85 protein-coding genes and 4 tRNA genes are annotated in these 115,343 nt (G+C 57.5%); 31 read left to right on the plus strand and 58 right to left on the minus strand.

Translation table 11 applies throughout. From position 1 onward, the window contains the following. Positions 1 to 364: 364 nt before the first annotated feature. From tyrS to BLT47_RS03675, 3 genes are all read right to left on the minus strand, one after another. The gene (gene tyrS / locus BLT47_RS03665) at positions 365 to 1,639 is read right to left on the minus strand and encodes a tyrosine--tRNA ligase (RefSeq protein WP_074661762.1); all 1,275 of its coding nucleotides are present in this window, start codon (positions 1,637 to 1,639) and stop codon (positions 365 to 367) included. A 235-nt stretch (positions 1,640 to 1,874) separates the two neighbouring features. Next, the gene (gene argH, locus BLT47_RS03670) at positions 1,875 to 3,308 is read right to left on the minus strand and encodes an argininosuccinate lyase (protein ID WP_074661766.1); all 1,434 of its coding nucleotides are present in this window, start codon (positions 3,306 to 3,308) and stop codon (positions 1,875 to 1,877) included. 192 nt (positions 3,309 to 3,500) lie between these two features. After that, positions 3,501 to 4,256 (minus strand): nitroreductase family protein, encoded by a 756-nt coding sequence (locus BLT47_RS03675; protein WP_065415115.1) that lies wholly within the window; start codon positions 4,254 to 4,256, stop codon positions 3,501 to 3,503. 470 nt (positions 4,257 to 4,726) lie between these two features. Between BLT47_RS03675 and BLT47_RS03680 the strand changes: the two genes are divergently transcribed. Next, the gene (locus BLT47_RS03680; protein ID WP_074661769.1) at positions 4,727 to 6,277 is read left to right on the plus strand and encodes an MFS transporter; all 1,551 of its coding nucleotides are present in this window, start codon (positions 4,727 to 4,729) and stop codon (positions 6,275 to 6,277) included. Between the two features lie 469 nt (positions 6,278 to 6,746). Here BLT47_RS03680 and BLT47_RS03685 read toward each other — a convergent pair whose 3' ends face one another. The 6 genes from BLT47_RS03685 to BLT47_RS03710 all read right to left on the minus strand — a co-directional run bounded on the left by BLT47_RS03685 (position 6,747) and on the right by BLT47_RS03710 (position 13,779). Next, on the minus strand, positions 6,747 to 7,982 hold the full coding sequence (locus tag BLT47_RS03685; RefSeq protein WP_074661773.1) for an argininosuccinate synthase: 1,236 nt from the start codon (positions 7,980 to 7,982) through the stop codon (positions 6,747 to 6,749). Positions 7,983 to 8,165: 183 nt separating this feature from the next. Beyond that, positions 8,166 to 8,624 (minus strand): arginine repressor, encoded by a 459-nt coding sequence (argR, locus tag BLT47_RS03690; RefSeq protein WP_049619784.1) that lies wholly within the window; start codon positions 8,622 to 8,624, stop codon positions 8,166 to 8,168. Positions 8,625 to 8,784: 160 nt separating this feature from the next. Then, positions 8,785 to 9,945, minus strand: a complete 1,161-nt coding sequence (locus tag BLT47_RS03695) for an acetylornithine transaminase (RefSeq protein WP_074661778.1) — start codon at positions 9,943 to 9,945, stop codon at positions 8,785 to 8,787. Positions 9,946 to 10,225: 280 nt separating this feature from the next. Continuing rightward, positions 10,226 to 11,053 carry an acetylglutamate kinase gene (gene argB, locus BLT47_RS03700; RefSeq protein WP_256332519.1) on the minus strand — a complete coding sequence of 276 codons (828 nt, stop codon included), beginning with the start codon at positions 11,051 to 11,053 and terminating at the stop codon, positions 10,226 to 10,228. A 339-nt stretch (positions 11,054 to 11,392) separates the two neighbouring features. Further along, positions 11,393 to 12,553, minus strand: coding sequence for a bifunctional glutamate N-acetyltransferase/amino-acid acetyltransferase ArgJ (argJ, locus tag BLT47_RS03705; protein ID WP_074661783.1), 1,161 nt, complete (start codon positions 12,551 to 12,553; stop codon positions 11,393 to 11,395). Further along, positions 12,550 to 13,779 (minus strand): Asd/ArgC dimerization domain-containing protein, encoded by a 1,230-nt coding sequence (locus tag BLT47_RS03710; protein ID WP_074661788.1) that lies wholly within the window; start codon positions 13,777 to 13,779, stop codon positions 12,550 to 12,552. The genes argJ and BLT47_RS03710 overlap by 4 nt, the downstream gene beginning before the upstream one ends. 142 nt (positions 13,780 to 13,921) lie before the next feature. Between BLT47_RS03710 and argF the strand changes: the two genes are divergently transcribed. Together argF and BLT47_RS03720 are read left to right on the plus strand one after the other, a co-directional pair. Then, positions 13,922 to 14,929: an ornithine carbamoyltransferase gene (gene argF / locus BLT47_RS03715; RefSeq protein ID WP_074661792.1), complete on the plus strand. Its 1,008-nt coding sequence runs from the start codon at positions 13,922 to 13,924 to the stop codon at positions 14,927 to 14,929. Positions 14,930 to 15,343: 414 nt separating this feature from the next. Then, positions 15,344 to 15,925: a TetR/AcrR family transcriptional regulator gene (locus BLT47_RS03720; protein ID WP_049619779.1), complete on the plus strand. Its 582-nt coding sequence runs from the start codon at positions 15,344 to 15,346 to the stop codon at positions 15,923 to 15,925. A 128-nt stretch (positions 15,926 to 16,053) separates the two neighbouring features. Here the strand turns inward: BLT47_RS03720 and BLT47_RS03725 are convergent, their stop codons facing one another. The 4 genes from BLT47_RS03725 to BLT47_RS03740 all read right to left on the minus strand — a co-directional run bounded on the left by BLT47_RS03725 (position 16,054) and on the right by BLT47_RS03740 (position 22,056). After that, a complete protein-coding gene (locus BLT47_RS03725) occupies positions 16,054 to 18,054 on the minus strand; it encodes a dynamin family protein (protein WP_074661796.1) in 2,001 nt (666 codons plus the stop codon). After that, complete coding sequence (locus tag BLT47_RS03730; protein WP_074661800.1) at positions 18,045 to 19,856, minus strand: dynamin family protein; 1,812 nt, start codon at positions 19,854 to 19,856, stop codon at positions 18,045 to 18,047. The genes BLT47_RS03725 and BLT47_RS03730 overlap by 10 nt, the downstream gene beginning before the upstream one ends. Next, complete coding sequence (hisS, locus tag BLT47_RS03735; RefSeq protein ID WP_074661804.1) at positions 19,853 to 21,211, minus strand: histidine--tRNA ligase; 1,359 nt, start codon at positions 21,209 to 21,211, stop codon at positions 19,853 to 19,855. Before hisS ends, BLT47_RS03730 begins: the two co-directional genes overlap by 4 nt. A gap of 122 nt (positions 21,212 to 21,333) precedes the next feature. Beyond that, positions 21,334 to 22,056, minus strand: coding sequence for an MBL fold metallo-hydrolase (locus BLT47_RS03740; RefSeq protein WP_074661808.1), 723 nt, complete (start codon positions 22,054 to 22,056; stop codon positions 21,334 to 21,336). Positions 22,057 to 22,378: 322 nt separating this feature from the next. Here BLT47_RS03740 and BLT47_RS03745 point away from each other — a divergent pair, with 322 nt between their 5' ends. Both BLT47_RS03745 and BLT47_RS03750 read left to right on the plus strand, forming a co-directional pair. After that, entirely contained in the window at positions 22,379 to 23,728 is a 1,350-nt protein-coding gene (locus BLT47_RS03745) for a DUF349 domain-containing protein (protein WP_074661813.1), read from the plus strand. A 283-nt stretch (positions 23,729 to 24,011) separates the two neighbouring features. Beyond that, on the plus strand, positions 24,012 to 24,617 hold the full coding sequence (locus BLT47_RS03750; protein ID WP_074661818.1) for a hypothetical protein: 606 nt from the start codon (positions 24,012 to 24,014) through the stop codon (positions 24,615 to 24,617). Positions 24,618 to 24,784: 167 nt separating this feature from the next. Here BLT47_RS03750 and BLT47_RS03755 read toward each other — a convergent pair whose 3' ends face one another. From BLT47_RS03755 to BLT47_RS03850, 19 genes are all read right to left on the minus strand, one after another. Beyond that, positions 24,785 to 27,085, minus strand: a complete 2,301-nt coding sequence (locus BLT47_RS03755) for a RelA/SpoT family protein (protein WP_074661822.1) — start codon at positions 27,083 to 27,085, stop codon at positions 24,785 to 24,787. 159 nt (positions 27,086 to 27,244) lie between these two features. Continuing rightward, positions 27,245 to 27,790 carry an adenine phosphoribosyltransferase gene (locus BLT47_RS03760; RefSeq protein ID WP_065415104.1) on the minus strand — a complete coding sequence of 182 codons (546 nt, stop codon included), beginning with the start codon at positions 27,788 to 27,790 and terminating at the stop codon, positions 27,245 to 27,247. After that, positions 27,791 to 28,912 (minus strand): protein translocase subunit SecF, encoded by a 1,122-nt coding sequence (gene secF, locus BLT47_RS03765; protein WP_049620076.1) that lies wholly within the window; start codon positions 28,910 to 28,912, stop codon positions 27,791 to 27,793. Continuing rightward, positions 28,912 to 31,005: a protein translocase subunit SecD gene (gene secD / locus BLT47_RS03770; RefSeq protein ID WP_083330042.1), complete on the minus strand. Its 2,094-nt coding sequence runs from the start codon at positions 31,003 to 31,005 to the stop codon at positions 28,912 to 28,914. The genes secF and secD overlap by 1 nt, the downstream gene beginning before the upstream one ends. Before the next feature lie 30 nt (positions 31,006 to 31,035). After that, on the minus strand, positions 31,036 to 31,629 hold the full coding sequence (gene yajC, locus BLT47_RS03775) for a preprotein translocase subunit YajC (RefSeq protein WP_074661825.1): 594 nt from the start codon (positions 31,627 to 31,629) through the stop codon (positions 31,036 to 31,038). Between the two features lie 218 nt (positions 31,630 to 31,847). Continuing rightward, a complete protein-coding gene (gene ruvB / locus BLT47_RS03780) occupies positions 31,848 to 32,864 on the minus strand; it encodes a Holliday junction branch migration DNA helicase RuvB (RefSeq protein WP_049620078.1) in 1,017 nt (338 codons plus the stop codon). Then, the gene (ruvA, locus tag BLT47_RS03785; protein ID WP_074662031.1) at positions 32,864 to 33,451 is read right to left on the minus strand and encodes a Holliday junction branch migration protein RuvA; all 588 of its coding nucleotides are present in this window, start codon (positions 33,449 to 33,451) and stop codon (positions 32,864 to 32,866) included. The genes ruvB and ruvA overlap by 1 nt, the downstream gene beginning before the upstream one ends. A 244-nt stretch (positions 33,452 to 33,695) precedes the next feature. Further along, positions 33,696 to 34,334, minus strand: a complete 639-nt coding sequence (ruvC, locus tag BLT47_RS03790; protein ID WP_049620079.1) for a crossover junction endodeoxyribonuclease RuvC — start codon at positions 34,332 to 34,334, stop codon at positions 33,696 to 33,698. A gap of 259 nt (positions 34,335 to 34,593) precedes the next feature. After that, positions 34,594 to 35,346, minus strand: coding sequence for a YebC/PmpR family DNA-binding transcriptional regulator (locus BLT47_RS03795; RefSeq protein ID WP_049620080.1), 753 nt, complete (start codon positions 35,344 to 35,346; stop codon positions 34,594 to 34,596). Positions 35,347 to 35,574: 228 nt separating this feature from the next. Continuing rightward, positions 35,575 to 36,168 (minus strand): NUDIX hydrolase, encoded by a 594-nt coding sequence (locus tag BLT47_RS03800; RefSeq protein WP_083330043.1) that lies wholly within the window; start codon positions 36,166 to 36,168, stop codon positions 35,575 to 35,577. A gap of 276 nt (positions 36,169 to 36,444) precedes the next feature. Then, positions 36,445 to 37,065, minus strand: a complete 621-nt coding sequence (locus tag BLT47_RS03805; RefSeq protein WP_074661828.1) for a hypothetical protein — start codon at positions 37,063 to 37,065, stop codon at positions 36,445 to 36,447. Further along, the gene (locus BLT47_RS03810; protein WP_074661833.1) at positions 37,062 to 38,186 is read right to left on the minus strand and encodes a glycosyltransferase family 4 protein; all 1,125 of its coding nucleotides are present in this window, start codon (positions 38,184 to 38,186) and stop codon (positions 37,062 to 37,064) included. Before BLT47_RS03810 ends, BLT47_RS03805 begins: the two co-directional genes overlap by 4 nt. Further along, a complete protein-coding gene (locus BLT47_RS03815) occupies positions 38,183 to 39,487 on the minus strand; it encodes a phosphatidylinositol mannoside acyltransferase (protein WP_083330044.1) in 1,305 nt (434 codons plus the stop codon). The genes BLT47_RS03810 and BLT47_RS03815 overlap by 4 nt, the downstream gene beginning before the upstream one ends. Next, positions 39,484 to 40,287, minus strand: a complete 804-nt coding sequence (gene pgsA, locus BLT47_RS03820; protein ID WP_082160142.1) for a phosphatidylinositol phosphate synthase — start codon at positions 40,285 to 40,287, stop codon at positions 39,484 to 39,486. The genes BLT47_RS03815 and pgsA overlap by 4 nt, the downstream gene beginning before the upstream one ends. 19 nt (positions 40,288 to 40,306) lie before the next feature. Continuing rightward, entirely contained in the window at positions 40,307 to 42,409 is a 2,103-nt protein-coding gene (gene thrS / locus BLT47_RS03825) for a threonine--tRNA ligase (RefSeq protein ID WP_074661836.1), read from the minus strand. A gap of 424 nt (positions 42,410 to 42,833) precedes the next feature. After that, positions 42,834 to 43,271, minus strand: coding sequence for a Dps family protein (locus tag BLT47_RS03835; RefSeq protein WP_074661845.1), 438 nt, complete (start codon positions 43,269 to 43,271; stop codon positions 42,834 to 42,836). Between the two features lie 847 nt (positions 43,272 to 44,118). Then, a tRNA-Val gene (locus tag BLT47_RS03840) sits at positions 44,119 to 44,191 on the minus strand. 6 nt (positions 44,192 to 44,197) lie between these two features. Continuing rightward, positions 44,198 to 44,268: transfer RNA gene (locus BLT47_RS03845), tRNA-Cys, on the minus strand. A gap of 32 nt (positions 44,269 to 44,300) precedes the next feature. Then, positions 44,301 to 44,373 (minus strand) — tRNA-Gly (locus BLT47_RS03850). A 365-nt stretch (positions 44,374 to 44,738) separates the two neighbouring features. Here BLT47_RS03850 and BLT47_RS03855 point away from each other — a divergent pair. From BLT47_RS03855 to treZ, 4 genes are all read left to right on the plus strand, one after another. Then, positions 44,739 to 44,811, plus strand: a tRNA-Val gene (locus tag BLT47_RS03855). A 260-nt stretch (positions 44,812 to 45,071) separates the two neighbouring features. Continuing rightward, positions 45,072 to 47,345, plus strand: a complete 2,274-nt coding sequence (gene glgX / locus BLT47_RS03860; protein WP_074661848.1) for a glycogen debranching protein GlgX — start codon at positions 45,072 to 45,074, stop codon at positions 47,343 to 47,345. Between the two features lie 87 nt (positions 47,346 to 47,432). Beyond that, on the plus strand, positions 47,433 to 50,057 hold the full coding sequence (treY, locus tag BLT47_RS03865) for a malto-oligosyltrehalose synthase (RefSeq protein WP_074661852.1): 2,625 nt from the start codon (positions 47,433 to 47,435) through the stop codon (positions 50,055 to 50,057). Next, positions 50,057 to 52,333, plus strand: a complete 2,277-nt coding sequence (gene treZ, locus BLT47_RS03870; RefSeq protein WP_256332515.1) for a malto-oligosyltrehalose trehalohydrolase — start codon at positions 50,057 to 50,059, stop codon at positions 52,331 to 52,333. Before treY ends, treZ begins: the two co-directional genes overlap by 1 nt. 110 nt (positions 52,334 to 52,443) lie before the next feature. On the opposite strand, the gene BLT47_RS03875 is transcribed toward treZ, so the two are convergent. After that, positions 52,444 to 52,641, minus strand: a complete 198-nt coding sequence (locus BLT47_RS03875) for a response regulator transcription factor (protein ID WP_256332520.1) — start codon at positions 52,639 to 52,641, stop codon at positions 52,444 to 52,446. Between the two features lie 770 nt (positions 52,642 to 53,411). Here BLT47_RS03875 and BLT47_RS03885 point away from each other — a divergent pair. Further along, positions 53,412 to 55,019, plus strand: coding sequence for a sensor histidine kinase (locus BLT47_RS03885; protein WP_143021761.1), 1,608 nt, complete (start codon positions 53,412 to 53,414; stop codon positions 55,017 to 55,019). Positions 55,020 to 55,028: 9 nt separating this feature from the next. Next, positions 55,029 to 55,736, plus strand: coding sequence for a response regulator transcription factor (locus BLT47_RS03890; RefSeq protein ID WP_074661861.1), 708 nt, complete (start codon positions 55,029 to 55,031; stop codon positions 55,734 to 55,736). Between the two features lie 6 nt (positions 55,737 to 55,742). Here the strand turns inward: BLT47_RS03890 and BLT47_RS03895 are convergent, their stop codons facing one another. Genes BLT47_RS03895 through BLT47_RS03910 form a run of 4 tightly spaced genes read right to left on the minus strand, consistent with a single transcriptional unit; the run spans position 55,743 to position 60,817 of the window. Further along, positions 55,743 to 56,201 (minus strand): hypothetical protein, encoded by a 459-nt coding sequence (locus BLT47_RS03895; RefSeq protein ID WP_074661866.1) that lies wholly within the window; start codon positions 56,199 to 56,201, stop codon positions 55,743 to 55,745. A 41-nt stretch (positions 56,202 to 56,242) separates the two neighbouring features. Next, complete coding sequence (locus BLT47_RS03900) at positions 56,243 to 57,967, minus strand: sensor histidine kinase (protein ID WP_074661871.1); 1,725 nt, start codon at positions 57,965 to 57,967, stop codon at positions 56,243 to 56,245. Next, the gene (locus tag BLT47_RS03905) at positions 57,960 to 59,627 is read right to left on the minus strand and encodes an ABC transporter ATP-binding protein/permease (RefSeq protein WP_074661876.1); all 1,668 of its coding nucleotides are present in this window, start codon (positions 59,625 to 59,627) and stop codon (positions 57,960 to 57,962) included. Before BLT47_RS03905 ends, BLT47_RS03900 begins: the two co-directional genes overlap by 8 nt. Further along, complete coding sequence (locus BLT47_RS03910) at positions 59,624 to 60,817, minus strand: DUF1611 domain-containing protein (protein ID WP_083330046.1); 1,194 nt, start codon at positions 60,815 to 60,817, stop codon at positions 59,624 to 59,626. Before BLT47_RS03910 ends, BLT47_RS03905 begins: the two co-directional genes overlap by 4 nt. 431 nt (positions 60,818 to 61,248) lie before the next feature. Here BLT47_RS03910 and BLT47_RS03915 point away from each other — a divergent pair, with 431 nt between their 5' ends. Together BLT47_RS03915 and BLT47_RS08920 are read left to right on the plus strand one after the other, a co-directional pair. Then, positions 61,249 to 62,811, plus strand: a complete 1,563-nt coding sequence (locus BLT47_RS03915) for a peptide MFS transporter (protein WP_256332516.1) — start codon at positions 61,249 to 61,251, stop codon at positions 62,809 to 62,811. Positions 62,812 to 63,018: 207 nt separating this feature from the next. After that, positions 63,019 to 65,268: a CocE/NonD family hydrolase gene (locus tag BLT47_RS08920; protein ID WP_083330047.1), complete on the plus strand. Its 2,250-nt coding sequence runs from the start codon at positions 63,019 to 63,021 to the stop codon at positions 65,266 to 65,268. Positions 65,269 to 65,387: 119 nt separating this feature from the next. On the opposite strand, the gene BLT47_RS03925 is transcribed toward BLT47_RS08920, so the two are convergent. Next, a complete protein-coding gene (locus tag BLT47_RS03925) occupies positions 65,388 to 66,467 on the minus strand; it encodes a lipid II:glycine glycyltransferase FemX (RefSeq protein ID WP_083330048.1) in 1,080 nt (359 codons plus the stop codon). A 60-nt stretch (positions 66,468 to 66,527) separates the two neighbouring features. Here BLT47_RS03925 and BLT47_RS03930 point away from each other — a divergent pair, with 60 nt between their 5' ends. Beyond that, entirely contained in the window at positions 66,528 to 67,094 is a 567-nt protein-coding gene (locus BLT47_RS03930; protein ID WP_074661879.1) for a DUF3000 domain-containing protein, read from the plus strand. 258 nt (positions 67,095 to 67,352) lie between these two features. Then, complete coding sequence (locus tag BLT47_RS03935) at positions 67,353 to 68,693, plus strand: HRDC domain-containing protein (RefSeq protein WP_256332517.1); 1,341 nt, start codon at positions 67,353 to 67,355, stop codon at positions 68,691 to 68,693. Between the two features lie 146 nt (positions 68,694 to 68,839). Here the strand turns inward: BLT47_RS03935 and BLT47_RS03940 are convergent, their stop codons facing one another. Both BLT47_RS03940 and BLT47_RS03945 read right to left on the minus strand, forming a co-directional pair. Then, the gene (locus tag BLT47_RS03940) at positions 68,840 to 70,189 is read right to left on the minus strand and encodes a class I SAM-dependent RNA methyltransferase (RefSeq protein ID WP_074661882.1); all 1,350 of its coding nucleotides are present in this window, start codon (positions 70,187 to 70,189) and stop codon (positions 68,840 to 68,842) included. 44 nt (positions 70,190 to 70,233) lie between these two features. Then, positions 70,234 to 72,021 (minus strand): APC family permease, encoded by a 1,788-nt coding sequence (locus BLT47_RS03945; RefSeq protein WP_141670143.1) that lies wholly within the window; start codon positions 72,019 to 72,021, stop codon positions 70,234 to 70,236. A gap of 22 nt (positions 72,022 to 72,043) precedes the next feature. Here BLT47_RS03945 and BLT47_RS03950 point away from each other — a divergent pair, with 22 nt between their 5' ends. Both BLT47_RS03950 and BLT47_RS03955 read left to right on the plus strand, forming a co-directional pair. Continuing rightward, positions 72,044 to 72,763: a potassium channel family protein gene (locus tag BLT47_RS03950; protein WP_074661885.1), complete on the plus strand. Its 720-nt coding sequence runs from the start codon at positions 72,044 to 72,046 to the stop codon at positions 72,761 to 72,763. 9 nt (positions 72,764 to 72,772) lie between these two features. Continuing rightward, on the plus strand, positions 72,773 to 73,534 hold the full coding sequence (locus BLT47_RS03955; RefSeq protein WP_074661888.1) for a potassium channel family protein: 762 nt from the start codon (positions 72,773 to 72,775) through the stop codon (positions 73,532 to 73,534). A gap of 14 nt (positions 73,535 to 73,548) precedes the next feature. Here the strand turns inward: BLT47_RS03955 and BLT47_RS03960 are convergent, their stop codons facing one another. From BLT47_RS03960 to BLT47_RS03970, 3 genes are all read right to left on the minus strand, one after another. After that, a complete protein-coding gene (locus BLT47_RS03960; RefSeq protein WP_049620102.1) occupies positions 73,549 to 73,794 on the minus strand; it encodes a hypothetical protein in 246 nt (81 codons plus the stop codon). 2 nt (positions 73,795 to 73,796) lie between these two features. Then, entirely contained in the window at positions 73,797 to 74,516 is a 720-nt protein-coding gene (locus tag BLT47_RS03965) for a DUF3710 domain-containing protein (RefSeq protein WP_049620103.1), read from the minus strand. A 424-nt stretch (positions 74,517 to 74,940) separates the two neighbouring features. After that, complete coding sequence (locus BLT47_RS03970; RefSeq protein ID WP_049620104.1) at positions 74,941 to 75,234, minus strand: DUF4193 domain-containing protein; 294 nt, start codon at positions 75,232 to 75,234, stop codon at positions 74,941 to 74,943. A 523-nt stretch (positions 75,235 to 75,757) separates the two neighbouring features. On the opposite strand from BLT47_RS03970, the gene sepH reads away from it, so the two are divergent. Next, positions 75,758 to 77,542 (plus strand): septation protein SepH, encoded by a 1,785-nt coding sequence (gene sepH, locus BLT47_RS03975; protein ID WP_074661892.1) that lies wholly within the window; start codon positions 75,758 to 75,760, stop codon positions 77,540 to 77,542. Between the two features lie 18 nt (positions 77,543 to 77,560). On the opposite strand, the gene BLT47_RS03980 is transcribed toward sepH, so the two are convergent. Continuing rightward, the gene (locus tag BLT47_RS03980; RefSeq protein ID WP_083330049.1) at positions 77,561 to 78,835 is read right to left on the minus strand and encodes an alkaline phosphatase family protein; all 1,275 of its coding nucleotides are present in this window, start codon (positions 78,833 to 78,835) and stop codon (positions 77,561 to 77,563) included. 99 nt (positions 78,836 to 78,934) lie between these two features. On the opposite strand from BLT47_RS03980, the gene BLT47_RS03985 reads away from it, so the two are divergent. Then, entirely contained in the window at positions 78,935 to 81,355 is a 2,421-nt protein-coding gene (locus tag BLT47_RS03985; protein WP_074661896.1) for a DNA gyrase/topoisomerase IV subunit A, read from the plus strand. Positions 81,356 to 81,609: 254 nt separating this feature from the next. On the opposite strand, the gene BLT47_RS03990 is transcribed toward BLT47_RS03985, so the two are convergent. The 3 genes from BLT47_RS03990 to BLT47_RS04000 form a co-directional block, all read right to left on the minus strand. After that, complete coding sequence (locus tag BLT47_RS03990) at positions 81,610 to 82,740, minus strand: hypothetical protein (RefSeq protein ID WP_049620107.1); 1,131 nt, start codon at positions 82,738 to 82,740, stop codon at positions 81,610 to 81,612. Positions 82,741 to 82,896: 156 nt separating this feature from the next. Beyond that, positions 82,897 to 85,023 carry a DNA gyrase/topoisomerase IV subunit B gene (locus BLT47_RS03995; RefSeq protein ID WP_074661901.1) on the minus strand — a complete coding sequence of 709 codons (2,127 nt, stop codon included), beginning with the start codon at positions 85,021 to 85,023 and terminating at the stop codon, positions 82,897 to 82,899. Between the two features lie 188 nt (positions 85,024 to 85,211). Beyond that, positions 85,212 to 85,406, minus strand: coding sequence for a DUF7455 domain-containing protein (locus BLT47_RS04000; RefSeq protein ID WP_049620109.1), 195 nt, complete (start codon positions 85,404 to 85,406; stop codon positions 85,212 to 85,214). A gap of 181 nt (positions 85,407 to 85,587) precedes the next feature. Between BLT47_RS04000 and BLT47_RS04005 the strand changes: the two genes are divergently transcribed. Next, on the plus strand, positions 85,588 to 86,232 hold the full coding sequence (locus tag BLT47_RS04005) for a 3'-5' exonuclease (protein ID WP_074661905.1): 645 nt from the start codon (positions 85,588 to 85,590) through the stop codon (positions 86,230 to 86,232). 380 nt (positions 86,233 to 86,612) lie between these two features. On the opposite strand, the gene BLT47_RS04010 is transcribed toward BLT47_RS04005, so the two are convergent. Both BLT47_RS04010 and BLT47_RS04015 read right to left on the minus strand, forming a co-directional pair. Further along, positions 86,613 to 88,511 (minus strand): RNA polymerase sigma factor, encoded by a 1,899-nt coding sequence (locus BLT47_RS04010; RefSeq protein ID WP_074661909.1) that lies wholly within the window; start codon positions 88,509 to 88,511, stop codon positions 86,613 to 86,615. A gap of 357 nt (positions 88,512 to 88,868) precedes the next feature. Next, positions 88,869 to 89,957: a DUF4192 family protein gene (locus BLT47_RS04015; protein WP_143021762.1), complete on the minus strand. Its 1,089-nt coding sequence runs from the start codon at positions 89,955 to 89,957 to the stop codon at positions 88,869 to 88,871. A 168-nt stretch (positions 89,958 to 90,125) separates the two neighbouring features. On the opposite strand from BLT47_RS04015, the gene BLT47_RS04020 reads away from it, so the two are divergent. Next, positions 90,126 to 91,421 carry a polyprenyl synthetase family protein gene (locus BLT47_RS04020; protein WP_074661916.1) on the plus strand — a complete coding sequence of 432 codons (1,296 nt, stop codon included), beginning with the start codon at positions 90,126 to 90,128 and terminating at the stop codon, positions 91,419 to 91,421. A 246-nt stretch (positions 91,422 to 91,667) separates the two neighbouring features. Here the strand turns inward: BLT47_RS04020 and BLT47_RS04025 are convergent, their stop codons facing one another. Beyond that, entirely contained in the window at positions 91,668 to 92,024 is a 357-nt protein-coding gene (locus BLT47_RS04025) for an Rv2175c family DNA-binding protein (RefSeq protein WP_074661919.1), read from the minus strand. Positions 92,025 to 92,245: 221 nt separating this feature from the next. Between BLT47_RS04025 and BLT47_RS04030 the strand changes: the two genes are divergently transcribed. Together BLT47_RS04030 and BLT47_RS04035 are read left to right on the plus strand one after the other, a co-directional pair. Continuing rightward, positions 92,246 to 92,722, plus strand: a complete 477-nt coding sequence (locus BLT47_RS04030) for a lytic transglycosylase domain-containing protein (protein ID WP_049620115.1) — start codon at positions 92,246 to 92,248, stop codon at positions 92,720 to 92,722. Positions 92,723 to 92,928: 206 nt separating this feature from the next. Continuing rightward, entirely contained in the window at positions 92,929 to 94,836 is a 1,908-nt protein-coding gene (locus BLT47_RS04035) for a serine/threonine-protein kinase (RefSeq protein ID WP_256332521.1), read from the plus strand. Positions 94,837 to 94,842: 6 nt separating this feature from the next. Here BLT47_RS04035 and BLT47_RS04040 read toward each other — a convergent pair whose 3' ends face one another. After that, positions 94,843 to 96,207 (minus strand): class II 3-deoxy-7-phosphoheptulonate synthase, encoded by a 1,365-nt coding sequence (locus BLT47_RS04040; protein ID WP_074661927.1) that lies wholly within the window; start codon positions 96,205 to 96,207, stop codon positions 94,843 to 94,845. A gap of 367 nt (positions 96,208 to 96,574) precedes the next feature. Further along, positions 96,575 to 97,795 carry a pyrophosphate--fructose-6-phosphate 1-phosphotransferase gene (locus BLT47_RS04045; RefSeq protein WP_074661932.1) on the minus strand — a complete coding sequence of 407 codons (1,221 nt, stop codon included), beginning with the start codon at positions 97,793 to 97,795 and terminating at the stop codon, positions 96,575 to 96,577. 93 nt (positions 97,796 to 97,888) lie between these two features. Here BLT47_RS04045 and BLT47_RS04050 point away from each other — a divergent pair, with 93 nt between their 5' ends. Together BLT47_RS04050 and BLT47_RS04055 are read left to right on the plus strand one after the other, a co-directional pair. After that, positions 97,889 to 98,470 carry a hypothetical protein gene (locus BLT47_RS04050; RefSeq protein WP_074661935.1) on the plus strand — a complete coding sequence of 194 codons (582 nt, stop codon included), beginning with the start codon at positions 97,889 to 97,891 and terminating at the stop codon, positions 98,468 to 98,470. Between the two features lie 329 nt (positions 98,471 to 98,799). After that, positions 98,800 to 100,782, plus strand: coding sequence for a DEDD exonuclease domain-containing protein (locus tag BLT47_RS04055; protein WP_074661938.1), 1,983 nt, complete (start codon positions 98,800 to 98,802; stop codon positions 100,780 to 100,782). 184 nt (positions 100,783 to 100,966) lie between these two features. Here BLT47_RS04055 and BLT47_RS04060 read toward each other — a convergent pair whose 3' ends face one another. Together BLT47_RS04060 and BLT47_RS04065 are read right to left on the minus strand one after the other, a co-directional pair. Beyond that, positions 100,967 to 101,950: an FKBP-type peptidyl-prolyl cis-trans isomerase gene (locus tag BLT47_RS04060; protein WP_049620121.1), complete on the minus strand. Its 984-nt coding sequence runs from the start codon at positions 101,948 to 101,950 to the stop codon at positions 100,967 to 100,969. Continuing rightward, the gene (locus BLT47_RS04065; protein WP_074661941.1) at positions 101,943 to 103,298 is read right to left on the minus strand and encodes a dipeptidase; all 1,356 of its coding nucleotides are present in this window, start codon (positions 103,296 to 103,298) and stop codon (positions 101,943 to 101,945) included. The genes BLT47_RS04060 and BLT47_RS04065 overlap by 8 nt, the downstream gene beginning before the upstream one ends. Positions 103,299 to 103,743: 445 nt before the next feature. Between BLT47_RS04065 and BLT47_RS04070 the strand changes: the two genes are divergently transcribed. Next, on the plus strand, positions 103,744 to 104,487 hold the full coding sequence (locus BLT47_RS04070) for a DUF3043 domain-containing protein (protein ID WP_074661945.1): 744 nt from the start codon (positions 103,744 to 103,746) through the stop codon (positions 104,485 to 104,487). Between the two features lie 180 nt (positions 104,488 to 104,667). Here the strand turns inward: BLT47_RS04070 and BLT47_RS04075 are convergent, their stop codons facing one another. Both BLT47_RS04075 and BLT47_RS04085 read right to left on the minus strand, forming a co-directional pair. Beyond that, on the minus strand, positions 104,668 to 105,105 hold the full coding sequence (locus BLT47_RS04075) for a hypothetical protein (RefSeq protein ID WP_074661948.1): 438 nt from the start codon (positions 105,103 to 105,105) through the stop codon (positions 104,668 to 104,670). Between the two features lie 357 nt (positions 105,106 to 105,462). Continuing rightward, on the minus strand, positions 105,463 to 105,828 hold the full coding sequence (locus tag BLT47_RS04085; protein WP_074661955.1) for a hypothetical protein: 366 nt from the start codon (positions 105,826 to 105,828) through the stop codon (positions 105,463 to 105,465). Positions 105,829 to 106,008: 180 nt separating this feature from the next. On the opposite strand from BLT47_RS04085, the gene lpdA reads away from it, so the two are divergent. The 3 genes from lpdA (at position 106,009) to BLT47_RS04100 (ending at position 110,054) form a co-directional block, all read left to right on the plus strand. Continuing rightward, complete coding sequence (lpdA, locus tag BLT47_RS04090; RefSeq protein WP_074661959.1) at positions 106,009 to 107,379, plus strand: dihydrolipoyl dehydrogenase; 1,371 nt, start codon at positions 106,009 to 106,011, stop codon at positions 107,377 to 107,379. An 86-nt stretch (positions 107,380 to 107,465) separates the two neighbouring features. Then, entirely contained in the window at positions 107,466 to 109,175 is a 1,710-nt protein-coding gene (sucB, locus tag BLT47_RS04095) for a 2-oxoglutarate dehydrogenase, E2 component, dihydrolipoamide succinyltransferase (protein ID WP_074661964.1), read from the plus strand. 306 nt (positions 109,176 to 109,481) lie between these two features. Next, a complete protein-coding gene (locus tag BLT47_RS04100) occupies positions 109,482 to 110,054 on the plus strand; it encodes a hypothetical protein (RefSeq protein ID WP_065415130.1) in 573 nt (190 codons plus the stop codon). A 161-nt stretch (positions 110,055 to 110,215) separates the two neighbouring features. Here BLT47_RS04100 and BLT47_RS04105 read toward each other — a convergent pair whose 3' ends face one another. Further along, entirely contained in the window at positions 110,216 to 110,941 is a 726-nt protein-coding gene (locus BLT47_RS04105) for a hypothetical protein (protein WP_074661968.1), read from the minus strand. Positions 110,942 to 111,058: 117 nt separating this feature from the next. Next, a complete protein-coding gene (locus BLT47_RS04110; protein WP_065415132.1) occupies positions 111,059 to 112,501 on the minus strand; it encodes a tryptophanase in 1,443 nt (480 codons plus the stop codon). A gap of 242 nt (positions 112,502 to 112,743) precedes the next feature. Between BLT47_RS04110 and BLT47_RS04115 the strand changes: the two genes are divergently transcribed. Together BLT47_RS04115 and glnA are read left to right on the plus strand one after the other, a co-directional pair. Continuing rightward, positions 112,744 to 113,445, plus strand: coding sequence for a DUF4191 domain-containing protein (locus BLT47_RS04115; protein ID WP_049620130.1), 702 nt, complete (start codon positions 112,744 to 112,746; stop codon positions 113,443 to 113,445). A gap of 232 nt (positions 113,446 to 113,677) precedes the next feature. Next, complete coding sequence (gene glnA / locus BLT47_RS04120) at positions 113,678 to 115,108, plus strand: type I glutamate--ammonia ligase (protein WP_074661973.1); 1,431 nt, start codon at positions 113,678 to 113,680, stop codon at positions 115,106 to 115,108. Positions 115,109 to 115,343 lie beyond the last annotated feature (235 nt).

Genomic DNA, 115,343 nt, shown 5'->3' on the forward strand with positions numbered 1-115,343 from the left:
GCAGAAAACAATACCCACCCCACCCCAAAAACACAAACCAAAACCCCAGTGACACCAAACACACACCCACAAAACCCCACCAACACAACAAAAACCCAAACCAAAAACAACAAGTAGCCCCGCAAGTCAGCGTGACTTGCGGGGCTACTTGGGAGCTATTTATTTGCTTCTTACTGGTTTGGCCACTCTCTTGCGAGGCTCACTGTTTTCTGAGGTTTGACCGCTTGTTGAAACGCTCGCCGCTTTTACGAGATCAGGCCCTTCTTACGAGGTTTGCCTGTTTCGTTTGCCTGTTTCGTAGGCGTTTATCGGACTCGTACAGGGTTCGCGCTTGCTCGCGGGCGCGCTCAAACAAACATGGTGTCTATTCGCGCGCAATACCGTCCAGCACACCAACTGCCAAGTTCTTCTTGCCCTTGCGCAAAAGTACATATCCGCCATCGAGTACTTGCTCGGCACTGAGTACGGCGTTTTCGTCTTCTACTTTCTGGTTGTTGATGTACAGGCCGCCGGAGCGAATGGTGCGGCGTGCCGCGCCCGTCCCCCTTTCTTGGCCGGTAGCGGCAAAGAGTTCTACGACGGGCTGGCCTACCTCGACATCGGCTGCCGGAAGCTCGGCGACGGCGTCGTGCAGGGTGGCAGCGTCCAGATCGAAAAGCTCATCGCTTCCGAAAAGTGCGCGGGAAGCTGCTTCTACCCGCGCGGTCGCCTGCGCACCATGCACCCAGGTGGTTACGTCACGGGCAAGCAGCCGCTGCGCCTCGCGTGCCTGGGGGCGTTCCGAAACCTGTTTGGCAAGCTCTTCGATTTCTTCCCGAGTACGGAAAGTAAAGACTTTGAGCATACGGACGGCGTCTTCATCAGCGGTGTTGAGCCAGAACTGGTAGAAGGCGTAGGGAGACATCATCTCGGGATTAAGCCAGATTGCGCCACCTTCGGATTTACCGAACTTGGTGCCGTCTGCCTTGGTGATGAGCGGGTTCGTCATCACGTGCACTTCTTTTCCTTCGACCCGGCGAATGAGGTCAAGCCCGCCCACCAAGTTGCCCCACTGGTCGTTTCCGCCCAGCTCCAACGTGCATCCGTAACGCCGATACAGTTCGAGGAAATCGTAGGCTTGCAAAATTTGGTAGGAGAATTCCGTGTAGGAAATACCTTCTTCAGATTCCAAGCGCCGCGCCACAATATCTTTATTGAGCATGGTTCCTAGGCGGAAATATTTTCCGATATCGCGCAGGAAATCGATGGCGGAGATATCTTTCGTCCACTCGTAGTTATTGACGATCCGCGCGGCATTTTCGCCCTCAAAAACAAGCAAACCGCTGATCTGGTTGCGCAACGCTTCCGCCCATTGCGCCACGGTTTCGCGCGCATTGAGCTGCCGCTCCGAAGTGGGCCGCGGGTCACCAATTAGCCCGGTTGCTCCCCCAACCAAAGCAATCGGTTTATGGCCGGCAAGTTGCAAGTGCCGCATTACCTTAATTGCTACGAGATGCCCGTGATGCAAAGAAGGAGCGGTGGGATCGAAACCGCAATAATAGGTAACTGGACCCGCCGCCAGGTGCGCGCGTAGCGCCTCCAGATCGGTATGTTGCGCGATCAGTCCGCGCCACTCAAGTTCGTCCAGAACGTCCGTCACTATTTGTCCTTTCACCTATTTTGCGGGCCGCCCAACACGTACCCACTAAAGAAATCTTGCCTGTTTCTGCCCGCTAAGGCAAAACCATTTCGCAACCGTTTCGCGGTGCAGTGCCCGCTCAGTTCCCTGCTTTGCCTGCCGGTTCAGTTCCCTGCCGGCTCTCCGCACCAGAAATCACACTTTCACGCCGCATACCGGTGGCGACGCCGTCGTACCCCGGATCCCCGGTGCTTGCCTAACGCATTTCCACGCGCGAATCCGTGAATTTACGTGCCGCTGCCAGCGCATTTCCTGCTTCGCTGAGTTGCTCGGCCACGCGGACAGGCGCGGTACCACCAATACCATTGCGAGCTTCTACCGAACCGCGCGCGCTCAGCACTTCACGTACTTCGGGTGTGAGCCGCGAGTCGATTTCTGCGAGCTCATTATCCGTAAGATCCCACAGTTCAATGCCGCGTTCTTCACACCGGCGCACGCACTGCCCGGAAATCTCATGGGCGTCGCGGAAAGCCACCCCCTGGCGGACGAGCCATTCGGCGATGTCCGTGGCGAGAGAGAAGCCGCGCGGCGCCAAGTATTCCATGCGCTCATAATCGAAACGCATGGTGGAGATCATGCCGCTGACGGCCGGGAGCAGCACATCGAGCTGGTCAATCTGGTCAAATACGGGTTCTTTATCTTCCTGCAAATCCCGGGCATAGGCCAAGGGCAAGCCCTTCAAGGTGGCAAGCAAACCGGTGTGGTCGCCAATGAGCCGGCCGGCCTTGCCGCGCGCGAGTTCCGCAATATCGGGGTTTTTCTTTTGCGGCATGATGGAAGAACCGGTGGAGTAGGCGTCGTCGAGCGTGACGTAACCAAATTCCTGGGTGTTCCAAATAATGATTTCTTCAGAGATGCGCGAAAGGTCGATGCCGATCTGTGCCATGACGTAGGAAAACTCCGCAACTACATCGCGCGCCGAAGTACCGTCAATCGAATTGTGGGTAACGGCAGAAAAACCGAGGTCGGCAGCTACTTGTTCGGGATGTAAGCCAAGCGTATTTCCCGCTAAGGCACCGGCCCCGTATGGCGAATAGGCAGCGCGCCGGTCCCAATCTTGCAAGCGCTCCAGATCCCGCAAGAACGGCCACGCATGGGCAAGCAACTGGTGGGCTACGAGCACCGGCTGGGCGTGCTGCATATGAGTGCGGCCCGGCATAATCGCATCTCCAGCTGCCCGTGCCTGCGCAATTAGCGCTTCTACTACGTCGAGGAGTTTGCCGCCCAAGATCCGTGCTTCATCGCGCAAATACATGCGGATTTCGGTGGCGATCTGATCGTTGCGAGACCGCCCTGCGCGCAGCTTGCCACCAAGTTCGGGACCCGCATATTCCAGCAGGCCACGTTCCAAAGCTGTATGTACGTCTTCATCATCCGGGCGAGGCCGGAACTCGCCCGATTCCACCGCCCATTCGAGCTCCTCCAGAGCCCGGAGCATTTCGCCTAGTTCCTCTTCCGTGAGCAGCCCGGCTTTTGCTAAACCGCGGGCGTGTGCGCGTGATCCAGCTAGGTCATACGGGGCTAGCCGCCAATCAAAATGGGTAGAACGGGAAAGCTCCGCGAGGGCTTCAGCTGGCCCGCCAGCGAACCTGCCACCCCAGAGCGCGATGTGTTCGGTATTTTTCGACATGCGCCCATGGTAATAGGAAAACGCTACGCGGCCCGCCTTCGGCTCTCCTCGTGAACGGCGCGCGTGGGTTCAGCGCGAGCTACGTACGGGCCAAGTGAGCGAATGTACGCCCGTGCAGAACGGCGCGAATCGTCAGAAGCACGCTAAATCCCCGCGAGCAGAAACTCGCTACTTCCCCGCGGGCAAAACCCACTAATTCCCCGCAGGCAGGAACTCGAAACCTTGCTCCAGGATGATCTGCGCGTTTTCAGCCCGGCGAGCGGCAATATGCTCCATTCGAGAAGCAACCGTTTCCGTGAACGGTCCCACTTTTTTACCGTAGCGGGTATCCACCCAGTCTTTAATTTGTTCATCATACGCGGCCAGCGCCTGCGTCCAAGATTCTGGTTCCGTATACTGGTTTTCCATCATCCGTAATTCCGCGGCCATTCGCGGCTTTACCTCCGGTTCTTCAGCCGGATGCCCAAAGATCACGCCGAGCACCGGATAAGTGAGCTTGGGCAGTCCCAAAATTTCGATCAGCCGGCGCGTGTCATTTTGAATCGAACCAAGGAAGCAAGTTCCCAGACCTAAACTTTCCGCCGCTACCACCAAGTTTTGTGCCATCAGGCACGCATCGGTGAAAGCTGCCGTAAACGCATCGTAGGAAGAGGCGGCCATGCCGCTCACCCCATTTTCTTGGGAGATACGCCGGGCGCGGCGCGTATCAACAATGAAAATCCACAGTTCGGGAGCCTGCGCCACATAATCTTGCGTGCACACCTGCGCGATCTGCGCGGCAATTTCCTTATCGGTTACCCGAATCATCGAAGAATGCTGCAAACCTTGTGAACTCGGCGTGCGGTTAACCGCGGCCTGCAAGGCAGCAAGGGTTTCCGCCGAGATCGGTTCCGCCGTGAATTTCCGAATTGTCCGATGGTCAAGTTGCGTTTCAATTGTGCTATTCATTTCCATGGTCAAATTCTCTCACGTTTCTGGAAGGCTCGGCGCTGCTCCTTCTTGCACCCCACTTGCCCACACTTGCACCCCGCTTGTCCACAGTGCGGACACTTCTGCAAAAATCGCAGACCTCAGGTTCTGTGACGCGAAAAGCATTTTGCTTAGCCTTCCTTTTTCTTGAAGCCTGATAGAGTGCAAGTGCAATGGAGCATCCCTCCAGCTGCATCCCAGCTCGCGGATACCGCGGGCTATTTTTTATGCGGCAGGTGGGCCTCCATGCATCCTGGTTCCGGCGCCCGCGGGCTAGAAACGGTGAGTATTCACCGGGTTTGTATAGCCCCTCGCGTTCCGTTCCGGGAAAATCTCCGGTACTGGAGTTGCGAAGCCACCTGCCGCGTATTTGCTACGTATTTACTGCGTGCGGCAGGTCTCATTCGGCAAGTCCGTATCGGACTCATCGTCTTTCATATAAGGGTTTAATGGAAAATAACGGAAATACACGGTTTTTTAGGGTCCCCGGATCCGATCGCGAGTACGACCGCAATAAGCTTCTGCTGGTTCTTCTGGTCTCACTTGTTATCTCACTTATTCAGGTCAGTTCAGTAAATAATCTTTTGCCTGTTATTACTTTGGACTTGCATGCAGAACGTTCGGACCTGCAGTGGGTGCTTTCGGGGTATGCGCTTCTCTTTGGTTTAGCTTTGGTCCCGGCCGGGCGGCTGGGTGATATTTTCGGCCGCTCAATGACCTGGATGATCGGGGTAGCGATTTTCACGCTCGGTTGTGTTTTGTGTGGAAGCGCGACGACGCCGACCATCTTGAATCTGGCGCGAGCACTACAAGGATTGGGAGCTGGCGTCTTTTCACCGCAGGTAACCGGCTTGATCCAACAGTTCTTCTCCGGGCACGCCCGGGCCAAGGCTTTCTCCTATATGGGCTTGGCTATTTCCGCGTCCGTGGCCGTTGGTCCGCTTATTTCCGGCAGCCTTGTGCAATTCCTCGGTAATGCTGGCTGGCGTTGGAGCTTCTTCTTCAACGTGCCGCTCGGCCTGCTGGGTATCGTCCTCGGTTTCTTCTGGCTACCTTTCTCGAAGGAACGGCGCACAATTGGTCCGTCTGCTTCCGCAGCGAACCGCGAGTATCGGGCCAAGCAGCGCGCCCGCGGGCGTAAACCGGCCCGCAAGCGTGGCGACCGGATCGATTTGGACCCGATCGGCATGCTTTTGCTAACGGTATCCGTGCTGGGCATCATGTTGCCTTTCATGACGGACTACAGCTGGCGTTGGTTCATGTTGCTCGGCGCGGTGGTGCTCATGGCCGTCTGGGTTTGGTGGGAAGGCTACTACCCCAAGCGGGGCGGGATTCCCATGGTTAACCTCAGGCTCTTCACGATCGAATCTTTCTCCTACGGGGTGGCTATTGCCGGTATCCAATTCCTGGGTACTACCTCTGTTTTCGTAGTTTTGGCTTTGGTCTTCCAGCAAGGTTTGGGCTTTTCCGCGCTAATGGCAGGTTTGATTGGCTTGCCCAATGCGCTACTGTCTGCATATTTCGCAGTATGGTCTGGCAAGCGGGCAGTAACACACGGCCGGCGTTTGCAGACGGATGCTTTGCTCATTATGTTTGTTTCGCTGCTGGCCTCGATCGGGGTTGCCTGGGGTGTTTTGACCGCCGGCTGGAACCCATGGTGGATCATGGTTCCGATCGGGTTCTTCGGTATCGGGCAGGGCATTATGGGCTCCGTCAACCAGACGGTTACCATGTCTGATGTGCCCCGGGCACACGGCGGTACCGCTGGTGGTATTCAGCAAACCGCGCAGCGTATTACCACCGCAATCGGTAATGCGATGATCACGGCGATTCTGTTCACTTTCGTCAGCGATCAAGATAATGCTTCGCTACATGACTGGGCGATTGGTTATGCCGGTTCTATCGGTACGATCTGCGTGATCGTTGCATGCTCGCTAATTCTTGCCTTTATCTTCCAGCGTCGCCCGCTGCAGCCCGCGCCCGCCGACCGCGGCGACTAAAACCGCAACTATTAAGGTGCGGCGAATAAGACGCCGTCACTAAGAACGCGGTCACTAAGAACGCGGTCACTAAGAACGCGGACGCGGCACTAAAACGCGTGGCTAAAATGCGCGGCGAGTAAGGCACTTTTCGCTAGCTACATATAAAAGACGAGGCAGACATGCCAAGGGCCGGGCGGGAAACACACGAATCGTGTTTCCCGCCCGGCCCTAGTCACTTTCTAGCTGTATAACGGCAACATAGCTATAGCTGTATAGCTGCGAATAGCTGCGAGCACAGCATAGCGGCGAGCACGGCTGTGAATTGCCGGGAGCACAGTGCTGCGGCTAACCGCAGCACTGGCGCGGTTAACCGCAGCACTGGCCTATTAATCGCAAACTAGCTAGCCGCACTTGTACCGCAAACTCTTTGGCCACATACTTGCTCGATAATCGTCGATTACCGCAAGCTAGCTGGCCGCTTGTTTGCTTAGTTGAGAGCGGACTTGCCGATGGCTTCGCCGCGGCCGAACTTGACGTCCCGGGCTGCTGCGAGCTGGCTGGGAAGCCCGGTTAGTTCGATGAAGCCCCGCGAGAGGGACTGATCGAAGGAGTCGCCGGCGTCATACGTGGCAAGGTTGAAATCGTAGAGCGAAGTTTCGGAGCGCCGGCCGTTCGGCGTCGCCCGCCCACCATGCAAAACCATGCGCACATCACCGGAAACATACTGCTGCGTATCATCAATAAACGCATCGAGGGAACGCTTGAGCGGGCTGAACCACTGACCTTCATACACCAGTTCCGCCCAGCGTTCAGATACGCGCCGCTTGAAACGCGCCTGTTCGCGATCCATCGTTACGTTTTCGAGGTCCTTGTGCGCTTCAATCAGGGTCATGGCGCCGGGAGCTTCGTAAATCTCACGGCTCTTAATCCCCACCATGCGGTCTTCGACGACGTCGATGCGGCCGATCCCCTGCGCCCCGGCACGTCGGTTGAGCTCTTGGATAGCTTGCAAAGGCGTAACGTAACGGCCGTCAATTTGCACCGGGATGCCCTGTTCGAAAGTAATGATTACTTCATCTGGAACCGGCGAATACGTGGGATCATCGGTGTATACGTAAACATCCTTCGTAGGCGCGTTCCACAGGTCTTCCAAGTAACCGGTTTCGACGGCGCGGCCCCACACATTTTGGTCGACCGAGAACGGATTATGATGCGTCGTTTCGATCGGCAAATCATGCTTATTGGCGTAATCGATCGCAAATTCGCGCGTGAGGGCGAGGTCGCGCACCGGAGAAAGACACTTTAGATCGGGCGCCAAAGAGGTAATGCCGTTTTCGAAACGGACTTGGTCGTTCCCCTTGCCGGTACAACCGTGGGCCACCGTGGTGGCACCGAACTGGCGGGCAGCCGATACCAAGTGCTTCACGATCACCGGGCGCGAAATCGCGGAAACCAGCGGGTAGCGATCCATGTACAGGCCGTTCGCCTTCAGTTCCGGCATGCAGTATTCATTCGCGAACTCGTCTTTCGCGTCTGCCACATAAGCTTCTACCGCACCGCAGTCCAGGGCTCGCTGGCGAATAGTTTCGAGGTCTTCGCCTCCCTGCCCCACATCCACCGCAACGGTGATAACTTCCGCTCCGGTTTGTTCTCCGATCCAGCCGATTGCTACCGAGGTATCGAGCCCACCTGAATAAGCGAGCACCACCCGATCTTTAGCCATTTCTCTCCTCCCGCGCTACGCGCGATACTTCTCTTCGTTTTGCCGGCGGAATTACCTCCGCCTTACCAACAGGCTTGCTTCGTTTTGCCAAGGGATTTACTTCGTTTGCCGGCGAACTTGGCCCGCCCAAGTCTTACCGGCGGGTCTGTTTTCATACCTGGCCACCTAAGCCAACTGCACTGCCTAGGCCAGATTGAGCAGATGTTCCGTAAGGTTTTGTGCCCGCTCTTCCGATTCGGTAACCACGAGCACAGTGTCATCCCCCGCTATGCATCCCAACACGCCGGGGAAATGCGCCCGGTCTACCCCGGAAGCTAGCAATTGTGCCGCTCCCGGCGGGGTGCGAAGCACTATTTGGTTTAGTGAATAGCGGGCACTCGTCATAATTTCCCGTGCCCAGCGAGCAAGTTGACCGCGCGCCTCCGAATCCGGGGAATCCGGAATCTTGTACACGCTCACTCCATCGACTTTGGTTTTCACCGCGCCGAGTTCATCGAGGTCGCGCGAAAGCGTGGCCTGCGTGACGTCTACACCTTCCGCTGCGAGCAACTGCCGCAAATCGTTTTGGGAACGCACCTGATGCGAATCCAAAAAATCCGAAATAAGGCCTTGCCGCGCTGCGCGGGTAGCCGGAATGTTCATACTGTCACCGCCTATTCACTTCACTACGAAACATGCCGTTTTAGACATGCATAACTATACACGCGATCTAATACAAAGAGCGCTGTAAGGCTGTGTTTCTCCTCGCACCATGCGCTGGTTATGCCCACAGCCTCTGACGGTAACGCTGAGGCTTCGGGCGTTATCCTCTAAGCGCTGCTTTCTCGCGCATAAACTCCGTGAAAGGAGCCAATTCCGCGCGGGTGATGCCCAACGGCGGCGCTATGCGCAAAGTGTTTGCATTGGCGGGGTTGACGATAAAGCCCGCTTCGAGCAGTTCGGCGGCAAGTGCCGGCGCATCTTCTACCGCGATGCCCAGTAACAGCCCTTTACCTCGCACCGCATATCCGGCCGCGCTTAGTTCTTCTTGCAGCCAAGTGCCGGTGGCCTGCACGTGCCCGGATTGCAGATAGCCCGAGATTACTTCCAGGGTGGCAAGCGCTGCTCGCGTAGCCAGCGGATTGCCACCGAAGGTAGAGCCGTGATCGCCCGGGCCTAATAATTCCCCGGCCTTGCCAATACCGATGCAAGCTCCCACAGGAACGCCCGAACCTAGCCCTTTGGCAAGGGTGACGACGTCGCCCCGTACCGTTTCACTCGAGGCTAACCAGCTGCCGGTGCGCCCCACCCCGGTTTGAACTTCGTCAATAATGAGGAGGGCGTTGTGGCGGTCGCATGCCTGGCGGGCCGCCTGCAAAACTTCCGGAGCGAGCGGTACCACACCCGCTTCCCCTTGAATCGGCTCTACAAAAAGCGCGGCCACGGATTCGTCAACCCCGCTTTCGATACCGGCAACGGTTGCCGGAACCAAGCCTGTTTGTCCCACTAGCGGCGCGAAAGGCTCACGCAACGAAGCTTTCGAGGTAACCGAAAGGGCCCCGAAAGTACGGCCGTGGAAAGAGCCTTCTAGCCCCAAGATTTTCCCGCCGGGCTTATGGGCGCGGGCAATTTTCAGGGCCGCCTCATTAGCTTCCGTACCGGAGTTGGTAAAAAACACGCGGGCCGGCTGTGTATATCCGGCCTCCGCAATAATTTCCGCCAACTTTTCGGCCAGGGCGAGTTGCGGGGCGGTAGCAAAGAAATTCGAAGTGTGTACAAGCTGTCCTAGCTGCTCGCGCAAAGCCGCTACCACCTGCGGATGACTATGCCCCGTGGAATTAACCGCAATCCCTGCCAGTAAGTCCAGATAGCGCCGCCCTTCGCTATCCCAAACGTACACCCCTTCCCCGCGCACCAATTGCCGCGCCGGAGTAGGGAAAGTCCGCATCATCACGGCCTCATAGCGTTCCTGATAACTCTTCATTGCTTCGTACCTTTGCCTCGTACCTTTGGCTCGTGCCTTTGCCTCGTAACTTTTACCGCGTGTCTTTTGCCTTTTACATTTGCTGTTCTTTTTGGTTGTCTCTAGTTTCCCCGGAGGGCTAGTTTTCCAACCGGGGCTAGTTTTCCCCGGAGGGCTAGTTTTCCAACCGGGGCTAGTTTTGCCCGGCGGCCAGTTTCCCCCAGCCTGCGAGAATCCCCAGCAGCTTATTTCCACAGCCGCTAAGTTCTTCACCGGAAAAACTACTCATCGGGATAAAAAACTACTCATCGGGATAAATTGCGGTGCCAATACCCTCGTCGGTGAAAACTTCGACGAGCATGGAGTGTTCCAGGCGCCCATCAATCACGTGTACTTCCGGCACGCCCCCAGAAAGGGCTTGCAAGGCCGCTTCCATTTTCGGAATCATGCCCGAGCTCAGCGCCGGCAAAAGCTCCCGCAACTCCCCTGCCCGCATACTGGTAATGAGCGAGTTTTTATCCGGCCAGTTGCGATACACGCCTTCCACGTCCGTCACCATAATGAGCTTGCGGGCTCCCAGCGCGGCCGCCAGATCTGCGGCCGCCAGGTCCGCATTAATATTGAGCACTTCCGTAGTGGATTCAACGTCCACGCCAATCGAGGAAACTACGGCGATCCGCCCGTTTTCTAATACCCCTTCAATCGCGGCCGGATTCACCCCTACCAGTTCTCCTACGTGCCCTAAATCAGCAGCCTTCCCAGCCCCATCGGTACGGGCACGCCGTGCCATAAATAGCTGCGCATCTTCCCCGGAAAGCCCAATCGAATACGGATGGTCCGCATTGAGGAGTGAAACCAATTCGCGTTGCACTTTCCCGGTAAGGACCATGCGCACCACATCCATGGTTTCTGCGTCTGTATACCGGAACCCGCCCCGAAATTCCGGTTCTATGCCAAGCCGGCGCAACATTTCATTAATTTGCGGGCCGCCCCCATGTACCACGACCACGCGAATCCCCACATGATGCAGGAAAATAATGTCGTGCGCTAGGGCCTGGCGGAGCTGATCGGAAACCATCGCATTTCCGCCATATTTGATCACAAATACTTCTCCTGCAAACCGGCGCATCCACGGCAAGGCTTCTACGAGCACGCTCGCTTTGCGCCGCGCCCACGCGGTTTCGCCGTTTGGCTCACCCGAAACCGGGTGGTCTTTGGCCGCCGGGCCAAGTGCTGTTTCAGTTTCTGTTTCTGGATTGACCATTGCTTACTGCCTTCGCGTCTATCGTTAGTGGGTGGTATTTACGGGCTTGCCGTTACCGGGCGCCCGGATTGCGCGTGCCCATGTGCCCCGCACAGGTGCGCCCGCCAGGAGGTCCCTTTGCCTTTAGGAGCGCGTCAGCCAGCTCGTTCGCACAGGTGCGCCCGCCAGGAGGTCCCAGCAGTTGCCCCGCAGGCGAGTTTCTGGCTACGTGCTGTACGCAGAGTTTTCGTGCACATAGTCATGCGTAAGATCATTTGTAAGGAGCGTTGCGGTTGCCGAGCCCGCATTCAAAACGAGGCGGATATGGGTTTCCCGCGAGCTCAGATCCGTGCTGTTTCCGGTACCGCTCCCCTGCCGAGCCAGGCATACCCCGTTTATATACAACTCCACTTCCGCCGGATCATAAGGCGCAATATCGGCAGGTACGGTTCCGGCAGCCGCCAAAACCCGGCCCCAATTTGCGTCATTACCAAAAATCGCCGTTTTCACTAGGTTCGACCGCGAAATCGCGCGCGCTACTGCCAGCGCGCCCGCTTCCGTGGCCGCTTCTGCCACTTCCACGCGAATCACGTGGCTCGCCCCTTCGGCGTCGTCAATCAACTGCGCGGCAAGATCTGCGCACACGGCCGTGAGGTTCGCCGTAAAATCCGTGGCGGATGGAGTGTGCGCGCTCGCTCCCGAAGCTAGGAGTACCACGGTGTCGTTCGTAGACATACACCCGTCCGAATCGAGGCGATTAAACGTCTTCCCCACGGCTTCCTGCAAGGCGGTTCGCGCAAGTTCGGGGGCCACCACCGCATCCGTAGTAATAACACAAAGCATGGTTGCCATTTCGGGGGCGAGCATCCCCGCACCTTTCACGATTCCGCCAAGGCTATAACCGGCACCTTGCACCGCCGCGTTTTTCGCGTACGTATCAGTGGTCATAATCGCTTGCGCCGCGTTTTGCCCGGCTTCTTGAGAAGATGCGAGTTCCTTCGCCGCGGTTTCTATACCCGCCAGTATTGTTTCCACAGCTAAGGGTTTGCCGATTAGCCCGGTAGAACAAACGACGACGTCGTTCGCCGCTACGTCTAGGGTTTCGCCAACTTTTTTCGCTGTGGCCACGGTATCGGCATACCCGGCCGGGCCGGTGCACGCATTCGCATTCACCGCATTCAGAACTACGGCACGGGCCTGACCATTTGCCACCACTTCCCGCGTATACACAACCGGTGCGGCCGTAAAACGGTTCGCGGTAGTCACGGCCGCCGCGGTGTACTGCGGGCCTTCATTTACGATTAGGGCCAGATCTTTCGCCCCGCTTTTGCGCAACCCGCAGGCAATGCCGGCCGCGCGAAATCCTTGTGGCGTGGTAACCGTCATGGCGTTACTCCATTTCCTGGTAGGCCCAGGGTTTCGGGTAGCCCTAGCGCCAAATTCAAACTTTGGATAGCAGCACCTGCGGTGCCTTTCACGAGATTATCGAGTGCGCAAATCACCGTCATCCGCTCCCCGCTACGATCCAGCTCCGCATGCACGAGGGCAGTATTGCTTCCATATACCGCCGCGGTGGTAGGCAAATCCTCACTCCACTGCACAAAAGGTTCGCCTGCATACGCCGCTTGATAAGCATCGCGTACATGCTCGCCGGTAGTTCCGGGCCGCACCGGCAAAGAGACACAGGCTAAAATCCCGCGGGCCATGGGCACCAAAATCGGCGTCATCGAAAGCGAAAAAGTGGTTTTTGGCGCGGCCACATATCCCAGTTTTTCCTGGATCTCAGGAATGTGCCGGTGGCGCCCGGCGATGTTGTATGCGGAAGCTGATTCCAGAGCTTCAGCGGCAAGCAAATGTGGGGCCGGGTTTTTTCCTGCCCCGGAATAACCAACGGCAAGGGTTGCCACCATGTCTTCTCCGGAAACAAGCCCGGCCGCCAAGGCCGGCTGGATAGCAAAAATCATTGCCGAAGCATTACAGCCCGGCCCGGCAATCCGCCGCGTAGTAGCCAATGCAGCGCGCTGTGCTCGTGCCGCAGCTATTACAGCGGTGGCGCTTCCAGTAGCGCTTGCTGCCTCACCGCCACTATTTGTGGAAAACGCATCCTCGCCTCGTGAGGGAAAAACGACGCCCCCAGGAAAGGTCCCCTCTTCCTTTGCGGATAGCGGTCCCCCGGTGGGAAGCGCCTCAGCGTTGGGAAGCTCGTCACTTTTATCGCGGCGTAGCAGTTCCGGCATTCCATACGTCCAGGCCGAGCGGTAGGTACCGCCATAAAAAGCATTCCAAGCCTGTTCGCTTTCTAGACGATGATCCGCGCCCAGATCAACAAGAATTGCATCCGGGTTGATTTCCGCGATTTCTTGTGCCAATTGGCCGGAGGCTCCGTGCGGGAGGGCAAGCACGACTACATCACCTTCTGCGAGCCGCGCCGCCGAAGTTTCAACGACGTCGTACTTTGCATAACTACGCAAATGCGGGTGGTACTTACGCAAGCTGCCACGCGAGGAGCCCGCGCTGAGAACCCCGGGCGTAAATTGCGGATGACACGCGATTAAACGCAGAAACTCGCCCCCTGCATAACCGGTGGCACCGGCAAGATTAACGGTGAACATGCGTGTACTATATCCGCCAGAGTGCATAAATAAAAGTTTGCTCATTTTGTAAGATTACGGTACGGCAGGCGCGCCCAGTTTGCCTCCGGAAATGCCTTTCCCGTTACGGAAAGCGGTATTCCACCAGGAAGGAAAAACGAAAATGGTCAACCTCAAGGGGCGTTCATTCCTCAAGGAACTTGATTTCACGAGCGCAGAGTGGCGGCATTTACTAGACCTGGCTGCTCAGCTCAAAGCACATAAGAAGGCGGACACTGAGGTGCCGCACTTAGCGGGTAAAAACATTGCCTTGCTCTTTGAGAAGACCTCCACGCGCACGCGTTGCGCTTTTGAAGTGGCGGCCTACGATCAAGGCGCGAATGTGACTTATTTAGATCCAACCGGTTCACAGTTGGGCCACAAAGAATCAGTGGCCGATACCGCGCGGGTACTGGGGCGTTTTTATGACGGGATTGAGTTCCGCGGGCACCGGCAAGCCGATGTGGAAGAACTGGCGCGGCTCGCGGGAGTGCCAGTGTGGAACGGGCTTACCGACGAGTGGCATCCCACCCAAACTTTGGCCGATCAACTCACGATGTTTGAACACGCGGGCAGGGCTGATTATGCCGATATAACTTTCGCGTATGTGGGCGATGCTCGGAACAATGTGGCCCATTCTTTGCTTGTGGGTGCGGCCTTATTGGGCATGAAAATGCGGGTAGTAGCCCCCTCCTCACTTCAGCCAGAACCACAAGTATTGGCACAAGCGCAGGCGCTTGCCACCCAAACCGGCGCACAACTGATAGTAAGCGACGATCCGCGCAACGGCGTCGTTGGTTGTGATTTTGTTTACACTGACGTGTGGGTATCCATGGGTGAACCGGAGGAAGTGTGGGAGGAACGAATCTCGCTTTTGCAGCCCTACCAGGTAAATCGGGAAATGTTGGCAGCTACTGGAAAGCCCGCAAAATTCCTGCACTGCCTACCGGCCTTCCACGATAGGAATACTGCTATTGGCGAGGAGATTTACCAAAAGTACGGTCTGGAATCCATGGAAGTAACCAATGACGTCTTCGAATCTGCGGATTCGATCGTGTTCGATCAGGCCGAAAACCGGATGCACACGATCAAGGCAGTTATGGTCGCCACCATAGGAAATCCGCTTATTTAAGACGCCGTAGCTGGCAGGAAACGGCCGGGTAGCCGGCGGGAAAAAGCCGGGCAGGCGGCAGAAGGGCAGGCGGCGCGAAAAAGCCGGCAGCCGGATGGAAGGCAGCCGGCGGGAAACCGGCAAGAAACGGGTGGGATATTAGCGGTAGATGGGCGGGGATTGGGCGCCCACAACGAATTGAAAGCAAAGTACGCAGAAAGCTGGTGGGCCGAGTGGGTACCGAAACCGGCACTCCGCGTACCTTACTTTCTACTATTTTTCTTTAGGTATCTTCAACCTTGGAAAAACCTTGAAACACAAGGTTTTAGGTCGTTTTGCCTTGCAGATACCACTTCGGTATAAATATTATTACTATCGTGCCGGGGGTACCGGCGTGAGGTAAAGTATACCTCCACTAAATTTAAGGAGAACAGGGTGCGGGGAGTCGCGGCGTCGGATAATTCGACTGCTTTGACCAAGGGTGAAAGACGGCGCCAAGAGATAATTGAGGCTACGGCAAAGATTATTCTGGAGGAAGGCCCCGAGGCTGTAACACACCGAAAAGTTGCCAGCCGCGCCCGTTGCTCACTTTCAGCCACCACCCATTATTTCAAGAACATTGATGAACTTCTTTCCGAAGGCGGCCGGTACAATATTTTCGCTTGGGCACGCGCTGCCGAGGAGGCCGTGAAGTTTGTTGAGAAAACTGATCCGCCCCAAGCACTAACCGCAAAAATCGAGTTGATTTTGCGGGCCTGTTTGCCGCACTCTGGCGTTTTACCGAATCATTATCGGCAACTTTTAGCAGCTTTTGAGTACCCGAAGGTAGCCGAAGCATATGCTCAGTGCCGTGGTGATCTAGAAACAGCGGTGGCTTCTTTGCTGGACTTTCTGAAAATTGAGGCGCCAGTGCCAGTGATTATGGCTTTAGTGGATGGCGGTGCGGTAGCCGCAATTTCGGGTGGACGGGATGTGCGGGCCACCGCCGCCGAAATATTAGAACAGTATTTGGGCTAGCGGGCCGCGAGATAAATCAGAGCACACCCTGGGATAAAACCATCGCTACGCCCCACCTCGGCTTCAGCGCCGGCCCCAGTTCAGCGCCGGCACCGGCGCTCACCTCTAGCTTAAAGCTCACCCCTAGCTCAAACAGTTACGGTACGCAGGCTTTCAGCCGCCTGCCGGAACTCGGCGTAGTTTTTGCGTTCTTGTAGGAGCGGTGCACAGAAGGACTTCCGGGTTTGTTCTTCTACCCTTTGCATAATCCGTTCCCGTACGCGCCGGGCCAGTGCTTCTGCATTGTCATGGCGGAGCACACGGGCGAGGGCCGAAACCACGAGGCCGAGCAGCCCTCCCCCAACTACCAGCACGAAGGGCCAGGGTAGCGAGCCAAGGCTCGGGGCTGGGCCCAATCCAAACCCGAACAAAGCACCGAGGGCGCGAACAATCACCCACGCCAAGCCAAGTACCAATGCCAGCACGCCGATCCATTGCAAAATAGCGCCAACGGTCCAGCGGAACGGCCGCCTATCCGCCTCGGTATCCGTGGTAGTCACAATCCGTGCCCCGAGATCAGCAAGGTCAGCTCCCGAAGCAGCCACGCGCTCACGCACAGAATTGCGCCACCGCAAAGGCAAAGGCTCACTCACTGCTTCCGCGTAGCGCCGCAATTCTAATTCTGCTCGTCCCGCTTCTACCGGACTGAGTGCTAAGCTCACTACCCCGCCCGCCAGATTTGGCACAGCGGATTCGGGCGCCGCAACTTTTCGCGATCCGTCTTCCGGAACGCCAGTCTTCGAGGTTCCGGTTTCCAAAATCGCAATCTCCGCGTTCCCGGGTTCCGGAGCGTTATTTTCCAGGTTCTCTGTGCTGCCGGTTTCCACATTTCCAGCCGGAGTGTTCCCCGTTTCTGCTGCGTGATCTTCCCACCCCTGAGCAACCGGTTCTACAGTATGTTCGGTTCTCGTAGACGGCGCCAATGCGGGTGTGGTTTCTGCGCCCCCAGTACTAGTTGTTCCGGCCCCGGTTCCAGTTTCTACGGCTTCTGCGCGAGTTCCGGTATTCCCGGTACTAGCTACTGCCGGCCCGGTGCGGCCTTCCGCTGTAGTGCTGGTGGCTACAGTTGGTGCCGTTCCGCCAGCAAACCTTGCCGTTCCCGAACGCAAACCGATAGCTTCTAAGGGATCAACGCGGTGCCGCAAGCGGAAGCGAGTTAGCGGCCAGCCGGTGGCTAGCGCCGAACGTTGCGTGTACGACTTTGCGGCCGCGCGGGTTACTTCTTCCGCACCGGCCGCCCAGGCCACCGCTGCTGCGAGCGGCCGGCTGTCCGGTTCGACTTCCGCCACTTCGGTGCCGCCCGCTTCCTCAATATCTGCGCTGATAGCCCCACCCACGGTCCGTATATCGCCCGCGATGCGTTCTGCCGAAGCCCGTTTACTTGCCGCAGCTTCCCGTAAGAAGCCACGCAGTTGCCCAATACCGTGCCCCTGCACTGCCGAGGTCACCAGGATCGGTGCGGCCAGCCCGTCCGCGGCTAACAGTTCACGCAAATGCTGCACAATTTCGGCGCGTTCTACTTCCGGTACCGAATCAGCATGGTTAAGTACCACGGCGCTGGCCCGGCCAAGTTCGGCCAGGGGCCGCAAATAGTCTTCGTGGATCACCGCATCCGCATATTTTTGTGGGTCCACTACCCAAATGATCACATCAGCCCGGGCAATAATCCGGTTCGCGATCTCCCGATGTTCCAGATGTGAAGAATCCAAATCGGGCAAATCAACCAGCACCAAGTCCGAAAGTGGCGCCGTCGAAAGTTGCATCACTATCTTCCGGTTTGACACGCCAAGCCAGTCTCCGATTTCTGGGGCGTGATCTCCGGAAACCACCACAGGTTCGTGAGTTGCCGGCCGGATTGGCGAAACCTTCACCACTTCTTGCCCTACGAGAGCGTTAATAAGCGAAGATTTCCCGGACCCGGTAGCACCCGCAAAAGCAATAATCGTGCGCGAAGTACCGATGGTTCCCCGCTCCTGTGCTTTCGCCAAGACGGCTTCGCCCTGCTGACGCACCTCTGCAGATAAATACCGACCCCCGAGTTCCAGGGCTCGGTCCAAATATGAAAGTCCATTCGGGAGGCTTAGAGCCACGCTGTCTCCCCTCCGCGTGCTGCCTTGCCAGCTTGCGTAAAAGCAGCTTGCGCGGCCGCACGCTTTTCTGTACTGATCCCCAACCGCTTTATCTCATCTTCATAAGGCTGGGTATCTTCATTGAAATATTTTTCTGCCCGGATCAGGAAATCTTTCCGCGCGGTAGTGGTCATGCGGCGTACGGCGTCGTCGCCGAAAATCGCCTCCAAAACTTTTTGTGCCACGACTGCGGTACCACCCGCGATCGCTATTTCCCCGCCGGAAATTCCCGCGGTTTGTGCGAAAACCACCACCATAAGCGCTATCCCCACAGCATTTACCCCCAGGGCGGCGATACGTGCCGTGGCCCGCTTATCTTGCCCCTCAGCGCGCAGCAAATCGAGCACGGCGCGTTGCCAGTCGCGTACCAGCCGGCCGGCGGTTTCTTCCCGTACCGGCCGGGTGCGTAAATTCTTTTCCGCGGCCATGGCCAGCCCTGCCCCGCTGGCATTGCTTTCGAAACTGCTCCGGATCTGCGAAACCATATTTTCCGCCGTGGCCACTAGCACGGCCTGCAGGGAATCTTCGATCGCTTCCCGGGTTTTTGTTTCGCGGCGCGCCGTGTCTACCCCGCGAATCCAGGTGCTCAACCGGTCGCGTACCGAAGCCACTCCGGTCTCAATTTTCCGCATTACATCTCCGGTGCCGACGACGTCTTGCCAGCGCCGCAGCACTTCCCCGCGCAAAATCTGGTTATCGGCCAAACTTGCTGCAATGGTTGTACCGGCCGCGTTACGGGCTTCGGAAATGATTTCTTGCAGGCGGGTTATTTCCGCAAGTTGTGCCTCATATGCGGGCAGGACCGTACTGGCACGGTCGATAATGGTAGCCACCGTGCCCTCGAGGGTTTGCCGGGCTACCGAGGTGCGGGCCCGGCCATCTTCGGTCAAACCTTCCAGCCAGCCGCGCAGGGGCGCAATATCGGCATTCGGTAGTAGATCTACCGGCCCGGAAGCTTCTCCGATTACGAACAGTGGAGCCCTACCTAGCCCGTGAGCTTCCAGTTCGCGGAAAAAATCGGGACGTACTTGCCCGGACGTACCGGGTGGCACGCGATTGAGCACTACGGCGAGCACGATCTTCCGGCGCTGCGCGTCATCAAGCATGGCCCAGGGGATCGCATCCGCATAACGGGCGGCCGTGGTCACAAAAATCCACAAATCTGCAGCCGCCAAAAGCTGGCCGGCTAACCGCCGGTTTTCCACCACTACGGAATCAATATCTGGCGAATCGAGCAAAGCCAATCCGGAAGGAACGGCCTCCGATTCCACCACATGTAGCTCTACCGGGCCCGGTGTCTCGGCGTCTACCGGAACGAGTGCGGCGTCCCCCATACCCGGTGCCGTTTCTTGCGACGCCGCGACAGTTTGCACGCGCGGCAGGGAAGGCAAGATCCGTTGATCGGTAAACCAGTGGCCTTCGCCCGGAGCGTGAATGAGTACTGGTTGGCGAGTGGTGGGCCGCAAAGCTGAAGAGCGGCTCACTTCCCGGCCAAGTAGCGAGTTGACGATAGTGGATTTACCCGAACCGGTAGAACCACCAACCACTGCCAATAAGGGTGCGTCCACTGCCCGCAAGCGTGGCAATACGTAATCCTCAAGCTGCCCGCGGGTTTCCGTAACCGCATCCCTACCGGCTTCATGTTCGGGCACAGACAGCGGGAAAGACAGTGCGGCTAAGGAATCCCGAAGTTCTTCCAAGGCCACGATGAGCGGATCTTCGGCTCTGCTCTTACTGCTTCCACTGCCACTGCGACTACTCACTTGTTTTCACCTCCAGTATTTGCCTCCGCCTCCTCCTGCGGCTCCAAAATCTGCACTGATAGGTCTTCAATTGGCGGCATCCAGCTGCTCGGATCGGCGTCGTACTGTTCTCCGCTGCGAATATCGCGCACCTGCTCCCCTTCTGCGGTAGTGAACCACACATAGGGAATGCCGCGCCGATCGGCATTGCGGATCTGCTTACCGAATTTCACCGAGTTATGGGAAACCTCGCACGGAATCCCGCGCCGGCGCAAAGCCATCGCGACCCCTTCGGCGTGCATGCGTTCTGTTTCATCGTTTACCGCCACGTATACGGCCACCGGTGTGGCACGGGAAGCTACCAGTTTGCCGGTAGGAATAAACCGCGAAAGCAAACGTGAAACCCCGATCGAAAGGCCCACGCCCGGATACTTCTTCTTGCCGCTACTAGCCAGTTGGTCGTAGCGCCCACCCGAACAAATAGAGCCGAGATCTTCGTGACCTACCAGAGTTGATTCGTACACCGAACCCGTGTAGTAGTCCAGGCCGCGAGCAATCGACAAATCCGCTTGCAAAGAACCAGGGAGCAACTCGTTGGCACCCTCGATCAACACGGTTAGCTCTTCCAAACCGGCATCCAGCAAATCCCCGCTAACGCCAAGTTTACGTACCGCATCTGCAAAGGAAGCATCCGGCGTGCGGATCTGCGCCAGTTGCAGGGCCAGGCGGGCTTGGGCCGGTGTGGCCCCCACCTGTTCGCCCAGCAATTCGGTAACGGCATCCGGGCCGATCTTGCCCAGTTTGTCAATAATCCGCAAAGTTTCTTCCGTATCCGCAATCCCAATCGCTTCGTAGAATCCCTGGGCCAGTTTGCGGTTGGAAGCACGAATAATCACCTGTGGCAAAGGCAACCGAGCAAATGCATCCACCATGGTGAGCGGCACTTCAATTTCGTGGTGGAAAGAAAGCTCGCCATCGCCAATCACATCTACGTCTGCCTGGTAGAACTCCCGGAACCGACCATCTTGGGGCCGCTCGCCGCGCCACACCTTCTGGATTTGATAGCGCCGGAAGGGGAAAGTGAGCTTGCCCGCATTTTCCAAAACATAGCGGGCCAGCGGAACCGTGAGGTCAAAATGCAATCCCAATTCTGCCGGTTCTTGCCGCGCATGATCTTGGAGCCGGGAAAGCACGTAGACCTCTTTCGAGGTCTCACCTTTGCGCAGTAGCTGACTCATAGGTTCTACCGCGCGGGTTTCGATCTCTGAAAAACCGTGCAGTTCAAAAGTAGAACTGAGAGTATCGAGCACGCGGCGCTCAATGAGCCGCTCCTGCGGTAGCCATTCCGGAAATCCTGACAGCGGAGCAATCTTCATGCGTAGATTCTTTCACGTTTTGCGAGCCCGGGTGGCGATCACCACTCGGGCACAAATTGAAGTAATGTTGAATTTTATTTATATTCGTTTCGGTTTTATGGGCAACTCTACTGCAAGGAGGCCTACTGCAAGTAGGCGCGCAGGAAGGGCGAGTGTTTCAATTCTCGGCCGATAGTTGAAGGACCGCCGTGCCCCGGGAAGAAGGGGTGGCTATGGTCAAGTTCGTCCACGATTTTCCGGAGCGTGGAGCGCATAACGGCGTCGTTCCCGCCAAGCGTATCGGTACGCCCAATACCGTCCCGGAATAGCACATCGCCCGTGATGATGTAATTATCGCCAAAACCCCAGTCCGGCAGCGCGGGAGTGTACTCATCGCGCGCGAACCGCCCCGAGAACAAGAAGAGCGTGGAACCTTCGGTATGCCCGGGCGCGGCAAAAGCACTCAGCTGCACACCTTTAACGATTTCAATCCCTTCCCGAGTGAAGATCTCATCCGGTAGGGGCAATACCTTTCCCGGCGCCGCCCAATCATGGCCACCAATTCGGCGCACCAGATCCCCAGCGATCGTGGTGCCCAGCGGATCTTCCATCCGGTAGGCATCGTGCCGGTTAATATAGAAGGGCACTTCATCGCCGGCGATAATGCCGGCATCAAAAACATGATCGGAATGCCCGTGTGTGGCTACCACCGCCGCTAAACGCAAGCCGCGTGACTCCAGTACCTCGGAAACCCAGCGCGCACTTCCCGCGCCCGGATCGATCACCAGTGCTTCCCGGGCCTCAGTATCTGCCAGGAGGTAACAGTTTGCCTCGAGGGCTGTTCCATTGAAACGCAAAAACAGCATACAAATACGCTAGCGCGTTACCAGCTTCCTAACAAATAAAAGCCTCACCGGGCGAAACGTGAATCATACCGGGCAGGAGGTATTTGAGAGGTATTTGAGAGGGAATGCCACCGCGCGAAAACGGCCCCCTCCGCTAAAACATGTATAAACGCCAACCGAAAAATGCCGAAAAACCGTGGGGGCGTGCCCACTTTCGGCTATTTTTCGTCGCATTGCGCACCCCATTGCGGTAACGTCCCATATGAAGCCAGTTTTCGACGTAAACTAGGCGGACAGTTGATACCGTACGGCGCTGTATGCGCCGCCTTCTGAGGAGCGTTTTATGAGCGAAGAGACTCCCACCCCAAAGCCCACCCCGGCACCGGCCCAGCGGCCCGCACCGCAACCCGCTAAGACCGGCCCGGTCCACGCCACTCCCACTGATTCTTTGGCAGCCGCGGAGGCAGCCAAGTGGGGTCGGGTAGACGATGCGGGAAATGTGTGGTTGCGGTCTAGTGAAGGCGAAAGGATCGTCGGCCAGTATGCTGCTTCCGGTTCGAGTGAAGATGCTCTGGCGATCTTCGTGCGGCGCTACCTTGACTTGGAAACCCAGGTTGCTGTGGTGGAAACCCGGGTTGAAAACGTACACCCGGACGAAGTACAAAAGTCCATCAAGACCTTGACGAAGGAACTTACCGAACCGGCCGCGGTAGGCGATATCGAATCCCTGCGCACCCGTTTGGAAGCTGTGCGGGAGCGGGCGGCCCAGCGGCGCACCGAAATTGCGGCGGAACGCCAAGCGGCGAAGGAAGAAGCGCTTGCCTACCGCACGCAAATCGTGGAGCGTGCCGAGGAGATTGCCGGGCAAGATCCGCAGCGAATTCATTGGCGTAACTCCCGCGAAGAGCTTTCCACACTGTTTGACCAGTGGAAGCAGGCTCAGCGCCACGGTGCTCGCCTGGACCGCGCGGTAGAGCAGGGCTTGTGGAAGCGTTTCTCCCATGCGCGCACGCTTTTTGATCGCGAACGACGCCGTTATTTCGCCGAATTGGATAGCCAGCGCAAGGAAGTGGTAGCGCGCAAGGAGAAGCTGATCGCGCGGGCCGAAGAACTCAGCACCTCCACGGATTGGGGTGCTACTGCCGCCGCCTACCGAGATCTCATGGAGGAATGGAAGGCCGCCGGCCGGGCCGCGCGGCGCCAAGACGATGCCCTATGGGAACGTTTCCGGGCCGCCCGGCAGCCCTTCTATGATGCCCGCGAAGCTTTCTTCAATGAACGCAATGCGGAAGAAGTGGCCAACCGGGATGCCAAACTGGAGCTCGTAGCCGAAGCCGAAGCGCTTTTGCCGATCCGCGATATTGAGGCGGCCCGCGCCAAGCTACGCGATATTGGCGAACGTTGGGATGCAATCGGGCCCGTCCCCCGGGCCGATATCGACCGGACGGAAGGGCGTTTGCGCCGCGTAGAAGACGCCGTGCGCGGGGCCGAGGCCGAACAGTGGCGGCAAACCGACCCGGAAAAGGAACAGCGTTCGCAAGGCATGGCCGCACAGCTCGAACACCTGATTGCCGAATTGGACAAGGAAATCGCTGCTGCCCAAGCAGCTGGCGATGAAGCCAAACTCAAGGAGCTCGGCGCGGCCCGGGAAGCTCGCGTGGCCTGGCTCGAACAGGTGCAAAAAGATCTGTAAACCGCTACCGCGCGAGCTGACCGCTGCCGCGCGAACTTGGTAACGCGCAAGCGAACAGCGCGCAGGGCGCAGACTGGTTATGACCGGCTGGTTGCTACGGGATTTTTCCCGGTAGCAACCAGCCGGTTTTTGTGTCGGAAGGGCCACCATGCAGGGTGGCAAGCGCATAAAAATGCACAACAAACGCACAATAAACTTATCCACAGCCAGGCTGACCTGCCATCAATCCACATCAAACGCAATCAAATGGCATCACAGGTCTTTATTTGCGAGAATGGCCAGCATGAAAGATTGGAGAAATGCGGCGCCCTTGGGGCACGCGGAACGGCTCGGGGTTTCCCGCGGTTTGTTGGTGGAGTATTTACCCGGAAAAGTGGCGCCGGCAGATTTGGCTAGCTGCCCTTCTTTGCGGGCTGATTTATTGGCACCGGAAGTGCGCCCGGGATACGTGATTTGTGGGTTTTCAGCGGTATGGGTGCACACGGGATGGTGGCCGCCAGAGAAAATGCGCGAACTTACCTTGGCACATCCTACGACCGCCCGCTACCCGGTGGTGATGCGCACCAGAATCCCGGATGCGGAGGTGCAATATCTTGCCAACCGGCCGGTTACTACTTTGGAGCGCACGGCTACCGATATTCTCAAACTCGGCGGCACCGCCTGGTTGGGTGAAGCGATCAGCGCTTGTTTTCATCTTTTTGCGGCCGGGTTATCCCTAGATAGGTTGTTGGCCCAAGCGTCTCGCACGCCCGAGCTACGCCCATCCCGGCATCCGCAAGCTCATGCTTTCTTACAGGCACTGCCCCACTACCACAAACTCGCGGCCGGTCAGGCACATATGCCCGCAGCCACCCGAAACGCCCGAGCCACCCGGCGCGCCGTGGCCTAGCCCGCACTCCGTGTGCTCTACGCACTGCCCTTTCGCGAGCCCTGCCCAGTGCCTAGCACAGTGCCAGCCCGGCGCCTAGCCGCCTAGCCCGGTACTTTGCCCCGCCGCGACCTGGCCCTGTGCTCTACGGGGCGCTGCCTGGCCGCTCCCCGCGGCTATACCCGGCGTTACTGTTCGGGCACGCGGCGCTTAGAGCTCTTCTTTGCCGGGGTTATCCGGTAGGCGTCGTACACGCCTTCAATACTGCGTAGATCCGCCAGGATCCGGCGCAAATGGTGTGTATCTGCCATCTCGAAACTGAAGACGGAACGGCTCATGCGTTCTTTCGTCGTCGTCATATTACCGCCGAGCAAATTGACTCCGTTATCGAGCAATACCCGAGAAATATCGGAAAGCAGCCCCTGCCGATCTAACGCGTCTACCTGAATCTGCACCACAAATACGGCTTCGGAATCGTCCGACCAAGCCACATCAATAAAACGATCCGGTTCGCGTTGGAGCTGGGCAACGTTCGGGCAGTCCGCACGATGCACAGAAAGGCCGTTCCCGCGCGTCACGAAGCCCACGATTTTATCGTTCGGTAAAGGCGTGCAACACTTGGCAAGTTTTACCATTACGTCCCCGGAATCTATGCCACGCACGCGAATTGCTGATTCGGCACCGCGGGAAGCCGGCCGGGCAATCTGGGTGGGAGTAACGCCTTCTGCCAAGGTTTCTTCCACCCCGGCTTCCCCGCCCTGCATATTGATAAGCTCACGCACCACGGTTTCTGCCGAAACCGCGCCTTCGCCCACCGCCACATATAAATCGTCCACGCTCTTGCGGCCCAGCTGGCGGGCCACATCGGAAAGCGATTCGTGGGTCATGAGCCGCTGTACCGGCTGGTTACGTTTGCGAATCGCCCGGGCTAAACGGTCCTTACCGTTTTCCAGCGACTCATCCCGGGCAGATTTGCGGAACCATACCCGAATCTTGGCCCGTGCGCGCGGGGTGGCCACAAATTCCATCCACCCCCGGGAAGGCCCAGCTTCCGGATTCTTGGAAGTAATGATCTCCACGGTATCGCCAGATTCCAGCTTGTGATCGAGCGTTACCAGCCGGTCATTGACTCGTGCCCCCACCGTGCGATGCCCTACCTCGGTGTGTACGGCATAGGCGAAATCCACCGGGGTGGCCCCGGCTGCCAGCTCCATCACTTCCCCAGCCGGAGTAAACACGTATACCTTGTTGCCGGAAATTTCATAAGAGAGCGATTCTAGGAACTCGGCCGGATCCGCAGTTTCGCGTTGCCAATCCACGAGTTGGCGCAACCAGGTAAGTTGAGTTTGCTGATCGGTAGCAACGTCCTGTGCTTCTTGCTGCTTGGCGCTCTTACCGGCGTTTTCCTTATACCGCCAGTGTGCGGCCACCCCGTATTCAGCCCGCCGGTGCATATCGTAAGTGCGGATCTGAATTTCTAGGGTGCGATCTTCCGGGCCGATCACGGTAGTGTGAATCGACTGGTACAAGTTGAATTTCGGGGTGGCAATATAGTCCTTAATCCGCCCCTGCAAAGGTGTGTACAGCGTGTTAGCCACGCCGAGCACCGCATAACAATCCGGGATGGTATCCACCAGTACCCGCACTCCTACCAGATCATAAATGTCGTCGAAGTCTTTACCTCGCAAAATCATTTTCTGGTAGATCGAGTAGTAGTGCTTCGGCCGGCCGGTAATCGTGCACCGAATATGCTGGTTTTTCAGCGCCTTTGAAAGCTGATCTTCAATCCGGGCAATATAGGCTTCACGTTCCGGAGTGCGTTCCTGTACCAACTTTTCGATCTCCGAATACACTTCCGGATACATGGTTTTAAAGCTGAGGTCTTCCAGCTCCCATTTGATCGAATTCATGCCCAAGCGGTGTGCCAGCGGCGCATAAATCTCTAGGGTTTCGCGTGCTTTGGCCCGGGCTTTATCGGCCGGCATGTACTTCCACGTGCGGGCATTATGCAAACGGTCCGCTAGTTTTATGAGCAACACCCGGATATCTTTGGCCATGGCGATAACCATTTTGCGCACGGTTTCAGCTTGCGCGGCCTCGCCGTATTCCACTTTGTCCAGTTTGGTAACGCCGTCTACCAGGAGTTCTACGGTGGGGCCAAATTCTGCCCGCACCTGCTCCAAGGTGTAATCGGTATCTTCGACCGTATCGTGCAGCAGCGCACCCACTAAAGAATCTTCATCCATGCCAAGTTCGGCAAGGATCGTAGCTACCGCTACCGGATGGGTGATGTAGGGTTCGCCGGAACGCCGGAATTGGCCTTCGTGGCATTTTGCGGCCACATTGTAGGCGTGGATGATCCGCGATTTGTCGATAGATTTGGTGCCCAGCGCACGCATAAGGGGTTCCAGTTCATCGGGCACCTGCGTTCCCGACCTGCCTGTTAGCCACGATAGTCGCGAAATCACCCGTGGTCCGTTCTCTGACATCTGGCCCTCCCTTCTACGCGCCTGTGCGTAATATCTTAGCGTTATCATATGGGTTAACGATGAAGGTTGCGCACTTCTTCCCGTGCGCAACCTTCATCGTTAGATTTTTAGTTTTATTTGCGATAACGCCACTCGCGGTAACTTTATTCTAAAGTCCCTTTAGTCGAATGTTACTACCGAATCTACCCGGTAGCCGGAGAGCCGTTCGCGCCCGCCCAAACCGCTGAGTTCCACGAGCACACAGAGGCCTACCGGAATGCCACCTGAACCCTCTACCAGTTGGAATGCGGCGTTCGCGGTGCCACCGGTGGCAAGCACATCGTCCACCACGAGTACCCGCTGTCCGTCTTCCACGGTGAAAGGTTGTACTTCCATGCGTGCCGTACCATATTCGAGTTCGTAATCGACGCCGATCACCGGGCCGGGAAGCCGGCCGGCCTTGCGGATGGTGATCATGCCGATCCCCATCGCATAAGCCAGCGGCGCGGAAAGAATAAACCCGCGTGATTCTAGCCCTGCTACCGCATCAATTTGCCCGTCATAGTGCTCGGCGATGCCGTCAATTGTGCGTTTGAAAGCAGCGCCGTCGCTCATGAGCGGGGTGATATCCCGAAATAGGACGCCGGGTGCCGGAAAATCTTCCTTTACCCGGATTTTCGAGTAAACAAGATCTGAGAACTCTTGTGGAAATCCCTTGTCACTCACTTACTTCCTCCGATTCTTGCGGCGCGGCTGGGCTTTTTGGCCCCGGTGCCGGCCCGGACGGGAAGGCCCGGCAACTGACAGGGCATCCTCCGTAATATCTTCGCCGGCGGCGCGGCGCGCCTCGATCTGCTCTGCTCGTTTTTCCCGAGCCTTCGCAACCTTCTGGTTGTGCTCCTTGATCCGCGGATCCAAATTCGTGAGCTCCACCGCAAGCGGAGCCGCCAAGAAGATTGAAGAATAAGCGGAAAGGAGTAGGCCTACAAAGAGTACCAGGGCCAGATCCCGCAGGGTTCCCGCGCCCAAAAACAGCACGCCTATAAACAGAATAGACGCTACCGGCAAGAGCGAGGTTATCGAAGTGTTAATAGACCGGATCAAGGTCTGATTTACGGCCCGGTTGGTGGCTTCCCCGAAGGTGTAACGATCTTGCTTGAGCACGTTTTCGGTGTTCTCGCGCAGTTTATCGAAGACCACCACGGTGTCATACAAGGAATAGCCGAGGATCGTTAGCAAACCAATCACCGTAGACGGCGTGAATTCGAATCCGAACAGGCAGTACAGCCCCACCGTCACGATCAGATCGTGGAACAGTGCCAGCACCGCGCCCAGCGCGTTGCGCCAAGACCGCATATAAATCGAAAGTCCGATGAGTACCAAGACGATGAATACCACGAAACCTTGCAAGGCCTTCATGGAAATCCCTTGGCCCCACACCGGCCCAATAAAGGTTGAGGTCACGTTATTTACGGAAGTGCCATACGCTTCCGCTAGTTCGCCGCGAATCTTTTCGGTGTCAGCATTGGTAAGGGCTTGCCCTTCTTCTCCGGTAGACACCTGGATCCGCAAGGAGCTATCCCCTACTTGCGCCACGCGGGCCACTTCCCCGGTGTGCTGGGCGATAATCTCGCTCGCCTTGTTCTGTTCCACGGTTTGTGCATGCGAAACCGTGAACTGCGAACCTCCGGTGAAATCAATTCCGAGGTTCAATCCCTTGCCAAAGAGCGCCGCGAAAGAAACGATGATCGCCACGATGGCAACCCCGAACCAGATGCGTCGCTTGGAAATGACGGGCACCGCTTTGCGGCCCGAATATAGATCATTACCGAGGCTATAGACCGACATTAGGCGTTCTCCTTTCCGTCTGTCTCCGGCGAGGGTGCCGCAATCCCCTCGGCTTTCATTTGCGCGCGGCGCTCTTCCTTCCGCCTTTCGGCCAAGGTAGGTCCAGCTTCTCCTGTGTTATCCGCGCGAGCACTAGGCTCGCTGTCCGGCGTCGTACTGGAAGCTGCAGTTACCGTGGCTGATACCTTTTCCGGTGCGGGGGCCGACGCCGTACGCGAACGCAACCTGCCGCGCCCAGCATAGTTCGGGGAACGTCCGAGCAGTTCGGCGCTCAATCCCGACCAGCGGTGCCCACCACCGAAGAACTTGGTACGCACCAAAAGCTTCATGGTGGGGTAGGTAAAGATGAAGGCAACGATCAGGTCGAGAATCGTGGTTAGTCCCAAGGTGAAGGCAAAACCACGTACCGAACCGATTGCTAGGAAGTACAGGACCACGGCGGCTAGCAAGTTCACCGAATCGGAAGCAATAATCGTGCGCCGTGCTCGGGTCCAGCCGCGTTCCACAGCTTGCCGCAAGCTGTGCCCGTCCCGAATTTCATCGCGTATACGTTCAAAGTAAACGATGAAGGAATCAGCGGATATGCCGACCGAAATTATCAGACCAACCACGCCAGCCATGGATAGTCGGTAACCGATTGTCCAGGAAAGCAAACACACGATGAGGTACGAAATACCGGTGGCCAGCACTACCGAGAGGATAGCTACCGCGCCCAGGGCGTGATACTGCCAGAACAGGAAGGCTACTACCAAAATCAGGCCGATCAGGCCGGCGATCAGGCCGGCGCGCAAGGATTCCGAACCCAAAGTGGCCGAAATTTGCTGCTGGGATTGCACTTCGAAATGGAGCGGCAAAGAACCAAACTGCAGCTGGTTAGCAAGCGTGCGCGCCCCCTTGGCGTCGATGCTGCCGCCGGTGATTTGGGCTTGACCATCCCGGATTTGGGTACTAGGCACCGGGTTGGAAAGTACCTTACCGTCTAGCACGATAGCGAACTGGTTGCGCGGCGACTGCAAGCTGATCAGGCGCCCGGTGACGTCGGAGAAAGCCTTCGCGCCTTCTTCGTTGAGCCGCAAGGAAACTGCCGGTTTGCCATTCTGATCGAAACCAGCCGTGGCTTCCTGAATTTGCGTGCCTTCTACTTCAGACGGGCCGAGCACGAATTTTTGCGGGTGGAGCTCGCCGGTAGCCGGATCTTTTTGCGCACCGCAAGCTACGAGCGGCTGGGCCGGATCATCATTCGAGTTCGGGGTTACTTCACCAGTACAATCCAAAGTCCAAAAATCGTACAGCATTTGCTCGGTGAGCCAGCTCAGGTCCGAAGCATCCTGCGGAGTGGCGGCAGGTTCCGCCGAAATCTTGCCATCACCATCGGCATCCGCCAGCTTGGTAACTGCCTCTTCCAAAGCCTTCCCAGAAAGTGGGGTGGAAGCGGGAGCGGCTCCTGCCTGGCCATCCTTGGCACCATTTGCGGCGCCATCCTTACCGTCTGCCCCGGCGGAAGCATCTGCGCTAGCCTCCGGGCTATCGGTAGTTGGAGCTGCCGTGGGAGCTTCCTTTGCTTGCGGATCTAGGGTGCCAGCCGCAGAGGATGGAGCTTGGCTTGGCTGTTTGCCATCGGCTTGCCCATCGGCTTTCTGTTCTGCGGCCTTGGTGGCCTGATCGAACTGTTCTTGGGTAAGCACACCCGGCGCCCCGGAAGCCAGCACCGGCCGCATCCGCAAGATCGCGGAGGAACGAACCAGGTTCAGGGTTTCTTCGGAAGGCTGCCCGGGCAGGCCAACCACAATATTTTGGCCACCTTGAGAGCTGATTTCAGCTTCCGCTACACCTTGCGCGTCTACTCTTTGGCGAATAATTTCAATCGCCTGGTTGACGTCTTCATCGGTAATTTCTGATCCGTCCGTAGTTTGCGGGGTGAGGATCAGTTCGGTGCCGCCTTCGAGATCAAGCGCAAATTTCGGGGTCCAGCGGGATTCTTTTCCCACGAGGCTACCGACCAGGAGCGTAATGATCAAAGTGCAGGTGAGTAGTACTAACAAAATGAGACGACGCCGCGGCATGCGGGCGTCCGCGTTATGTGAAGAGGACATATATTTCTCGACGAACTCTACTTCCGGGCTTTACAACCAGGCATTGCCCGGGCGTTCCTTAGGTTCAGCTGTACGGCCAGCCGGGAATCCGGTTTGGGGTTCCGATTCGAAGGCGGAGCCCCTATTTTCGGTCTTATTTCCGGCGTCTGCGGTGTTTCCGGCGGCTGCAGAATCACTTTGCGCGGCAGTGTTCTTTGCAGCTAGCTCAGCATTCTCCGTATCACCTGCCTGGCTGAAGTCCTCGGCTGCTGCGGTTCCTTCCGCTTCGTCTGCGGCTTCCGCCGCTTCGGTACCGTTTAGTGCCGCAGCTTCGGCTGCTTCTGCTTTATCTAGCTCAGCTGCTTCTGCTTCAGAAATGGGGGCAAAGGGAATTTCCGCGCGGCCCATAATGGCTTTGCGGATCCACACGCTTTCATCACCAGAAGGCGATTCGAGCGTGATGGCATCGCCGTCAATGGAAACGATGGTCCCGAAGAACCCAGAGGACGTCATGACGTTAGCGCCAATAGTGATCGCTGAGTCTCTCTCATTTTCCATTTTTTCTCGTTGCTTCTTGGATGAGCGGCTAAAGAACCACATCATCACAACCATGACCACGAGTAGAACTATGAATTCGGGTCCCACCGGCTGACTCCTTACATGTGAACAATTACCGTGCCAGTGTACCCGTGAACGCTGTGAACCCCAGAAAAAACGCTCATTTTCTGTGGGTGCAACCAGACACGTCGCGGTGCCCGATAACTAATTCCGCGATTTGCGCGCGGCCGCGCGCCAGTATTCTTTGCAATTTCGGCGCCGCCGCGTGCCGCCCTGTGCTGCTGCGTGCCGCCCAGCGCCGCCGGCTAGTCAAACAGCGTATTTTCTTGCGGCGGGGTAAGGCCTAGGTGATCCCAGGTTTTTTGGGTCGCTACCCGGCCGCGCGGGGTACGCAAAATATAGCCTTCGCGTACCAAATACGGTTCGGCCACGGTTTCCACAGTTTCGGGTTCTTCCCCCACCGAGGCGGCCAGGGTGGATAGCCCTGCCGGGCCTCCGCCAAAACGTTTGCACAGCACATCGAGGACGGCGCGGTCCAAACGATCTAGGCCTACCGGGTCTACTTGGAAAAGTTCGAGGGCCGCGCGAGCGGCAGCTATATCCAGGTGCCCATCGCCTTTTACTTCCGCCCAATCTTGGGCGCGCCGCAACAGCCGGTTGGCAATACGCGGGGTGCCGCGCGAACGGGAAGCAATTTCGAGGGCCGCATCGGGATCAATAGTGATCTCCAGTTTGGCAGCTGAACGGTTGACGATGCGTGCCAGTTCTTCTTTGCTGTAATACTCGAGGTGGGCAGTAAAGCCAAAACGATCACGTAGCGGAGCGGGTAATAAGCCGGCCCGCGTGGTGGCCCCAACCACGGTGAAATACGGAAGCGGGAGCGGAATAGAAGTGGCGCCCGGCCCTTTCCCTACCATTACGTCTACCCGGAAATCTTCCATGGCCAAATAGAGCATTTCTTCCGCATTGCGCGCCAAACGGTGAATTTCGTCAATAAACAGCACGTCGTTTTCTTGGATGGAAGAAAGAATCGAGGCAAGATCGCCTGAATGCTGAATTGCCGGACCAGAGGTGAGCCGCAATGCTCCACCTACTTCATTGGCAATAATCATGGCCAGCGTGGTTTTCCCCAGCCCGGGTGGCCCGGATAGGAGCACGTGATCGGGGGTGCGGCCGCGTTCTACCGCGGCTTGCAATACCAATGAAAGCTGGCGGCGTACTGTTTCCTGCCCCACAAATTCAGAAAGCTGGCGGGGTCGCAATGCTGCTTCCGCTGCCCGTTCCGAATCGGAAGCTTGGGGTGATACTACAGATTCGCTCATTATCGCCGTCCCAAAAGTTGCAGACTAGTCCGCAAAAGTTCGGGCATGCCCGCCTGCGGGTTGGCCTCGACCGCTTCTTGGTAGGCGCTGGCCGCATTGCGTTCCGGCCAGCCCAAACCTACGAGAGCTTCGATCACATCCGAGTTGGAAGCCGGCGCACTCCCGCTTGCCGGTTCACTTCCCACGGCCGGGCCGAGTTTGCCCGCAAGTTCCAAAATTAGCCGTTGTGCGCTCTTCTTCCCGATTCCGGGCACGCGCATAAGCGCCGCTTCATCTTTCATTTCGATCGCGCGGCGCAGTTCATTCGGGGTCATTACGGATAGCAGGGCAAGCGCGACCTTCGGCCCCACTCCGGAGACCGATTGCAAGGTCTCGTAGGTGTCACGTTCGTCGTCGTCATGAAAACCGTAGAGGGTCATGGAATCTTCGCGCACCACAAAAGAAGTTGCTAAACGCGCCGATTCGCCTTCCCGTAAGTCGGCGAGAACGCTCGGAGTGGCTAGCACTTTCAGACCGAAACCACCGACCTCAATAACCGCAAAAGTGGGGGCTACCGTCAATACTTTCCCGTTGAGGCTACTAATCATCGAACTTCCTCCTGCCGCCGTTTGCCGGCCGCCGCGTTTTTGCCGCGCCACCGCACAACCTCACTTCTCCATTCCCCCACTCACCTTATGCGCCTACCCGGTTGGGACCAGGCACCTTCCATAGGTGCGAAACTTTAGGTTTTGGTGCACCAGTTCGCTTTTGCTTCCACGACCTCCGCGCAAGCTCTCGGCACGGGTTGCTTAGGCAGCGCCCCGCCCGTTCGTTCGAACACTTGTTTGGATCTTACCGGGGATCTTTTGTTTTGGGGGCGACGGCGCCGGCGCGCCGGCTGAGGCGTTCGGCGGAAGCCCATGCACGTTGGGCTGGAGTGAGCCCGGGGCCTTCCGCGCGCGGCAGCGTATTGGCTCCGCCGTGTTGGCTGTTATTGACTTCTGCGTCTAGCGCGTGTGCTCCGCCGCGCCAGGCATGGCAGATGGCGATAGCGAGCGCGTCTGCGGCGTCTTTGGGGCGCGGCAGCTCGGGCAGGCGCAAAATTCTTTGCACCATGTTTTGCACCTGTAATTTGCCGGCCCGTCCTGAACCGGTGACGGCTGCTTTCACTTCGGAAGGCGAATGCATTCCGAGCGGTAAACTCGCCCGGGCTGCGGCCAGCATCGCCACGCCGGCCACCTGCGCGGTAGACGTTACCGAACGCATGTTTTCTTGTGCAAAAACGCGTTCGATTGCCACCACATCGGGCTGAAACTCGCCAATCACCTGCTCGATTTCGTCGAACACTAGCATTAGGCGTTTATGCGGTGCCATTTCTTTTGGTGAACGGGCCACGCGCATATCAACAAGGCTCACCCGGCGTGCCGGATCAGCATCAATAGTGCCAAGCCCGCACCGGGTGAGCCCCGGATCGATTCCTAAAACTCGCAATCCTTATCCTCTATTTTTGGCCGGTGCTACCAGTCGCCACTTCTGCGGCCGCGCCCCAACCGTTACTGCCCGGCGCACTGGTTTACGACCGTCTCTACGTGGTACCGACAGTTACCCACGTGTACAGACTGCTGTCCGCGTGTACCGACCGTTACCCGCGTGGTACCGACTTCTCGGCGATCCGACGATGGCGAACAAGACTGGTACCGACCGTTACCCGCGTGGTACCGACCGTTGCCCAACGCACCGCCGCATCCGTTTAGGCGTCGAGCTCTTCCATGATTTCATCCGAAATATCGGCGTTGGTATAAACCTCTTGGATATCGTCTAGATCATCAAGGGCATCGGTGAGTCGGAGCAGCTTTTCGGCGCCGGCCTTATCGAGAGGCACTTCCGTGGAAGGAACCCACTTGGATTCGGCCGAATCGTATTCAATCCCGGCTTCCTGGAGCGCGGTACGTACCGCTACTACATCCTTCGGATCACTTTCGATAATGAAAGTATCCCCGGTTTCGGTAACGTCTTCCGCCCCGGCATCTAGGACCGCCAGGAGGATATCTTCTTCGGTGTTATCGCCCTTCGGGGCTTCCACAATGCCGCGCCGATTAAACAGATAGGCCACCGATCCCGGATCGGCAAGGGTGCCTCCATTTCGGGAGAGCGCCACGCGCACTTCCGAAGCCGCCCGGTTGCGGTTATCGGTAAGGCATTCAATGAGGATCGCGACGCCGTTGGGGCCATAACCTTCGTAGGTGATGGATTCGTACTGTACGGAATCATCAGTTTCGCCCGAACCGCGCTTGACGGCGCGTTCGATATTATCGGCCGGTACCGAGCTGCGCTTCGCTTTCTGAATGGCATCGTAAAGAGTAGGGTTTCCGTCGGGATCGCCACCACCCGTTCGCGCTGCTACTTCAATGTTCTTGACGAGACGTGCGAACATCTTTCCGCGCTTGGCATCATTCGCCGCCTTCTTATGCTTTGTGGTGGCCCACTTTGAGTGTCCCGACACTGCAGTATTCCCCTTCTTCAACAACAATTACCGCGGCTATTCTACGCGCGATACCGGCGGCTCGCTGTCATCCGTTTCACCGCGTTCCATTACCTAGCTCACGTATTTTACCGCTTCCGCTGTGATTTTATTTTCGTACGGTTTCCCGGTTTCTTCCCTGCCTGCGGATTTTCGTTCGCGCCTGCTTTCCCGGGTACGACGCCCGGTACGACGCCGGCCATCCGGCCACTATTCTTCGTGGATTTCGCGCATAGTTCCGTCCCAACCTTGGAACCACTGGGCAGCGTATTGCGGAAGTTCCCGCGGATAGATGGGTACCGGGCCAGCGGCAAGTGCTGCTAGTTCAGCTGGGCTGTGCCAAGCGATAGCATCCAAAACGTCCTGTTCTAAAACGGTTAGCTGGGTGTTGGTTCCGGAAATGGCGGCTTTGGCTTCCTCCGCTGTGAGATGGACGAGGAAGAATAGTTCATCTTGCCGGCGGGTTTCGCCCACAAAACGAAAAACTGCGTGGCGGGAAAGTACCGGCCCAATGAGCCGGGTAGCGGATATATGCACGCCGGTTTCTTCCGCAAATTCGCGGGCCGCGCCACGCTGCGCGGATTCGCCCGGGTTGAGGCCGCCGCCGGGCGTAAACCACCAGCGGTGTTGTGAATCGGCCGAATCGTGGCCAAGTTGCAACAGTACGCGCCCTTGCGTATCGAAAGCTACCACGCGGCCAGCCGCGCGCCGCAAAATCCCATCCGGCCCCGGCTTCCACTCATTTTCTAATTCCGCGATTTGTGCGGCGTAGTCTTTTTGTTCCTGAGGTGCCGCAGGCTCCATACCGTTTCCTTCTTCGTGCTAGTTGTTCTCGCTGATCTGCGCCGCCCTGCGCGGCACTGGGCTAGTCTGAGCCGATCTGAGTAGGCCGCGACGTCAGAGTAGGCCGCCGTGCTTCAGCCGGCCGAAACGCCGAAGCTGACTAGGCCGGGCGATTAATCGGCTATTGCCAGCTTGCCAATACCCGGCGCTTGGCAGGCTAATCCGGGCTACTAATACCCGCTACTAATATCCGGCGATTACCGCGCAATTACCATGCCAATGCCAGGCCAATTCCGGCTATTCGTCGTCGATATCGATGGTTTGTGGCATTGGTGCTCGGCCGGCCAGGCGGAAGAGCCGAACCAACCAGAGTTTGTGTAGGTGGCGGGCTTGAGCTACTTGCGAGTTGTGGAATTTGCGGGTCATGCGCACGTCCAAGCGGGCCCGTTCCAGTTTCGCAAAAGTATCCTGGTGCTCCGGAGCGATATCTGCGGGGTCGAGCTCACCTACGGTAAGCCGCAAAGTGCGCGATAGTTCGGATTCTAGGTTTCGCCGCTGCGCCGTGGCCGCCGCCGCTTCTGCCGGAGTGATTTCGCTATTATTGCGCCGCGCGCCGGAAAGCGCATCGGCGTCGTACAGTTCCTCCAAGCCTTCGGAAACGATTGGCACCATGGAATTATCCAGGCAAGTTTCGGCGCGTTCGGTCAAGATCAGCGCACCGGCAATATCTAGTTCCCCACTGCGGGCCGCCTCCGAAGCATAACGCGCGCGGGCGGCTAAAGCTTGTTCGGCAACCAGCCGGGCTTTCAGTACGTTGGAGTGCAAACGGTTGAGACGGCGCGCCAACATGACGCACAAAGACATCACGATGAGGGCGATAAGTACCATTATCAACAGGGTAATTTGCCAGGGCGTCATGAACTTACCTCCGTGCGTACGGTACGAATCGCGGTTTCATAAACGGCTAGCACTTGCGAGGCCACGGTCTGCCAATCATAACGTTGCGATTCGAGCTTACCGGCCTGCGCAATTTCTTCCCGGTGTTGCGGATCGCGAAGCGCGCTAATCACCGTTTGCGCTAGGGCGTGCGGATTTTCATTGCTAAACAGGGCCCCGAATTTACCACCGCCCAGTACGGCCTGGAAAGCCGGAATATCGGAAGCGATCACGTAGGCACCGGCGGCCATCGCTTCCACCAAAATAATGCCGAAAGATTCCCCGCCCGTATTGGGAGCAATGTAAGTATCTACGGAAGCCAGCATGGCTGCTTTTTCTGCATCGGAAACCCGGCCTAGGAAAGTTACCCGCTCACTGCAGGTACCAAAAGCCTTGCTGGCAGCATCCAGATCACCCGCGCCGGCCACAATGAACCGCACCCCGGGAATTTCCGCTTCAATAAGTGGGGCCGCGGCAGCCAAAACCGGCAGGCCCTTACGCGGTTCGTCTAAACGGCCCAAAAACCCGACCGTTGGGGCATCCTGCGTGCCGGTAAAGCGCGGATCGGCAGGCACGTCGAAATCGGAAGTGTAAACCCCATTGGGGATAATAAAGGCGTCTCCGCCCAGGTGATCGACGATGGTGCGCCGCGCTTCTTGGGAAACCGCGATTCGCGCCTGAATCTTTTCCAGAAGTGGCCGCAAGATCGGCGTGAACATATCGAGTGCCCGGGACCGTTCCATCGAAGTGTGATGCGTGGAAACCACCGCGCAATCCGCGCTCATTAACGCCAACATGGCTACCGATGGGACCAAGGGTTCGTGTACGTGCAGCACATCGAAATCCCCATCGCGCAACCACTGCCGCACCGCGCGGTTCACACGCGGACCAAAAGATAGCCGCGCCACCGAGCCGTTATACCGAATCGGTACGGCTGCGCCTACCGGCACCACGTAGTCTTCCAATTCCTCTTCCTGCTCGCTGGGTGCAATCACCGAAACGGTGTGGCCGCGAGCTATGAGTTCTTCCGCTAAATCACGAATATGAAACTGCACGCCCCCGGGTACATCCCAGGAATAGGGACAGGCAATACCTATTTTCACGGTCGTCCTCCACTATTGCCCGGGCGGTTACCGGCGGTATCTTCCGGGCTCTGTTCCTGATTTTTGCCAGCGGTACTTTCCGAGCTGTTTGCCGGGCCAGGCAGATCCGTCTTTTCTGCGCCCGGCTCTGGATTTAGTTCCGAGCGTTGCTGATCTGCCTTTTCTGCCCTAGTTCGCTCTACCCTAGCCCGCCCGGCGCTCGGATTCTTAGAATTGGCGGTATCGAGCGTAGAAGCAGTATCGTTCGACGAGACGATACCGTGCGTCGAAATAGAGCTTGTTTCCGCAGAATTTGCGCTTCTACGCGTAGCGGTGCCGTGTGCGGCGGCTCGGGCGGCGAGTTTTGCCCGCGCCTTTTCGCGGTTGGCAAGGTAACGGTCTTGATCTAGATCGGCCACGAATACTTTTTGTAGCATGTGCCAATCATCCGGGTGGGCGGCGATTATCGGTTCGAACGCATCCACCCAAGCTTGGGTCATGCGTGCTATATCGCGCTGCTTTTCTACAGGTCCGCTTTCACTAGTTTCTTGCGGATAGATAAGCGGCCCACCTTCAACTACCGTGCGCCAGCGCGTGGGAAGCGCCCCGCGGTTTTCCGCTTTCCGATAGTAGATATACACCGGTAAAATCGGGCTTCCCGTTTCTTGGGCGAGAATTGCCGGCCCGGCGGCGGCCAACATCTTCTCCCCAAAGAATTCCACTTCGATACCGGAAGCGGTGAGATCACGATCCGCAAGCACGGGCGCGAGCACTTTTTCTTCCCGCATCACGCCGGCCAGTTTGTGGATCGCCCCGCCGCCTTTAATTACCGGGAAGATGATCATGCCGATCCCTTCCCGGAAATCCACGAAAGCACGATACAGTTCTTCGGGTTCAAGCTTTTCTACCAGGGTGGCAACCTTCGCCAAATTCTGATTTGACCATGCCCCAGCCAAATCCCAATTCCCCATGTGCATAAGCGCCGCGGCCAAAGAATCCCCGGAATCGAAAGCTTCCCGCGCTTCCTCCAAATTGCGTTCTTCCACGCGCGCCGCAATGTTTTCCGCATCCCAGCTCCGCAAATGCAAAGCTTCATAGTAGTACCGCATATAGGAGCGCATCCCGGCCCGGGAAAGCTGGCGCAACTGCGCTGGCCGTGCGTCTTTTTTAATGCGTGCCAGATTCTTTCGCAGTTGCTTAGTACCCGCCGTGGGCAGCGTACCGGCCACTGTGCCCACAAGATTGAAGAGCGCCCGGCCCACCGGTTCTGGCAGACCGTTAACTAAAGCGTCCGCAATCCGGAACACCCGCATTATATTCATGCGTCGCTCCCCTCGGCCGCGGCGGTACCGTGCGGTTCTGCGGTGCCGCTCGCTTCCGCGGTGCCGCTCGGTGCCGCCGTGCCGCTCGGTTCCGCCGGTGCCGGCTTAGTTTCTGCCGTGGGAGCCGCGGCCGTACCGTGCGGGGCACTATTGAGTAGGTTGTGCGGGTCTGCTTGGGCTTGCCGGTAGACGGCTACCATGCGTTGCAAAACGGTGTAATAGCCGGCGATGAACAAATACCACACGGCCACGAGCAGTATCCAGGCTCCCCACGGGAACCAGCCGGTACCGGTGAGCCACAAAGCCAGCAGAATTATGACTAGCCGATCCGCCCGTTCCGAAAGCCCCAGGTTAGCGCTGTAGTCTACGGCTTCCGCACGGGCGCGCGCGTACGACGTCGTCAACCCCGCCGCCAGGGCGCCCACGCCACCCACCAAAATCCAGGTGGTAAGACCTTGTGCGGCACCCACCTGGTAGCGGTATACCCAGGCGAGCACGCCCGCGAATATTGCGGCGTCCGCCACCCGATCCATAGTGGAATCCAGGAAAGCACCCCACTTGGAAGAAGTTCCGGTAAGCCGAGAAATCTGGCCGTCTAACGAATCGCACACCACCACGGCGGCGATCAGCCAGGCCGCCCACACCGGGTGCCCACTGGCCGGCAAAATGAGGGCGAGCGCAACCACCAAAACCGTGCCGGCAATAGTGACCGCGTTCGCAGAAATACCGAGGCGAACAAAAACCTTCGCGATCGGTCCGAAAATCCTCTGCGCCAATGGGCGCCCAGTGCGAGACAGCATTATTTAGCGCGCCTCTCTCCTACTTCTCGGGACTTTGCGCGGGAGTTGCGGCACCTGGTTCCGGCGCCACCGCGCTTTGTTCCGGGGTATCTTCCACGGCCGGTTCCGGATGCAGTTTCTCTTCTTCCGGCTTATTACACCGCTGCGCAATCACCTGGCAAATATGGTCGATCGCGGTAGCTACTGGCACCCCGTTTTCTTGGCTGCCATCGCGGTAGCGGAAGGAAACAGCACCGGCAGCGGCGTCTTCCCCACCGGCAATTAGCACGAAGGGAATCTTTTCCTTGGAAGCATTGCGGATCTTCTTACCGAAACGATCATCGGAAGTATCTACCTCAACCCGCACGCCGCACTGGCGCAACTGGGCCGCCGTCTGTTCGCAATACTTGGTGAAAGCATCAGCGACCGGTACCAAACGTACCTGTACGGGAGCCAACCAAGCCGGGAACGCACCCGCATAGTTTTCCAGCAGCACGGCCAGGAAGCGTTCCACCGAACCGAACAGAGCGCGATGAATCATCACCGGGCGCTGGCGCGAACCATCTGCCGCGGTATATTCCAGACCAAAGCGTTCCGGCAAATTGAAATCAAGCTGCACGGTAGACATCTGCCAGGTGCGGCCCAAAGCGTCGCGCGCCTGCACGGAAATCTTCGGGCCGTAGAAAGCGGCGCCTTCCGGATCGGGCACCAATTCCAGGCCGGATTCGACTGCTACCTCTTCCAAAACGGCTTCCGCTTCATCCCACAGGGCCGGTTCGCCAATCATCTTGTGCGAATCGCGGGTAGACATTTCCAGATAAAAATCGTCGAGCCCGAAATCAGATAGCAAGGACAAAATGAACTGCAAAGTACTGGCCAGTTCATCGCGCATTTGCTCGCGGGTGGTGTAGATATGGGCGTCGTCTTGCGTAAAACCGCGCCCGCGGGTAAGCCCGTGCACCACACCAGACTTTTCGTACCGGTACACCGTGCCAAATTCGAACAGCCGCAAAGGCAGATCACGGTAGGAACGGCCCCGCGAACGGAAAATCAGCGAATGCATGGGGCAGTTCATGGGCTTCAGGTAGTAGTCCTGGCCCTGCCGCGTAATATTGCCTTCCGCATCACGTTCCTCATCCACATGCATGGGCGGGAACATACCGTCCTTGTACCAAGAAAGATGCCCGGAAGTTTGGAAGAGCTGCGCCTTGGTGATATGCGGGGTGTAGACGAAGCTATACCCGGCTTCGATATGCCGGCGGCGCGAATACTCTTCCATTTCCATGCGGATAACGCCGCCCTTGGGATGGAAAAGCGGCAGGCCGGAACCTACTTCTTCCGGGAAGGAGAACAGATCTAGTTCTTGGCCGAGGCGGCGATGATCGCGCCGCTCGGCTTCTTTGATCCGCTCCTGGTATGCGTCTAGTTCTTCCTTGCTCGGCCAGGCCGTCCCATAAATACGTTGCAGCTGGTCATTGTTCTGATCGCCCTTCCAGTAGGCGGCCGAAGAACGCGTGAGCGCAAAACCGTTGCCAATATATCGCGTAGAAGGCAGGTGCGGGCCGCGGCACAGGTCGGTCCAAATGATTTCGCCCTTGCGATTCACATTGTCGTACATGGTGAGCCCGCCAGAGCCCACTTCCACACTGGCTTCCTCCGTGCCGCCACCCTTGGTGTGGATCAGTTCGAGCTTGTAGGGCTGGTCCTTTTCCTCGACTAGCGCCGCTTCCTCACTGATTTCGCGCCGCACAAAACGCTGGTTGTCTTTAATGATGCGTTTCATGCGTTTTTCGAGGTCTTTGAGCAGTTCCGGAGTTACCGGATCGATATTGCCAAAGTCGTAGTAGAAGCCGTCTTCGATGTACGGGCCGATACCGAGGTGCGCCTCGGGGAAAACTTGTTGCACTGCCTGCGCGAGCACGTGCGTGGCGGAATGGCGCAGAATATTTAGGCCATCCGGACTGTCGATTCGCACCGTTTCCACCGTGGCTCCATCGAGGGTGGCCAGGTCTGTGGCTAGGTCGGTTAGCGTTCCGTTGACCTTGAGGGCTACTACCTCCCGGTCCTTGGCGTATAGATCTGTTCCCAGCGTGGGCTCTTCGAAAGAGTGGGCGGTGCCGTCAATCGAAAGGTGAGCTGACATGCGCAGGCTCCTTTTTCTGTTGTGCGTGGCGCCCATACCGGGGGCGCCTTTTCTTACTACTACGCGGCTTGTTACCGCTACGCAGTTTCTAGCTGCTACGCGGTTTGTTACCGCTTAACAGTTCCTTGCCGCTTAGCGGTTTATCGTCGCAACGCAGTTTGTTACCGCTAGCGGTGCCGGTTTGCGCGGCGTGCGTAGTTGTGTGGCCGGATACGTGCCCGGTTCCGTTCGCAATTCCGTTCCGGGTTACGGCAGACGGTGGCGTGCTTCCGGCTGGCCGGGAACGTGCGACCACTGCCCCAGCATACAGCGAAAACCGCGAAGAATTTCTCCTCCGCGGTTTTCGTAGCCATTTTCATGCTATTTACCGAACCCGGTTTTCTATCGCGCGTTTCTACTGCGCGGGGTTTACGTTACGCGGCGCTTACTTGGCAGCGCGGAAGAACCAGGCCTGCTTCTCCAGGTTCTTGCCTACCCCTACTAGGATGTCTCCGCTGTACGGATCTGCTTCGTCCACCTTGTCCAGATCGGTAAGGATACGATCCGAAGCCTGCTGGAGCTTTTCTGCCATGGTTGCGTATGCTTCCGCTACATCGAAGGGGCCGACGCCTGGGTCAGCCAGCCCGGAATCCTTGGCTACCGTTGCCGCCCGAGCATCCGGGTAACCGCCGATCTGGGCGATACGTTCGGCCACCTCATCACTATCTTCGCGGGTAACGTCCACTACCTCATCAAGTGCCAGGTGCAGGGCGCGGAATCGCGCACCCTGGATATTCCAGTGATACTGCTTGGCCTGCAGGGTCAGATCCGTCAGGTCAACTAGTGCACGCTGCAGTGCATCTACAACAATCTTCTCAGCCATTTCATTCCTTTCCTGTGCTGGGGCAAAATGCTTCCGTGTGTGCTGCCCCGCGCTCCAACCATCGGGAAACTAGTTAAGACCCGCGAACATGAGCGCTGAGCTGTGCTCTCACTTCGGTTTTATAGCCACTCCAACACGATCCGCTATCTGGAATCATTCCAAATGATAGCGCATTGGGTGAAGCTTCGCAGGCACAACACGCATCTGCCGTCTACCCACTCGTTTCACACTTCCTAGCGCCATGCCTTTTCAATTCTCAGCAGGCGGTTTTATTCCAATTGGGCAGGTAAAACAAATTCGGGTAGGCACTTACGCCCACAAAGTCAGCTTCTATACGGAATTTAGGATACCGCACACACTCAATCCCGAGTAGGTACGCACTCCACCCGCGAACAAGGTAACTGCTGGCGGCAACCTTTCGCCTTCTGCTCATTCCAAGCCCTTGCCCGCTCACAGTTTTGCCTCTACAGCTCCAAGCCACTCCAAAAGAACGCAAAGAGCGAAGCCATCTGCTCCCCGTGTCTCAATCATCCCCTATTGAAGCGCCCAAATGTCAACCAAACCTACAGCCGCCCCTTTGACCGTTAACCCACATTCTGATCATTAACCACCGAACGAGCTTGGAAGACGCATGGAAACAAAGGTGAGACCAGGTGAGACCAGGTGAGACCAGGTGAGACCAGGTGAGACCAGGTGAGACCAGGTGAGACCAGGTGAGACCAGGTGAGACCAGGTGAGACCAGGGACGAGCGGGCCAAGAATGCAAAAAACGGCAACCACACCCGGCTGCCGCAAAAGATATTCTATTCAGTTAGGCGAAGAGGTCTTTCCCGGCTTTTCCCGAGGGTGGGCGATACAGGATTTGAACCTGTGACCTCTTCCGTGTCAGGGAAGCGCGCTAGCCCCTGCGCCAATCGCCCTTTGCGAGGTGGGTACGGGATTCGAACCCGTGTACACGGCTTTGCAGGCCGTTGCCTCGCCTCTCGGCCAACCCACCGTGCGGATTGAAAGAATGCCTTCCATCCTCCGAGCGGACAACGGGGCTCGAACCCGCGACCTCAACCTTGGCAAGGTTGCGCTCTACCAACTGAGCTATGTCCGCAATGTCAGCCTCGCGGCGACAGATAGAAACTATAGGCGAGATTTTACCCCTTGTCCAATCGCAGAAGCGAGGTTCAGACCACACCCGCGTTTAGGCGTGTCCTCCCACACTTACTTACCTCATATACTATCCTCCCGCACCCGCGTGCCTCTGCCCGCGCTTCGGTGTTCCCGCACCCGGTTTCCCTTCCATGTACTTCAATCCGTTTGTTCCCATCCTCTTAGCTCACCTCCCTAGTCCACTCCATTTGCTCCCGGGCTTATGGATTTGCCGCCCAATACCGCCCACTACAGGAGGTGAGACGGCTCCCACAGCTAAAAATTTGAGTTCTGGGCCGCAAAGGCGGTAACCTGTTACTTCGTTACGGGCGATTGGCTCAGGGGTTAGAGCGCTTCGTTCACACCGAAGAGGTCACTGGTTCGATTCCAGTATCGCCCACCGTAATAACTGCATATCGCAGACCAGGCGAGCGGAAATGCTCGCCTTTCTTTTTGTTTTCGCGCACCTCGCCGCGCCTACCTCGCACACTTTCGTGTTTCTTGCCTCTACCTTGCACTGCTCTTGCCCCTACCTGGCACCGTGCAATACCGGCATCGCGCCCTCCCAGTTTTCGCGCTAGCACCTATTTGCTCTATGCTTTGCCTTCTTGGCGCGCATTTTCTACCGCGCATTCAGCAGATCATGAGAGACTAGGAACTATGAGAATATGGCCAGGACGCCCTTATCCGCTCGGAGCAACCTTCGACGGCTCGGGTACTAACTTTGCTATCTACTCTTCCGTGGCGGAGAGAATAGTGCTCTGCCTGCTCGACGACGATAACAATGAGACACAGGTAGAACTGCGGGAAGTGGACGCGAGCGTATGGCATTGCTATTTGCCGTCCGTGCGCCCCGGGCAACGCTACGGGTATCGCGTCTACGGACCACACGATCCCTCCCAAGGTTTACGTTGCGATCCTTCGAAATTCTTACTTGATCCTTATGCCAAGGCCATCGATGGGAATATCACCAATACCCAAGCGGTATTCTCCTATGACTTCGATGATCCGAGCAAACCTAACCGGCAAGATTCCCTCGGGCATGTACCGATTTCCGTGGTTATCAACCCCTTCTTCGATTGGGGGCATGACCGCCCACCGGATCACGATTACGCCGATACGGTGATTTACGAAACACACGTGCGAGGTTTTACCAAACTCAATCCCAAGATTTCCCCGGAATTGCGCGGCACTTATCGCGGCATTTCCTCCCCCGCTTCGATCGAATACTTCAAGAAGCTGGGTGTAACCGCCGTCGAACTGATGCCTATTCACCAGTTCATCAACGACACTTCTTTGCAAGACCGTGGCCTTAGCAATTATTGGGGCTACAACACCATCGGGTTCTTTGCCCCGCATGATGGCTATGCCACCGCCGGGCGCGGCGACCAGGTCTACGAATTCAAGTCCATGGTGAAGGCCTTGCACGAAGAGAATATTGAGGTGATTCTCGACGTCGTCTACAACCACACCGCGGAAGGCAACCACCTGGGGCCCACGCTTTCCTTCAAGGGGATCGACAACCCGGCCTACTACCGTTTAGTGCCGGATGATAAAGAACATTACTTCGATACCACCGGCACCGGGAACTCGCTGAATATGAGCTCCCCGCACACCCTGCAAATGATTATGGATTCATTGCGCTACTGGGTGGTGGAAATGCATGTGGATGGTTTCCGCTTCGACCTCGCCTCCACCCTGGCCCGCGAACTGCACGCGGTGGATAAGCTTTCTTCCTTCTTCGACATCATCCAGCAAGACCCGATTATTTCGCAGGTCAAACTGATTGCCGAACCGTGGGATGTGGGTGAAGGGGGCTACCAGGTAGGTGGTTTCCCGCCGCTGTGGACGGAATGGAATGGCAAGTATCGGGATACCGTGCGCGATTTTTGGCGCGGTGAACCGGCTACGATTCCCGAATTCGCTTCCCGACTTACCGGTTCTTCGGATCTGTATGAAACTTCCGGGCGCCGGCCTTTCGCCTCGATCAACTTCGTCACCGCGCATGACGGTTTTACTATGCGGGATCTCGTTTCCTATAACGAGAAGCACAATGAAGCAAACGGAGAAGGCAATGCGGACGGGGAATCGAATAACCGTTCCTGGAATTGCGGGGTGGAAGGCCCTACGGATGATCCAGAAATCCTGGCCTTACGCAAACGCCAAATCCGCAATTTCCTCACCACCCTGATGGTTTCGCAGGGCGTGCCCATGCTCAGCCACGGTGATGAAATCGGGCGCACCCAGCAGGGTAATAACAACACCTACTGCCAGGACAATGAACTTTCCTGGGTGGATTGGGACCTCGACGAATCCCAGGAAGAACTTTTGGAATTCACGCGCAAGGTCATCGATTTCCGGATGCGGCACCCGGTGTTGCGGCGCCGCCGGTTCTTGCGTGACGAATCACGCGTGGTAGGGCCCGATTATGTGGGCGAAATCCAGTGGTTCCAACCCAATGGCAAGGTGATGCAAAACGAGGATTGGGATACCGGTTTTGCCCGCTCCCTCATGGTGTTCCTGAACGGAAGAGGGATCCGCGAACCAGATGCTTACGGTATGGATATTGTTGATGACGATATTCTCCTCACCTTCAATGCCGGTGATGAGGACGTTATCTTCAATATTCCAGATTCTCCGTATGACCGGGAATGGAAGGTAGCAATCGATACCGCTGTGCGCCCGGATCCGGAAGAAGTGTTGCGCCCGGGAGATTCTTTCTCCGTAACCGGCCGTTCTTTACGCGTGCTGATTCACGAGCGCACCCAGGAACCGGAAGCCGAAATTCCCGTAGCCAGTGCATTCGTATCCGAACCAGTAAGCGAAACGCCGGCGGCGGCCACGCCCGTGCCCGCGCCGGAACCGGCCAGCGGCTCGGTTTCAGATACGCCCGAAACGGCACCGGCGGAGGTTTCCGACACCCCGGCCGTTTAGCGCGGTTACTGTGCCGAGCTCGGCAAAGATGAGCGGGTAGCAAAAGGTAGGACGCCGCGCCACGTGGTCTCGGTTACGCTAGGAAGTATGACGAGCAGCGAAACCGAAAACATTGTGGCGCGGCGCGCCCATATGCCCGCCCCGGGTAAGCATGTTCCTATTTCTACTTATCGCCTGCAATTGAGCCCCGATTTTACTTTTGCGGACGCGCAAAATCTGGTGCCTTATTTGCAGCGACTCGGGGTCACCGATATATATTGTTCCCCGATTTTGCAGGCGGCCCCCGGGTCTATGCACGGCTACGACGTAGTTGACCACACGAATATTTCTGCGGCTTTAGGCGGCCGGGAAGGCTTCGAAAAACTGGCAGATGCCGCCCACGAAGCCGGCCTAGGAGTGGTAGTGGATGTGGTGCCCAATCATATGGCCGTGCCCACTCCCCTGTACTTGAACCGCGCTTTGTGGTCGGTTTTGCGCGATGGCGCCGAATCCCCATTTTCTGCCTGGTTCGATATTGATATCACCAGCGCCGAAAACGGGATTTTACTTCCCGTGCTGGGCGAACGAATCGGCACCGTGCTGGCGAAAGGCCAGATCACCCTGGATCAGATGGTGGTGCCCGGTTTCGAGGCCGAAGGGGAACAACACGTTTTGCGGTATTTCGACCACGTGTTCCCGGTCCGCAAAAACACGGACCAGCTTCCCATTATTGAGTTACTAGAACGCCAGTACTACCGGCTCGCCTACTGGAAAGTAGCCGAAGAGGAACTGAACTATCGGCGCTTCTTCGATGTGGATACTTTGGCGGCAATCCGCGTGGAAGATCCGGAAGTTTTCTTCGCCTCCCACGCCTTGCTTTTAGACCTGTACCACAAAGGCTATATCGATGCTTTCCGGATCGACCATCCCGATGGGCTTTCTGATCCGCGCCAATACATGGCCCGTTTGTATGAGGCCACCGATGGAGCGTGGATTGCGGGAGAAAAGATCCTCGAAGGCGATGAGGAGCTTCCCTCCGATTGGAAGGTAGCCGGGTGTACGGGGTACGAAGTTTCGTGGCGGATTGGTTCCGTGCTCACTGATCCGGTAGGCGCGCGGAGCTTGACCGCCCAATACGTGGAGCTTTCCGGTACCACCGATTCGTACGCAAACATCGCGCTCGCTTCCAAAAAGCAGATCGTCAACACCTCTTTGCACGCGGAATTGGAGCGCCTTACCGGCGTGATTTCCGATATTTGTAACGAAGATTTGCGGTTGCGAGACCACTCGCGCCGTTCCATCCGGGAAGCGCTCGCCGCGCTGGTGGTAAATCTGGATCGTTACCGTGCCTATGTAGTTCCCGGCGAAAAAGCTTCTGCCCTGGCCGAATCGGTAGTCACTGCGGCAGCGGCCCGCGCCCGGCAAGAATTGAATGAAGATCGGCAGGAAACGCTGGACGTCGTCGTCGATATTGTGCTGGGCCACGAAATCGGTTCCGCCTCAAAACTGCACGACGACGCACGTAACGAAGCGATTGTGCGCTTCCAGCAACTGTGCGGTCCGGTGATGGCGAAAGGTATTGAAGATACGGCTTTCTACCGGTACACGCCCCTGACTTCTGCCACGGAAGTAGGTTCAGACCCGTTGCGCGCCAATATTGATCCGGATGCTTTGCATGCCTGGACGGAACGGATGGGTAGTACGTGGCCGGCAATGATGAGCACTTTGACCACGCATGATACGAAACGCGGGGAGGATGTGCGGGCGCAGATTGCTACCCTCACCGAATTTGATGAGGATTGGCTGGCTTTGCTTACCAAATTGCGAGCTCGGCATGCGGCGGCGCGGCCGGCCCAATTGGACGGCCAGATTGAGAATCTGCTGTGGCAAACCATTATTGGCACGTACACGGATCGCGGGCCGATCGAAATTGACCGGCTACTGGAGTACTTAACTAAGGCGGCGCGCGAACAGAAAACCTGGACCACCTGGACAGCCCCGGACGAGGAAGGGGAAACCGGGCTGTTTAGTTATGCTCGGGACATTCTTTCCAACCCGGAAACTCTGCAGGATTTGGCAGCGTGGCGGGAACGCACTTTGCCGGCTCTAACCTCGCGGATTTTGGCGCAAAAGACTTTGTCCATGACCCTCGTGGGCGTTGCCGATACGTATCAAGGCGAGGAAATCACGCGCAATATTTTGGTGGATCCGGATAATCGCCGGCCGGTTGATTTCCGGAACTTGCAAAATTTGCTCGAGGAATTAGATGCGCGTGGCTCCCTGCCCGGGGATGCCAGTTTGGATGAACAAAAACTGTGGGTAACCTCCCGGATTTTGCATTTGCGGCGGCGCCGCCCGGATACTTTTGTTTCCTCCCGGAGTGGTTACACGCCTTTGCCGAGCACTACCGGGCACGCAATTGCTTTTGCTCGCACCCTGGACGACGTACCTGATGTGGTGGTAGTCACTGATAGGTTGCGGCATCGTTTGGAAGAAGCGGGCGGCTGGCGCGATGCCACGGTGGTACTCCCCGCTGGTGCTTGGCGCTCCATTTTCAATGGCAGTACTTTTACCGGCGGGCCGGTAAAGATGGCTGATTTGCTGAAGAGCTTGCCGGTGGCCGTCCTCGAAAAGGTAGAAGATACTGCCACTGCAGAAGGCAGCGATCTAGCGGACGCAAAAACTGATGCCACCACTGAGAAGGCACCCGCGGCGAAAACGAAAGGCAAGTGATGAGTGAGGAACTGTTTCAGCTGCGCGTTTGGGCACCTTATGCCCACCGCCAGGTAGAAGTACTCACCGAAGGCAAGCGCTACCCGATGCGCCCGGAAACGAATGACGCTCGCCACAGCGCGAAAACGGCTAACGACCCCGCAGAAACTGCTAACCACACCGCAGAAACGGCTAACCACAGCACGAAAACTGCTAACCACACCGCGGAAACGTACGAGCCGGGATGGTGGGTGTGCGAAACCGGTTTTCCGGCGGGCACGCGCTACCAGTTTTCGCTTGATGGCGGAATGCCTTTGCCCGATCCGCGTTCGCGCCGCCAACCGGAAGGCGCACATGGTCCTTCTGAAATCGTGGATACCGCCCAGTTCGAGTTTTCGGATTTTGCCGGCGTAGATCCTTTGGGCAAAGTGTTCTATGAATTGCATATTGGTACTTTCACGCCGGAAGGGACTTTCGCGGCCGCCGCGGAAAAACTGCCCTACCTGCGTGATCTGGGTGTAGACGTAGTGGAACTGCTACCGATTCAACCGGTACCGGGCCGGTGGAATTGGGGGTACGACGGCGTCGACCTGTATGCAGTTACGGAAAACTATGGCGGGCCGGCTGGTTTTGCCGCTTTTGTGGAGGCTGCTCACCAAGCCGGGCTAGCGGTGTGTTTGGATGTGGTCTACAACCATTTCGGGGCGGATGGGAACTATATAGGCCAGTTCGGCCCGTATTTCACGGAAACCCATCACACACCGTGGGGCGCGGCCCTGAATTTTGATGGGCCGGAAAGTGGCCCGGTACGGCGTTTCTTTATCGAGAATGCAGTGCAGTGGGCCCGTGATTACCGGGTAGATATGTTCCGCCTGGATGCCGTGCACGCGATTATTGACGATTCGCCGCGTCATATTTTGGCGGAACTTTCCGATGCACTCAAAGCTTTTGGGAAGACTGCGGGCCGCACAATCGGGCTCATTGCCGAATCTGATATTAACGACCCGGCAATGGTGGAGTCTACCGCGCGCGGCGGGTACGGCATGGATATACAGTGGACGGACGATATCCACCACGCCCTACATGTTGCCTCCACGGGAGAAACCCAAGGTTATTACGCAGATTTTGGGGAACCGGGTGCGTTGGAGAAAGCTTTGCGGCACGTTTTTGTGCACGACGGCGTCTACTCCACTTTCCGCAAGAAACTGTGGGGCCAACCGGTGCCCGAAACCACTGATTCGCGCCGATTTTTGATCTATACCGAAAACCACGATCAAGTGGGCAACCGGGCTACCGGGGATCGGCGCACGGCAACGATTTCGCCCGGTGCAGCGGCCGCCGCAGATGCCGTGGCCGCACTCTCTCCGTTTTCCTACATGTTGTTCCAGGGCCAAGAATGGGCAGCTTCCTCCCCCTTCCAGTTCTTCACCGACCACGGCCCCGAACTGGCCCCCAAAGTGGTGCAAGGCCGCATCGAGGAATTCAAAGATTGGGATTGGCAGGCCCTGACGCCCGCAGTTCCTTCCCCGCAGGAGGAATCAACTTTCTATGCTTCCCAGCTCAACTGGGAAGAAGCCGAACGCGGCGAGCACGCGAAATATTTGCGGATAACGCGGGAGCTCTTGCGTTTGCGGCGTGAAGTGCCAGATTTCGCGAATGCAAACCGGGCTGATTCAGAGATTGTCCGCTTGGGCCGGGCTGGATACTACCGGCGCGGTAATTCGTATATTGTATTCAACTTTGTGGGACCGGCCACGGTTACTTTGCCGGGCACACTCTGCTTGCCGGCCACGGTTCCTCTGCCCACTACAGATTTCTTAGCCCCTGAGCCTGGCCACGACCTAACAGAAGCGCCAACCCGCGGCGCGGATGATTCTGCAGGGACCGAATCTGAGAGTATGGAAGCTGAACGTGAGGGGTCCGGGCGCGGGGAATTTCGCCACGCAAACTCTGGAAACCCTGGTTCTGGGCACGCGGCCTGTGGACGCCCGGGATCCAGCCACGCCGATTCTAATCGCGAAGTGCTTGAGCTAGCTTTGGCTTGGGATAAACCGGAAATTATTCCTATTCCAACTACGCAGGTAACGCCCGTTACAAATACCGGAATCCAGGGCAAAATGGTTGAAAACGGGCCCGCTCCAAACGCCACGCTCCCCCACCGGCCGGTTGAAAGCGGCTTAGCGGCCACGGATACGGATATTACGGGCTGGCAAGTGCATTTGTACCGGCCCGGTTTTGCCGTGTTCGTGCCCGCGCGGTCCGGGAGAAAACCCATGAATCTTGGGCACCCTAGGTAAAGAAACACCTGCTGTTTGATGCTGGGTTAGGCACGAACCGAGCACCGGTGCTCGGTTCGTGCACCACCGCCGTTACTCGGCTTAACTACGTCCGCCAAAACTCAATTCTGCTATTCCCTGATTCCGGCCTTTACCGCTCTCATCGCAAGCTCACCGCGCGTTGCACAACCGGTGTGCCTGAGGATATCCGATACATAGGATTTCACTGTCGCTTCTGTGAGCCCAGTTTTCCTCGCAATGTTTTTATTAGACAGTGCTTTAAGCATCAGACGGAAAACTGGTCGCAAATGGGAGGCAAGGGTCTCCACTGCTGCAATAAAGTCTGCGTATTTTTCGCGGTCTTCTTGAGCATGTGCATAAGATGCAGTATCGAAAAGAGACTGTGGAAACAAGCAGCGCTCACTATTATAAAAGTGGTCGGCAAGAACGCTATCAAAGGTGGCCTAGCGGGGCTCGCCGCATCTTTAGCTGCATCTGCAGCTTGGTGCCTCACGCCGTGGGCCAAGTAAGGAGTTATCATGCGTAAAGATTCTGATCGCAAGGCATTTTCCAAACTAGGGCTCTACACGTTGCTTCTGCTCTACACGTTGCTTATGTGTGGTTTGTTCTTCTTGTGGCTCTGGGTTAGCTTGGGAGCCAGATTCCAAACCTTGATGGCTGATTACGGTTCAACGCTTCTCACCTTCTGCGTGGTAATTGTTGCTGTATTTCCGCTCGTGGGGACAGTGACGAGATCGTGGACTAGCGCGCCCGAGGTTAGCGAAGAGAGACAAAACGTACCTGCAACACTTGCGAAGGCAAGCTAGCTTCGCCCAAGTGCGGCTTCAGTAGCTTGAAATTACCGCCACGAAAAACTTACTGTGGCCGGTCCTGCACAACTGCTCAGGGCCGGCCACGTATATTTATCGCTGGCAAGTGCATTTGTACCGGCCTGGTTTTGCGATGTTCGTGCCCCAGCAAGCCGGTAACTTAGCAACTGTTATCTAAAAATCGGTCCGCGGTTATTCTTGATTCGCTACCTGGAACGAAAGGAAGGCCGAGCGATTTGTGGGCGAAGATTCATGCTAAAACGCGCGGTTTGAGCCGAAGGTTAGCCGGGACGATTCGGCAACGGGTTGCTTTGGCCATGATTGCTTTCGTGGCTTTTGTGGTGGGCGCCGTCGGCATTGCCACCGTGTGGGTGGAATATCACGTGCGCGTGGAATCCGTACAAGAAGAACTCGATATTGTTGCCCACGAACTGCGGATCCTTGCCGAAGAAGGTATCAACCCGGAAACGGGTGGTACTTTTACCGGACCTTCCACACTTTTACAAACCTTTATGTCCAGAAAAGTTGTTTCCACGGTGGAAGGAGAAGTTGGGCTCCTGAATGGCGAGGTTGCGTGGGTATCCGGAGAAATTGGTACCGTCCGCCCCGAAGATGATCCGGAACTCATCGCTCATGTGGCAACCGCTGCCCGCGGAGACAGAATCGTCAAAGGGAAAATCACTACCGCAACTAATAGCTATTTCTACACCGTTATCCCCGTCCATTTTTCCACCACCGGGGATATTGACATCGACGTCGACGCCCCGGGCCATCCCAGCGCATCTACAAGTGCCTCGCCCGCCACAGATACCGCTTCTCCTCCAGCAGCAGGAGCACAATCCGGGGCCCTTTTGCATGTGCATCTGACAAGCGCCGTTAACTCCGAGATCTTCAACCTTATCCGCATCTACGTTTTAGTTGCGGTATGTGCCATTGCCCTTTCCGCTCTGGGCATTGGGATCATCACTCGCCGTCTTACCCAACCGATCGACACTCTGCGCGAAGCAGCCGAACAGATAGAAGAGAAAGATCTGAGCGTGCGGGTGCCGGTGCAAGGTAGCGCTGACGTTGCCCAACTTTCCCAAGCCATGAATTCCATGCTGGACCGGCTAGAAATATCCGTCACCAATCAGCAGAATCTTCTCGACGACGTCGGCCACGAACTGCGCACCCCAATCACGATTGTGCGCGGGCACCTAGAACTTGTGGATCCCCACGACCCAAAAGACGTGCAAGAAACCCGTGACCTCGCCCTCGATGAATTAGACCGTATGGCCGAGCTGGTTTCTGACCTGCTCCTTCTCGCAAAATCTAAGCAACCCGGTTTTATCCAACTGCAAGCTACGGATACCGATCAGCTCACCCGTCAAGTATTTGAGAAGGCGCGGGCACTTGGCGAGCGTAACTGGCAACTGACCGAAGTGGCCGAGATAACCGCCCCGCTAGATACGCAACGGCTCACCCAAGCTTGGTTGCAGCTAGCTGCCAACGCCGTGAAATATTCGCAGCCGGGAAGCCGGATAGAAATTGGTTCCCGTACGGCATGGCCACGTTTGCATCTGTTTGTAAGGGACGAGGGGCGCGGGATTCCCCGCGCCGAAATCCAAAATATTACGGGCCGATTTACCCGCGGTTCTACTGCTGCGGGGGCAGACGGGGCCGGCTTGGGGCTAGCTATCGTGCAATCTATTGTCACCGGCCATGGGGGCCGCCTGGCAATTGAGTCCGAAGTTGGCAAGGGTTCACTTTTCACGATTATGATCCCCTACGCGGGCACCGCGGGCACTAACCCAGGCACCGCAATCACTACCCCGGGCACCGCGGGCACTAACCCAGGCACCGCGGCCAGCACCCCGCACACGAAACAGAGACAGTAACGGAGCGTAATGGCACACATTCTTATCGTCGAAGATGAAAAACGCATCGCCACATTTATCACGAAAGGTTTAAAAGCCGCCGGTCATACTAGTTTCGCCACCCCAAGCGGCCAGGAGGCAATTAGCGAAGCCCTCTCCGGAGCCTACGGGCTCATCATTTTAGATATTGGGCTACCTGATATGGATGGTTTCACGGTGCTTGAAAACATTCGCGGGCAAGGTGTACGCACCCCCGTTATTTTGCTTACCGCCCGCGCTTCCGTGGAAGACCGCGTGGCCGGCCTGGAATCCGGAGCCGATGACTACATGCCCAAACCCTTCTCTTTCGAAGAACTCCTCGCCCGTATCAAACTGCGCTTGCGGGATTCGGCCACCGCCACCGCGAGCGCGGAGGCGCGTGATACTGGTGGGCTGGTTACGGTGTTGCGAGGTGGGGATGTGGCGATGAATTTGTTGAGTAGGCAGGTGACGGTGGCCGGGGAGCCGGTGGAGTTGTCGGGGCGAGAGTTTGATGTGTTGCGGATGTTTTTGGAGAATCCGGGGCGGGTGCTTTCGCGTGAACAGTTACTTTCTCGGGTGTGGGGTTTTGATTTTGATCCGGGTTCGAATGTGGTTGATGTTTATGTGCGGTATTTGCGGGGCAAGATCGGGCGCGAACAGATAGAGACTGTGCGCGGGATTGGTTACAGGTTCGCTGCGATGCCCGAGCAGAGCTAGCGGGCATTAGTCGTCATCGTCGTCATCATTGTCGTCGTCATTGTCATCATCGTCGTCGTCATCGTCGTAGTTGCCGACGTAGGCGGGTGGGGCTTTCGGGGCGCGTTGCGGTTGTGGGACGGCGGCGGGAGCGGGTGAGCCAGCTGGTGCGGGGGCAATCCCTGCTGTCCCGTTCGGCGGCGCGGTGTCAGTTTCTGAGTTGTTTTGCGGGCCGCCGGGCGTGCCGTTTTTGGGGCCGTTTGGGGCGGAGCTGGTGGTTTCTTGGTTTGCGGTTTCGGTGCTGGCAGGGTCGCTTTCTGGGGTTGCGGTGCTAGTTTTTGGATCTGTTTGGTTACTTTCGACTACTATTGCTGGTCCGCCGTCGAGTTCGAAAGAGTCGTTTTTCCCAAGCATTAGCGCGGCTGCTCCGGTGCCTAGACCAGCGATAATTAGCACGACTATCAAAATTGTGAGTTTTCTTCGCATGTCTTGCTTTTCCGTTTCGTGGTTATTCGCCTAATTCGTGGTTATTCGGCTACGGGGAGGCAGAGCTTGGCAATAGTGCCGGTACCTGCCTGGGTTGATGTAATTGGGCGGGATTTAGTTGGGCCGGTTCCGGCCGGACCAGATCCGGTTGGGCCGGATTCTGCGGGACTTAGTGTGAGGGTACCGCCATGGGCCGCTGCTATGGCCGCGCATATTGGTAGGCCCATACCGCTGCCGGGTTGGGAGTCATTGGTGGCGCGGCCAAAACGGCGCATTACCATCGCGTGTTCTCCTTCCGGTATGCCTCGCCCCGCATCGGTAACGGTGATGACTACGCTGGTGCCCGCAGCGGTATTTTCCACGGTGGTGTGTACAAAGATGTATACCGCAGCATCTGCGGAGGCCCGGTTTGGTGTATCGGAATTCTGCGTATCGGAATTTGGCCTATCAGGTGCCGTGCTTTCTAGGGCGGGGTTTTCTTGGGCCGGCGAATGCGAGGGCCCGGTTGCATCCGGTGGCGTGATCTGGCTGGCGTGGGCCGCGTTTTGCAGTAATTCGTATAGCGCAGATTGTAAGGCTTGCCCGTCGCCGCGCATGGTCAGATCAGTGGGTGTCTCCTGGGTTTCGTAAGCTAAAACGGGTGTAGCGGTGAGTTGCCGTTGTTTCCTGTTCCATGTGGTTACGGCCTCGGTGACGATGCGGGCAACTGAGACGTCATTGGTAAAGGTTAGTGCTTTGCCGTTGCTGAAGTTTTGCCAGTTTGCCACGCCTCGCAAGGAAGCGCGTAGCCGCACAATTTCGCTGTGCATTTCTTCCCGCGTGATGCCGCTTTCCGGGTTGTTTATTCCGGATGCGAGAAGTGCTACCGGGGTGGTGAGCTCGTGCAATAGATCTTCAGAAAATGCGGCTTCGCGTTCTACTGCGGCTTCTGCTGGAGCGAGTAGTTCATTGGTGGTTTGTGCCAGGCGCACGTATTCGGCAGAACCGGTTTCTTCCAGTTGCGGAACGGTGTGCCCATGGTGGGTAGCCCGCGTAATAGCCCGGTTAGCTTTGCGGGTAAATTCTCCGATATGCCCGGTTATTCGGGTAGTTACTACCCAGGCGACGACGCCGGTAAGCACCAAGACCACCAGGCATACTCCGGCCAGAGAAAGTATCTGGGTGCGGATAGATTCTTCGTCTGCTACATGGAAATGGATAATTGCTACCGAACCACTATCGGTAGCCGCTTGGATTTCCACATTTACCCAGGTGAGTTTGCCAAAGCTTGCAGAAACGGCCTGCCCGCCAGAACCTGGTACGGCAAGGCGTTGGCGCAAACTTGGCTCAAGGTCTGCCCAAGTGGGGGCTGCCGCGCCTCGTTTTTCGCCCAGCAATTGCAAGGATTCCCCCAGCTGGTGTTCCCCGGCGGGCAGGTTTTCAGTACCGGCCAGCAGCTGGGTGCGAGTTGGCACTTGCCGGGCCAGGTAGGCGGAGATCAGATCGGTAGCGCTAGCAAATGGTTTACCGGTGTGTGGATCGTGTACTTCTGCGGCAAATTGGCGTAGCTCTTGTGATTCTTGGGAAAGGGCTACGCGAACGTCTTCGGCTACCCGATAGCGCAACACGAAAGAGAAGACCAGTAAAAGCAAAATCAGGGATACGGCAACCGTTCCCATCAACCACATCCACGTGACCGCGCTACCTTTCCGGCCTGGCGATAACTCCGTGTTTTTACGTTCCTGTTTCGTTGCGGTTTCGCGAGTTTCGTTTTTACTATTAGCCATTGTTTTCGTCCACATTCCACCGGGTATAGCTATCCAAGAATTTTTCCGGAGCCTGCGTATTTGCCACGAGAATTCCCGGATAATTTTCTAAGGTGTGGCGCAAGTGGGAAAGACCGTCTTCATTAAGCGGTTCATCAATCCGATCCAGCACTAACAACGGCGGGTTTCCGGCTATCGCGCGGGCAAGTTGCAGCAGTGCTTGCGCGGAAACAGATAGGGGTTTGCCGCCGCGTTTTAACACGGTGTTCTCCTCATCAGGCAGTTCAGCAACGATCTTCGCCAAACCCACCTGTTCTAGAAGTTCGTGCACGGGCACGTTAGCTTGCGGTAGACGATAGCGGACAATACGAGCAACAGAGGCCCGTTCCAGCGGCACATCCCGCAAGGCTACCCCTACCAGTTCCCGGCGCACCGTAGCGGGGAGCAAAGCCAGTTCTCGCCCGGCAATATTCATCCGCGCATAGTCTTCCGTTTCCTCGCCTACTAATAGGCGCAAAACTTGGTTTACGCGGGTTGGGGAACCGGTAATAATAATGCGTGCCCCGGGCCGAGCTACGAGTTCTGGGAACTCTTCTTGTAGCGCGCCCCCACTTACAAGATGGAGCGCACCGGCCGCTAAACCTGGAATATCTCCCCGGTGTTGGGATCTTGCCGCGATTTTTCGAGCTTGGCGTTGCTGGGTGCGGAAAAGCCGCGCATCTTCAAAAATCGGGTAGAGCACGCGGGCCGCAGCCCGGAAATTCTGCCGGTACTCTCCCACCCTGCCCAAATCTTGGATAGGTGAAGCCATCAACCCGGCAATAAAGATCGCGGTGGTGACTTCTTCCGGCGTCGCCGCCGCAAGGCTACCCACCACCCCAATCAGCACGGAAAGTAGCGCGGTAACCGCAGAAGCTCCCCCGCGCATTGCCCCGGAAACCACGGCCCGGCTTCGCGCGGCGCGCTGCACCCGTGCCGAAAGTTGGTCAATGCGCGTGACCTCCCGATTAATCCCACCCGAAACTCGAATCGCCGGTCCGGCCTGCACGATGTCAGAAATCTGGCTGGCCATCCGGCCCCGAACCTTACGTAACCGGCGTGCCCGGCCCAACAACGGGCGGGAAAGGAGCAACAACCCCACCCCAAAAACTACTAGCACGCCCAGAATAACCGTGCCCAAAGCGGGAATGAGAAGGAACATGCCAACCACAATCCCCGCCAGGAGCGGCACCCCCACCACCAAGGGAGCAATCCCCAAAGACACCCAGTTTTTCACTGCCGAAAGGTCATTCGTAGACCGGGCGATAGTAGTTCCTAAGCTCGTGGGCCGCTGCGGGGCAAGCGCTGCCGTGATTAGGAGTTTGCGCACCGACCGCACATAGTCATTACCTAATTCTTCAGCCACCACCCGCTCGCCCATACGCGCCACACCTAAAAGTAGAGCCGCGAGCACCAAGAGGCCCGCGAGCGCCGGAAAACTCATCCCCGTGCCATTGCTATGCGGGCCACTTGCGCTTCCTGCTCCCCCGGTCAGACCGCTTTTTGCAAAAGCAGTTCCCAGTTGGGGCGTATAAAAAGCAATGGCTACACTGAGTACGGCTTGGATGAGGCCCAGTCCGATAAGGATTGCGAGCAACCAGCGGCGCCGGCCGTGAAATACGTGGGGAAAGGTGTCTTTCATAGACCGATAGTTTCCCTTGCAATATGGGGTTTGCACAGGTCGAAAGTAGGAATAATTGGTACGTCTACTACTTCCACGGCTTCTTGGGTGATGAGCGGAGAGGAAGTAAGCCGGCCTGATACGGCTTTCAAAGGTAGTTTGGCGTCGCGAATCAGGCCTACCCCGGCGGCGGCAGAAAGAGCTTCCCCGCACGCGAATACTACAGAATCTACCAGTTCGCCAAAATCGGGATCGCGCATCAAAGCCGCTGTTTCTCCTTGGTAGATACCGTCCGCAATTTCGATGAGTACTACGTCTGGGCTATCTTCGCACAGGCTTGCCACCATGGAGAAAAGTACGTTCTTTACGTCTTCCATGGATAACGTGAAAGTGGAAGAAAGTCCGAAATCGGTGAAATCTACAACGCGATTCGCCCCGGCGTCGCGAAATAGGCCGGCGTCGTTTCCGGCTCCGGTACCGGTGGCTTTTCCGGCATTCACGGTGAGGCCGGCAGCGCTAATTCCGTTTACCAAACAACCGAGAGTGGTGGATTTTCCGGAGTTCATGGAAGAACCAAATACCACGGTAATGTGCGGCCGGTTTTTAAGTTGTGCATACTCGTTTTGGGCTTGTTGCCAGGGGCGGATCTGGTGGTCGGCTAACCGTGACATGGAAAGCACGCCTTCGCTATCGCAAATTAGCCCGAGTGGTTCAATCACGGTTGCCGGCTGAATATTGGCATGTTTTTCGATTACTCTGCCTGCCATGCCTCCCGCGGCCACGAGGTTCGTGTAATTCAAATTGCGGGGAACTTCCGCTAAAAATTGGTCTGGTGCATATCGGTTGCCGTAGGCAACGATTATTTCGTCGCCTTCAAACAGGTGCCGGCGCCGCGAAGTTTGCGATTCGAGCCGTTTGTGTTGCCCGATCGTAGTTACCCGGGCAAGCACAAAATCCCCGGCTTGGGGTGTTACCCCGCGTCCGCGCCGCAAACTAAAACCCTGGTTATCAGTCTGCCGGAGAAGAGCATGCAGACCGCGCGCATTGTACGATTTTTTGGCGCGCCGCAAACGTCGTGGTTCTAAAGCTACTTCTTCCACGCCGGTGGCTGCTGCCATTCCTTCGGAAGGGCTATCGGAAAGATGCCGGTTCTTTCGTTCCAACAGTTGTGCGATTTCGAAAGCCAAATCGAAACTATCGGTAGTGGTCATGTCTTCTCCCATTCTCAGCCAGGATTTGCATCTCTAGCCAGGATTTGCATCTCTTGTGACACGAAGGAGACTAACGGCGCGAGATGACGCCTCCATGAATAGAAAAGGAAAAAATTCTCATCTAGAAGGAGAAACTCTCATGTAGCTAATGGGAACTATCAGCGAAAAAGTTATCAAAGTTGCATACCTGTTCGCCCGGTTTATTTGCAAGGAACGATTTTGGAGATATCTCTCAATAATAGTTCTTTAGGGTACAGTGCGGTATTCTCGAAAGATACAATATAACTCTTAGGTTTTATGTGCCGCAGGGTTATATGTGCGGCGTACCTGCGTCGCGCTGGGCCACGGTCCGAAATATCGCAGCGTACGCCAACAGGCACGCATTATTTTCGGCCGGTCCACTCCGTAGATCCCTACGAAGGGTTAAAACCTTGACCGAAAGTAACCAGGAAAATATAGAACTAACTAGCGCAGACTATGAGCGTTACAGCCCGCCCGAGCAAGAACTCATTCGGCAGGCTCGCGCCGCTGACCGCCTCGCCCAAAAAGACACCTCGTTTATGGGCCATCCGCGCGGATTACTGACGCTTTTCAACCTCGAATTATGGGAGCGTTTCTCCTACCTGGGATTCCAGGCCATTTTGGCGCTCTACCTTTCTGCCGCCGTGGTCAATGGCGGCCTCGGCTACGAAACTACTACCGCTTCCTCTATTGTTGCTGCCTACGGCGCGCTGCTTTATCTTCTCTCCATAGGCGGAGCGTGGATAGCGGACCGCATTATTGGTACCCACAAAGCTGTACTGTGGGGCGGGATTATTATTGCCGCCGGTCATATTTGCATGGGCATTCCCGGGCATGTGGGGCTCACGTGGGCAGGCCTCGGTTTCATTATCGTGGGTACCGGCCTGCTCAAACCGAATGTTTCCACCAAAGTTGGGGAACTATATTCACCCACCGATCATCGGCGCGACGCCGGCTTTTCCATCTACTACGCGGGCATCAATATCGGCGCTTTCCTCGGCCCCCTCGTGGCTGGCTGGTTGGGCCAAAAAATCAACTGGCATGCCGGTTTTTCCGCGGCTGCCATCGGCATGATTATCGGCGTCGTTTTGTATTCGGTACAGGGCCGTTACTTGGGCGGCCACGAATCTGCCACCCGGATTCGTATCAATTTCCGTCCCGATAAAAACTTCTGGTATGTGGTTGGACTAGCGGCCGCAGTAGTGGTGCTCGCGATTATTTTTGCCGCCACCAGCCTCGTTGAACTCGATGGTTTCATCAACGCGATTACTGCTCTTACGATCGCCGTACCGGCCATCTACCTCGTGTGGATGTACCGCTCCCCGCGCGTCACCAACCCCGAACGCGGCAACCTGCTGCCCTACGCGTTCTTGCTAATCGCGCTCGTCATGTATAACCTCACGTATTTCCAAACCGGAAATACCCTCAACTTCTTGGCTCTAGAACGCACAAATAATACGCTCGGCAGCTTCCACTACCCTTCCACCTGGTACATTTCCCTCACCGCCATCGTGGAAATAATTATGGGCCCCGTGCTGGCCTGGGTGTGGGTCAAGCTCGGCAAACGCCAACCGCATGTAGCCGCGAAAGTCGGCCTCGGTACCATCCTGGGTGGATTCGCTTTTATTTTGATTGCCCTGGGTGGATTGGCGACGCCGCATGGGCACCTTATGAGCGCCATGTGGATGTTCGGTTGTTACGTTTTCTTGGGATTGGGCGATCTCCTGGTGCAAACCTCAGGGATGTCTGCCACTACAAAACTGGCGCCGCGGGCTTTTGCTTCCCAAACCATGGCGGTTTGGTTTGCGGCTATGGCCATGGCCCAAGGCGTACAAGCCCAGATCGTCAAGTTCTTCAGCTACGAAAACATCGTGGCCTATTTCGGAATCCAGGGATTGGTAATTATTGCCTACGGCCTCTTCCTAGTTGCGCTCACCCCTTGGATGCGTAAACGCATGACGAACGTGGCTTAACCCGGCCAGCTCAAACGTGGTTTAACCCGGCCAACTGCTTTACCGGGCCAACTGCTTTACCGGGCTAACTGCTTTACCGGGGTATTGGTATTTAGCTCCCCACTAGCTAAGTCCCCCAGAAAACAGCCCCAGACCAGCTGGCCTTAGCTAAAAACCAGCCTGCCCCAGCCGGTTTAGGCACCAGAACCTCGCACAGAAAGGAACACCATGCAGTATTTGCAACCTGAAGATTTTCCCTACCGGGTAAAGGTTATTGAAGACTGGATACCGGTTACGGACGGCACCCGTCTTTTTATGAAGGCATGGATGCCTGAAACTACGGAACCGGTTCCTGCAATTCTCGAATATTTACCGTACCGGGCTACCGATTGGACGTTACCGCGCGATTCGGAACGCCACCCGTACTATGCCGGCCACGGTTATGCTTCCATCCGCGTAGATATCCGCGGCCACGGTAACTCCGAAGGCGTGCCCGGCGAAGAATACGATATGCAAGAACACTTGGATGGCGTGGATGTTATTAACTGGATCGCCGCCCAAGACTGGTGCACCGGAAAAGTTGGCATGTTCGGCATTTCCTGGGGCGGTTTCAACTCCCTCCAGCTTTCCTATCTACAACCCGAACCTTTGAAAGCTATCGTGACGGTATGTTCCACTGACGACCGGTACGACAATGACGTCCACTACATGGGTGGCTCGATGCTCGGCGTCGACATGTTTGCGTGGGGCGCCACCATGCTGGCCTTCCAATCCCGCCCGGTAGATAAACGCATCTGGGGTGAAAAATGGCGGGAACAGTGGCTTTCCCGGTTAGAGAAGGCCGAACCATATATGGAAAACTGGATGAGCCACCAAACCCGAGACGAGTTTTGGCAACACGGATCAGTGTGCGAAGACTATTCCCGGTTGAATACGGCAGTGCTCGCCGTTGGCGGCTGGTTTGACCCGTACCGGGATACCGTGCTGCGGCTGGTCGAAAACCTTTCCGCTTTGGGGAAGAACGTACGCGGGTTGATCGGACCGTGGTCGCACCAATACCCGGACCGTGACCTGAAACCCGGCCCGCATATTGATTTTCTGGGAGAAACTTTGCGCTGGTGGGACCACTGGCTCAAGGGCATCGACACCGGCGTAATGGAAGAACCACTACTCAAAGCCTGGATTATGGATCCCATTCCGCCGCGATCCTACTACGAAGAAATACCGGGCCGCTGGGTGGCAATGGATAACTACCCAGACCCGGCAATCACCACCCGCGAGTTCACGCTCGCCAATGCCACCTCAATCACCCCGCCCGCACAAACCGCTGCGCCGGCCGCACCAGCCACCACCCCGCCTGCACAAGCCGCTGCGCCGAAATCCGGAAACGTTTCCGCCGCAACTACCACGGTAGCAGCCACGGATTCTGCGGCAACAGATTCTGCTGGCATGGGTTCTACCGACGCAGGTTCTACCGGCACGGTACCTCTCACTTCGTACATAAAATCTCCCCAGGATGTGGGGCAAAACGCGGGGCGCTTTTTCCCGTACGGTAACGAATCGGATCTTCCCACGGATCAACGTGCCGACGACGGCCGTTCCACCACCTACGATTTCCCGCTCACCGAAGACCTGCAAATCTTGGGGAATTGCCGCCTGCATTTGCGGCTAACCACGCAGGCCACGCGCGGGCAGGTGTATGTGCGCCTGGTAGATGTGGCTCCGGACGGGCAGGCCACTCTGGTCACGCGCGGGAATTTGAATCTTTCTTCCCGGGAAGGCCGGGAGAAAATTGTTGATTTCCCGGCCGGCGAGTGGGTGGGCGTAGAAATTCCTCTAACGGGAATTGGCTACACGATCCCTGCCGGGCACACTTTGCGAGTAGCGCTTTCTACCGCGTATTGGCCCTGGATTTGGCCGCAAGCCCAGAATGCGGGAATCACGGTAGATCTGGCTGCCTCCCGCATGGAAATCCCGGCCCGGCCAGATTTTGCGGCGCTGGCTGCGGCCGGAGATACGCAGGCACAAAGTCGCTTAGATGCAGACCGTGCCGTCAAATTTGCTGGCCCAGTGCAACCGGTGAATGCTGACGTGAAATATCCGGAAGCGGGACGCTCTGGGGTGCGCCGGCCCGAACGTCTCATTTCTCAAGACGTTGCCAAACGGGAAACCTTTATCCAAGTGGACCCCATGTATGGCGGCACGCGTATCTACCCGGACGGGTTGCACTATAACGAAGATGCTGTGGAACGCTACTGGATCGGTTGGGATGATCCAACCACGGCCCGCACGGAAGCAGAATGGATCGTGGAGCTCTCCCGCCCCGATATGGATTGGGAAACATCCCTAAAAACCCGTTCCACGATTTCTTGCGATGCCGAAAACTTCTACGTCACCTCCCACGTGCGTTGCTGGGATAAAGACGAGCTGATTTTCGAACACGAATGGAATACCACCATCGCCCGCACCGCGAGCTAAAACCAAAGTTCGAAATACCCTTTTCCGGCGCCGTGAAATCTTTATATTCGCGGCGCCGGAAAACACGCCACCGGCATTTTCTACCCCTTCGCCCAGCTACACACGCCAGGTAAACGGGTTTATTCTTCCGGGGCCTTCCGGCGCAGGCGTTGCAAACCCGCGGAAACGTGTTCGCGGGTTTGCCGCAGGCGCGCACTCACCCCGCGCTTGGCCCGCAAAGCTACCTGCAAAGCCTGGTAGAGACGGCGATGCACAGGCACATCCCAAGCGGCAGCTACCGGCGTTATCTCCTCCGAGAACTTGGTTTTGAACCGCGTGACCCCAACCAGTTGCGGTGCCAAATCTGAATCGATCCCCATGAGGTCGAATACTTCCACGCCGGTCTTCGCTAATTCGCAAGCCATGAACCACACCAGCAAATCCGGTGCGCCCGCTTGCCGGCCAGCAGCCGAGGAAGCCGCATAGTAGTACGTGGCCAAGCGGTCCGTTTTGGTCACAATCCCCCAGCACACCGCCTCTCCCGCAATTCGCACCGTGTACAGGCGGGCATGTTCAGGCCCTAACGCTTCCAGCATTCGCTCGTAGGTGGCTTGCTCGTTAATCCCGAAAGAATCGCGCTCCCCGGTTTCTACTAGCAACTGGTAGAGCTCCCCAAAATCATCGCCCGCTTTTGCGGTTTCATCCGCCGCTACCAGCTCGGTATTGCGCAAAGCTTTACGCACATCGCGCCGCCCCCGTTTTTTGAAAGAAGCTAGCAGAGCGTCTTCTCCCTGGGTCAGATCCAGCAAAATCGTGCGATCAAAAGTCACCGACTGCAACAAGGGCTGTAAATCTGTATCGCGGTGGAGCATATGCATACGCACAAATGCGATATGTGGAGATTCCGCGCGCACGATCCGCACTAGTTGCGTGCGGAAAGCTTTCTCTTCAGCCGGGCTGGGGGCCTCCCCCGCCCACACCGGGCCATGCTTGGCCCACAGATAGGTAAAGCCCCGCCCCTGCATCGAAGTCAAAGAAATAAAGGCACGAGCTACGCCGTCGCACGTCCACACTAACCGCTTCCACGGGGTGCGCCCGGCCACAGACGCTTCAAAAGCATCCCACTGCGGCATTTGTTCGAGCGGAAGGTTCACCTGCGCCTTCTGCGCCGCAGCCAGAAACGTCGAATCATCCACATCTATAAATGCGCTCGCTACCATACCGCCATCCTACCGGCGCGCCCCGACCTAAAGGAGGTAGCTCGCCGCTATCGTAAAAATGTGTCGCACATCGAAGCACCCAATGACTTCCTCAAGGCGCTGGGAAGCCTTCGCGGTCACGTGTTCCGGCAAGAGATACACGTCACACAAATTCCTCCACCGCGTGGCCTGGCGCCCTGGGCGGTAGCCTTACGGGCAGAAATAAACGAATCCACAGCGTCAGATCCCGCATACTACCGTGGGAGTGCACGTTTCATAGTCCTTTATGATCCGGACGGGCAGGCGGGCTGGAATGGTCCGTGCCGAATCGTGTGCCAAATAACGGTACCCATTGATTTAGATATGTGTACCGATCCACTCTTTGGCGAAATGGTGTGGGAACGGTTAGCCGACGCTTTACACCAACACGAAGCTCCGTACCATAGTTTATTGGGTACTGTGACCAGGGTTTATAACGAAACTTTTGGTGGCATGGACCTGCAGGAGGACAGTAACCAGCTAGAATTACGTGCCTCTTGGAGTCCGGAAGATCCTGACCTTTCCGGGCACCTTTCCGCGTGGGCAGATTTTATTGCCTCCGCTGCCGGGCTTGCTCCCGAAGGCGTGGTTTTTCTGCGCCCGCGCTAAAACCAATCTGAGGACAGAAAGCTACATACCATTTTGAAAACATCGCCTCGCAGTTCCGAACCAAATCGCGGGCACAGCACACGTAAATCCGGTGTGCCTAAAACGAGCAGGAACTCTCCCCGCACGAACGCTCCTGGCAGGAACGCTTCCGGCACAAACGCCCCAGGCACGAACATTCGCACTACGAACCTTTCCGGTACAGGCGCCGCCGATACCACGGCCCGCGCGGCACGCATTTCCGGCACTAACGAGCCTAGCGTGCCGCAAACTACCGGCCCTACCGCCCGCGTGGCTAGCGTGAATACCCCGCAGCCTAGTGTGCCGCAAACCACCGGCCCTACCGCCCATGTAGTTAGCGTGAGTGGCCCGCAGCCCAGTGTCGAAGATTTCCGCAATCCGGAACCGGTACCTAATCCGGTGCCGCTAGACGCCCCGCGCGAGGGAATCCCGCCGCTCACCCAGTCTCCGGCGCAGCTCGCGCAAGCGGTGGCGGCTTTGCGGGCCGGTACCGGGCCTTTTGCGATCGATGCGGAACGGGCTATGGGTATTCGTTATACCGCGCGTGCCTACCTGGTACAGATTCGCCGCGCCGGTGCCGGTAGCTTCCTGTTCGACCCGGTTGGCAACGAAACCCGTTTTGGCCCGCTCGCCCAAGTTTTGACCACCGACGAGTGGATTTTGCATGCCGCCGACCAAGATCTTCCTTGCCTGCGCGAACTCGGACTGGCCTGCCCGAAACTTTTCGACACCGAAATCGCCGGCATGATCCTCGGTTTCGAACGTCTTTCCCTACAGTGGATGGTCGAAACCCTGCTCGGTTTCCGGCTCGCGAAGGAATACGCAAACTCCGATTGGTCGCAACGCCCACTTTCTGCTGACCTGCGTTCCTACGCGGCCCTCGACGTAGAGTTACTTATTCCCTTGCGGGAGCGTTTGCTGGAGATGCTCGACGACGCCGGACGCACCGAATGGTGCGCCCAGGAATCGGAGCATGTACGCACGGCTCCGCCCAAGAAACCCAGCCCGGATCCGTGGCGCAAGATTACTAAGTCTGCCAATATTAACGATCCGCGCACTTTGGCAATCGCCCGCGAATTATGGCGGGCGCGCGAAGAGATTGCCCGGCAGGCAGATATTGCGCCGGGCCGGGTGCTTGCCAACAAGGCTTTGGGAGCTTTGGCAGCCCGCCGGCCGCGGTCTTTGGCTGATGTGCGAAATGCGCCGATGCTACGCCGGGGCAGTAAAAAGAAGTATGCGGCAAAACTCTGGGAGGGCGTGGCCCGGGCGTGGAAGCTTTCCGAATCGGAACTTCCACCAAAACGACTCCCTCAGTCCAGTAGTTTCCCCACTTCTCCGGGTAATTGGAACCGGCACAATGAGCACGCGGCGGAACGCTGGGTGCTCGTGCGTGATGCCGTGCGCGGCCGGGCCGCAGAACTGGGCATCCGGCAAGACGTATTGCTCAAGCCGGCCACCCAAAAAGCTTTGGCCTGGTATGGCTGGAAGAAACGCGGCCTCGAAAACGAACTGGCCGATCTGGGAGCGCGGCCCTGGCAAATTGCCCAGGCCGCGCCCGCTATCGCCGCTGCCTTCTCCTAAACCAAACTAGCCCGGTGCCGCAGCTTACGTCTGATCCGGGCGAGCCGATGTACCGTACGAGCCCAGCGCCGGCGCCGCTTTCCCTAAAGTTGCGCCCGCCGGCCGCTCCCGTACCAGTTACTCCCGCCGGCCGCTCCCCTGCCTGGTTACGCGAGGGTGGTAACCACTTCGAAGTGGTGGGTGTTTGGGAACATGTCCAGCGAGTGCATGGCCACTACCCGCCGGCCTTGGTCCACCATCGTGGCTACATCGCGGGCCATGGCGGCCACATCGCAAGAAATCAGTACGATCCGGCGTGCATCGCAAGCCGCGGCTGCCCCGGCACCGTCAATTCCCAGGCCGGTACGCGGCGGATCGGCAATCAAAATATCGGTGCCGTACCCTTCCCGTTCAATCAAGCGGGGCGTGATTTTCGCCGTCGACACCTGCCCGCGCGGATAATCCCGCAAGTTAGCGCGTGCCGCTTCCACGGACAAACGATTACCTTCCAAACCGCGTACGGTTCCTGCCACCGCTCCCGCGTCCGCAAAATCTTCGCCCGCACTTTCGCCTGCCGCGCCCGCGCTTTCGCCTGCCGCACCAGCATTTTCTCCTGCTGCGCCCGTCGCGCTACCGCCAGCTACCGCCCGGGCTAAAGGCGCGGTGAACAGGCCGGCTCCGGCATAAAGTTCGAGCACGTGATCTCCCACTTGCACGCCCGCCTCGCTGATTACCAGTTCGCTAACCGCACGGGCCGCTTCCCGGTGGATTTGCCAAAAACCATCCGCCCGCACCCGGTAAGTGTAGGTATGCCCGGCAATTTCCACTTTTTCGGTGACGAAAGGAGTTTCGGTATCGCGGCCCTGGGCATCTACCACCCGCTTATCTACCACAATTACCGGTGCAGACGCCGAGGGCGCTACCGCTTTTACGCGGGTGCCCGCATTGAAACGCCAACCCAGCTCCTGGGCTTTTACGCCCACCAAACCAAGTTCCACGATTCGCGGGTCCGCAATCGGCAACTGCGCAAGCGCAATCACATCATGGGTGCCTTCCCGGTACATGCCCAACCGGCCGCGCCGATCCGCCGTCAAATCCACGCGGGTACGCGTATGCCAACCGTGCGATTCGGCATCCCCCGCAAAGGCTTCCACGCGCGGTTCGATTCCTTGCGCGGCGAGATGGTCGGTTAGTTCTTGCCCGCCAATGCGGCGGATTTGGGAACGCAAAACCCGGGTTTTCCATTCTTGTTGCCAGGAAAATTCCACGTGCCCCAAATCGGCTCCGCCTACGCCTCCCGGGCCTGCTTCCGGCCACGGGTGTGCCACCCGGTGCGGGGAAGGATCGCCCACCACTTCGTACGCGTCACCTTTCAGGTAGCGTTTCTTTTCCTCCGTCACGTGTACTTTCACGGTTTCACCGGGAAGGCCGAAACGTACCATGGCGGCACGCCCGTCCGGGGCACGCCCGATCGCCACTCCGCCGTGGCCTACGTCTGTGAGTTCAACCTCTATCATTTCTGCCTTTCCTGAGCGGCCTTCCCGCCCGAGCTTTTTGGGGTTTATTCTCCGCCATCTTCGAGTAAATATGGCACTTGCACAAACATTACCCGTGCCTCGCCGGCCAGGTCGCTAAAAATCCGGGGTGTGGTGCGGCCCTGGAAATTTCGTTGCCACGCATTTTGCAAAACCACGCGCGGCAAAATTACCATAACCACATCGCGATCATGGCGCCGCAAGATCTCCCGCACGTATTCTGTGAGCGGCTTGCGGGTAGGCCCGGCCGGCCGGCCCAATACCGTCAAACTCACCGGCAAATCGGCTTCTTGCCAATCTTTGCGCAAACGCTCTGTAGCGGCCGGGTCAAAATCGACCGTAATAGCCGTCAAGCTTGCTGCCCGCAAACCTCGCGCGTAGGTCACGGCGCGCAAGGCCGGCAAGTCCAAAGTAGAAACTACAACGACGGCGTGGATTCGCACCGGTAACGCCCGGCCTTCAGATAAATCTTGGGGCGCCAAGCGGGCAGACATTTTGCCGCGGCGGCGCCGGGTGAGCAAAATGAGCGCGGTTGGTACCAGAAGTGCTACCAGAGAAAGCCCCGTCCACACCGGTTGCAAAATCATGATCATTACCAGCAACGCCACCGTGGCCAGGCTTAGCAAAGCGAAAGTCCACACGCTTTCATAACCGGCTCGCCGTTCGTCTTTGCGTTCTGATTCTTGCAGTACGCGCCGGCCGCGGACGAAAATACCGAGTGCGGTAAGCCCAAATCCAATAAACGAGACAAAAACGAAAGCGGCCACGCCGGCGTACGTCGTCGTCAAAAAATTACCGAGGAAAGCCGCAAGCACGGCCGCTACCGCTACCACTACGCGCCGCGGGATAACCGCTTCCGTGGAAGCCAGGCTGCGTGCCAACATACCGTCGATCGCCAGGCTACGTAACAGGCGCGGCAAGCGATCATAAACTGCTAAAGCACAGGCCACCGCTAGCAAAGCAAAAGCGCCCGCAGCAATCGCCTGGCCTACCGGCCCCCAGACCGCGGCCGCCATTACCAAAGTGGGCATACCCACCGGCCAGGTAGCAATCCCGAACTGCGCGGCCACATAAAACGTGAGAACTATATAGATCGTGGCGATAGCAAAAGTGGCACGCAAGAAACTACTCGGTACCCGTTTATTACGCGCCCCCGGCGTCACTCGCTCCGCACACAGCCACATTAGCGCGGCCGGGCAACACATGACCACGAAAGTCTGCAAAACCGGGTGGCGTACCGAAACTTCGCCGCCACGTTCCACGCGGTTCGTAACCAGGGTGCTTAAACTAATCGAACCGGTAGCTTCCTGAATAAGCGCGGTCACCAGCAAAGCCGTGAGAACGGTGAGGGCCAGGGCGGTAGCACCTATGGTGAAACGCCAGTTGATCCGCCACCGCAACATCACCGGAACCGCCAAGATAATTGTGACCGGAATGATTATGATCCGGCCGTCGAATTCCAACGGGGTCACCGCATTGACCACCAGCGCGAGCGTGCCACCGGCAAGCACAATTAAGAGCACATATGCGATGAATTTCACGGCCGCTACCACCACTCCAGCGGCCGGGGCCACGTAACGCGAGGCGATCGTGTGTGAGGCCGTATCCGGAGTGAGTTTTGCGATCTTGTTTAGCGCGATGTCTACCACAATAAGGACTGCCAGGCCGGCGAGTCCCGCTATCCCCACGAGGACGGGTTCGGCGTAGGTGGCGGATCTTTGCACGCTTCGGGGCAGGATTAATACCACGAGCGCGGCCAGGGCGATTACCCCGGAAGCGCTGCCCGCGCGGAATCGAGTTTGCTGTGCCATCACATGCACAGGGTAGTCTGTTTGCGTGCATTTCGTGATTATGGGGTGCGGCCGGGTCGGCTCTAGCCTGGCTCGCGAACTCACATCTATGGGGCATTCAGTAGCCATTATTGATCAAGATCCAGAAGCGTTCCGCAAACTGCCGGAAGATTTCCCTGGTCAGCAAGTGACCGGGGTGGGGTTTGACCAGGAGGTGCTAATTCGTGCCTCCATTGAGGAAGCGGCGGGTTTTGCAGCGGTCTCTTCCGGTGATAATTCCAATATCATTGCGGCGCGGGTGGCACGGGAAACCTTCGGGGTTACCAATACGGTGGTGCGCGTGTATGACCCTTCGCGCGACGCCGTTTTTGAGCGCCTCGGTTTTGACACCGTTCCTACCGTGCGGTGGACGGTAGATCAGGTGTTGCACCGGCTCATCCCCCTGGGCCCGCACCGCGTGTTTAATGACCCCGTAACCGGGATTTCGCTCATTGAGGCCGATCTTGATCCTTCCTGGTATGGCCGGCCGGTTGCCGCCTTGGAAGCGGCCACCCAGGCCCGGGTGGGCTATGTGCAACGCGGCTCGCGCGGGTTGATGGTGAACGAAGAAACAATTATTCAAGACGGCGATATTGTGAAACTTGTGGTTCCGGCTGAACGTGCCAGCGGGGTACAACACGTGCTCATGAATAATGCGGATGCGGCCGAGGCGGAAGGTAGCGGCGTTAAAGATGCTGCGGGTGCGGCACAGAAGCACGGCTGGTAGGAGCAAGCGATGAAAATTTTGGTGGTGGGCGCCGGAGCGGTAGGCCTTTCCGTGGCCCGCGAACTTACTGCTTCCGGTAATGAAGTGTCGATTATTGACAAAAAACCTTCGGCGATGCGGATTTCTTCCGTTCCGGACGCATCGTGGCATTTGGCGGATGCCGGTGAACCGCCCGCGTTAGCGGAAGCAGGAGCTGGAGACGCCGATATTGTGGTAGCCGCAACCGGGGACGACAAAGCTAACCTCGTAGTCTCTTTGCTAGCCAAAACCGAATTTGGGGTAGACCGCGTGATTGCCCGCGTCAATAATCCGCGCAATGAATGGCTGTTTAATGATTCTTGGGGTGTGGACGTAACGGTTTCGACCCCGCGAATCATGGCTTCTTTGGTAGAAGACGCAGTGGCCGATGGCTCTTTGGCACAAGTGTTGAGCTTCCACCAGTCCGGAGCTGCCATGTGGCAGGTTACAGTTTCAGAAGGCGCCCCGGTAATTGGGAGCACAGTGCGTTCTCTCGTGCTTCCGGCAGGGGTAATAGTAAATGCGATCGTGCGTGATGGGGTGCCGGTTAATGCCGACCCTGATTTGGTGTTTGCGGACGGCGACCAAGTACTATTCCTCGCCGGTCCGGAAGCCGCAGATATAACCGAACTGCAAAGCCTGTTTCTCCCCGCCAGCGAAGATACGGCCGCACCTGGTGCCACCAGCGTTCAAGGTGCTCCCGGGACCGGTGCGAGTGCAGGTGTCAATCCTGCAGCCGAATCACGCAATTAGAATCCGGGACCCTGCTAAGAGGGCTGTTCGAGCACGGTGTAGCGCGGGTTGTAGGCCAGGCCCGGGCGGTTGGCGGAATGCACGGCGTCGAAAAGAATGCGCGAACCTACCTGGATACAACGTATATCGCGCCGTCCCAAAAAACACAGGGTGACCGGCACCCCCGCGGTGGTATGCACATGTACTTGTACCGCCGGGTTCGGGCCGGCACCCGGGTAGGTTATGGCGGTAACTTCACCTTCTGCGCGCAAACGCGCCACTGCTAGCGGACCTCGCTAATTTCCGGGCCGCGCACCGGCAAGTTCTGGGGCGGATTACCTGCTCCCTGGCCTCCTGCCGCTTCGGTCGCGGCTTCGGCGTCGGCTTCCGCGGGAGAAGTAGGTAGCTGCAAGGGAATTAGTTCGCGTACGGGTAACGGGCGCGAACCGCGCACGACGACGAGGTCGTCCAGCACTTTGTGGGAAACTTCGGCGGCCACCTCGTTATTGAGGGCGGCCTTGCCAGTCAGGCCAATCCGCAACAGCCACCGCGGCCCATCAATACCGAGGAACCGTACCGGCACGCGAGTTTTTTCGTTTGGCCCGGGCATCATCGCCCGCAACTCTTTCCCGTATTCGCCTTCTACTTCCGTGAAACGGCCCCCTTGCGCCACAATCGATTGGGCTACGTCGGCGCGCACGGAATCCCAAATTCCAGCCGATTTCGGCGCTGCAAAAGCTTGCAATTGCACACCGGAATCTTCGAACTGGTAAACCACTCCGAGCACCGTCTGCTTATTGCGATCCACCGAGAACTGTAATTTGGCACCAGGAACCGGCGGTAACAAGAGACTTCCTGCATTCACCCGATCGGGATTTTCTGGAGCATCTGCCTCATCATAGGGCCCCGGCCCGGCCACTTCCGGACTGTCGGCTACAACCGGGCTCTCCGCTGTTTCCGCTGCTTCGTCCGTCTTCCTCTTCCGGCGCCAAAAAAGCCTCATATCGTCCTTCCTCAGTCCTCGCTGCTGCACCATTGCACAGCCCTTGCCTTGTGCAACCTCAACGCGCTTTCACTTTGCCAGCAACTGTGCCCGTGCGGGCAACCTGCAGGCATTACTGAAACCGGTCTGCACGCTATCGCACGTACCTTGGCTTTCCCCGTAAGCCCGGAAGCTTTCCGGTCGGCCACACGCTTTTCTCGTAAGCGCTTGGCCCTAGCCTAGCGACAAGTATGCCACCGCAAGCAGGGCCTTCCGATTAGGCCCGCGCTGCCACACAGTAGTGCGCGCCACCGCACCAGGCCCGCGCTGCCACACAGTAGTGCGCGCCACCGCACCAGGCCCGCGCTACCCAACTTGGGTAGTGCGCGCCATCGCTACCACACAATGGACCACACAGCGCGCGCTAGCCTGCACGTGGGTGAGTTTAGAAAGCGCAATCCATGCACACCGGCAAACCATCTTCCATATGGTCGAGCTGGGAGCGGTGGTGAACTAGGAAGCACACCGAGCAGGTGAACTCATCATCTTGCGCGGGGATAACGTTGACGGAAAGCTCCACATTGGAAAGATCCGCGCCCGGGAGCTCAAACCCCTCCGCGGCTTCTACTTCATCTTCGTCAACATTGCTGGACTGATCTGATTGGCTGGTGAGTTGCTGAAGGGATTCTTCGCGCAGGCCCTCATCCTTATTGCGCGGTGCATCGTAATCAGTTGCCATCTGCTATTCACGCTCCATCCATGTGTAGCATTCTTGGGTTCTAACAGGGCGCACGCTACGCGCCGCTCGGTCTGCTACCTTAACGCGGCGAGCACCACATTGTTCCCTCATTAATTCGTAATCGCGCGCTCAGTGTAACAGCGCTTTCCCGAAATGCAAACGAATGTCTCGCCGGCGAAACTTTTTGGGCTAACCCACACGGCTTCCTTCCGTGTGTTCAGCAGGTTTTTGCCGGCCTTTTGCTCGCCCGCAAACGGCCATCGCGTGTGTAGCCCGTACCAAGGTCCCTGGATTTAGTTACCGTCCCGAGAGCGCCACAGGTAGTTATGTGTTGGGACAGGTAGTTAAGTGTTGGGGTACTGAACGGATTTTGAAAAATCTAGGACGTGGGTCGGAGGTGGAAGCGCTTTGGGGCGGGTAGAAGCACTTAAATATGGCGAACACACCGCCTAGCATTTGCCAGTTTCGTGGCGTTAAATGGCAGTCTTGGATGAGATAAATGCGTGAGTTACAAAGGGATGACATGAAGAAGCTCGAACTCCTCGGTTTACAGCCAGACGGGGAAAACCTCACTCTTAATGATGAGGACGGAAACCGTTACGTTCTTCCTGTAACGGATGATCTTCGAGCCATGCTCCGCAAAGACAAATCTCCGCAAACGCTGGCAGCTGAACCGGCCCGGCAAATGACGCCGCGCGAAATCCAAGCTTTGATTCGTGAGGGGCGCACAATTGACGAAGTTTCTGATCTTTCCGCTCTCCCACCCTCGCGGGTTTCGGCGCTGGCAGGGCCGATCGAAGCGGAGCGTGACTATACGGCACGGCAAGCTCGCGCCTATCCGGTAAGTGAAGAATCGGGGGCCTTCACCGTGGAAGAGCTCGTAACTTCCCGGCTTTTGGCCCGCGGTGTCCAGCCGGAAGAAATCCAGTGGGACGCTACTCGCAAACACGGCTTCCCGTGGGTCCTTTATGCTCGTTTCACTTCCGGCGGGATCGACCGCGAAGCGGTGTGGAATATTGACCAAGATAATCGGCGGATCGAAGCGCTCAATGACGAAGCGTCTTGGCTTTCGGAAACCTCGCTCACTGCCGACGCCGGTCCGTGGCGCCCGGCTAACACTCCCCCGGTGGATACCGGCACGCTTTACACTTTCCCGCAAACTTCTTCCACTCCCGCCACTACTTATGGCGGGCCGGGCCAGCCCCCAGCTCCCGAGGTACCTGGCATCCGCGCAGAAGAACTCACCGAGATTTCCGGGCAGGCAGCAAGCCCGGGCGGCGCGCAAAGCCCCGCCTACTCCTGGGAGACTGGTGATGTAAACGCGGCAAATCTTGCTGCCGAAGCGGAAAGGCGGATGCGACCTTCCTCCACTATTGATGAAGTGTTGGCCTCTTTAGATCGCCAGCGGGGCATCAGCCGCCCCATGCCCGATGCGGATAATGACGTGGCACCAGATGAGTTCGACGGCGCACATCGCGCCCCCGAACAGCTCTACGCCAAAGATGCCACCGAAGGCGACGGGCACCCCGCGGAAGTTCTCCCCTTGCGGCCCCGCGGGCAACAAGAAACGGCTAGCGCTACTAGTACTAGCGCTAATAGTGCCACCGCCGCGGCGGGCACCGAAGCTACAGCTGATCTAAGCGATGCTGCCCTAAACGACGCTGACCTGGCCGGCGCCGAAACTGCCGCCGCTACTACCAGTACTGGGATCCCGGCCGTTACTGGCCAGGTGGATGCCACGGCCGCTTCTGCGGCACGGGCAGATGCCATAGCCCGGCACCCAAGTACCATTTCGGCATCGCATCACGGCGCTGGGAAAGGCCTGCGTTCGCGCGCAGCTCGCGGTAGCCGGCAAAAGTTCTTCTCCCGTTCCGGTGCCGCTACAGGCAGTAACGCACCCGGTGCTAACGGAAGCGAAAACAGCCCGGTCAGTGGGCACAGCCCGGCCGGTGCGCCCAGCGCAGCGAGCGGAGCTAGTGCCGGTAGCGGCAGTAGCGCGGCAAGCGGACTTAGCGCGGCAAGCGGACTTAGCGCGGCAAGCGGACTTAGCGCGGCAAGCGGACTTAGCGCGGCAAGCGGACTTAGCGCGGCAAGTGCTGCAAGCACCGCAGCTCCCGCTACGGCCGCAAGTGCTACCACCACGCCCGGAAGCGATGAAGAGGCTGCCCAGCGCCGGCAAGACGCCGGGGCACAAACCGGTCAGCAGGCCGCCGTTCGCACGCAAGAACAACCGAAGAAATCTTCGCGCCGGCGGGACCGGCCAGAAATGCCCAGCTGGGACGAAATCGTTTTCGGTAAGAAAAAGTAAGCAACAGCAGGCATCTGCCTAGGCTTCGCTCATGATCCACGGGACGAGCATTTCTTGCTCCGTGACCGAGCCGTGCACGCCCCGCATGAAGCTTTGGCCCGGCGTGCGCGTACGGGAATCAATCAAGGATAAATCCCCGTACTGGTAGGAAATCACGTCACCCAATACTTGCCGGGAAAACTCCGTAACTTGCGGACCATACAGGCCTTGCGCGATTGCTTCCGCTTTCGTAAAAACTGCGGCATCCTCTCCTAAATAGTCCCGCCACCGCGTCGCAATAGCGGCCGGATCTACACCCGGTTCGGCATATACGTGCACGCCCCGCTCTTCTCCCGAAGTAACGGCAATCCCTTCCCGTAAAGGTGCGACCGCGGCAATATCAATCCGCTCTCCCACATCCACCATGCCGTGGTCTGCAGTCACCGCAATCCGCGTCCCGGAAGGCAAAGCCCGGCGCAGTTCCCCAAGTCCTCGATCTAGTTCTTCTAAAGCATGAGTCCACGCTTCGGAAGCAAAACCTTCCCCGTGGCCGGCATGATCTACCTCCGACCAATAAAACACGCCAACTTTTCCGCCGTCGTGCATAAAAAACTGGCGGGCCGCGCGCACCCGAGCATCCAAACCATCCGCCCCCACATGCCGCATACCTTTCCACGCCGCACGCGTGAGCGGCGAATTAGCAAACCGCCGATCCTGAATAATTGCTACGCGCTCACGCTCGGCTGGTTCCAAAAGCTCTGCCACGCCCGGCACCGGTTGCCACTCTTCCGGCTCATAACCCGCATCCTGCCAGCTCAACAAGCTGAAACTGCGGCCGGTGCGCGGGGAACGCAAAGCATAAGAAAGCATGGAAGTAGCGCCCGGCAAAGTGCCGGTACCAATAGTGGTAAGCGCCGCCGCGGTAGTGGAAGGGATAGTCGAATAGAGCGGGGAAAGATGCTCCCACCCCCGCAAATTCGGGGCATAGCCGAGCCGGGCTTGCAGGTTCTCAAACCCCAAACCATCCACGAGCACAATGCACACCCGCGGCGCGCCGCCAAGATCTAGTGCGGCCGCATCGGCCCGGCAACGTTCCCAGGTCACTGCATTTGCTGCCGCTGGCGCGGAGGTGGTTGCCGCCGGCACGGAATTCGTTACGGAGACCGCGGGAGTAGTTGCGGAGGTGGTAGCACCGGAATTGGCCCGCGCGGAGGCAGTTGCGCCGGTGTGGGGCGCCGGCGTCGAAAAAGTAGCGCCGAGAGCAGCGGAAAGTACCCGGGAAATCGAACGCGAGGCAGGCGGCAAAAAACTCATGCCCCTAGCCTAGCCTCGTCGTATTTCTCACGCCCGCCCGTATTTCGCCGCGCGTGCCTTCTTCTCCCATTGCGCGCGATTTCAGGAGATAATGCAGTAATGGCGCAAAAAGGTTCAGCTTCAGTCTCCGAGCATATTGTTGATATTAGTGTTTCTGATGAGATGCGCACTTCCTTCCTCGAATATTCGTATTCGGTGATCTATGCGCGTGCCCTGCCCGATGCGCGTGACGGGCTCAAACCCGTGCAACGGCGGATCTTGTATCAGATGGGCCAGATGGGGTTGCGGCCAGATAAGGGCCACGTAAAATCCTCGCGCGTGGTAGGCGACGTGATGGGTAAATTGCATCCGCACGGGGATACCGCGATTTATGATGCCATGGTGCGGCTCGCCCAACCGTTTACGATGCGCCTCCCCCTCGTCGATGGGCATGGAAACTTTGGTTCGCTCGACGACGGCCCGGCCGCTTCCCGATATACGGAAGTGCGGCTCGCCCCCGCGGCTTTGGGCATGCTCGACAGCTTGGATGAAGACACCGTGGATATGGTGCCGAATTATGACAACACTTTGCTCCAGCCGCAGGTGTTGCCCGCCGCGATACCGAACCTGCTAGTCAATGGCTCTTCCGGGATTGCGGTGGGAATGGCAACAAATATGCCGCCCCACAATTTGGTGGAAGTGATTGCCGGTGCCAAATATTTGTTACAACATCCGGACGCTACGGTGGATGACCTTATGCGTTTCATTCCCGGCCCGGACCTGCCGGAAGGCGGGCGGATCGTGGGTTTGGATCCTATCCGCCAAGCCTACGAAACCGGGCGGGGTACTTTCCGGATGCGGGCCACGGCGAAGATCGAAAAAATTTCGGCCCGCAAACGCGGCATCGTCTTTACCGAACTGCCCTACTTGGTGGGCCCGGAAAAGGTAATCGACCGGATCAAAACCCAGGTGCAAGCCAAGAAGCTCAAAGGCATCTCGAATGTGCAAAACCTTACCGACCGTCACCACGGCACCCGGCTCGTCGTCGAAGTAAAAACCGGTTTTAATCCCGACGCCGTACTAGCCCAGCTATATCAACACACGCCATTGGAAGATTCCTTTGGGATAAACAATGTGGCTTTGGTAGATGGCCACCCGCGTACGCTCGGCCTAAAAGAACTCTTGCAGGTTTATATCGACCACCGGATTGATGTGGTACGCCGGCGCAGCAAATTCCGGCTTAATAAGGCCCGCGAAAACCTGCATTTGACGGAAGGCTTGCTAATTGCGGTACTCAATATTGATGAAGTGATTGCCGTAATCCGTTCCTCCGAAGATACGGCGGCCGCCAAAGCCCGGCTCATGGCCGTTTTTGATCTTTCGGAAGTGCAAGCAGAATATATCCTCGAACTGCGTTTGCGCCGGCTCACAAAATATTCGCAACTCGAATTGGAAGGGCGGCGCGATGAACTCCTAGCTACCATCGCGGATTTGGAAAGCATTTTGGGTTCGCAGGCCCGGCTCGAAGAAACCGTGGCGGATGAGATGACGGAAGTGGCACGCGAATACGGTACGCCCCGGCGCACCGTCCTCCTCGAATCTGAAACCAAGGTGGCCGATATGCCCCTGGAAATTGCTGATGACCCAACCTGGGTGATGCTTTCCGGTACGGGCCTGATCGCCCGCACTACCGGAGCAGATGCTCCGGATAATGGCCGGCCGCGTTCCTCCCATGATGCCTTGATCTCGATTGCGCCGACTACCGCCCGCGGGCGGATCGGCGTGGTTACCACGGCCGGCCGGGTGATCGCCGTAGACGTAGTGGCCATCCCCGCTGTTCCTGAAAATGCGGGAATCGCTGGCGGTTCGCGCGTCCGCGAACTCGCTTCCCTCGAAAAAGAAGAACAAGCCTTGGCTTTGGTAGAGCTAAGCGGGCCGAATGCGGAAGCCGGCGTTTTAACTTTGGTTACCGCTCAGGGCCGGATCAAACGGCTCTCGGATTCTCACCCAGAAAACCGGGACGTGGCAGAAGCGATCACCCTGGCCGATGGGGACTATGTGGCAGATGCGGCAATCTCTGCCGATACCGACCAACTGGTGATTATCACCTCCGATGCGCAACTACTGCGGTTCGAAGCTTCTTTGGTGCGTCCGCAACGGCGCGCCGGGCAGGGAATTGCCGGTATCCGGCTCAATCCGGGAGCGCGCGTGATCGCCCTCGGGGTGGCTCCCGCCAACGATATTTCCGGGACCATGGTGGTAACCATTGCCGGTAATTCGAGTGCTTTGCCGGGAACTACAGCAGGCAGTGCCAAGGTCACGCCGCTGGATCGTTTCCCGGCTAAGGGCCGGGGCACTATGGGCGTGCGAGCGCACCGTTTCTTGAAAGGCGAAGACGTTTTGACCATCGCCTATGTAGGCCCCGAACCCTTGCGGGCCGTGGCCTCCAACGGCAAAGTCGTAGAGCTACCCGAAATTGAAGAACGGCGCGATGCTTCTGGCACCGCGCTAACTAAACCGGTAGCGGCTATTGGCAGATAGCCAGCGGTCCCTGGCTGGTTGCGCTCGGTTTGGTGGCAGGAGGCCGGCTCGGCTTGCTAGCGCAACCGGAGCTGCTTGCCGCCGAAGCAATTTGCCGGGCCGCCGGGCCCATCCGGAGCCGCGCACAGCTGGAGCCGCTCGCGGGGCGTTCGCCGGGCGCTCCTGCGGTTCGCCGGGCGCTCGCCCGGGGCGGCCCGCTCCGCACAAACGACACAGGGCGGCCGGCTCCGCGCAAACGACACAAGGCGGCAGCTTTAGAGTTGTTTCAAGAAGACGCGCGTTTCGGTAGCCGGGGAAAATCCGAGTTTTTTATAGCGGGCCACCCGTTCTGCGGTATCTTCCGGGCCTGTTTTGGCAGCGGCGTCGTTATTGTTTGCGCCGGAGTTATTTTCCCCCGCATCGGCCGCACAGGTGCCCGCATCGGCTGCACGGGAGCCCGCCGGGAAACGGTTAACCGTCACGTCCATGGACGTATACCGCATCCCCGCGGCCTTTTGGGCCGTCATTGAAGCAATTAGCAAAGCCGAAGTGATCTCCGCACCCCCGTGTACGGCCAGTTCATCCACGTAGCCTTCCGGCCAGCCCAAGGTTTCCCAGTCTTGTTCATATTTGGCGGCAATTAGATAGCCGAGTACCCGAGGCCTATCCCCGCGCGTATCCAAAGCCAAAAAGCTCCAATCCCGCGCCAAATAGGTACGCTCCGCGGCCCACTGTTCGGGCGTCATAATCGTATAGTCGAGTTTTTCGGTGTGGAAAGAGTTATGGGTAGCCAAAGCCAGCGCATCATATTTTGGGCTCAGCTCCACCAATTCCACGCCTTTTGGCACCCGCAAGGGCGGCAATTCGTCATGCAAATACCGCCGCATTTGCACGTAGCTATATGCATGTTGGAAACCGAGCGCGGCTAGCTCCAAGGCCCTTTCGCTTTCCCAAGGTTCCACGTGGGTTACCGCTACTGCCGCGGCCGGGCTAGCACTATCTTTTGCCGCGGTCTGGTTCTCAAAATTCCCTAACTCGCCGGCCGCAACTAGTTGCCGGGCTGCCCATAACTGTTGCGAAGCCAATTCGGCTACCAGTTGGTTGTGTGCTTGCGGATGCACCGCCCCGGAAAGAATTACCGAAGGCCGCCCACTGCCCACCCCGAAACTACGCACCAGGCCAAAAGCTACTAGTTCCCCGCCCGGCCCGCGCCGGCCAAACGCATAGTAGGCGCGCGCCGGATCAAAAAAGCTTTCCACTTCTTCAAAAGATGTACGGAAAGGTGCGCCGTCGTGCTTTTGCACCCGGGTAAGAAAGGCATACACTTCCGCCGCGTTAGCCACGGCTATAGGTTCCCAGCCCGCGCTGAGCTCAGGTACATGCGCGGGTTGTGCCGGTGCAGGCATTCATCACCTCGATTTGTGTTTCGGATTCGCGGAAGGTGCGAGAATTAAGCAGCAAATGCGGAGCTTAGGCAAAGCTAAGGCCAAGCTTAAGCGGAGCTTAGGCATGGCTTAGGCAGAGCTTAGGCGGGGCCGCAAGCGCTCGGGGCAGGTTCTAGACTACGCGTCGATGGCTTCCAAAGACACCTTATCGGCGCCTTCCACAATAAACTCACGGCGCGGTGCCACCTCGGTACCCATCAGCATATCGAAAACCGATTCGGCTTCCTTTAGGGCAGCTTCATCTTCAATCCGGATCCGCCGCAAAGTACGCCGGGCCGGATCCATCGTGGTTTCCGCTAACTGGTTGGCGTCCATCTCCCCCAAACCCTTATAGCGCTGAATTGGTTCTTTATAGGTCCGCCCCGATTTTTCTAGTTTAGCTAGTTCGCGATGCAATTCCTCTTCCGAATAAGTGTAAATGTATTCGCCTTTTTTGCCGCCACGGCCCGCCACTTCGATCCGGTGCAGGGGCGGCACGGCCGCATACACGCGCCCGGCTTCCACCAAAGGCCGCATATACCGGAAGAACAAAGTGAGCAACAAAGTGCGAATATGGGCACCATCCACATCCGCGTCCGTCATCATAATGACCTTGCCATACCGGGCTGCATCCAAATCAAAAGTACGCCCCGAACCGGCCCCCACCACTTGGATAATCGAAGAGACCTCGGCATTACGCAAAATATCGGCCGGAGAAGCTTTTTGCACATTGAGAATCTTGCCGCGGATCGGGAGCAAAGCTTGGTATTCGGAATTGCGGGCCAGCTTCGCCGTACCCAAGGCCGAATCGCCTTCCACAATAAACAGTTCCGCTTGCGCCACTTCTTCTGAACGGCAATCGGCCAGTTTGGCCGGCAATGCCGAGGCTTCCAAAGCGTTTTTGCGCCGCGAAATTTCCTTATGCATCCGCGCGGCCACGCGGGCCCGCATTTCCGCCACGATCTTTTCCAGCAAGCGGGAAGTTTCGGTGCGTTGGTCGCGTTTGCGTGAATCCAGAATCTGTTCGAGCTGGGTGCTAACCACGCGTGAAACGATGCTACGCACCGCGGCCGTACCCAAGATTTCCTTCGTCTGCCCTTCAAACTGTGGCTCATCCAAACGCACGGTAACTACCGCGGTGAGCCCCGCTAAAATGTCTTCCTTTTCGATGCGTGGATCGCGGGCCGTAATCTTTAGCCGCCGCGCATTCTTTTCGATGAGCGCGCGCATGGTCCGCACCAATCCGGCTTCGAAACCTTGCTGGTGGGTACCGCCACCCGGCGTCGCAATAATATTGACGAAGAATTCTCCCTTCGTTTCATACCCGGTGCCCCACCGTAGAGCGATATCGACGGTGCAGGTACGTTCCACTTCTTCGGTTTTCAGGTGCTTCGTCTTTTCGTCCAAGACCTGCGCTTTTTCCGTGAAAGTATCCTCGCCTTGCAAGCGCATAGTGGCCGTGACCGCGGGATCTTCCGCCAAGAAATCCACAAAATCGGTAATCCCGCCCGCATACTGGAAAGTTTCTTCATGCCGGCCGTCTTCGCCCGGTGTGCCTTCCAGACCCCGTTCGTCTACGATCGTGATTTGCAAACTGGGAATCAGGAAGGCGGTTTGCCGTACGCGTTCCACCAGTTCGTCATAGTGGAAATGCGCATCGGAAAGGAAAATTTCCGGGTCTGCCCAGTAACGTACCCGCGTCCCGGTTTTCTTTTTCGGGGTTTTTCCGACGACGTCCAGCTCCGATTTGTGCGTGAACGGATCAAAAGCGGCGTCTGGCTGGGGTTCTTTTCCGTTATCTTCGAACCGGCCGGGTTCGCCGCGCCGGAACTGCATTTGATAGGTTTTCCCATCCCTATCTACCTGCACGTCCATCCGCGCCGAAAGGGCGTTTACCACGGAAGCACCCACCCCGTGCAAACCGCCCGAAGCAGAATATGAACCGGTGCCGAACTTCCCGCCCGCATGTAATTTGGTATAAACCACTTCCACGCCCGATAGGCCCACCCCGGGAACCGTATCTACGGGTACCCCGCGGCCATTATCGGCAACCTCTACCGATCCATCCGCGTACAGGGTGATCTTGAGCTCGGAAGCATAACCTTCCAAAGCTTCGTCAACCCCGTTATCTATCAGCTCCCACAAGCAGTGCATGAGGCCCCGCGAATCGGTAGAACCGATGTACATGCCGGGCCGCTTACGAACGGCTTCGAGCCCTTCTAAAACCTGCAGATGACGCGCTGTATATGCTTCCGTAGTTGACACGCCCGCCAGTTTACCGAAACTCTTGTTCGAATCGGCCCTCCGCCGCGCGTTTACCCCGCCACCTGGCGCAAACGCGCCGCCAGGACCGGAAAAATAACCCGCCGCGGGCCCAGCACTTAGCCGGCACTGCCGCGACGGGAAGAAGCGGCAAATTTTTGCCGCTTGCAGGTTTCTATCTATCTATTTAATTATTTGATGCGGTCACGTTCATCTTGAATTTCAATCGCGCCGGCACTGAGCTTATCGAGATGTTGCGAAGCATGGTGCCCGCAGAAATACAGTTCTCCATATGGCATATGTACACGCACGTATGCCTGTGCCCCGCAGGCATCGCACCGGTCCCGAGTGGTCAGAGTCCTCGTTTCTTGCAGTGTTGTAGTCACATATACATCAAAGCATGAACCGGCCCAAAAATTCCTGCCGGGACGGCTAGGTTCACCCGCCGGGAAATTTCCGGGCTGCTACTGCCCCGCTATTTCGCGGCTTCGCCTCCTTATTTGAGGAGTCGCTCTCATCTCGTGGCTTTCGGGATGACTTGGGGCCAGGTCAGCTTAGACTTCCGGCATGATTCCTTCCGTGCCATCTAGTAGCGGTTTTGCGGTGGTGGACGTGGAGACCACCGGCCTGGATCCGCGAACCGATAGGATCGTGCAAATCGGCGTCGTCTCCCTTGATCGGCAGGGCTATAACCAGGGTGAATGGGTGAGTTTGGTGCAGCCAGGCCGGCCTATGGGAGCAACTTTTGTGCATGGGCTTACGGCGCAAGACGTGCGGGAAGCACCTTCCTTTACGGCGCTGATTCCGCAGCTAGAAGAGCTTTTAAGCGGCCGGGCAGTGGTAGCCCATAACGCACCTTTTGACGTGAGCTTTTTGAATGCGGCGTTTGAACGTGCTTCCTACCCGTTTGCGATTCCCGCCCAGGCCACCGTGTGCACGATGGAATTATCGAAAATTTATTTGCCGGAAGGCCGGCATTCTTTACCAGCAGCCGCAGAGCGAGCCGGAATACAGCTAACCGAACACCACCGTGCTTTGGCAGACGCGCGGGCCGCAGCGGGCCTCTTGCAACACTATTTGCAAGAAGAAGCTAAAGGAAACCACTATGCCGAGCATGCCATCGCTCGCGACGGGCGCGTCTGGAAACCAGCCGCCTGGGAAGGCGCACTTCGCGCTGCCATTGATATTTCCTGGCCAGAGCCGCTGTTCTAGTGCCGCGCACGTTGTAGCGCCGCGCACGTTGTAGCGCCGCGCACGTTGTAGCGCCGCGCACGTTGTAGCGCCGCGCACGTTGTAGCGCCGCGCACGTTCCTCGCACCGTTTTGGAAAGACAACGCTTCTCGGTATTCACAGCGCGGTTTCACACAAGATTTTTTGGCCCGGCTCGCACTACAAAAAATGGAAATGGCCCGGCAGGCACTGCGAACCGCGGAAATGGCCCGGCACGCACTGCGAAACCGTTTGGTTCCAGCAAGGCACACCGGGCCACTTAGTTTTGTAGTTGCGTTAGTTTTTCAGTTACGGCTTTGCCCGCGCGCTTTCCCGACCGGGCTGCTCGCACGCAACACCTGATTTTTTCTTTTAGCCGCGCTTTATTCGAGGTAATCGCGCAACACCTGGCTGCGGGACGGATGGCGCAGCTTGGACATCGTTTTGGATTCGATCTGGCGGATGCGTTCACGCGTCACGCCGTAAACCCGGCCGATTTCGTCGAGCGTCTTTGGCTGCCCATCGCTCAACCCGAAACGCATCGAAACCACGCCAGCTTCCCGTTCGGAAAGCGTATCGAGCACTTGCTGGAGCTGTTCCTTCAGCAAAGTAAAGCCGACCGCATCATCCGGATGTACGGCTTCCGAATCTTCGATCAGGTCACCAAACTCAGAATCTCCATCCTCCCCGAGCGGAGTGTGCAAGGAAATCGGTTCACGCCCGTACCGTTGCACCTCGATAACCTTTTCTTCGGTCATATCGAGTTCGTGCGCAAGTTCTTCCGTAGTGGGTTCCCGGCCCAGATCTTGCAGAAGTTGGCGTTGCACCCGCGCCAACTTGTTAATCACTTCCACCATGTGTACGGGGATACGAATCGTTCGCGACTGGTCTGCCATGGCACGCGTAATCGCCTGCCGAATCCACCACGTTGCGTAGGTAGAGAACTTGTAGCCCTTCGTATAGTCAAACTTTTCGACGGCGCGCACCAAACCCAAGTTCCCTTCCTGAATCAAATCCAAGAAGAGCATCCCCCGCCCGGTATAACGCTTCGCCAAAGAAACCACGAGCCGCAAATTAGCTTCCAGCAAGTGGTTCTTCGCCTGCCGGCCATCCCGAGCAATAATCTTCAGTTCCCGGATGTACTTGCGATCAGACGTATCAACCCCATCCGTATCGAGCAAATGCTGCGCATACAAACCGGCTTCAATACGCTTCGAAAGTTCTACTTCCTCTTCCGCATTCAGCAACGGCACCCGGCCAATCTGCTTCAGGTAATCCTTAACCGGATCAGCGGTCGCACCGGCAACATGTACGCGCACTGCCGGCTCATCAGACTCATCCGAATCCTTGACGGTGAAGGAACCCTTAATCCCGCGACTCGCCGTCGGCTTATCGTCCTTAAGTGCGGCTTGGGCTTCGGTTTCTTCCTCTTCCTCTTCTTCCTCTACTTCGCCGTCCTCAAGGTCTTCATCATCATCGACCAGATCAGCTTCGAGGTCATCTTCTTCATCCAGGTCTTCCAGATCTTCCAGATCCTCTTCATCGTCCAGATCTACATCGAGATCTTCCGGCAAAGTATCTTCGAGTTCTTCTTCTACTTCTGGTTTTTCTGGTTCCGCCTGGGCCTTCGCCGCCGACTTCTTCGTAGCCGCCGACTTAGTTGCCGTGCTCTGCTTCGCCGTAGATTTCGCCGCAGCCTTCGCGCCGGCCTTAGCCGGGGAGGCCTTCTTGGTAGTAGCTGCCTTCGTGCCGGTAGTCTGCGAAGCCGCCGCCTTAGTGGCAGTGGTCTGCTTCGCCGTGGACTTCTTGGCAGAAGTCTTCTTCGTTGCGGCGGTGGACTTAGCCGCCGTCTTCGTAGTGCTGGCCTTCGCGGCCGCCGTCTTAGTAGTAGAGGTCTTCGTTTCCGAAGCCTTCGTTGCCGCGCTCTTCGGCGCCGCCTTCTTAGCGGTGGCGGACTTCGCAGCAGTTGCCGCCTTGGTAGCAGTCTTCTTGGTTGCCGCCGCCTTCTTAGCGGTGGCGGGCTTGGTAGCAGACTTTGCCGTCGTACTCTTCTTCGCACCCGCCTTCGTACCGGTGCTACGAGAACTAGATTTTGCACTCGCGGACGTTCCCGAAGTGGAGGTTTTCTTCGCCCCCGACTTCGCGGAACCCGCCGCTGCCCTCGCACTACTCTTCCGCGTAGTACCGGACGCCTTTTGCGAAGTAGTACCGCTCCCCTGCGCTTGCGTTTCCTTCGCGTCCTGCACGGCTGAGTTTTCTGTGCTGGCTGACTTCGTGGCCACGAGACACCTTTCTGCTGACGACTATGCTTTCTGGCGTCCACTATGATCCCCCATAAAATAGCAGGAAACCAAATGGACGCACTTCGACCTACCAGTTAAAACGTCCGCATCCGCATTCTCATTCCCAGCAAACTCCAAAGTGGCTCGAAACACATCTACGCGCCTGGATTCCCGCCCCGCACTTTCCGTTCCCCGCTTCCCCGCCCCACACTTTCCGTTCCCCGCTTCCCCGCCCCACACTTTCCGTTCCCCGCTTCCCCGCCCCACACTTTCCGTTCCCCGCTTCCCCGCCCTATGCTTCCCTGCCCCACCCTTCCCCGCCCTACACCGCGCTCTGTTTTCGCCTGCTTCTCGTCCTCACCTCGTTCCTTCCCGATCTTCACCGCCGGGCGCGGAAAGCCACGGTGGTAGCGAAGCCCATTCCAGAGCGCGGGCCACCAAATTCGCAAGCGTGTAGTCCCGATCGGCGCGCAATGCTTCCCGGGCGCGCTGGCCCGCTAGCGAGGTCATGCCAATCCACCACGCAATATAGGCGCAGGTTGCCAAGGGGCACGGATCGTCATCCGGCGCGTAAGCGGCCACGGCGTCGCACAAACTAATCACCGCTTTCGCGCGCTGAATATGCGGGGCTTTATCTTTGATTTCTTCCATCGTGGGCCCCACCGCAATGTTTTCCAGCGCGGTGAGCGGAATTGGGGAAAGGGCGAGGCTGATCACCTGATCGCGCATCGTCGTGTCCTTCAAACCCGCGAGCGCGATTCCGGCTTCTTCCGCTGTGACCTCGATAGCGGCTTCGTCGGCGAGTTTTTCGGCGCGGGCCAGGAGTGTATTCCACATTTGGGTTTGCCTGCGGTTTTCTTTCCGACGCCGGCTTTCGTTGCGTATCGTGGTGGCTTTTTGGCGTTGTGCGGAAGTGTGGCGGCGGATGGCGCGAGAGGGTTCTTTTTCTAGGGGTGCGGATCCTTCGTATACGAAACTGGCGGCGGCTGGGGATTCGGAGAGGGTTTCCCAGGCGGCAAATTCTCCGCTTTCGACGTCGAAATAGCCGTCCTTATCGGCAAGGAAAACGTCTAGACTCCACGGCGCGGAGGAGGCGGCCCACATTTCGTCAAGTCTTTCCCCGGCGTGGGTGATCGCGTGCATGGCGGTTTTGTAGATCTCAGTGCCAACGAAGTTGCCGAGGTCTTCCGTGTAGATTGCGGCGATCACGCGTTGCATAGCGCAAGCTTGCACGGCATTGGCGATCGCGAGGCGAGTTTCGGGAAGTACGGGGCCGGCACTCAGGTTGATTTTCATGACCGGACCTACCGAGCCGGAAGGTGCAGCCGGACTATTGGGAGCGCATTGGGCCCCAAAAATGATCAGGTGGTTGTGCGGGTAAAAACCCAGGATATGCGGAATGACTGCTAGTGCTTCCGCGGGGCGTCTTAGAGTTATTGTCTGCATGTCCCCTATCTCAACAGGCGCCGGTTTTACTAGTCGGAGCCGGGCGGCAAACTGTGGAAAGCGTTTGCGTACCGCCACCTGTGGAAAGCGTTTGCGTACCGCCACCTGTGGAAAGCGTTTGCGTACCGCCACCTGTGGAAAGCGCGCGGGCCAGGTAAGGTAAATCGCATGGATTTGCACCTGGATGAGTACCGCACCCGTGTTGAGCAAAGAATTTCTGCCCGCCTAAGCAGCCTACGCCGTTTCGACGCGGTTGCTGGCCCTGCTTCCGAGTTGGTGGATTCCTGTTTGGAACTTGCCCGGGGCGGGAAACGCTCCCGCGCTGTTTTGGTGCTCGCCGGGTTCTTAGCTGCCAGTGCTACCGACCACGTGGCCAGTGCTACCGACCATCCGGCTCCGCGCAGTCTTGCCCGAACCTCTTCCAATAGCGCCGAACAGGCTGAGTGCTGCGCCGCTGCGCATAGCAATATTGGTGCTACCGCGCCTACCGATGGTGATGCCACTGGGGGTAGCGATAGTTGTTTCGCTGGGCAAACCGAGATCTTGGGCGCTTGGCGCGAAGCGCTGGCCCGGGCGGGCGCCGGCGTCGAACTGTTTCATTTAGCGGCGCTCATCCACGACGATCTGATCGATGCTTCCCCGGTGCGGCGCGGGGTACCTACCGTCCAAGAACGGTTTGCCGATTTCCATGTTTCCCGCGGTTGGGATGGTTCCGGTACTGTTTTCGGGAGCGCTATCGCCGTGATCGCGGGCGACGCCGTCCTCGCTCAAGCCTGCACCGAAATCGCGAGCGGGCAGGATCTGGCCCAAAAACTCTCCGCCACTACGGCCGGGGTGGAAACTTTGACGCTGGAAAACTCGGCGGTGGCGGCCTTCAACCTCATGGCCGAAGAAGTTGCCTACGGCCAATATTTGGATTTGCGCGCGGAAGTAGAACCGGCCACGGATCCGATTGCGCGTGCCTTCCAAGTGATCCGCTACAAAACGGTGTCTTATTCCGCGCTATATCCGCTCCTCATCGGGGCGCGGCTCACCGGCGCCAGCACCCCGGAACTCGAAGCTACCCTCACGGCTTTTGCGGTGCCTTTCGGGGAAGCTTTCCAATTGCGCGACGACGACTTAGGCATTTTTGGCGAACCGGAACATACGGGCAAACCCGCAGCCGGCGATATTACCGAAGGTAAACACACCGTGTTGCGTGCCCTAGCCGAAAAGGAACTATCCTCCAGCCAGCGTGCATGGTTGCAATCCCTGCAAAAAGAAAAAGGTGGCATGGTGGCGCTCGCCGATGCGGAAGTGGCACAGGTACGCAAACTGTTCATCACGAGTGGAGCCCGGGACGCACACGAAGCACTTATTGCCCAACGCGAGGAGGCCGCCGGCGCCGCCCTGGAAAAGCTTCCCGCGGCCAGCGCGCAAGTGCTTTCTAGCCTGCTCACCTCTTTTGCCGGCCGCATCTACTGACCAACTGTTCTATGCGCCGGCCACTTCTACCGACTAACTAGTTCGAGCTTGTTCTAACTAGCTCTAACTAGCTCTATCTAGCTAAAGCCGGACTATAGCCCGGGGCATAGCCTTCGTGCTAGCTATCGGCCGGGGCTTATCCTTCTATAGGCCGGGATCTACCCTTCGTGCTAGCTATAGGCCCGTAATTTAGCCTTGCATTGCCAGCAGCCACTAGAAAGCCCAGCAACTACTAGAAAGCTGCGACTAGAAAGCTAAGCCGGCGATCACGCGGCGGACCGCGTGCGTTTTCCCATCGAGCAGGGCTTGCATGGGTGTAGTTCCCAATTCGAGATCCTCGCGCAACAACCAGCCTTGCGCTTCGGCGTCGTTATACCCAGAATCTTTGAGCATCGTGAGCGTGCCGCGCATCGAAGGCAGCGGAATAACGGCACCATCTTTTTCCACTAGCATCCGCGAATCGACCATGAGGTCCCCACCTTCGGTGCGGCGGGTAGCAAGCAGGCGCAAATCGCGGAGCATGCTACGCACTTCGCGTTGGGAAACATTGAGCGCTTCGCCCACTTCTCGTAAGGTCAACCAAGTCACGTTCTGTTCAGTCACACAACTAGATTACCGCTCGTACCGAGACTTTTGGAAAACAGGCAGCACACGGAGTTGGTTTCAAAAAACCGTCCCATAGTTCCTTGACTTTTTGATGTGATTCATGCAATTTCCCTAGCATGGCCGTGACATCTGACTCAAGATCAACTATTCTCACAGGTGTATTTATAAGAACGCTTATCTGCGCCATAGTTCGAGCTTCAAGGGAGAAATGAGGGCATATGATCGCTGATAAAGTGCGGGTTTTACGCCCACGCCGTGATCCGCTTCCCCACGAATTACGCGAAAGAATGAGCCGTGAGGTAGCGCCTTCAAAAGTCGAAACCCAAGAAATGGTGAACCGGATCGCTGCGATTATGGGAGTCAACCCCAAACTGGCGATGGCGCACGCCTATGTGGAGTCTGGTTTCGACGCCACTCTAGTTTCTCCCTGCGGAGCCGTCGGACCCATGCAAGTGGTGGCGGCTGCGGGCCGCTGGGCGGAACGCCTGGTAGGACGCGAACTTGATCTGTGCCTGCCGGCAGATAATATTACGGCCGGCGTTGCCATTATTCGGTACCTGCAACGCCACACGGACTCGGCACGCGAAGGAATCGGCGCTTATTACCAAGGTTTGCGATCGATTCAAAAGGTCGGCCCTTATCCCTCAACCCAAAAATATGTGATGCGCGTTTTGCAAGCCGCCAAGCGTTTCTAAGTTTTCTGTAAGCGGTGGCCCACGAGCACAAAACCGGCGCGCGCTAGGCCGGTAAGTGCAAATCCAGTAAGTGCAAAGCTCGCGGGCACAAAACCGGCGCGCGCCAGGCCGGCGCAAGATTTGGCGTGAGGGTTATAAGCCCGGATTTTTTTCCCGAATAAGGAGAGCCTTTCGGGCTTCCATAGGGTAATTTGTTGAGCGTGAGTATGCTTCCTGAGCTTGGGCAAACCGTCAATGACCGCTACCAGATTCTCGAAAAAATAGCGGCGGGCGGTATGGCCACCGTGTACCTGGCCCGTGACTTGTTTCTCGAACGCGATATCGCGCTCAAATTTCCGCACCCGCACCTAGCTAACCAAACGGTTTTCGTGCAACGGTTCCGCACCGAGGCACGTACCGCCGCACAGTTACGTGACCCGTACGTCGTCACCGTGCATGACCAAGGCACCTGGCACACCGGTGACAACGACACACCTTTCCTGGTGCTCGAATATGTTCCCGGCCCGACTTTGCGTGCCGCGCTTACCAATTGCGAAAGTTTTACCCTCGGCACTGCATTCACCTTGCTCGAACAAGTGTTGCGCGGGCTTGCAACCGCGCACGACGCCGGAATCATGCACCGGGATGTTAAGCCCGAAAACGTGCTCTTGAGTCACGCTATTGCAGCCGATAGTCCGGCCGATAGCATTCACGCTAAGGTGACTGATTTTGGTTTGGCACGGGCGGTTTCTACCGCCACTTCCGGCGCGAATCCTTTCGGAACCGTGGCCTATGCCGCTCCCGAAATTTTGACGCGCGGCCAATCTTCACCGGCCTGCGATGTTTATTCGGCTGGCATTATGTTCTACGAACTGTTGCGCGGGGAGCAACCATTTACCGGGCCGCATAGTGCCAATGTGGCCTATCAGCACCTGAACCGGCCCTTGCCGCTACTACGCGCCCAGGCCGGGTGGATACCCGAAAGTATCGACCGTTTGCTTACTCGCATGGCCGCAAAATCTCCGGCCGAACGTTTCCCTACCGCACGGCCCGCCCTGGCTGCCCTGCGTGAAGTGCGCGCCGAAATCCCCGACTCTCTTCTGCACCGGCGCATTACTTCCACCGCGGATGCCTCCGCACCGGCGTCCTTTGCACCAGCTGGGCCCCCGCCCACCGTTTTCCCCGGTACACCGATAACGCCGGCCGCACCAGGATCGCTGGCCGCACCAGGATCCCCGGCCACACCGACATCGGCGACGGTGCCAGTATCACCGCCCACAACGATCTCACCCACCACACCAATAACCACAGCAATGCCAGACGTGCTCGACGAAGCTGAGGCGCCCAGCGGAGTTGAGGCACCCAGCGGAGTTGAGGCACCCAGCGAAGCTGAGGCACCCAGCACGGCAACCATGCCATACACGTCTTCCTCACCGGAAGCGGCGCCGCAGGCGACGCTACAAGCGCCCGGCATGGCAACTACGCCATATACGCTTTCTCCGCCGGAAGCGGCACCGGCGAGAGCACCGCAAGCGCTACCGCAAGTTGCATCGCATGTTGCATCGCAAACGGTACCTGCGCCAAGTTTTGTTCCCACTCCGGCGCCTACCCCCGCAGCTGTGTGGCCGAACGCCGCCGATGGCACAGTTTCGATGCCGGATAGTGGTGGGCCTGCTGCCACCCGCATAATCACCAGTAGCCTTCCGGTTCCTGAAGACCAAACTGGCCATCCGGTTTCCGAAAACCAGAAAAACTCGCGCCGCGGTACCGGTTATGCGGACCAGTTGGTTCGCGCGGGCGGCGCTACGGTTGGCCAGCGGCGCGGACTTTGGGCTATGGCTTTGTCCTGTCTGCTCCTCGCGCTCGCGGGCATCATCTTTTTTGTTTTCGTACGGCCAAGTGCCCCTTTCGGGGTGGAGTCAAGCACCGTGGTAGTGCCGGAAGTTGCTGGGCTCTCGCTTACTGATGCACGGGTCCGGATTGAAAAAGCGGGTTTGGTGACCAGTAGCTTTGAAACACCAAACGGGCAAAAGATTGGAACCGTCCTGGAAACGGCGCCGGCTGCCGGAAGTGAAATCAGGGCCGGAGAAACAGTGCGGATAACTGTTTCTTCCGGCCCTGGCCAACACAAATAACTAGTTTTAGAGGCGGACGTCGCGCAACATATCAGCCACTTGGAAGGCAACTTCCAAGGACTGCTGGTGGTTGAGCCGCGGATCGACCAGGGATTCGTAGTTGTCCCCCAAGGTTTCTTCCACGATTTCTTCCGAACCGCCCAGAATTTCGGTAACGTCATCGCCCGTCATCTCCAGGTGGATACCACCCGGATGGGTGCCGAGCTTTTCGTGTACGGCGAAGAAGCCCCGAATTTCGGTCATAATATCGTCGAAACGGCGCGTCTTGATGCCATTGGAAGCCGTGATCGTATTGCCGTGCATCGGATCGGAAACCCAGGTGACCGGCCGTCCATCGGCCCGTACCGCTTCCACAACCCGCGGCATCCGCTCCACAATATTTGCGGCGCCCATCCGGGTAATAAAGGTCAACCGGCCCGGTTCCCCTTCCGGATTCAAAGCGTCGATCAGCGCAATCGCATCTTCCGGCGTCGCTTCCGGCCCCAGCTTCACCCCGATTGGGTTACGCACATGGGAAAGCAACTCCACGTGTGCTTCATCCAAACCGCGCGTACGCTCCCCAATCCACAGGAAATGCGCGGAAGTCATGTACGGCTGTTTGGTCCGCGAATCGATCCGCGTCATCGCGTGCTCAAAAGGCAAAACCAGGGCTTCGTGGGAAGAGTACAGATCGGTTTCCGTCAAATCCCGCTGCTTCATATCGACCCCAGCGGCCTCCATGAAACGCATGGCCCGATCAATTTCCTTAGCCACATTTTCGTACTTTTCGTACGCTGGGTTGGCCATAAAGCCCTTGTTCCACGAGTGCACTTCCGAAAGGTCCGCAAAACCACCCTTCGTGAAGGCCCGCATCAGGTTCAATGTGGCTACCGAATACAGGTAAGACTCGATGAGCCGCTGCGGATCATGCCGGCGCGATTCCGGCGTGAAATCGTAACCATTAATCGAATCGCCCAGGTAGGAGGGCAAAGTAACATCTCCGCGCGTTTCCATCGGATTGGAACGCGGCTTCGAATACTGCCCCGCCATTCGGCCAATCTTCACTACTGGCACCGAAGCGCCATAAGTGAGGATTGCGGACATCTGCAAAATGGTTCGCACTTTGGCGCGAATCCGCTCTGCCGTTGTTTTCTCAAAAGACTCAGCGCAATCGCCACCAAACAGCACAAAGGCCTGGCCCTTTTGGGCGCGGGCAATCTGCTCCTTCAATTCATCTGCTTCACCAGCAAAAACCAGCGGCGGTAATTTACGCAAATGCGCGATAACGCCGGCCAACTCTTCCGGATCGTCATAATCCGGCTGGTGCTTGGCAGGTTTATTCTTCCATGCGGAAAGTTCCGCGATCGCATTATTATCGGCGTCTTCGAACATATCGGGATTGTATACATATCCGCCCGTAAGCGGGTAAACATTCCAGCAAGCGGGAGTATCCTTCCCCAATTCGTGGCCATCTTCACGGTTTTATCGAGTAACTCGGTGCTTGCCGGGTATGGCGGGGCGCTTACGGTCTGCGCGGCGTCTGCTCGGCAACATCGCTGCAACCTCGCTGCACTTTCTGGCCTTCGGGCTGGCATTTTATCCGTGTTTACTTTCCTCAAAAATGGGCGACCACCGGCGGCGTCGGAAAACCATACTTCACGCAAAACTTCCCGGAAACATAAAACGCGAGCCCGGCAAGGCGCTAAAACCTTACCGGGCTCGCAGGCGTTATTTATATGTTCTGCAGAACAGAAACCGTTTACTTAGCGGGATGAGGTTCGATATCTTGTCCGATGGACCGCATGGTTTCTACGAACCAATCGGTGGTGATATCGAAAGCCTTGTGGCCTGCCACGCGGCTAAATTCGATATTGGTCAAAATGTTGCCGTTTTCTTCATCATGCCCGATAAGGCCCGGCTTGCCAGCAAGTGCGCACTCCACTGCCAGATCTACCATGCCTTTAATGAGCCGCAGGTCTTCCGGATTGGGCCGCGAAGCACGCGAATAGTAGCCCGACTTTTGCACATTGACCTTTTCCGCACCCAATTTGTCTGCAAACTGGCGGGCGAACCACTGGCCGGGATTAATCAAATCGAGCTTCACGTGGCCGAAGGGATCAACCGGAACTTCTTCGCCCGCAGCCTTCATTTCTTCCACGATTTCTTCCACGCCAGCACCTTCGGAAAGGAAAATATTTACGTTCCCGATCTCGTCCATAACGGCGCGCAGGCGCTTAGCTTCCTTCGCAATATCAATATGCATTTCCGGGAGGAACACGGCATGTACATCCCAGCGTTCCTTGGTGAGCCCGAGCGCGGGAGCATATTCTTGTTTGCCAACCCAATCGTGGTAGTACTTGGCGGCTTGAGCGGTGAGGTAACCACAATTGCGGCCCATCACTTCATGCACCATGAGCATGCGCGGGTTGGAACGGTGTTCCCCAATCACGTGGGCGGCAAACTTGGCTGATTCTTCCGCTGCCGTCCACGCGCCTAGCGATTGCTTGACCGGCACAATATCGTTATCGATCGTCTTCGGCAGGCCGACGACGGTCAACTCGTGGCCATGTTCATGCAGGTAATGCGCAAGATCTGCGGCCGTAGTGTTGGTATCGTCTCCGCCAATGGTGTGCAAGACGTCTACGCCGTCCTCGGTAAGCCGGTTTGCGGCAAATTCCAGCGGATCGGCGTCTTCGGGAACGAGCCCGCGTTCTACTAGATCCTTCTTATTGGTGAGCTTGACACGCGAATTTCCGATCGGTGAGCCGCCCCACTTGTGGAGCACGTGAGCTTGCGCGCGAGCCTGCGGAGTGACCTCGATATAGTTACCAGTGAGCAGGCCATGGTAGCCATACTGGTAAGCAATAATTTCTACATCAGGGACCAATTCGGTATACCGCTCGATGAGACCTCCCACGGCGGAGGAAAGGCAGGGAGCAAAACCCCCGGCAGTAAGTAGCGCAACTCGGCGGACAGTCATCTTTGAACCTTCCGTTTCCTGAAAATACCAATCGGGTAGCGGCCCGAGCCACTACCGTCCTTAGTTATCCTACAGGCGGCTAAGCTGATCTTCATGGACCAACGAGCCGAGGAACCGCAGGATAAAGATTTCGACGCCGCCTGGGAAGATATTTCCCGCCAACTCGAAGCAGAATTCGCTGCCGACTCCGAAACTACTACCGCGCCGCCGCAGAATTTGCCGCCGCATACACCCGCGTCCCCGGAGGATAACGCCCCGCGGCCATTAACTGGCGAGCAGCAAACCGCCACAGCACCAGGGAAGTTTACGCCCGCCTTTGCAGACGCCGTTTCACATACTGAGAATTTTGCGCCGCGCCCGGCCGGGCCGCGCGATTGGAACCCAGCCCCTGAAGATTTAGAGGACGTGCCTTTCGCAGAAGGCCACGATCCGGAAACTTTTGCGAGTTACAACCCGCCGCCTGCTCCCACGCATCCGGCCGCACCATGGCTATGGGGTGGCTCGGGCCTTGCGAGCGTTCTTGCCATATTGTGCCTGCTCGGGTACTTGCCATATGGCACGTTTGGTGCTGCAGTTTGTGCTCTGGTTGCTTTAGGCCTCGTAGGGGCGGCGGTTGTTTGCACCTCCCCTGCCCGGGAAGATACCGATCCTTTCGACGACGGCGCCCGCCTCTAGCCAGTTACTCAATTTTTACTCAGTTTTGATTCCGCCCGCCCTTAGCTATCACGGCTCAGCTCCGCGGTTCTGTCCGCTGGCAAACCGCGGAATTAGTCCGCGCACACAAATCGCGGAACTAGTACCCACCAATTCCGCGAAACCGTACACACACAAACCGCGGATTTAGTCCGCGCACCAATTCCGCGAAACCGTACACACACAACCCGCGGGATTAGCACCCGTACAAAAACCACGGAATTAGCACCCGTACACAAACCGCGGAATTGGTGCGCTGTGCGTAAGCTGATGGGGTGACGCGCGAATCTTTGTGAAAGGACTGCGAAAATATGCGAACTGGCCGGGCGTCTCGTAAGGATTATCTTGATCTTGATCCGGCTCGGATTCACCGGGAAGGGGCGGCCCCGCCCGCGCCTGAACAGCTTACTTTTACGGATTTGGGGCCAGAACTCAACGAAGTGACTTTTATCGTCGTCGATCTGGAAACCACCGGAAATAAACCGGGTTTGCACGCGATCACGGAAATCGGGGCGGTGAAAACACGCGGCGGAGAAACCGTGAGTGAGTTTTCTACTTTGGTGAACCCGGAAGTGCCCGTCCCGGCTTTTATTGCTTCCCTCACCGGGATCACTACCGCGATGACGGTAACCGCCCCAAAAATTGCCGCCGCGCTACCCGCGTTTTTGGATTTTGTGGATCCGGATTCCCGCCCGGTTTTGGTGGCTCATAATGCGCGTTTTGATATTGGGCATTTGCGCGGCGCCGCCCAAGCTTTGGGCCTGGATTTTCCCAGTTTGCCGGTGCTTGATACTTTGCCCCTGGCACGCCGCGTGTTCACGCGGGAAGAGGTGCCGAACTATAAGCTCGGTACGCTCGCCGGTTTTTGCCGTGCCACGCACAGCCCCAGCCATCGGGCTTTGGCAGATGCCCGGGCAACCGTAGACGTGCTGTACACGATTTTGGGGCGTTTGGGCCCGCGCGGGGTCACTCATATTACGGATTTGTTTGCGGCTTCCAATCCGGTGCCCGCCCACCGGCGCCGCCGCGCCTACCTTGCCGATGGGCTTCCGAAAGGGCCCGGCGTGTACCATTTTCTGGGGCCGCGCGGCGAAGTTTTGTATGTAGGCACCTCGAAAAACGTGTACAAACGCGTGCGCCAATATTTCACCGCCGCAGAAACGCGGGGCCGGATGGCCGAAATGGTGGACCTGGCCGAAAAAGTGGAAGCCTTCCCTACGTCTACTGCGGTGGAGGCCGCGGTAGTGGAATTGCGGCATATAGAAAAATATGACCCGCCCTATAATCGCCGCTCCCGCCGGCCTAATTCGCAACCGTGGCTGGTTTTGGACCGCAAACCTCGCACCGGCGAACCGCATATTCGGGTGGCGCGCGGCATCCCTAACGCAGACATCGAAAACTGTTTAGGGCCGTTCTTTTCCGGTGCGGCGGCCCGGCGCGCCAAAGAACTGATTTGTTTAGAAGCAGGCCTGCGCGAAGGGGGTTTGCAGATCCCGCGGGCCACCGATTTTTCGGATTCGCCATGTACGATTCCCGGGCACGTACCTGGCTCTGCACCCGGGCAATGTGTTTTGCCACCGCGCGGCACGGCGAATCCAGTTGAGGTTGCTTCACGGCGTGCCGCCCAGATTTTGGCTGGAGACGTAGCATCCGTATGGGAGCACCACTTGGCTTTGATCCGCAAACTCGCGGCCGCCGAAAACTTTGAGCAAGCCGCAATCGAACGCGACCGCCTCGCCGCGCTTATGGGCGCTGCCCGGCGCCGCGAAAAACTCTTACCTTTGTGGCGCAGTTCCCGGATTATTGCCGCCCGGCGCCGCGATTCGGGCTGGGATATCGCCGTTATCTGTTGGGGACGTCTCACCGCCGCAAGTTTTTGTGCCGACGCCGCACGCCCCGCCCTCCCGCTAGCCTCGCCGCAAACCGGCACGCGAACAAATGCTGCGGCAAGGCCTCCAGCAGGCACGCCAGCAGATGCCGCAGTGCGGGCGCAAACAAGTACCGCCGCACGAGCAGAACCAAGTACCGCCGCACGGGCGCAAACCCGGGTGCCGGCCGCTGATATTCCGCGACAGGCACAGTTGCTCGAACAAAACGCGGAATTAGTAGACCGCCCGGAACGGGCAGCGGGTTTAGCAAGTAGTGAGGAAACCGAGATTTTGGCGAACTGGTTGGCAGATCCGCGCACGCGTATTTTGGAACATATCGGCACCATGCCACTAGGAGTGCCCGTGCAGGGCGCGGCACGTTTCCGCCTGCCCGCAAACCTGCGCCAGCTTCCCCGCAATAAATAAACTTTGGCCGGCTTTGCTTGGCCCGTAAGTTCGGACCCAGCAAAGCCGGCCAATAATCGTTTTATTTTCCGTTCGTATTGTTTTAGCAAACGACTGGTTCTAGTAGCCGCCTGGCTTTAGTAGCCTGCCGATTTTGCTAAACGGCCGGTTTTAGCAGCCAGCCGGTTTTAGTAGACGGGTAGTCTTAGTAGACAGCCACGATGTCTGCTACCACGCCCATGGAGGCCGTGTCTGGTTTGTTCGGATCAGGCACGCCAATGTAAACGCGCGATCCGGCCGGAACTCCCTGCAAATTCTGGCCAAAGAGTACGTGATCGGAAGGGAAGACGCGCGGGCCGGAAGGCGTGCCTTGGGCCTGCGGTTTCCAGGTGGATTCAGCAACCGAAGAGTTATCCCAAGAAACTGCTTCGAACTGGACTACCACCATCGATTTTTCCTTGATCGGCTGGCCCGTGCCCCGCGCAATCACCTTCGTGGTGATTTCCTGCGGCGCTGCTTGGCCTTCCTTGACCGCCAGGTCCGTTACCGGCTGACCCAACTCTCCCTTGTACTTGACCGGCAAAGAATCCGGATCGGTTTCTACCTTGGCATCTGCCTGCCCGGCCGAATCGCCCTGCCAGGCCCCGTTAACTTCCACGTAGAAAGCGAGCGTGGCATTCGGTTCGATTCCCTGCGTACCGCTTTCGCCATATCCGAGCTCCGGCGGGATGGAAACAATGAACTTATCGCCCACGTGCGAATCTTCCAGCACCGTAGACCAGCCCTTGATTACCCCACCTACCGGGAAGGATGCAGCCGCGCCCCGTTCAAAGGAAGAATCGAAGACCTTCGCATCACCCCACTGCTGGCCCACATAGTTGACCACTACCGTAGAAGCCGCGGTAATCTTCGCACCCGTGCCTTCTTCCAGTTTTTCCACTCGCAGATCGGCGGGCTTTTCTTTCGTTGGGAACTCGAGGATGGGCTGGCCGGCGTCGTTCTTCGCCAGCTTTGGCATTCCCTCACTCGTATAGTTGATCTCTACTGGAGCTGCACTTTCGGTAGCTGAAGCGGTAGCTTCTGCAGAAGCCGAGGCCGAAGCGTTGGCATCAGAATTAGCACCACCCGAGCAACCGGCCAATGCTAACCCTACAGCGGCCAAAGAAACGGCCAGGATCGATTTACGCATGCTTTTCACCCAAATTCTTCAACAACAATGCTTCTGCCAGAATAGCGTTACGCCAGTCGCCCAGGTGTAAGGATTCGTTGTGGGCATGTGCACGAGTGTCGGGATCTTCCACCCCGGTAATCAGAATTTCTGCTTCCGGGAACACTTCATGTAGATCCGCTACGAAGGGAATCGAACCGCCGGTACCAATTCCCACCGCGTGATGGTCAAAAGCTTCCGATAGTGCATCGCGCATAATCTGCGTTGCCGCTGCCCCACTATTCACCTTGAAACCGGGGCCGGCTTCCGCCACTTCAGTAGTTACCTGCGCTCCATACGGGGCGTGTTCGTGCACGTGCTTTGCCAGAAGTTCGCCGGCTTCTTGCGGATCTTGGCCCGGTGCTACGCGCAAAGAAAGATAAGCCTTGCACACTGGAATAATCGTGTTGGAAGATTCGGCGGTAGAGGTCACGTCCATGCCGATCACCGAAATTGCCGGCTGCGTCCACATCCGCGAGTTATACGAACCGCGCCCAATAATCTGCATACCTTCCGGGATTCCCGCGTCTTGCCGCAGATCGGCCTCGGTGTACTCCACCTCGGCGTCGTCCCAGCTTTGCAAACCGGCAACCGCAACCGCTCCGTCTTCATCATGCAATGAGGCAATAATGTGGCTCATTGCCGTCACCGCATCCAAGGCCACCCCGCCAAACATGCCGGAATGAATTCCGTGGCTCAAAGTGCGCACTTCCACGCCGAGCCGTACCACCCCGCGCAAAGAAGTGGTAAGTGCTGGTTCGCCAACCTTCCAGTTACTCGAATCGGCCACCACGATCACATCGGCCGCCAAACGCTCCCGATATTCTTCCAAGAAGGCGTGGAAGGTGGGGCTCCCAATCTCCTCTTCACCTTCGATAAACAAGGTCACGTTCACGCCGAGCTCATCGCCCAGCGCGAAAAGCGCACCCATATGGACCATGACGCCCGCCTTATCATCGGCCGCGCCCCGCGCGTACAAGCGGCCATTACGTTCCGTTGGCTCAAAAGGTGGTGTTTCCCACCCCTCGGCGGTGCCTTGCGGTTGCACATCATGATGCCCATACAGCAACACCGTGGGTTTATCCTCCCCCACCTGCTTATGTGCCAATACCGCCGGCCGGCTTTGCAAACCAGAAGGCGCAGTCACCTGCACTACTTCGGCTTCCAAACCGCGCTCACGTGCCAATTGGGCTACGTATTCTGCGCTTTTGCGTACTTCCGCTTGGTCAAAAGCGTCTGCCGAGATCGAGGGGATACGGATGAGATTTTCGAGTTCTTCACGATGGTGAGCCAGTTGCTCATCCACCTTTTTCGCCAGATCTGAAGTCATAGGCTTAGCCTAGCGCGCCGCCGTGCTTGCCCGCGGTAACTTCCTATCGTGGCCCCTGTTTTTCCGTGTTTCCGTATCTGTTTTTCCTACTGTGTTTTTGACACCTACCGCGCACTGGCTTCGGTGCAGTGCGGCGAGATAGCAGTGCGGCTAGATAGCAATGCGGCGAGATAATCGTTTCACCACACAGTATTGTTTGTGGCGGAATTGTTTGTGGCGGATGTTGGTTTGTTCTCGGGGCGGTTGTGGCACGGTGTTGTTAGTGCCTACGGATGCCCCGCGGTTTCGCGGTTGCGTCCGACGCAGTTCGGGTTACGGCGTCGTGAGGATTACGACGTCGTTAGAGTGACGAAGAGACGGTCGTAGGCCGGCGTCGCGCACTTTTTTCTGGTGAACACGTAGACTTGGCGCGGCAAGATTATTGGCAAACTGAGAAAGACTGCGCATGGCACTTTTTGGGAAGAAAAAAACCGAACCGGAAGAAAAACCGGAAACTTCGGCGCCCGCACAGCGGCCGAAGGGCTATACGCCGGGTAAGGGACGGCCCACCCCGAAACGTAAGGACGTAGAACGCCGCAATCGGCGTCCAATCATTTCCGAAAAATCCACGTTGACTCGGGAAGAAAAGAAGATCCTCAAGGCGGAACAGCGTGCCCGTTCCAATGAGATTTACGAACGGCAACAAAAGGCCATGCGCGAAGGTGACGAAAAGAATATGCCGGAGCTGCATCGCGGCCCTATTCGCCGTTTTGCACGTGACTGTATCGATTCGCGGCGCCACTTTGCGACCCTTGTACTCCCCTTGCTCGCCATTATTTTCATTGGGATTTTCGTGTTGCGGGCCAACCCGGTGGTGATGCAATACTTCGTGTGGGGAACTTACGGTTTGCTGTTCGTAATGCTCTTCGATGGTTGGTTGGCCGCGTATCGCGCTCGCACCCTAGTGGCACACAAGTACGGGGCGGACAAAGTTCCAGATCGCACGATTTCCCAAATGTGGGTCCGTACTTTCTATCCGCGCCGCTGGCGCATGCCGCGCCCGCAGTGCGCAATAGGTGAATATCCCGAGGGCGGAGCTCCGGAAGATTTGCGAGCCGCTCGCCAAAAGAATCGGGAAGATCGGCGCCAGGCGCGGGCCGAAAAGCGCGAAGAAAAGCGCACACTACGCCGCGCTAAGAAAGAAAAATAAGAGAAACGCAACCCGCTTGCCGGGCTGGCCCCAGTTCTTCCTGGCCAGCCCGGCTTTTTTCGTGCCCGCCCGGCTAGCGTAAGTTAGCTGCTCCGCCAGCTAGTGTGAGGTGTCGGCCCTACTAGTGCGCGCTTTCGTTCCCATTCGGCTAACCCGAAGTCCCGCCCGGCAAGTACAAGGTTAGGCGGCTTCGCGCATTTTTTGGAGGTTTGAGGGCCGGGACCATAGCAACCAGGCCAGCGCCAAAATCGCGCCGAGCGTGGGCAGATAAAAATAGGTTTCCCCGCCTCGATACCAGGGATTGACGGGCACAAAAGCATCTGGGAACCCCACGCCGAAGAAAGGCAAAGCAATATTTACAACCCAGCACACGGTGGCGACCCAACGCATTTTCCGGCCATTGTGCAAGCAACCGATAGCCCCTCCCAGCCAGCAAAGGGCAGCCAGAATCGTGGTAAATACGTCCAGACCATTCCCGTCAATTGCCGAAGAAGTTGCGGAAACAACTCCCCTCCAACAAAAAACTACTGCCGCTATTAAGAGGGCGAGCAGGAGGAAGCGTGGCCACCCCGTCGCGCGGCGGCGATCGTCCTTAATAATTTCGCCATCTTCTGCCACTACAAACCCCTGTCCTATCGATCGGTTTTCGCACTCCGAGCAAATTAGAGCCCTACTATTATTCGTGCATCTTCATTATTTATGCATCTTTTTCTGCAAGCCCCGAGTGGCTCCGCATCTATCTTGCGTATATTACGCTGTATCTGCAAGAAACTGTGTCTCATCGGGGCCGCGTCGGGCCGTGCCCAAAGCCCCTGCCCGATAGCTGCTTGTGCCCAATGTGGGGCGGCTATGCGTACCCCGGGCAAAACCCCTGCCGGGAGCTGCTTGGATCCGCCCGATAGCTTGGCTTCGCCCGGTAGCTTGGCTCCGCCCGATAGCTTGGCTTCGCCCGATAGCTTGGATCCGCCCGGTATATTATCCAGCCCGGTGGCGCTCATTCCATTCGCGCATCGACTTCGGGTAGCCAGTTTTTTGTACTTCGTAGAACGGCAAACCCAGTTTTTCGGCAAGGCTAAGCGCTACTTTCAGGTCTCGCACTTTGCGCCGCGTCCATTCGCCGTCGCGCGCGATTAGCAACAAAGCGGGTTCTTCCCGCGGGGTGGCCGGCTCAAAATAGGCTTCCACTCCTTTCCGGGTGGAAGTGAAAGCACGCAAGTGTTCTTCCACACGCGTGTTTTCCTCTCGATTGTTCTTACCGGAAAACAGGCCGCCACCGCGACGTCCCGCACCGCCCCCAGAACGGCGATTATGCTTATTTTTCAAACGCGAGAAAAAACTCATAGGAGAAGCCTACAGATCTTGCGTGCGAGATTCTGGCTACCTCAACAACAAAGTTACGTATCCGTAGCATGTAAATGATAGAAATATCTAGCCCTTTAGTCATTCCAAAGTGGCAGAATAGAACCGTGGTGCGGACCACGTCCGCGTACTGTTCTCACTCATAACCGTAAGGAGAATTTGGTGGCAGAAGTAAAGGAATACGATGTAGTGATTCTCGGAGGCGGTAGCGCCGGATACGCTACAGCTCTCCGCTCAGCCCAGTTGGGCTTACATGTTGCGCTCGTCGAAGGAGACAAAGTAGGTGGCACCTGTCTCCATTACGGGTGCATCCCGACGAAGGCACTATTGCACGCCGCCGAAGTTGCCGACGAAACCCGCGAAGCGCAGCGCGTGGGTGTGCAAGCAAGCCTGACGGGTATCGATATGCCAGCCCTGCAGGACTACAAGAACGGCATAATTGCCGGCATGTTCAAGGGCTTGCAGGGCCTGTTGAAGGGCCGCAAGGTCGATGTGATTAACGGCTGGGGCAAGGTCACGGCCCCGCACACGGTGATGGTTGATGGTACGGAGTATCGCGGGAAGAACCTGGTTCTTGCTTCTGGTTCTTACTCGAAGACGATCGGGCAGCAAATCACCAAGCGCGTTCTCACTTCCACCGAAGCGCTGAATTTGCAGGAAACGCCGAAATCGATCATCGTGCTCGGCGGCGGGGTGATCGGCGTGGAATTCTCCTCTGCTTTCCGTTCCTACGGTGCGGACGTACAGATCATTGAAGGCCTGCCCACTTTGGTGCACGCGGAAGATCCCGAAATCGGTAAGAACCTGGAACGCCAGTTCCGCAAGCGTGGTATCAAGTTCGCCACCAACACCATGTTCGACCACCTCGAAGAAACCGACCATTCGGTGAAGGTCTTCACCCAGGATGGGAAGGAATTCGAGGCCGAATACCTGCTCATTGCCATCGGCCGTGCCCCGCGCACGGAAGGCATGGGATATGAAGAAATCGGCGTGAATATGGATCGCGGTTTCGTTTTGACCGATGAGCGCCTGCGTACCAATATCGACGGCGTCTATGCCGTTGGGGACATTGTGCCGGGTATCCAGTTGGCACACCGCGGATATTTGCAGGGCATGTTCGTGGCCGAAGAAATCGCTGGGCTCTCCCCGCGCGTTATTGACGAAACCCTGATTCCGCGGATTACCTTCTGCGAACCGGAAATCGCTTCGGTGGGGCTGAACCAAGACAAGGCGGAAGCCAAGTACGGCAAGGAAAACATTGTTACGGCTTCCTTCAACCTGGCGGGGAACGGCAAGTCGCAGATCCTGGGCGCGCAGGGCTTCGTCAAGCTGGTGCGCGTGAAGGACGGTCCGATCGTCGGTTTCCACGCGATTGGCAAGCGCATGGGCGAACAGATTGGCGAAGGTCTGACGATGGTGGGTTGGCAAGCCTATCCGGAGGATTACGATGGCCTCATTCACCCGCATCCCACGCAGAACGAAGCGATTGGGGAAGTCCTTCTCAAGCTGGCTGGCAAGCCGCTTCACAATTAGCAAGAATTACCGCAGTACCGCGTGAAAAACGTTCGTGCCGCAGATAACAAGCTTTTAGACGTAAGAAAACTGAACTGAGGGATTACATGTCTGAACCAATTAAGATGCCCGCGTTGGGAGAATCCGTTGATACCGGTACCGTCACCTCGTGGCTCAAGGAAGTGGGCGATACGGTTTCGCTCGATGAGCCTATCCTCGAGGTTTCGACGGACAAGGTTGATTCCGAAGTCCCCTCCCCCGCAGAAGGCGTACTAGAACAAATCTTGGTACAAGAAGATGAAGAAGTAGCGGTAGGTACCGTGCTCGGCTATATCGGTGATGGTTCCGGAATCGGTGGGGGCACGGCTGCGACCGCCACTCCGGCACCGGCAGCCGCCCCGGCTCCTGCAGCCCCCGCTGCTCCGGCTGCTCCGGCTGCTCCGGCCTCCTCGGCCACCCCGGCAAGTGCGGGTACCGGCGTCGCCGTGAAGATGCCCGCCCTGGGCGAATCGGTAACCGAAGGTACCGTAACCTCCTGGTTGGTTGCCGAAGGTGAGGAAGTTTCCGAGGGTGATCCGCTCCTGGAGGTTTCCACCGATAAGGTCGATTCGGAAGTTCCGGCTCCGGCCAGCGGCGTACTCCAGTCCATTGCCGTGCAAGAAGACGAAACCGTAGCGGTAGGTACCGTGCTCGCCTACATTGGCGATGGCGCGGCCGCTGCCCCGGCTCCGGCCGCCCCGGCGGCACCGGCTGCTGCTCCTGCTGCCCCGGCTGCTTCTGCCCCGGCGGCATCTGCTGCTCCGGCCGCGGCCCCGGCAGCTCCGGCCACACCTGCGGTTGCTGCCGAACCCGATGCTTACATCACGCCGATCGTGCGCAAGCTCGCCCGGGAACTGCAGGTGGATCTAACTACCGTGCAGGGCACCGGCGTGGGCGGCCGTATTCGCCGCCAGGATGTGGAAGAGGCCCACGCAGCCGCCGAAGCCGCCAAGGCCGCACAAGCTGCCCCGGCACCTGCCGCCACTGCGGCTGCTGCTCCGGCTCCGGCCGCAGCCCCGAAGGCTACGAAGGTGGTCAAGGGTGGCCCGGATGATCCGGAACTGCGCGGTACCACGCAGAAGATGTCGCGCCTGCGCCGCACGATCGCGGACCGCATGGTCGGCTCGCTGCAAACTTCTGCCCAGCTCACCACGGTTATCAAGGTGGATGTGACCAACTTGGTGAAGGTGCGCCAGGCGCAAAAGAACGCTTTCCAAGAACGCGAGGGCACCAAGCTCACCTATCTGCCCTTCTTCGTGAAGGCCGCGGTAGATACGCTCAAGACTCACCCGACCCTCAACGCCCGGATTTCCGAAGACGGCAAGACCGTCGAATACTTCGACTACGAGAACATTGGCATCGCGGTTGATACCCCGAAGGGCCTGTACGTTCCCGTAATCAAGAACGCTGGAGATCTCAATGTGGCCGGCCTGGCCCGCGCTATTAATGTGGGCGCGGCGAAGGTACGCGAAGGGAGCGCCGGCGTAGATGATCTAACCGGCGGTACCTTCACCATCACCAACACCGGCGGCAACGGCGTCATGTTCGACACCCCGGTTATTAACCAACCGGAAGTTGCGATCCTCGGAATCGGTGGGATTATGCGCGAACCGGGCATCGTCAAGGCGGCTGATGGTAGCGAACTGATCGGCATCCGTAGCTACCTCTACCCGGCGATCACCTACGATCACCGGCTCGTTGACGGCGCGGTAGCGGGCCGGTTCTTGAAGGACTTCAAGAACCTACTCGAAAACACTGATTTCAACGAATGGCTGTAAAGCTCTAACCAAACCGGGGCTGTACAACCCTAAACAAGCGGGCCGGGATGCAACCGGAAACTGGGTGGCAAACTCAAATTTCCGAGCATCCCGGCCCCGCTTTATGCTTCCGTTGGTTTCCGTGTATCGCTTGCTTTCTCAGCGGGGTTGTTTTCCAAGTACGGTTTTTTCTCAACGCCGGTTGTTTTCCGAGTGTCGCGTTATGCGCCAATTATGCACGCCGCCCAAATAGGCCATGATTCATTTCTCTACCTCTAGTTTTATGCAGGTTTTGGAAGGGCGAAAAGCCCGTTCTATACTTTTTCTATGAATAAAATTCACGCGGCGGCCGCTCTTCTTGCTGCCTTTTCTTTTGCACTCACCGCTTGTTCTGGTTCGGGTTCGACCCAAAACTCGACCGGAAATGCTTCCGCAAGTTCTGCAGCTACGCAGGCTTCCGGTTCAACGCAGGGGGCTTCCCAGACGGAACGCAAGGCCGTCACTGATCCGGAAAAGGACCAGCCGGTTTCTTGCATGACGGGCGGCACGGCAGAAAAAACCGAATTTGCAAACCTGCAGGAAGCCTGGCAGAAAGGCGCTGCGGATCGTTTTGCTTGCGCGCCGGTTTATAACGGTGTGCAGTGGAAGAGTAGCGGCCGAAACTCGCAAGAAGAAGCCGCACTCAAAGCCGCCAGCGATGCTGGTTCGGCCGCTTCCCTCGGCGATCTTTACACCACTTGCGCTTCCCCGGCCTTCGGAATCGATTCGCTTTCTGCCACACCTTCTGCTAATGCCATTGGCACTTTGCAAGGTGCGGTAACCCTGTGCCCAAATCATCCGGACGCCCAGAAAGCCAAGGATTTCATCGCGCAACACCCAGCTCAGCCGGCTAGCAAGTAAACCGGCCCAGCCGGCCGCCAAGCCAGCCCCAGTCAGCCCCAGCGCCCCGTAAAGCTAGAGGGCACTACCGGCGGCTAAACAAAAGGGCACTACCGGCGGCAAAACAAACCAGCCCCGCCAGCCGGCCACTAAACAAAATGCGTAGCTATACAACTGTCGTTTTAGTGGCGCGCGGTCTCGGGGCAGGGCAAAACTTCGGAAATCCGCCAGGGTTGGCTTTCTACCACCCAGCGTGCGCAGCGTTCCGGTCCGGCTGGCACGCGCTCACCGCTGGTAAAGACAAGTTCTTCTTGCACCGTCAGCACTTCTAGCACTTGTAGCTCAGATTCGGCGGTCCAGTGCGCGGACACCATGCGCGTGTGTATCTGGGAGACAGGATTGGCGGCCACAAAGTCCGCGAGCGCGGCATCTTCTGCGGCAGCTGGTGAGGCGGGAACCGTCAGGGCCTGCAACTGGGCCCTGTCTCCGGCCATGATTGCCGCATCGCGTTGCGCGAGCAAACCACGGGCAATGCTTTCTGCCTCCGGCTGGTTTCTACGGATACCAGCCGGAGGGTTTTCTTTTTCGGAGCGCGATGCTGTTTGGGGAGTCTGCGTTGTTCCGGGGGTGTTCGCTGCCGGGGCCGTTTGCGCTGCTGCGGGGTCTGGTTCCGTTGCTGGCTCCGCGCCGGCTTCCGACGCCGCCGCACTCGCGGGTTGCGGGGCTAGGTTTGCTGCTTCGTTCCCGGTTTTTGGTGTTTTCTTCCCGGATTTGTGCGGGGAGATCCGCAAAGTTACTTCGCCGGGTGTGTTTTCCGGCTGGCTTACGGCGCTCTCCCCCGCAGACCACAATACGAGCGAAAATCCGGCCACAATTCCGATTCCCAGAGCCACAAAACCTTCACGCATACGGCTAGCAAAGCAGACTGCAAGGCCCGGCTAGCAGTTATCCACTTTTGCCGTTGCGGACTTATCCACAGGCGGCGATTAGCCCGGGTTGTTCTGCTCGCCCCGGTATTGCGAGTATTACAGGGAATCGCCGAAATCTTCCCGGAATTTTGCGAGCAGCTGTGCCGGCCAATCCGATACGGGCCGCATCCGGCCGTAGAAGAAGCGCAAGATTTCCGGTTCTTCTTCCCACTCGAGGCCACCAATCAGCTGGCGGTTGTCGTAGAGCCAGGTCACGCGGTCAATAAGGTAGTTGACCTGCGAGAGGGTGAAGACCCGGCGTGGTAATGCCAAGCGCACTAGTTCCATATTGGCAAGTGGTTCTACTCCGGCGGCGTCGCGCTCTTCAGACATGGTGCCGCGTTCCATGCCCCGCACTCCGGAGGCAAGGTAGAGGGCGGCGTTGAGGGCACCGGCCGGGTAGTTTCGTTGGTCAATGTGGTCCACGAATTCCATGGCGTTGAGGTGGGCACCCAGGCCGCCGGCGGGTTTTACCACTGGAACACCGCGTTTATCGAGCTCATCTACGGTATAGGCGATGAACCGCGGGCCGTGGGAGATCATGTCATAATCCATGGTTTCTTCCAGCCCCACCGTGATCGCTTCCATCTCGCGTACTGACATGCCGCCATACGTTAGGAAACCTTCGAACATCGGTACTAGCCCGCGCATCTGCTTATAGGTAGCTTCATCGCGAATGAGGATGCCGCCACCGCGCCCGAAGCCGAGCTTACGGGCAGAGAAGTAGAAAATATCGCAAGCCGCCGCGATTGCCAGCGCGATCTCCCGAACAGACATGTTTGCGGCCTGTGGTTCGCGTTCCTTGATGAAGTACAGGTTGTCTTGCAGGAGTGAGGCGTCGAGTACTAACGGCACTCCAAATTCGCGGCATAGCGCGCTTACTTCGCGCAGGTTTGCCAGCGAGAACGGTTGGCCGCCGATCAGGTTTGTGCCCGCTTCCATTCTTACCGCCGGAACCGAGGCCGGAGAGGCTAGCAACTCTCGCAGTTGGGAGGTATCCATATTGCCTTTGAACGGGTGATCGACGTTTACGTCAATACCTTCCGGATATAGGTATTCCGCTACCTGGCCTCCATTGGCCACGATATGTGCCTTCGTGGTGGTGAAGTGGTAGTTCATGGGGACGATATCGCCTTCTTTTACCAGGGTGGAGAAAATGATGTTCTCGCAGGCACGGCCCTGGTGGGCGGGCAGGAAATAGTCCATCCCAAATAGTTCTTTGGCCTTGGCTTCCAACCGGTAGTACGTGGCCGAACCGGCATATGCATCGTCCGCATTGAGCATCGCGGCCTGCTGTTCTTGGCTCATCGCGTTGACGCCCGAATCGGTGAGCATATCCAAGAACACGTCTTTATTTTGAAGCAGGAAGGTGTTGAAACCGGCCTCTTGGATCGCGGTGAGGCGTTCTTCTATCGGCAGTAGGCGCAGTTTTTGGATAATTCGTACCTTGTGCATTTCCAATGGAAAATGCTGATCGCCGTAGAACTTCACGTTAGCCATAAGAAAACTCCTTGCCTAAACGTCAATCGTTTTATTATCGAGCCCACCTTAGCGAATACGCATACATATTAACGCTGGCGTCCAATTCTATTGTTTGCTCCGGCAACTTTTTTCGCGCCTGTTACACCTTTAGTTACTAAAGCACGTGAACATGCTGCTCCGATACTTCGACTAAGGTGGCAAGCGGAGAAGCTGGAGATACACTAGAATTTTGCCGACATATCGAAGACGGAAGGGGCCTCATGGCAAGGAAGACATCAAAGGATAAACCGCAAAAGCGCAGGTTCTTTAGCACGTTGCGCGATGCCTACAAGGTAGCGCGCCGTACCTACAAATATTTGGGGTGGGTGCTGGCAGCAAGCGCGATTGTGGGCCTGGCCATCGGTATTGTTCTCGCTTTCGTCACCAAGTCGTGGATCGCTTGGATCTTGATCGGCATTATGTTGGCTTTGCTTTTGCCAATGCTGATCTTGACGCGGGCCGTGCGCAATGCCAGCTACCAGCAGATCGAAGGAATGCCGGGGGCTTCTTCCGCGGTGATTGATTCCTTGCGGGGCCGCTGGGTCAAAACTGAAGAGCCCGTGCGGGTGAATGCCCGCACCCAAGATTTCGTCTTCCGGTTGGTGGGCCGGCCGGGCGTGGTGCTCGTAGCGGAAGGTCCGATTAATCGGGCCCGGCGTCTGGTGGAAAATGAGCGGCGGGCCTTGCGCCGCGTGGCACCAAATGCGCCGGTAGAAGTGATTTATGTGGGCAATGGTGAAGGCCAAGTGCCACTACCGAAGCTAGAAAGAAAGATCCGCCGCCTCAAGAAGAAGATTTCGAATGAGGAAGTTTCGGCGCTCGCGCAGCGTCTTGAAGCCCTCAAGCATGATCCGCTAGGCATTCCGAAGGGTATTGACCCGTTCAACCAGCGTATTTCGCGGCGTGCTTTGCGCGGTAACTAGGCCCTGCCGGTAGCCGCGGTAGCTTTCGTTCCTAGCGTTCCAAAGCCCCGAACATCGCTGTTACTGTTTGCCCGGTTTGCGAATCTCAACTCGCGGACCGGTCAAATTGTTCTTTATCGCACATGTGCGTTAGCACAGTTTTTGGTTTGAACGCCGCTGGGGGTTTATACGATACCTACGTTGAATGCGTACGCGGCCAGAAAAGAACCGCGCCAGGAGTGAAGGAGGACACGTGTTCGCTAGTATTGCGGAAGCAAGTGACTACATTCAGAACAAAGAAAATGGAGTGAAATTCCTCGACGTCCGGTTCTGTGACCTTCCCGGTGTGATGCAGCACTTCACGATCCCCGCCCACCAGGCTACGGCCAAGAACCTCACCGAAGGTCTCATGTTCGATGGTTCTTCGATCCGCGGCTTCACGCGCATTCACGAATCAGATATGAAGCTGGTACCCGATCCGGCCACGGCCTATATTGACCCGTTCCGCCCGGACCGTACCCTGGTGATGAATTTCGACGTCGTCGACCCTTTTACCGGGGAAAACTTTGAACGTGACCCCCGCTCTGTTGCCGCGCGCGCCGAAGCCTATTTGCTTTCCACCGGAATTGCCGATACCGCCTATTTCGCCGCCGAAGCCGAGTTCTACATGTTCGATTCGGTACGTTACGAAAACACGGTGAATAAGGCCTATTTTGAGGTCGACGGCGAAGAAGGTTTCTGGACTTCTGGGCGCGATACCGAGGGTGGCAATCAGGGCTACCATATTCCACTCAAGGGTGGCTACTTCCCCGTCGCGCCGCAAGATCAACACGAATCCGTGCGGGATCAGATGTGTAAGTATTTGGAGCAAGTGGGCTTGGAAGTGGAACGCGCCCACCACGAAGTTGGCACCGGCGGGCAACACGAAATCAACTACCGGTTCAATAGTTTGCGGGCCGCGGCCGATGACCTCATGAAATTCAAGTACGTGATTCGGCGTACCGCCCAGCAAGCCGGAAAAACCGTGACTTTCATGCCCAAGCCGCTGTACGGCGATAACGGTTCGGGAATGCATTGCCACATGTCTTTATGGCAGGATGGCGAACCGCTTTTCTACGATGAACGCGGCTATGGCGGGCTTTCTGATCTAGCTCGTTGGTATATTGGCGGCTTGTTGGCGCACGGCAAATCCTTGGCGGCAATCACGAACCCTTCCGTCAATTCTTATCATCGGCTCGTGCCGGGCTTCGAAGCACCGATCAACCTGGTGTATTCGGCACGCAACCGCTCCGCATGTATTCGTATCCCCGTTACCGGTAGCTCGCCGGCGGCAAAGCGCGTGGAATTCCGCGTACCCGATCCGATGGCTAACCCGTATTTGGCTTTCTCGGCGCAGCTCATGGCAGGGCTGGATGGAATCCGTAACCGGATCGAACCACCCGAACCGATTGACAAAGACATTTACGAATTGCCGCCGGAAGAATATAAGGACATTGAGCAGATTCCGGCGTCTTTGGACCGCGCGCTCTTCGAACTCGAACGCGACCATGAATACTTGCTCGAAGGCGGCGTATTCACCGAGAACCTCGTGCGCACGTGGATCGATCTAAAAATGGAAAACGAAGTGACACCACTGCGGTCCCGGCCCCACCCTTACGAATACGAGCTGTATTACACCATGTAAGAAGCTAGCTAGTGCCGGCCTGCCGGTTTCTTCGAAAGCGAGACGTTTCCTCCGAAAGCGAGGCGTTTGAGACGTTCGGAAAGCTACGGTCGGTGAACGGCCAGCTAAAGGCAGGTTGCGGAAATTATGCAAATGCTCTGAGCTCCGGGAGTTTATCTCCGCTGGCGCTCAGAGCATTTGTTTTGCCTTGCTGCTATGCACGTAGGCATAACTTTCTATTTTTCCACTTCTCGTG

Source organism: Actinobaculum suis, assembly GCF_900102025.1.
GTDB lineage: Bacteria > Actinomycetota > Actinomycetes > Actinomycetales > Actinomycetaceae > Actinobaculum > Actinobaculum suis.

Bases quoted from the DNA above. Each gene is read 5' to 3' on its own strand.
- ruvB (WP_049620078.1), bottom strand. From the start codon at position 32,864: ATGAGCGAATCTGTAGTATCACCCCAAGCTTCCGATTCGGAACGGGCA.
- BLT47_RS03985 (WP_074661896.1), top strand. From the start codon at position 78,935: ATGGCGCAAAAAGGTTCAGCTTCAGTCTCCGAGCATATTGTTGATATT.
- argB (WP_256332519.1), bottom strand. From the start codon at position 11,053: ATGCGCCGGTTTGCAGGAGAAGTATTTGTGATCAAATATGGCGGAAAT.
- BLT47_RS03955 (WP_074661888.1), top strand. From the start codon at position 72,773: ATGAAAATTTTGGTGGTGGGCGCCGGAGCGGTAGGCCTTTCCGTGGCC.
- thrS (WP_074661836.1), bottom strand. From the start codon at position 42,409: ATGTCAGCTCACCTTTCGATTGACGGCACCGCCCACTCTTTCGAAGAG.
- argH (WP_074661766.1), bottom strand. From the start codon at position 3,308: ATGTCGAAAAATACCGAACACATCGCGCTCTGGGGTGGCAGGTTCGCT.
- BLT47_RS03925 (WP_083330048.1), bottom strand. From the start codon at position 66,467: ATGGTAGCGAGCGCATTTATAGATGTGGATGATTCGACGTTTCTGGCT.
- BLT47_RS04035 (WP_256332521.1), top strand. From the start codon at position 92,929: ATGCTTCCTGAGCTTGGGCAAACCGTCAATGACCGCTACCAGATTCTC.
- BLT47_RS03895 (WP_074661866.1), bottom strand. From the start codon at position 56,201: ATGCGAAGAAAACTCACAATTTTGATAGTCGTGCTAATTATCGCTGGT.
- BLT47_RS03755 (WP_074661822.1), bottom strand. From the start codon at position 27,085: ATGTCAGAGAACGGACCACGGGTGATTTCGCGACTATCGTGGCTAACA.
- BLT47_RS03940 (WP_074661882.1), bottom strand. From the start codon at position 70,189: ATGATAGAGGTTGAACTCACAGACGTAGGCCACGGCGGAGTGGCGATC.
- BLT47_RS03910 (WP_083330046.1), bottom strand. From the start codon at position 60,817: ATGACCACTACCGATAGTTTCGATTTGGCTTTCGAAATCGCACAACTG.
- BLT47_RS04040 (WP_074661927.1), bottom strand. From the start codon at position 96,207: ATGTTCGAAGACGCCGATAATAATGCGATCGCGGAACTTTCCGCATGG.
- argF (WP_074661792.1), top strand. From the start codon at position 13,922: ATGGTCAACCTCAAGGGGCGTTCATTCCTCAAGGAACTTGATTTCACG.
- BLT47_RS04055 (WP_074661938.1), top strand. From the start codon at position 98,800: ATGCGAACTGGCCGGGCGTCTCGTAAGGATTATCTTGATCTTGATCCG.
- hisS (WP_074661804.1), bottom strand. From the start codon at position 21,211: ATGAAGATTGCTCCGCTGTCAGGATTTCCGGAATGGCTACCGCAGGAG.
- glgX (WP_074661848.1), top strand. From the start codon at position 45,072: ATGAGAATATGGCCAGGACGCCCTTATCCGCTCGGAGCAACCTTCGAC.
- argJ (WP_074661783.1), bottom strand. From the start codon at position 12,553: ATGACGGTTACCACGCCACAAGGATTTCGCGCGGCCGGCATTGCCTGC.
- BLT47_RS04100 (WP_065415130.1), top strand. From the start codon at position 109,482: ATGAATAAAATTCACGCGGCGGCCGCTCTTCTTGCTGCCTTTTCTTTT.
- pgsA (WP_082160142.1), bottom strand. From the start codon at position 40,287: ATGCTGTCTCGCACTGGGCGCCCATTGGCGCAGAGGATTTTCGGACCG.
- BLT47_RS03815 (WP_083330044.1), bottom strand. From the start codon at position 39,487: ATGAATATAATGCGGGTGTTCCGGATTGCGGACGCTTTAGTTAACGGT.
- BLT47_RS04020 (WP_074661916.1), top strand. From the start codon at position 90,126: ATGGATTTGCACCTGGATGAGTACCGCACCCGTGTTGAGCAAAGAATT.
- BLT47_RS04015 (WP_143021762.1), bottom strand. From the start codon at position 89,957: ATGCAGACAATAACTCTAAGACGCCCCGCGGAAGCACTAGCAGTCATT.
- BLT47_RS08920 (WP_083330047.1), top strand. From the start codon at position 63,019: ATGCAGTATTTGCAACCTGAAGATTTTCCCTACCGGGTAAAGGTTATT.
- BLT47_RS04060 (WP_049620121.1), bottom strand. From the start codon at position 101,950: ATGCGTAAATCGATCCTGGCCGTTTCTTTGGCCGCTGTAGGGTTAGCA.
- BLT47_RS03685 (WP_074661773.1), bottom strand. From the start codon at position 7,982: ATGGCTAAAGATCGGGTGGTGCTCGCTTATTCAGGTGGGCTCGATACC.
- BLT47_RS03990 (WP_049620107.1), bottom strand. From the start codon at position 82,740: ATGCCTGCACCGGCACAACCCGCGCATGTACCTGAGCTCAGCGCGGGC.
- secF (WP_049620076.1), bottom strand. From the start codon at position 28,912: ATGTCGGTCTATAGCCTCGGTAATGATCTATATTCGGGCCGCAAAGCG.
- BLT47_RS03970 (WP_049620104.1), bottom strand. From the start codon at position 75,234: ATGGCAACTGATTACGATGCACCGCGCAATAAGGATGAGGGCCTGCGC.
- BLT47_RS04105 (WP_074661968.1), bottom strand. From the start codon at position 110,941: ATGCGTGAAGGTTTTGTGGCTCTGGGAATCGGAATTGTGGCCGGATTT.
- BLT47_RS04070 (WP_074661945.1), top strand. From the start codon at position 103,744: ATGGCACTTTTTGGGAAGAAAAAAACCGAACCGGAAGAAAAACCGGAA.
- BLT47_RS03680 (WP_074661769.1), top strand. From the start codon at position 4,727: ATGGAAAATAACGGAAATACACGGTTTTTTAGGGTCCCCGGATCCGAT.
- BLT47_RS03710 (WP_074661788.1), bottom strand. From the start codon at position 13,779: ATGTTCACCGTTAATCTTGCCGGTGCCACCGGTTATGCAGGGGGCGAG.
- secD (WP_083330042.1), bottom strand. From the start codon at position 31,005: ATGTCCTCTTCACATAACGCGGACGCCCGCATGCCGCGGCGTCGTCTC.
- treY (WP_074661852.1), top strand. From the start codon at position 47,433: ATGACGAGCAGCGAAACCGAAAACATTGTGGCGCGGCGCGCCCATATG.
- BLT47_RS04050 (WP_074661935.1), top strand. From the start codon at position 97,889: ATGGACCAACGAGCCGAGGAACCGCAGGATAAAGATTTCGACGCCGCC.
- BLT47_RS04065 (WP_074661941.1), bottom strand. From the start codon at position 103,298: ATGACTTCAGATCTGGCGAAAAAGGTGGATGAGCAACTGGCTCACCAT.
- ruvA (WP_074662031.1), bottom strand. From the start codon at position 33,451: ATGATTAGTAGCCTCAACGGGAAAGTATTGACGGTAGCCCCCACTTTT.
- BLT47_RS03900 (WP_074661871.1), bottom strand. From the start codon at position 57,967: ATGGCTAATAGTAAAAACGAAACTCGCGAAACCGCAACGAAACAGGAA.
- BLT47_RS03695 (WP_074661778.1), bottom strand. From the start codon at position 9,945: ATGAAGAGTTATCAGGAACGCTATGAGGCCGTGATGATGCGGACTTTC.
- BLT47_RS03740 (WP_074661808.1), bottom strand. From the start codon at position 22,056: ATGCTGTTTTTGCGTTTCAATGGAACAGCCCTCGAGGCAAACTGTTAC.
- argR (WP_049619784.1), bottom strand. From the start codon at position 8,624: ATGAACATTCCGGCTACCCGCGCAGCGCGGCAAGGCCTTATTTCGGAT.
- treZ (WP_256332515.1), top strand. From the start codon at position 50,057: ATGAGTGAGGAACTGTTTCAGCTGCGCGTTTGGGCACCTTATGCCCAC.
- BLT47_RS04030 (WP_049620115.1), top strand. From the start codon at position 92,246: ATGATCGCTGATAAAGTGCGGGTTTTACGCCCACGCCGTGATCCGCTT.
- BLT47_RS03805 (WP_074661828.1), bottom strand. From the start codon at position 37,065: ATGACGCCCTGGCAAATTACCCTGTTGATAATGGTACTTATCGCCCTC.
- BLT47_RS03890 (WP_074661861.1), top strand. From the start codon at position 55,029: ATGGCACACATTCTTATCGTCGAAGATGAAAAACGCATCGCCACATTT.
- BLT47_RS04005 (WP_074661905.1), top strand. From the start codon at position 85,588: ATGATTCCTTCCGTGCCATCTAGTAGCGGTTTTGCGGTGGTGGACGTG.
- sepH (WP_074661892.1), top strand. From the start codon at position 75,758: ATGAAGAAGCTCGAACTCCTCGGTTTACAGCCAGACGGGGAAAACCTC.
- BLT47_RS03800 (WP_083330043.1), bottom strand. From the start codon at position 36,168: ATGGAGCCTGCGGCACCTCAGGAACAAAAAGACTACGCCGCACAAATC.
- BLT47_RS03675 (WP_065415115.1), bottom strand. From the start codon at position 4,256: ATGAATAGCACAATTGAAACGCAACTTGACCATCGGACAATTCGGAAA.
- BLT47_RS03745 (WP_074661813.1), top strand. From the start codon at position 22,379: ATGAGCGAAGAGACTCCCACCCCAAAGCCCACCCCGGCACCGGCCCAG.
- BLT47_RS04085 (WP_074661955.1), bottom strand. From the start codon at position 105,828: ATGAGTTTTTTCTCGCGTTTGAAAAATAAGCATAATCGCCGTTCTGGG.
- BLT47_RS03965 (WP_049620103.1), bottom strand. From the start codon at position 74,516: ATGAGGCTTTTTTGGCGCCGGAAGAGGAAGACGGACGAAGCAGCGGAA.
- BLT47_RS03750 (WP_074661818.1), top strand. From the start codon at position 24,012: ATGAAAGATTGGAGAAATGCGGCGCCCTTGGGGCACGCGGAACGGCTC.
- BLT47_RS04115 (WP_049620130.1), top strand. From the start codon at position 112,744: ATGGCAAGGAAGACATCAAAGGATAAACCGCAAAAGCGCAGGTTCTTT.
- BLT47_RS04110 (WP_065415132.1), bottom strand. From the start codon at position 112,501: ATGGCTAACGTGAAGTTCTACGGCGATCAGCATTTTCCATTGGAAATG.
- BLT47_RS03835 (WP_074661845.1), bottom strand. From the start codon at position 43,271: ATGGCTGAGAAGATTGTTGTAGATGCACTGCAGCGTGCACTAGTTGAC.
- BLT47_RS03980 (WP_083330049.1), bottom strand. From the start codon at position 78,835: ATGAGTTTTTTGCCGCCTGCCTCGCGTTCGATTTCCCGGGTACTTTCC.
- BLT47_RS03905 (WP_074661876.1), bottom strand. From the start codon at position 59,627: ATGAAAGACACCTTTCCCCACGTATTTCACGGCCGGCGCCGCTGGTTG.
- BLT47_RS04045 (WP_074661932.1), bottom strand. From the start codon at position 97,795: ATGACTGTCCGCCGAGTTGCGCTACTTACTGCCGGGGGTTTTGCTCCC.
- sucB (WP_074661964.1), top strand. From the start codon at position 107,466: ATGTCTGAACCAATTAAGATGCCCGCGTTGGGAGAATCCGTTGATACC.